Source organism: uncultured Marivirga sp. (assembly GCF_963974845.1).
Taxonomy (GTDB): domain Bacteria; phylum Bacteroidota; class Bacteroidia; order Cytophagales; family Cyclobacteriaceae; genus Marivirga; species Marivirga harenae.
In genome coordinates this window covers 1-115,343 of the sequence record NZ_CAXBEQ010000001.1, presented here as the reverse complement: position 1 = coordinate 115,343, position 115,343 = coordinate 1, and the positions used below count along the sequence as shown (strand labels likewise).

At 35.5% G+C, this 115,343-nt stretch carries 97 protein-coding genes (1 of these 97 running past the window's edge); 43 read left to right on the top strand and 54 right to left on the bottom strand.

The window, feature by feature from the left end; genetic code table 11:
* From AAC601_RS00485 to AAC601_RS00475, 3 genes are all read right to left on the bottom strand, one after another.
* Window positions 1-372, bottom strand: partial view of a 7TM diverse intracellular signaling domain-containing protein gene (locus tag AAC601_RS00485; protein ID WP_340152180.1) — the start only. 1,467 nt of this gene lie to the left of the window's left edge; only the first 372 of its 1,839 coding nucleotides appear in the window; the start codon lies at window positions 370-372; its stop codon lies off the left edge, out of view.
* A 111-nt stretch (window positions 373-483) separates the two neighbouring features.
* A complete protein-coding gene (locus AAC601_RS00480) occupies window positions 484-972 on the bottom strand; it encodes a VOC family protein (RefSeq protein ID WP_340152179.1) in 489 nt (162 codons plus the stop codon).
* Between the two features lie 10 nt (window positions 973-982).
* Window positions 983-1,591: a nitroreductase family protein gene (locus AAC601_RS00475; protein WP_340152178.1), complete on the bottom strand. Its 609-nt coding sequence runs from the start codon at window positions 1,589-1,591 to the stop codon at window positions 983-985.
* 285 nt (window positions 1,592-1,876) lie between these two features.
* On the opposite strand from AAC601_RS00475, the gene AAC601_RS00470 reads away from it, so the two are divergent.
* A complete protein-coding gene (locus AAC601_RS00470) occupies window positions 1,877-2,278 on the top strand; it encodes a GxxExxY protein (RefSeq protein ID WP_340152177.1) in 402 nt (133 codons plus the stop codon).
* A gap of 386 nt (window positions 2,279-2,664) precedes the next feature.
* Here the strand turns inward: AAC601_RS00470 and AAC601_RS00465 are convergent, their stop codons facing one another.
* From AAC601_RS00465 to AAC601_RS00450, 4 genes are all read right to left on the bottom strand, one after another.
* A complete protein-coding gene (locus AAC601_RS00465; protein ID WP_340152176.1) occupies window positions 2,665-3,357 on the bottom strand; it encodes a DUF4230 domain-containing protein in 693 nt (230 codons plus the stop codon).
* A 182-nt stretch (window positions 3,358-3,539) separates the two neighbouring features.
* Window positions 3,540-6,014 (bottom strand): ribonucleoside-diphosphate reductase subunit alpha, encoded by a 2,475-nt coding sequence (locus AAC601_RS00460; protein WP_340152175.1) that lies wholly within the window; start codon window positions 6,012-6,014, stop codon window positions 3,540-3,542.
* A gap of 79 nt (window positions 6,015-6,093) precedes the next feature.
* On the bottom strand, window positions 6,094-7,089 hold the full coding sequence (locus AAC601_RS00455) for a ribonucleoside-diphosphate reductase small subunit (RefSeq protein ID WP_340152174.1): 996 nt from the start codon (window positions 7,087-7,089) through the stop codon (window positions 6,094-6,096).
* 370 nt (window positions 7,090-7,459) lie between these two features.
* A complete protein-coding gene (locus tag AAC601_RS00450; protein ID WP_303271820.1) occupies window positions 7,460-7,966 on the bottom strand; it encodes a hypothetical protein in 507 nt (168 codons plus the stop codon).
* Between the two features lie 291 nt (window positions 7,967-8,257).
* On the opposite strand from AAC601_RS00450, the gene rplU reads away from it, so the two are divergent.
* The 3 genes from rplU (at window position 8,258) to AAC601_RS00435 (ending at window position 11,293) form a co-directional block, all read left to right on the top strand.
* Window positions 8,258-8,569 carry a 50S ribosomal protein L21 gene (gene rplU, locus AAC601_RS00445; RefSeq protein ID WP_085518802.1) on the top strand — a complete coding sequence of 104 codons (312 nt, stop codon included), beginning with the start codon at window positions 8,258-8,260 and terminating at the stop codon, window positions 8,567-8,569.
* Between the two features lie 8 nt (window positions 8,570-8,577).
* Window positions 8,578-8,835, top strand: a complete 258-nt coding sequence (rpmA, locus tag AAC601_RS00440; RefSeq protein ID WP_303271819.1) for a 50S ribosomal protein L27 — start codon at window positions 8,578-8,580, stop codon at window positions 8,833-8,835.
* Window positions 8,836-9,145: 310 nt separating this feature from the next.
* Window positions 9,146-11,293 (top strand): tetratricopeptide repeat protein, encoded by a 2,148-nt coding sequence (locus tag AAC601_RS00435; RefSeq protein ID WP_340152173.1) that lies wholly within the window; start codon window positions 9,146-9,148, stop codon window positions 11,291-11,293.
* A gap of 4 nt (window positions 11,294-11,297) precedes the next feature.
* Here AAC601_RS00435 and AAC601_RS00430 read toward each other — a convergent pair whose 3' ends face one another.
* From AAC601_RS00430 to AAC601_RS00405, 6 genes are all read right to left on the bottom strand, one after another.
* A complete protein-coding gene (locus AAC601_RS00430) occupies window positions 11,298-13,970 on the bottom strand; it encodes a DUF5686 and carboxypeptidase regulatory-like domain-containing protein (RefSeq protein ID WP_340152172.1) in 2,673 nt (890 codons plus the stop codon).
* Between the two features lie 69 nt (window positions 13,971-14,039).
* On the bottom strand, window positions 14,040-14,618 hold the full coding sequence (gene nadD / locus AAC601_RS00425; protein ID WP_303271816.1) for a nicotinate (nicotinamide) nucleotide adenylyltransferase: 579 nt from the start codon (window positions 14,616-14,618) through the stop codon (window positions 14,040-14,042).
* A gap of 4 nt (window positions 14,619-14,622) precedes the next feature.
* Window positions 14,623-15,201 (bottom strand): guanylate kinase, encoded by a 579-nt coding sequence (gene gmk, locus AAC601_RS00420; protein ID WP_340152171.1) that lies wholly within the window; start codon window positions 15,199-15,201, stop codon window positions 14,623-14,625.
* Window positions 15,198-15,458 (bottom strand): zf-HC2 domain-containing protein, encoded by a 261-nt coding sequence (locus AAC601_RS00415; RefSeq protein ID WP_303271813.1) that lies wholly within the window; start codon window positions 15,456-15,458, stop codon window positions 15,198-15,200. Before AAC601_RS00415 ends, gmk begins: the two co-directional genes overlap by 4 nt.
* Window positions 15,459-15,530: 72 nt before the next feature.
* Window positions 15,531-16,103 (bottom strand): sigma-70 family RNA polymerase sigma factor, encoded by a 573-nt coding sequence (locus tag AAC601_RS00410; RefSeq protein WP_340152170.1) that lies wholly within the window; start codon window positions 16,101-16,103, stop codon window positions 15,531-15,533.
* A gap of 84 nt (window positions 16,104-16,187) precedes the next feature.
* Entirely contained in the window at window positions 16,188-17,129 is a 942-nt protein-coding gene (locus tag AAC601_RS00405) for a glycosyltransferase family 2 protein (protein WP_303271811.1), read from the bottom strand.
* 231 nt (window positions 17,130-17,360) lie between these two features.
* Here AAC601_RS00405 and AAC601_RS00400 point away from each other — a divergent pair, with 231 nt between their 5' ends.
* The 3 genes from AAC601_RS00400 to AAC601_RS00390 are packed head-to-tail and all read left to right on the top strand — an operon-like array spanning window position 17,361 to window position 20,031.
* Window positions 17,361-18,176: a hypothetical protein gene (locus AAC601_RS00400; RefSeq protein ID WP_340152169.1), complete on the top strand. Its 816-nt coding sequence runs from the start codon at window positions 17,361-17,363 to the stop codon at window positions 18,174-18,176.
* Window positions 18,173-18,937, top strand: a complete 765-nt coding sequence (locus tag AAC601_RS00395) for a glycosyltransferase family 2 protein (protein WP_303271809.1) — start codon at window positions 18,173-18,175, stop codon at window positions 18,935-18,937. The genes AAC601_RS00400 and AAC601_RS00395 overlap by 4 nt, the downstream gene beginning before the upstream one ends.
* A complete protein-coding gene (locus AAC601_RS00390; protein WP_303271808.1) occupies window positions 18,934-20,031 on the top strand; it encodes a glycosyltransferase family 4 protein in 1,098 nt (365 codons plus the stop codon). Before AAC601_RS00395 ends, AAC601_RS00390 begins: the two co-directional genes overlap by 4 nt.
* Window positions 20,032-20,241: 210 nt before the next feature.
* Here AAC601_RS00390 and AAC601_RS00385 read toward each other — a convergent pair whose 3' ends face one another.
* From AAC601_RS00385 to AAC601_RS00370, 4 genes are all read right to left on the bottom strand, one after another.
* Window positions 20,242-20,940 carry a class I SAM-dependent methyltransferase gene (locus AAC601_RS00385; protein WP_303271806.1) on the bottom strand — a complete coding sequence of 233 codons (699 nt, stop codon included), beginning with the start codon at window positions 20,938-20,940 and terminating at the stop codon, window positions 20,242-20,244.
* Window positions 20,941-20,948: 8 nt separating this feature from the next.
* Window positions 20,949-22,082 (bottom strand): glycosyltransferase, encoded by a 1,134-nt coding sequence (locus tag AAC601_RS00380; protein WP_303271805.1) that lies wholly within the window; start codon window positions 22,080-22,082, stop codon window positions 20,949-20,951.
* A 99-nt stretch (window positions 22,083-22,181) separates the two neighbouring features.
* Complete coding sequence (ahcY, locus tag AAC601_RS00375) at window positions 22,182-23,483, bottom strand: adenosylhomocysteinase (RefSeq protein ID WP_303271804.1); 1,302 nt, start codon at window positions 23,481-23,483, stop codon at window positions 22,182-22,184.
* A gap of 98 nt (window positions 23,484-23,581) precedes the next feature.
* Window positions 23,582-24,352 carry a biotin--[acetyl-CoA-carboxylase] ligase gene (locus AAC601_RS00370; RefSeq protein WP_303271803.1) on the bottom strand — a complete coding sequence of 257 codons (771 nt, stop codon included), beginning with the start codon at window positions 24,350-24,352 and terminating at the stop codon, window positions 23,582-23,584.
* Window positions 24,353-24,411: 59 nt separating this feature from the next.
* Between AAC601_RS00370 and rsfS the strand changes: the two genes are divergently transcribed.
* The gene (rsfS, locus tag AAC601_RS00365) at window positions 24,412-24,765 is read left to right on the top strand and encodes a ribosome silencing factor (protein WP_303271802.1); all 354 of its coding nucleotides are present in this window, start codon (window positions 24,412-24,414) and stop codon (window positions 24,763-24,765) included.
* 66 nt (window positions 24,766-24,831) lie between these two features.
* Window positions 24,832-26,913, top strand: coding sequence for an ATP-dependent zinc metalloprotease FtsH (ftsH, locus tag AAC601_RS00360; RefSeq protein WP_340152168.1), 2,082 nt, complete (start codon window positions 24,832-24,834; stop codon window positions 26,911-26,913).
* A 45-nt stretch (window positions 26,914-26,958) separates the two neighbouring features.
* Here ftsH and AAC601_RS00355 read toward each other — a convergent pair whose 3' ends face one another.
* The 5 genes from AAC601_RS00355 to AAC601_RS00335 form a co-directional block, all read right to left on the bottom strand.
* Complete coding sequence (locus AAC601_RS00355) at window positions 26,959-28,257, bottom strand: thioredoxin-like domain-containing protein (RefSeq protein ID WP_340152167.1); 1,299 nt, start codon at window positions 28,255-28,257, stop codon at window positions 26,959-26,961.
* 75 nt (window positions 28,258-28,332) lie between these two features.
* On the bottom strand, window positions 28,333-28,782 hold the full coding sequence (locus AAC601_RS00350; RefSeq protein WP_303271799.1) for a hypothetical protein: 450 nt from the start codon (window positions 28,780-28,782) through the stop codon (window positions 28,333-28,335).
* Between the two features lie 36 nt (window positions 28,783-28,818).
* The gene (locus AAC601_RS00345) at window positions 28,819-29,313 is read right to left on the bottom strand and encodes a histidine phosphatase family protein (RefSeq protein WP_303271798.1); all 495 of its coding nucleotides are present in this window, start codon (window positions 29,311-29,313) and stop codon (window positions 28,819-28,821) included.
* A 20-nt stretch (window positions 29,314-29,333) separates the two neighbouring features.
* Window positions 29,334-31,169, bottom strand: coding sequence for an ATP-binding protein (locus AAC601_RS00340; RefSeq protein ID WP_303271797.1), 1,836 nt, complete (start codon window positions 31,167-31,169; stop codon window positions 29,334-29,336).
* Window positions 31,170-31,401: 232 nt separating this feature from the next.
* On the bottom strand, window positions 31,402-32,037 hold the full coding sequence (locus tag AAC601_RS00335) for a carboxypeptidase-like regulatory domain-containing protein (RefSeq protein ID WP_303271796.1): 636 nt from the start codon (window positions 32,035-32,037) through the stop codon (window positions 31,402-31,404).
* Between the two features lie 205 nt (window positions 32,038-32,242).
* Here AAC601_RS00335 and AAC601_RS00330 point away from each other — a divergent pair, with 205 nt between their 5' ends.
* The 3 genes from AAC601_RS00330 (at window position 32,243) to AAC601_RS00320 (ending at window position 35,352) form a co-directional block, all read left to right on the top strand.
* Complete coding sequence (locus tag AAC601_RS00330) at window positions 32,243-32,626, top strand: metalloregulator ArsR/SmtB family transcription factor (RefSeq protein ID WP_303271795.1); 384 nt, start codon at window positions 32,243-32,245, stop codon at window positions 32,624-32,626.
* Window positions 32,614-33,318, top strand: coding sequence for a YjjG family noncanonical pyrimidine nucleotidase (locus tag AAC601_RS00325; protein WP_303271794.1), 705 nt, complete (start codon window positions 32,614-32,616; stop codon window positions 33,316-33,318). Before AAC601_RS00330 ends, AAC601_RS00325 begins: the two co-directional genes overlap by 13 nt.
* Before the next feature lie 132 nt (window positions 33,319-33,450).
* Window positions 33,451-35,352: a DUF3857 domain-containing protein gene (locus AAC601_RS00320; RefSeq protein WP_303271793.1), complete on the top strand. Its 1,902-nt coding sequence runs from the start codon at window positions 33,451-33,453 to the stop codon at window positions 35,350-35,352.
* On the opposite strand, the gene AAC601_RS00315 is transcribed toward AAC601_RS00320, so the two are convergent.
* From AAC601_RS00315 to AAC601_RS00285, 7 genes are all read right to left on the bottom strand, one after another.
* Entirely contained in the window at window positions 35,323-36,378 is a 1,056-nt protein-coding gene (locus AAC601_RS00315) for a hypothetical protein (RefSeq protein ID WP_303271792.1), read from the bottom strand. The two genes, AAC601_RS00320 and AAC601_RS00315, sit on opposite strands and share 30 nt — an antisense overlap.
* 33 nt (window positions 36,379-36,411) lie before the next feature.
* A complete protein-coding gene (locus AAC601_RS00310) occupies window positions 36,412-37,242 on the bottom strand; it encodes a UDP-2,3-diacylglucosamine diphosphatase (RefSeq protein ID WP_303271791.1) in 831 nt (276 codons plus the stop codon).
* 201 nt (window positions 37,243-37,443) lie between these two features.
* Window positions 37,444-38,307 carry a DUF4249 family protein gene (locus tag AAC601_RS00305; RefSeq protein WP_303271790.1) on the bottom strand — a complete coding sequence of 288 codons (864 nt, stop codon included), beginning with the start codon at window positions 38,305-38,307 and terminating at the stop codon, window positions 37,444-37,446.
* Window positions 38,307-40,685, bottom strand: coding sequence for a TonB-dependent receptor (locus AAC601_RS00300; protein WP_303271789.1), 2,379 nt, complete (start codon window positions 40,683-40,685; stop codon window positions 38,307-38,309). Before AAC601_RS00300 ends, AAC601_RS00305 begins: the two co-directional genes overlap by 1 nt.
* Before the next feature lie 182 nt (window positions 40,686-40,867).
* A complete protein-coding gene (locus tag AAC601_RS00295; protein ID WP_303272095.1) occupies window positions 40,868-41,119 on the bottom strand; it encodes an acyl carrier protein in 252 nt (83 codons plus the stop codon).
* Window positions 41,120-41,163: 44 nt separating this feature from the next.
* Window positions 41,164-42,456: an ATP-binding protein gene (locus AAC601_RS00290; protein ID WP_303271788.1), complete on the bottom strand. Its 1,293-nt coding sequence runs from the start codon at window positions 42,454-42,456 to the stop codon at window positions 41,164-41,166.
* A 43-nt stretch (window positions 42,457-42,499) separates the two neighbouring features.
* The gene (locus AAC601_RS00285) at window positions 42,500-43,891 is read right to left on the bottom strand and encodes a sigma-54 dependent transcriptional regulator (RefSeq protein ID WP_303271787.1); all 1,392 of its coding nucleotides are present in this window, start codon (window positions 43,889-43,891) and stop codon (window positions 42,500-42,502) included.
* A gap of 220 nt (window positions 43,892-44,111) precedes the next feature.
* Here AAC601_RS00285 and AAC601_RS00280 point away from each other — a divergent pair, with 220 nt between their 5' ends.
* A complete protein-coding gene (locus AAC601_RS00280; RefSeq protein ID WP_303271786.1) occupies window positions 44,112-44,540 on the top strand; it encodes a peptidylprolyl isomerase in 429 nt (142 codons plus the stop codon).
* Window positions 44,541-44,604: 64 nt separating this feature from the next.
* Here the strand turns inward: AAC601_RS00280 and AAC601_RS00275 are convergent, their stop codons facing one another.
* The gene (locus AAC601_RS00275) at window positions 44,605-45,399 is read right to left on the bottom strand and encodes an SDR family oxidoreductase (protein WP_303271785.1); all 795 of its coding nucleotides are present in this window, start codon (window positions 45,397-45,399) and stop codon (window positions 44,605-44,607) included.
* Window positions 45,400-45,544: 145 nt separating this feature from the next.
* On the opposite strand from AAC601_RS00275, the gene AAC601_RS00270 reads away from it, so the two are divergent.
* On the top strand, window positions 45,545-46,678 hold the full coding sequence (locus AAC601_RS00270) for a DUF4221 family protein (protein WP_303271784.1): 1,134 nt from the start codon (window positions 45,545-45,547) through the stop codon (window positions 46,676-46,678).
* Between the two features lie 25 nt (window positions 46,679-46,703).
* Here the strand turns inward: AAC601_RS00270 and AAC601_RS00265 are convergent, their stop codons facing one another.
* The gene (locus AAC601_RS00265) at window positions 46,704-47,072 is read right to left on the bottom strand and encodes a hypothetical protein (protein WP_303271783.1); all 369 of its coding nucleotides are present in this window, start codon (window positions 47,070-47,072) and stop codon (window positions 46,704-46,706) included.
* A gap of 65 nt (window positions 47,073-47,137) precedes the next feature.
* Entirely contained in the window at window positions 47,138-47,842 is a 705-nt protein-coding gene (locus AAC601_RS00260; RefSeq protein WP_340152166.1) for a septal ring lytic transglycosylase RlpA family protein, read from the bottom strand.
* Between the two features lie 76 nt (window positions 47,843-47,918).
* Here AAC601_RS00260 and AAC601_RS00255 point away from each other — a divergent pair, with 76 nt between their 5' ends.
* The 7 genes from AAC601_RS00255 to AAC601_RS00225 all read left to right on the top strand — a co-directional run bounded on the left by AAC601_RS00255 (window position 47,919) and on the right by AAC601_RS00225 (window position 56,323).
* A complete protein-coding gene (locus tag AAC601_RS00255; protein ID WP_303271781.1) occupies window positions 47,919-49,982 on the top strand; it encodes a GAF domain-containing SpoIIE family protein phosphatase in 2,064 nt (687 codons plus the stop codon).
* Window positions 49,983-50,026: 44 nt separating this feature from the next.
* Window positions 50,027-50,380 carry an STAS domain-containing protein gene (locus AAC601_RS00250; protein WP_303271780.1) on the top strand — a complete coding sequence of 118 codons (354 nt, stop codon included), beginning with the start codon at window positions 50,027-50,029 and terminating at the stop codon, window positions 50,378-50,380.
* Window positions 50,364-50,780, top strand: coding sequence for an ATP-binding protein (locus tag AAC601_RS00245; RefSeq protein WP_303271779.1), 417 nt, complete (start codon window positions 50,364-50,366; stop codon window positions 50,778-50,780). Before AAC601_RS00250 ends, AAC601_RS00245 begins: the two co-directional genes overlap by 17 nt.
* A 193-nt stretch (window positions 50,781-50,973) precedes the next feature.
* Window positions 50,974-53,121: a peptidylprolyl isomerase gene (locus AAC601_RS00240; RefSeq protein ID WP_303271778.1), complete on the top strand. Its 2,148-nt coding sequence runs from the start codon at window positions 50,974-50,976 to the stop codon at window positions 53,119-53,121.
* Window positions 53,111-54,004 carry a peptidylprolyl isomerase gene (locus tag AAC601_RS00235; protein WP_303271777.1) on the top strand — a complete coding sequence of 298 codons (894 nt, stop codon included), beginning with the start codon at window positions 53,111-53,113 and terminating at the stop codon, window positions 54,002-54,004. Before AAC601_RS00240 ends, AAC601_RS00235 begins: the two co-directional genes overlap by 11 nt.
* Window positions 53,985-55,337: a peptidylprolyl isomerase gene (locus AAC601_RS00230; RefSeq protein ID WP_303271776.1), complete on the top strand. Its 1,353-nt coding sequence runs from the start codon at window positions 53,985-53,987 to the stop codon at window positions 55,335-55,337. Before AAC601_RS00235 ends, AAC601_RS00230 begins: the two co-directional genes overlap by 20 nt.
* Window positions 55,338-55,342: 5 nt before the next feature.
* Entirely contained in the window at window positions 55,343-56,323 is a 981-nt protein-coding gene (locus AAC601_RS00225) for a MoxR family ATPase (RefSeq protein WP_303271775.1), read from the top strand.
* A 9-nt stretch (window positions 56,324-56,332) separates the two neighbouring features.
* On the opposite strand, the gene AAC601_RS00220 is transcribed toward AAC601_RS00225, so the two are convergent.
* Window positions 56,333-56,833: a TrmH family RNA methyltransferase gene (locus AAC601_RS00220; RefSeq protein ID WP_340152165.1), complete on the bottom strand. Its 501-nt coding sequence runs from the start codon at window positions 56,831-56,833 to the stop codon at window positions 56,333-56,335.
* 188 nt (window positions 56,834-57,021) lie between these two features.
* On the opposite strand from AAC601_RS00220, the gene dnaK reads away from it, so the two are divergent.
* The 3 genes from dnaK to AAC601_RS00205 all read left to right on the top strand — a co-directional run bounded on the left by dnaK (window position 57,022) and on the right by AAC601_RS00205 (window position 60,772).
* Window positions 57,022-58,959 carry a molecular chaperone DnaK gene (gene dnaK, locus AAC601_RS00215; RefSeq protein ID WP_303271773.1) on the top strand — a complete coding sequence of 646 codons (1,938 nt, stop codon included), beginning with the start codon at window positions 57,022-57,024 and terminating at the stop codon, window positions 58,957-58,959.
* Window positions 58,960-59,146: 187 nt separating this feature from the next.
* Window positions 59,147-60,298 carry a DUF4221 family protein gene (locus tag AAC601_RS00210; RefSeq protein ID WP_340152164.1) on the top strand — a complete coding sequence of 384 codons (1,152 nt, stop codon included), beginning with the start codon at window positions 59,147-59,149 and terminating at the stop codon, window positions 60,296-60,298.
* A gap of 117 nt (window positions 60,299-60,415) precedes the next feature.
* Complete coding sequence (locus AAC601_RS00205) at window positions 60,416-60,772, top strand: hypothetical protein (protein ID WP_340152163.1); 357 nt, start codon at window positions 60,416-60,418, stop codon at window positions 60,770-60,772.
* Between the two features lie 78 nt (window positions 60,773-60,850).
* Here the strand turns inward: AAC601_RS00205 and AAC601_RS00200 are convergent, their stop codons facing one another.
* From AAC601_RS00200 to AAC601_RS00170, 7 genes are all read right to left on the bottom strand, one after another.
* On the bottom strand, window positions 60,851-61,324 hold the full coding sequence (locus AAC601_RS00200; protein WP_340152162.1) for a DUF4168 domain-containing protein: 474 nt from the start codon (window positions 61,322-61,324) through the stop codon (window positions 60,851-60,853).
* A gap of 132 nt (window positions 61,325-61,456) precedes the next feature.
* The gene (gene pbpC / locus AAC601_RS00195; protein WP_340152161.1) at window positions 61,457-63,787 is read right to left on the bottom strand and encodes a penicillin-binding protein 1C; all 2,331 of its coding nucleotides are present in this window, start codon (window positions 63,785-63,787) and stop codon (window positions 61,457-61,459) included.
* Window positions 63,768-69,227 carry an MG2 domain-containing protein gene (locus tag AAC601_RS00190; protein WP_340152160.1) on the bottom strand — a complete coding sequence of 1,820 codons (5,460 nt, stop codon included), beginning with the start codon at window positions 69,225-69,227 and terminating at the stop codon, window positions 63,768-63,770. The genes pbpC and AAC601_RS00190 overlap by 20 nt, the downstream gene beginning before the upstream one ends.
* Window positions 69,228-69,472: 245 nt before the next feature.
* Window positions 69,473-70,054 carry a TIGR00730 family Rossman fold protein gene (locus AAC601_RS00185; protein WP_303271767.1) on the bottom strand — a complete coding sequence of 194 codons (582 nt, stop codon included), beginning with the start codon at window positions 70,052-70,054 and terminating at the stop codon, window positions 69,473-69,475.
* Between the two features lie 112 nt (window positions 70,055-70,166).
* A complete protein-coding gene (locus AAC601_RS00180) occupies window positions 70,167-70,391 on the bottom strand; it encodes a type II toxin-antitoxin system RelE/ParE family toxin (RefSeq protein WP_303271766.1) in 225 nt (74 codons plus the stop codon).
* Complete coding sequence (locus AAC601_RS00175; RefSeq protein ID WP_303271765.1) at window positions 70,375-70,611, bottom strand: hypothetical protein; 237 nt, start codon at window positions 70,609-70,611, stop codon at window positions 70,375-70,377. Before AAC601_RS00175 ends, AAC601_RS00180 begins: the two co-directional genes overlap by 17 nt.
* A 39-nt stretch (window positions 70,612-70,650) precedes the next feature.
* Window positions 70,651-71,997, bottom strand: coding sequence for a dihydroorotase (locus AAC601_RS00170; protein WP_303271764.1), 1,347 nt, complete (start codon window positions 71,995-71,997; stop codon window positions 70,651-70,653).
* A gap of 34 nt (window positions 71,998-72,031) precedes the next feature.
* Here AAC601_RS00170 and AAC601_RS00165 point away from each other — a divergent pair, with 34 nt between their 5' ends.
* A complete protein-coding gene (locus tag AAC601_RS00165) occupies window positions 72,032-73,351 on the top strand; it encodes a DEAD/DEAH box helicase (RefSeq protein WP_303271763.1) in 1,320 nt (439 codons plus the stop codon).
* 241 nt (window positions 73,352-73,592) lie between these two features.
* Complete coding sequence (locus tag AAC601_RS00160) at window positions 73,593-74,789, top strand: MFS transporter (protein ID WP_303271762.1); 1,197 nt, start codon at window positions 73,593-73,595, stop codon at window positions 74,787-74,789.
* A 232-nt stretch (window positions 74,790-75,021) separates the two neighbouring features.
* Here AAC601_RS00160 and AAC601_RS00155 read toward each other — a convergent pair whose 3' ends face one another.
* The 6 genes from AAC601_RS00155 to AAC601_RS00130 all read right to left on the bottom strand — a co-directional run bounded on the left by AAC601_RS00155 (window position 75,022) and on the right by AAC601_RS00130 (window position 83,425).
* On the bottom strand, window positions 75,022-75,345 hold the full coding sequence (locus AAC601_RS00155; RefSeq protein WP_340152159.1) for a hypothetical protein: 324 nt from the start codon (window positions 75,343-75,345) through the stop codon (window positions 75,022-75,024).
* 87 nt (window positions 75,346-75,432) lie between these two features.
* The gene (locus AAC601_RS00150) at window positions 75,433-77,808 is read right to left on the bottom strand and encodes a prolyl oligopeptidase family serine peptidase (RefSeq protein WP_340152158.1); all 2,376 of its coding nucleotides are present in this window, start codon (window positions 77,806-77,808) and stop codon (window positions 75,433-75,435) included.
* Window positions 77,809-78,006: 198 nt separating this feature from the next.
* Entirely contained in the window at window positions 78,007-78,570 is a 564-nt protein-coding gene (locus tag AAC601_RS00145; protein WP_303271760.1) for a hypothetical protein, read from the bottom strand.
* Window positions 78,571-78,622: 52 nt separating this feature from the next.
* On the bottom strand, window positions 78,623-81,004 hold the full coding sequence (locus AAC601_RS00140) for a PKD domain-containing protein (RefSeq protein WP_303271759.1): 2,382 nt from the start codon (window positions 81,002-81,004) through the stop codon (window positions 78,623-78,625).
* A 227-nt stretch (window positions 81,005-81,231) separates the two neighbouring features.
* A complete protein-coding gene (locus tag AAC601_RS00135; protein ID WP_303271758.1) occupies window positions 81,232-81,948 on the bottom strand; it encodes a LytTR family DNA-binding domain-containing protein in 717 nt (238 codons plus the stop codon).
* Window positions 81,917-83,425: a histidine kinase gene (locus tag AAC601_RS00130; protein ID WP_303271757.1), complete on the bottom strand. Its 1,509-nt coding sequence runs from the start codon at window positions 83,423-83,425 to the stop codon at window positions 81,917-81,919. The genes AAC601_RS00135 and AAC601_RS00130 overlap by 32 nt, the downstream gene beginning before the upstream one ends.
* A gap of 219 nt (window positions 83,426-83,644) precedes the next feature.
* On the opposite strand from AAC601_RS00130, the gene uvrA reads away from it, so the two are divergent.
* From uvrA to AAC601_RS00115, 3 genes are all read left to right on the top strand, one after another.
* The gene (gene uvrA, locus AAC601_RS00125; protein ID WP_303271756.1) at window positions 83,645-86,470 is read left to right on the top strand and encodes an excinuclease ABC subunit UvrA; all 2,826 of its coding nucleotides are present in this window, start codon (window positions 83,645-83,647) and stop codon (window positions 86,468-86,470) included.
* 87 nt (window positions 86,471-86,557) lie between these two features.
* The gene (locus AAC601_RS00120) at window positions 86,558-87,112 is read left to right on the top strand and encodes a TetR/AcrR family transcriptional regulator (RefSeq protein ID WP_303271755.1); all 555 of its coding nucleotides are present in this window, start codon (window positions 86,558-86,560) and stop codon (window positions 87,110-87,112) included.
* A gap of 20 nt (window positions 87,113-87,132) precedes the next feature.
* Window positions 87,133-87,936 (top strand): SDR family oxidoreductase, encoded by an 804-nt coding sequence (locus AAC601_RS00115; protein ID WP_340152157.1) that lies wholly within the window; start codon window positions 87,133-87,135, stop codon window positions 87,934-87,936.
* Between the two features lie 143 nt (window positions 87,937-88,079).
* Here AAC601_RS00115 and AAC601_RS00110 read toward each other — a convergent pair whose 3' ends face one another.
* From AAC601_RS00110 to AAC601_RS00100, 3 genes are all read right to left on the bottom strand, one after another.
* A complete protein-coding gene (locus AAC601_RS00110; RefSeq protein WP_303271753.1) occupies window positions 88,080-88,529 on the bottom strand; it encodes a hypothetical protein in 450 nt (149 codons plus the stop codon).
* A 52-nt stretch (window positions 88,530-88,581) separates the two neighbouring features.
* Entirely contained in the window at window positions 88,582-89,430 is an 849-nt protein-coding gene (locus tag AAC601_RS00105; protein ID WP_340152156.1) for an HAEPLYID family protein, read from the bottom strand.
* Between the two features lie 87 nt (window positions 89,431-89,517).
* On the bottom strand, window positions 89,518-89,898 hold the full coding sequence (locus AAC601_RS00100; RefSeq protein ID WP_303271751.1) for a hypothetical protein: 381 nt from the start codon (window positions 89,896-89,898) through the stop codon (window positions 89,518-89,520).
* Window positions 89,899-90,004: 106 nt separating this feature from the next.
* Here AAC601_RS00100 and gdhA point away from each other — a divergent pair, with 106 nt between their 5' ends.
* The 4 genes from gdhA (at window position 90,005) to AAC601_RS00080 (ending at window position 93,927) form a co-directional block, all read left to right on the top strand.
* The gene (gene gdhA, locus AAC601_RS00095; protein ID WP_303271750.1) at window positions 90,005-91,363 is read left to right on the top strand and encodes an NADP-specific glutamate dehydrogenase; all 1,359 of its coding nucleotides are present in this window, start codon (window positions 90,005-90,007) and stop codon (window positions 91,361-91,363) included.
* A 72-nt stretch (window positions 91,364-91,435) separates the two neighbouring features.
* Complete coding sequence (locus AAC601_RS00090; protein WP_303271749.1) at window positions 91,436-92,908, top strand: DUF5687 family protein; 1,473 nt, start codon at window positions 91,436-91,438, stop codon at window positions 92,906-92,908.
* Window positions 92,909-92,911: 3 nt separating this feature from the next.
* Window positions 92,912-93,619 (top strand): ABC transporter ATP-binding protein, encoded by a 708-nt coding sequence (locus AAC601_RS00085; RefSeq protein WP_303271748.1) that lies wholly within the window; start codon window positions 92,912-92,914, stop codon window positions 93,617-93,619.
* A 77-nt stretch (window positions 93,620-93,696) separates the two neighbouring features.
* Entirely contained in the window at window positions 93,697-93,927 is a 231-nt protein-coding gene (locus AAC601_RS00080) for a hypothetical protein (protein ID WP_303271747.1), read from the top strand.
* A gap of 198 nt (window positions 93,928-94,125) precedes the next feature.
* Here the strand turns inward: AAC601_RS00080 and AAC601_RS00075 are convergent, their stop codons facing one another.
* The gene (locus AAC601_RS00075; protein ID WP_303271746.1) at window positions 94,126-96,672 is read right to left on the bottom strand and encodes a M14 family metallopeptidase; all 2,547 of its coding nucleotides are present in this window, start codon (window positions 96,670-96,672) and stop codon (window positions 94,126-94,128) included.
* A gap of 251 nt (window positions 96,673-96,923) precedes the next feature.
* On the opposite strand from AAC601_RS00075, the gene AAC601_RS00070 reads away from it, so the two are divergent.
* The 7 genes from AAC601_RS00070 (at window position 96,924) to AAC601_RS00040 (ending at window position 109,718) form a co-directional block, all read left to right on the top strand.
* On the top strand, window positions 96,924-100,250 hold the full coding sequence (locus AAC601_RS00070; RefSeq protein WP_303271745.1) for a carboxypeptidase regulatory-like domain-containing protein: 3,327 nt from the start codon (window positions 96,924-96,926) through the stop codon (window positions 100,248-100,250).
* A gap of 33 nt (window positions 100,251-100,283) precedes the next feature.
* On the top strand, window positions 100,284-101,360 hold the full coding sequence (locus tag AAC601_RS00065) for a fasciclin domain-containing protein (protein ID WP_303271743.1): 1,077 nt from the start codon (window positions 100,284-100,286) through the stop codon (window positions 101,358-101,360).
* A gap of 360 nt (window positions 101,361-101,720) precedes the next feature.
* Complete coding sequence (locus AAC601_RS00060; RefSeq protein WP_340152155.1) at window positions 101,721-103,688, top strand: endonuclease; 1,968 nt, start codon at window positions 101,721-101,723, stop codon at window positions 103,686-103,688.
* 187 nt (window positions 103,689-103,875) lie between these two features.
* Complete coding sequence (locus tag AAC601_RS00055) at window positions 103,876-104,952, top strand: efflux RND transporter periplasmic adaptor subunit (protein ID WP_303271740.1); 1,077 nt, start codon at window positions 103,876-103,878, stop codon at window positions 104,950-104,952.
* Window positions 104,953-104,956: 4 nt separating this feature from the next.
* A complete protein-coding gene (locus AAC601_RS00050; RefSeq protein WP_303271739.1) occupies window positions 104,957-108,016 on the top strand; it encodes an efflux RND transporter permease subunit in 3,060 nt (1,019 codons plus the stop codon).
* A gap of 6 nt (window positions 108,017-108,022) precedes the next feature.
* Window positions 108,023-109,336, top strand: a complete 1,314-nt coding sequence (locus tag AAC601_RS00045; RefSeq protein WP_340152154.1) for a TolC family protein — start codon at window positions 108,023-108,025, stop codon at window positions 109,334-109,336.
* Between the two features lie 91 nt (window positions 109,337-109,427).
* The gene (locus AAC601_RS00040; RefSeq protein WP_303271737.1) at window positions 109,428-109,718 is read left to right on the top strand and encodes a DUF6787 family protein; all 291 of its coding nucleotides are present in this window, start codon (window positions 109,428-109,430) and stop codon (window positions 109,716-109,718) included.
* Window positions 109,719-109,785: 67 nt separating this feature from the next.
* Here AAC601_RS00040 and AAC601_RS00035 read toward each other — a convergent pair whose 3' ends face one another.
* Window positions 109,786-110,175, bottom strand: a complete 390-nt coding sequence (locus AAC601_RS00035) for an STAS/SEC14 domain-containing protein (protein ID WP_303271736.1) — start codon at window positions 110,173-110,175, stop codon at window positions 109,786-109,788.
* A 278-nt stretch (window positions 110,176-110,453) separates the two neighbouring features.
* Between AAC601_RS00035 and AAC601_RS00030 the strand changes: the two genes are divergently transcribed.
* A complete protein-coding gene (locus tag AAC601_RS00030) occupies window positions 110,454-110,681 on the top strand; it encodes a cytochrome b5 domain-containing protein (RefSeq protein WP_303271735.1) in 228 nt (75 codons plus the stop codon).
* On the opposite strand, the gene AAC601_RS00025 is transcribed toward AAC601_RS00030, so the two are convergent.
* Complete coding sequence (locus AAC601_RS00025) at window positions 110,673-111,794, bottom strand: Na/Pi symporter (protein WP_340152581.1); 1,122 nt, start codon at window positions 111,792-111,794, stop codon at window positions 110,673-110,675. The two genes, AAC601_RS00030 and AAC601_RS00025, sit on opposite strands and share 9 nt — an antisense overlap.
* Window positions 111,795-112,153: 359 nt before the next feature.
* On the opposite strand from AAC601_RS00025, the gene AAC601_RS00020 reads away from it, so the two are divergent.
* The gene (locus AAC601_RS00020; protein WP_303271734.1) at window positions 112,154-113,293 is read left to right on the top strand and encodes a hypothetical protein; all 1,140 of its coding nucleotides are present in this window, start codon (window positions 112,154-112,156) and stop codon (window positions 113,291-113,293) included.
* Window positions 113,294-113,751: 458 nt separating this feature from the next.
* Here the strand turns inward: AAC601_RS00020 and AAC601_RS00015 are convergent, their stop codons facing one another.
* The gene (locus AAC601_RS00015) at window positions 113,752-114,522 is read right to left on the bottom strand and encodes a hypothetical protein (protein ID WP_340152153.1); all 771 of its coding nucleotides are present in this window, start codon (window positions 114,520-114,522) and stop codon (window positions 113,752-113,754) included.
* A gap of 344 nt (window positions 114,523-114,866) precedes the next feature.
* On the opposite strand from AAC601_RS00015, the gene AAC601_RS00010 reads away from it, so the two are divergent.
* Window positions 114,867-115,127: a transposase gene (locus AAC601_RS00010; RefSeq protein WP_303271732.1), complete on the top strand. Its 261-nt coding sequence runs from the start codon at window positions 114,867-114,869 to the stop codon at window positions 115,125-115,127.
* A gap of 111 nt (window positions 115,128-115,238) precedes the next feature.
* Here the strand turns inward: AAC601_RS00010 and AAC601_RS00005 are convergent.
* A partial coding sequence (locus AAC601_RS00005) for a DUF2200 family protein (RefSeq protein ID WP_340152580.1) occupies window positions 115,239-115,343 on the bottom strand: 105 nt, incomplete at its 5' end.

The window sequence follows — 115,343 nt, the reverse complement described above, 5'->3', positions numbered from 1 at the left end:
ACTACTGAATGGGTAGGAATCACCCAAATTATACTTTCGATACACTCCTCTATTCTGCCTGATAAAAACATTTATGCTATCAATGGTTTGATCGTAAAACTCTAAAATATAATTTCCCTCATACTCTGGAAGCGTAAAATTCAATTTTACCCAATAAGTAGAATTCCTATTATAGTCTTCGGGTTTATAGTTGGGTTTCTGGGTAAAATTTGCCGCAAAAGATGGAGACTTCACATCTGCAAATGTTAATTGATTGCTTTTGTCCTCATATGATTGCAATTCTTTCAGACCAAGAATTATCTCATTTTGATCCTGAGTTACTTTCAAGGGATCGGAAATGAATAATGAAATAAATAATGAAAGGAAAATCATAGCCTAAATATAACCAGAATTTTGATTTTGGGCCGGGTAGTTCTATAAAATTGGAATTGATCAAGATTTTTATTTAGTCTTAAATTGCTGGACAATCATAAGTCTAGCTTTTTAATTCAATTCGCTTAAAAGGTCTTTCAAATCGAGTGGTTGTGTGTACATATCAATACCTCCTTCAGCATTCTTCGGCCAATCCTCATTTGATTTGTCCCAGTAAAGTTCTACTCCATTTCCATCAGGATCATCCAAATATAGTGCTTCAGAAACACCATGATTGGCTGCACCCGTGAGTGGATACTTAGCTTCTCGTAACCGCAAGAAGATTTCTGCCAAAGATTTTCTAGTTGGATACACTATTGCAGTATGAAATAATCCAGGATACTTTTTAGGAGCAGGGAGCGAACCTTTGCTTTGCCAAGTGTTTAGACCAATATGATGATGGTATCCACCTGCTGAAATAAAGGCGGCCTGATCACCCAACCTTTGGATAATTTCAAAACCTAAAAGCGCATGATAAAAATCCAAGGCCTTGTCGAGATCTGACACTTTTAAATGCACGTGTCCTATATGTGTCTGCGGAGGAATTTTGTAATCTTTCATAATCTAGATTTTAAAATGAACTTTCTCCCCAGTTGCCATCAAATACAATTTCAGAAATAGCTTTTCTAGCACGCTCTTTGGATTCTCTCGCCTGTAATTCTTCAGGCACATCTTTTATCTCCAATTTATATCCCAAAGCAATACCGGAAACAATTTCATAATCATTGGGAATATCAAAATCCCGTTGGATATTATCCCTTACAATTCCTGCCATCTGATGTAAATATAAGCCCATAGCGGTGGCTTGAGCAGACATATTCCCAACGGCTAAGCCTAGGTCGTGCATGTGGTGCATATTGGGTTTATCATTCTTTTCAAACGTCTTTTTAGCAAAAGTCAGCATCAGCACGGGCGCATTTTTTGCCCAACTTTGATTATTTTCATTAATTCCGCTTAAAACCTTATTGAAAAGCTCATGATGAGATTTTTTAGCTACAATAAATCGCCAAGGCTGTTCATTGAAACAAGAGGCTGCCCAGCGCGTAGCTTCAAATATTTCTTCCAATTGGTTCTTTGTCACCTCTTGATCAGAAAAAGCAATTGTGCTTCTTCGCTTTTTCAGCAGTTCCAATTGTTCTTGAGCGCTGATATTTTTATCCTCTATAGTATGATTTTTCATGTAAAAACTTTTAAGAATCTAAACGCATATTTAAATTACATGTTGCTACATAGGTTTTGATTCCCAGTCTTAAACTAACTTAGGAGATGTAACTTGAATGTCATCAAATTTCATTTCACCGCAATTAAATAAATACCACAAAAGATAAAAAAGAGCACAACAGAAAATTTACCTTAAGTAAATTTTATAATAATTTGTTAATCAATACTAATTAATATACTTTAGTATTTACTCTATAAGACAACCTTATGAATTTATATGGTATTTCAACCTAAGTTAAATTTAATGAATACCCGAAAAGCTTTTTTAAAAGAATTAACCTACAAAATTAACGGTGCTGCAATAGAGGTTCATAAGGAATTAGGACCTGGCCTGTTAGAAAGTGTATATCATCAATGTCTGATACATGAATTGAGAAACCGAAATGTTTATTTTCAGTCAGAGAGATTAATTGAAGTAAATTACAAAGGATTGAATTTAGATACTAATCTAAGATGTGACCTACTAGTGGAAAAATCAATTTGTGTCGAACTCAAAGCCGTGAAAGAAATGCTACCGATTCATGATGCCCAAATTTTATCATATATGAAGCTTTTGAAGGTGCCAAAGGGTATTTTATATAATTTCAATGTCTACAATCTTTATAACGAAGGACAAAAAACTTTTGTAAATGAATTTTTCATTTAATTAATTAAATCTCTTGACAGCAATTCAAAGTACTAGAGAAAAAATTCAAATAAGAATTGCCAGCGGCAATTCCTCTTTTGTGTTCTTTTATCTATTTTCCCGATTTTGATCGTGACAAGTTGTGGTTAATTTTACCTTATGTCAAGTCATCGCATTCTTACAGAATCAACCTAAAAGGAGATAACAATATGTTTTCTTTGTAAATTGGCATAGTCTTGAATCAAACAGCCTTAGGCTGTTTTCTTATGTGTTCTTTGGTCTCTTTTGTGGTAAAATTTCCAGCTTTAGCTAGTTTATGCCTTCTTGAAAGAAAATTTTTGTCTTTTATCAACTCTTGTTATTTAGTAGTAAACACTATTTTTGGCTTTGCCGAAATAAATGCTGTTTTATTCCATCCCAATATCCTTTTGTGTATCAAAAGACATCAATTCCTTTTCCAAATCACTTAAAATTTCCTTGGAAGTTTTTATAGAATTTTCAAACTCATCCTTCTCCTCATCTCCAGCAAAGCGAATGCTCACTTCTTGATCTAGCGGTAGGAAAATAGCTTCAAATACTTCCGATAATTGTAGTTTGGTAAGCTGCAAGATACCAGACTTTAATGCTGCTTCGGTGATTATATCTTTCCTCGATTCTTCTATCTCTCTAATCTCCTTCATAGCTGCCTCCATTCTGTTTTCGAAGAGCGTAATGTCTAAATCCAACATTCTCAAACTTTCAAATTCTGCTTTGTCCCATTGAAAATTGGGCTCATCTAATTGCGGATCAGGCAATAGAATTTCAATATTCTGATTATCATCACTGCTCACGGCCATTTGTTGCAAATCCACAAAAGCGGAAATTTCCACAGGAATTTCATAATAGGCAATAATAGGTCGGTTGGGTTTGTTCCTTCGATGCACAAAATAGACATCGTTCAATACTACTTTAGCTCCATGAAAATCTTGTTGGAGGATTACTTCTTTCACTTGTGTTTCTTCCAAGTACTTCCTTGGATGCTGCAGCTCTAAAGTAGCCCAGACTGCTAGTGGAGCTACAATTAATGTTACAACTAGGGCGGTAAACAGATACTTTTTCATTTGGTGCTGTTTTGGTGAATACAAAAGTAAATTTAAGGAAGGATATGGAGATTTGGAAATAGTAGCTTACTAACAAAAAACCACCCAGTCTCCCAGGTGGCTTTCGGTTATGAATAAACAGTGTGTGTTTATTATCTTTAATACTTTTGTCTAACATCTAGAATCTAGGTTCTAGATTCTAATCAAGACCCACACATTTCACAATCATCAGGGTTATCTAATGAACAAGCAACTTGCGCTGCTTTAAGCGCTGCTAAGTCATCTTCATTACTAGCTTGTGGTCCTTGTCCCGGACTTGGATTGCTAGGTCTGGTCACTTTAGTATCCGTATTTTGTGTGATATCCTGTGGCTTCTGTTCCGGTTGCGGCTCACCCAATTGACTCTTATCAACCGTAAACTGAATTGCACTTGTTGCCGCTTTAGATCTCAAGTAATACATACCCGTTTTCAAGCCTTTCTTCCAAGCATAGAAATGCATAGAAGTCATTTTACCAAAGTTAGGATCTTGCATAAACAAGTTCATACTCTGTGACTGACAGATATATGCTCCACGATCAGCTGCCATATCAATAATTGACTTTTGAGAAATCTCCCAAACTGTTTTATACAATTCTTTGATATCAGCCGGCACCTCAGCAATATCCTGAACTGAACCATTGGCTGCAATCAGCTTGTTCTTCATATTATCATTCCACAAGCCTCTTTCGATCAGGTCACGCATTAAGTGCTTATTCACTACTACAAACTCGCCAGATAATGTTCTTCTGGTATAGATGTTTGAAGTATATGGCTCAAAGCACTCATTATTTCCTAAGATTTGAGAAGTAGAAGCTGTAGGCATAGGCGCTACCAATAGCGAGTTACGCACACCGTTTTTCTTCACTTCTTGCTTCAAAGTAGTCCAATCCCATCTTTCGGTAGGTGTTACGTTCCACATATCGAATTGGAAAATCCCTTTAGATACCGGAGATCCTTTATAAGTTTCGTACGCCCCTTCTTTGATCGCCAAATCTTTAGAAGCGGTCATAGCAGCAAAATAAATGGTCTCAAAGATTTCTTTATTCAGTTTTCTTGACTCTTCAGAATCGAATGGATAACGCAATAACATGAAAGCATCGGCTAATCCCTGAACACCCAAACCAATTGGTCGGTGTTTCATATTTGACGTCTTCGCCTCCTTTACCGGGTAATAATTCACATCGATTACACGGTTAAGGTTTACTGTAGCTGTATAAGTAATGTCATACAATTTATCATGATCGAAGAAATTCTGTCCGTCTTCATCTTGCTGCACAAACATTGGCAAGGCAATAGAAGCCAGATTACAAACAGCTACTTCATCCTTAGACGTGTATTCCATAATCTCAGTACATAAGTTCGAAGACTTAATTGTACCTAAGTTTTTCTGATTCGACTTTTTGTTAGCCGCATCTTTATACAACATATATGGAGTCCCTGTCTCAATCTGAGATTCCAGGATTTCAAACCAAAGCTCTTGTGCTTTAACCGTTTTTCTTCCTCTTCCTTCTCTTTCGTATTTCTCATAAAGCTTCTCGAAATCATCTCCATAAGCTTCATCCAATCCTGGTGCTTCATTCGGATCGAACAAAGTCCATTCGGTATTGGCTTCCACTCTCTTCATGAATAAATCTGACATCCACATGGCGTAGAATAAATCACGTGCACGCATTTCTTCTTTCCCATGATTCTTTTTCAAATCCAAGAAATCGAAAATGTCAGCATGCCAAGGTTCAAGGTAGATAGCAAAACTACCTTTTCTTTTTCCACCACCTTGATCAACATATCTTGCGGTCATGTCAAAGTTTCTCAACATAGGCACAATACCATTGGAAACCCCACCGGTTCCTTTGATGTATGAACCTGTTGCTCTTACATTGTGGATGCTTAGTCCGATACCTCCAGCTGATTGAGAGATTTTAGCCGTTTGCTTTAAAGTATCATAAATTCCATCTATACTATCTTCTTGAATGGTCAATAAGAAACAAGATGACAATTGTGGTTTAGGAGTACCTGCATTGAAAAGTGTTGGAGTAGCATGTGTAAACCACTTTTCAGACATCAAATTATACGTTTTGATGGCTGATTCAATATCTTCCCCATGGATACCGATAGCTACACGCATCAACATATGTTGCGGGCGCTCTACAATTTTACCATCCACTTTCATTAAGTAAGAACGCTCCAAGGTCTTGAAACCAAAGAAATCATATCCGAAATCACGGTCGTAGATAATAGCAGAATCTAATTGAGCCGCATGTTTTTTGATGATACCGTAAGTTTCAGTAGAAAGCAAAGGTGCGTTTTGTCCTGTCTTTGCATCCACATAAGTGTAAAGTCTTTTCATTGTATTGCTGAAAGACTTACTTGTAGTTTTATGCAAATTGGAAATGGCAATTCTGGCGGAAAGCTTAGAATAGTCAGGATGCTTAACCGTCATGGAAGCAGCCGTTTCAGCTGCTAGGTTATCCAATTCCTGGGTAGTTACGCCATCGTAAATACCGTTAATTACTTTTCTGGCCACATCAATTGGCTGAATATAATTAAGATCTAGGCCGTAGCATAGTTTCTCTATGCGGGCAGTAATTTTATCGAACTTAACGGTTTCTCTCCTACCGTCTCTTTTTACAACTAACATGCTTTATTTATTTTATGGGGTTATAGGTATTTGTTTTAATGAGATTCCCGCCTTCGCGGGAATCACGCCTAGAAAAATCTTAGAAGTCTTCGTCCAAAGAGAATTTAGCTTTATCGCTATCTTCTTCTTTTTTCATTACACCTGCTTTTTGGTAATCCCCTACTCTCTTTTCGAAGAAGTTGGTTTTACCTTGTAATGAAATCATTTCCATAAAGTCGAATGGATTACTTGAGCCATACACTTTATCGCATTTTAATTCCTGTAATAATCTATCGGCCACAAACTCGATATACTGACACATCAAATCTGCATTCATTCCAATTAATTTAACGGGCAATGAATCAGTCACAAATTCTTTTTCAATTTCTACCGCATCTGTGATGATAGAAGTCACTTTCTCTTTCGATAATTTATTTACCAGATGATCATTATAAAGCAAACAAGCAAAATCGCAATGCAAACCTTCATCTCTAGAAATTAACTCATTAGAAAATGTCAAACCTGGCATTAAGCCTCTTTTCTTCAACCAGAAGATAGAGCAGAAACTTCCAGAAAAGAAAATACCTTCCACAGCAGCAAAGGCAATTAGTCTTTCAGCATAATTTCCTTCATCTATCCAGCGTAATGCCCAATCTGCTTTTTTCTTCACACAGTCCATCGTATCAATGGCATTGAAAAGACTGCTTTTCTCCTTATTATCTTTCACATAAGTGTCAATTAAAAGAGAGTAGGTTTCAGAGTGCACATTCTCCATTGCAATTTGGAACCCGTAAAAAAACTTGGCCTCAGTATATTGAACTTCAGCTACAAAATTCTCTGCTAAATTTTCGTTTACGATACCATCACTTGCAGCAAAGAATGCTAATACGTGTTTTATGAAGTGTGTTTCTCCTTCGGTTAGGTTTTCCCAATCCTTCATATCCTGACTCAGATCAATTTCTTCAGCCGTCCAAAAGCTAGCTTCCGCCATCTTATAAAATTCCCATATATCCTTATGTTGTATAGGGAATAAAACAAAGCGGTCTTTGTTCTCCTTCAAAATTGGTTCGTCTTGGAATGTGGTTACTTCACTCATCTTTGAAATATTTTTTAGTTACTTAATAAATTCTTCAAAGAAAACAGGGTGGTTTAGGCTAATGAATTCTTACTAAAGCAGATAGAAAAAATTACGCAGTCAAAAATCTTTTTTCTCTTCCCTATTTTCTTGGCTGTGCTTACAAATATTAGGAAGAAAGCTGAAAAATCAAAGGTCTAAAAGTTATGGACAGCAAGCTGTGGATAAGTACATATTTACTTGATTCTTAGTTCTTTATATACTTTTATCTCATCAATACTTAGGGGAATTTCGGCTGTATTCAATCATTAAAAAAAGTTGCAAAAGTTTTCCACAAGCACAAGCAAATTAGCCTTTAAAAAAATGCCAGTAGAACCGCTTTATTACATCCTTAATTATTATACAACAACCTCTCTTTCAGGTCTTCAGGCATAAATTCGATTTGCGGTTCATGCTGATTTAAGAAAAAAGCGACTGGACCGTAATATGTGTTGCCCGAAACGGGGTCTTCAAATTTACGATAAACTCCCTTCTTCATTTTATTAGATAATGCAGCTGAAACTGAGCTTCTTACTTTAGATTTATTGAGATCAGCTTCCTTTTCCATGATAAAATCCACAACTTCATTGGTCTTCACCAATTTCCGCTTAAAATCGATAAAATAGGCGATTTTCTTAGTCCAAGCCCACTGATCATGGTAAGCATTTGTTTTTTGATGCAATAAATTCTGCGTCTCATTTTCCTGAAATAGAGGGAGATTCACCAGGTTAGAAAGATGGCTATCAATCTCCTCGATCTCGGCTTTAAATTGATTGATTTTCATTTGCAAAGCCTTTTTTTTATCACCTAAAGCCTTTATATATAAGTCAGTATATTTCTCAGGAATGTTTACCTTCATTTGTCCGATATTTTATAGTTGTCTTTACTATACAAAATAAAGCATTTCAAGCAAACTAAGCAAGCAGATCAAGCGCCTAATAAGATATAATATTAATTTAAAGCTAATAAATAGCTTATACTGCTTGCATTTCAGCCTAATTAAAGCGAAGATATAATCGCTTAATAAATGTGTAGAACGATTGAGTGATAAAATACCGCTCATAATAGATAAGCTTTTGTAACTATAAATAAAATCACTATATTTGCATTCCTTTTGGGAAATAGTATACTTTATAAAACAATTATTTCAATGTACGCAATTGTAAACATAGCCGGAAAGCAGTTCAAAGTAACGCAAGACCAGTTCGTTTACGCTCCAAAGATGGAGGGTGAAGATGGCGCTTCCGTAGAGTTCGACAAAGTATTGTTAGTAGACAATGATGGAAAAGTCGAAGTAGGTGCACCTTTAGTAAAGGGCGCTAAGGTATCAGGGAAAATCCTTGGTCATGTTAAAGGCGATAAAGTAGTCGTATTCAAGAAGAAAAGAAGAAAGGGCTACAAAAAAAGAAATGGACATCGTCAAGATTTCACAAAAGTTTTAATCGAAAAAATTTCAAAATAATATAAACCATGGCACACAAAAAAGGAGCGGGTAGTTCCAAAAACGGAAGAGAGTCGGAAAGTAAACGATTAGGTGTGAAAATATATGGTGGCCAAGCTGCAATAGCAGGAAACATATTGGTTCGTCAGCGTGGTACTGCTCATCACCCGGGCAATAACGTGGGTATGGGAAAAGACCATACTTTATTTGCACTTACTGATGGAGTGGTTCAATTTAAAAGAGGCAAAAAAGATAGATCTTACGTTTCCATTGAACCGGTTAATTAGGTCTCATTAAAAAAATTGTATTCAAAGCCTTTCAATTCTATTGAAGGGCTTTTTTTATAACTCTAAATTAATAAATCTAAACTCCACTTCCGCTTATTACAGAGGGTATTCTTAAACACGCTATATGACTAATAGCCTAATCAACTGTAAGATTTAGCACTTCTTTCTGTGAGAGAATAACAAGAACACGATTACCCCAACCATATTACATCTATTAAAATGCTCTTCCGTATACAGCTGTAATTAATAACTATTATATCATCAATTTATTTATTATATTAAATGGCACTAAGTAAATAACGTTATTGATTTGAAAGTCAGACTTTTATATACCATCATAGTTACATTGATAAATATTCAATTGGTCAATGCACAAAAAACTGATAGTCTGAGACTGCAATTATCAAACTCCGATGAGCAAAAAAAAATTGAGATCCTCCACTTACTAATATTTGAAAACTGGTTAAATCAGCCAGATTCCGCTCTAAAGTATGCTGAACAAGCACTTTTTATTTCCAATAAATTAAATGATCAAGTCAATATTTCCAAGTCTTTAAGGCTTTTAGGAGGTACATATAATTATAAAGGTGAATTCGAAAAAGCATTGCAATATAACATCCAAGCTTTGGAAATAGCCAGTCAACTTAACGACTCTATCTTAATGCACAATGCCTTAAACAATATAGGATTTGTAAATATCAGTCTCGGAAACTATCAGAATGCATTGGAGTATTTAATACGATCTTATGAAATGAAGAAAAAAATAGGCGTGAAATATGGTTTAGAACATACATTGAACAATATCGGCTTAGTTTATCAGAAGGCGCTAATGTTCGACAGCGCCCATCATTACCTCCGGAAAGGGCTTCAGGTGGCTCAAAGAAATAACGATTACGATTTAATAATATATTCCCAAAATAACATTGGGAACACCCACCTTCAACAATTTGAATTCGAAAAAGCCGAAATGTATTTTAAATCTTCCTTACAACATATGGAAAACTATGAAAATAGAAATTGGCATGCTGTCTCTCTTTATGGAATGGGCCAGGTCATGCTTTTCAAGGAACAATACGATTCAGCTGTCTATTACCTCAATAGATCTTTTGAAATCAGAAAATCCATCAAAGACCAAAAAGGCATGGGTGAAATCTATCTGTGGTTGGCAAAACTATCTTTTATGCAAAGCGAATCAGAAAAGTCTTTAGCTTTATTGAAAAAAAGTGATTCCATAGCTACTAAAATTAAAGCAAAGGATTTAGTCATAAAAATTCATGAAATCGAGGCAATGATTCATCAAAAATCGGGAAATCTTGAAAAAGCAAATGATCTGTTGAGGATGAACGGAAAACTCAAAGACTCATTGTATGTAAATGTACTAAGGAGAAACTTGAGTTTAACTCCGTTAAAATTAACAGAAAATGAAAACACAATGCGATTGCAAGAAAGTGAAATTGCATTAAAGGAACAGGAATTTCAAAATTTGGTTTACATCTCTCTACTCGTATTAATAACTCCCTTTTCAATTTTATTGGTTTTAATCTTCCAGAGAAATAAAAAAATAAATAATACGCTTAAAAAGCAAAATGATAAGGTTGAGGCTCAAAAAGAGGAAATAGAATCACAAAAGGAGTATTTAGAACTGAATTTAAAGGAGTTAGAGAAAGCAAAAAATGTGATAAGTCAACAAAAAGATGAGCTCGAAATCTTAAATGAACAATTAGCGGGGACTGTTGATCAGCGTAATATAGAACTACAAACGGTCAATGACAGGCTAAGATCCACCAGTTTAGAACTTGATAATTTTATTTACAAATCTTCCCATGATATAAAAGGGCCAATAGTACGATTGATGGGTATTTGCAACCTAGCCCTACGAGATGTAGAAGATGCCAAAGCCTTGAATTATTTTAGTATGCTGGATAAAGCAGCTATGAGATTGAATGTAATTATTGAAGAACTAAAATTAATTGGTGAATTACATGACAAAACGCTTGAAAACACCCAAATAGATTTTAGAACTATTGTGCAGGAAGCCTTTAATGAAGTAATTTATATTGAGAATATAAGGAAATTCGATCTCAGCATCGACATTGAGAATAGCTTCTTATTCTACTCTGATGAGTCCATCATTAAGCTGATAGTGTTCAATATTTTACAAAACTCAATCCAGTTCATGAAGAGCGAGAATCTAAGTGACTATAAAATGCAATTCTCCATTACTCATCAACCTCAAAGCATCAGCATGATCTTTAAATTATTTGATCTAAAGTTGATTGACGAGGAGAGTAACAAACTGATGAAAGGCTTTTCTAAAGCCCAGAATGAATTTGAGAATATCAGCATCGGCCTATACACAGTAAAGCAATGTATTCAAAAATTAAATGGAAATTTCAATATCCATCCAGAGGACCATACTCACACAGTTTTTGAAATAGAATTACCTAAGGTCATTTAAACCATTATTCATCATCTTGCACATTGACAGATATGTTGCCTCCCAGACTAGTAGATATCCCGACTCTGATTCCCCAACCTTTATATTTCATATTTTCATATTGAGTAGCCACTTCAATACGGAAAAACTTCAAAATACCATCCAAAGAGTAACCTAGCTCTGCATAATTGTTACTATCTGGTGTGTAAAGGTAGTTTAAGAAAGCTCCCTCTTTAAGACCCAAAAAGCGCGTAGCAGGGATTTGTGTTATTAATAATTTCCTAAACCGATGAAAAATGAAGTTTTGTGCATAAAACTGATCGGTACTAAACCTGTAGTAATCCAATAATCTAAAGGATTCCACAGGATCGTTTTGAGTTATAAATGCTCGATTTCCAGGAAAATGAGCATAATCCATAAAGCCTAAGCTACTATTATTGAGAAATGCGCCAATATTAGTATTAAAATAAGTCTTGCCTTTTGCACCAAAATCAAACTCATCCTTATATCCAACTACCAATCGATCAAAATCCACATTGCTTCCTGCAAGATTTTTAAAGCCTTTATAATACTCAAGAGAAAAGCGTGTAGGTCTTTGGGTCACGGGTCGCTTCACTCCGTTTCTAATCACATACTTTACAAACGGCTTATAATAAAATTTAACATTTGCAGTTAATGCCGTTTGTCCGTCAAAATCATCAACAGGATTGATATTAACAGGAAAATTAGGCGTAAATTCCCGTCTCCAGTCAATTAATCTGAAATCTGCATTATTATTTAGCCTGTTTCGTTCCTCATACTCCAATTCAGCAGACATCTCAAATTTCGTAGAGAATCTTCTTTCATAATTTAGTTTCATAAAATCCTTTTCATACAGCTTCATGAAATTCTGCTCCCATATTGTCGAGAAGCTTGTGTTGAGTAGTGGATAAACGGCAGGGGCATCGTTGAATTGTTCTACATAACGTCCTACCCTAAAGGATATATCACCTGTTTTGAATTGATATTTGGCCAGGATTTTCCCAATAAATTTATTGCGAGCAACTGAATATCTTACTGTAGGCTTTAATAACGCATAAGACCTCCAATTGTAATAACTTCTGTCAATTTCATCGTTCCTTTGAGTAGTATCGTGCTTAATAGGGATAAACTTTTTCAAACCTATGCTGTAATCAATATTAAAGCCTTCCACTGTGTTGTAATGAATATTGAGAAAGGGATTGTAAATTTTAAAGTAAAGTTTACTTGCGCTATCTAATCTATAATCTCCCCCAACTAAAATATCAGTAATTTGAAAAGATGATTTCTTAGCAGACTTAACAGAATCTTTAGACAGATCTTCTTCAATTAGAGTATTTAAACTGTCAATCTTGGCATAGCCTCTGGTTTCATCAGTAGATAGTGGAATAGGACGGATTTGCGCCCAAAAATTGGAATCTTGATTAAAGGCAGAGGAATCAACTTTATAATCATATACCCCAATGATGTCTTGCTTAGCCAAGGAATCTTGTTGAGCTTTTTTATAATCTTTCATGATGTCTGCTAAGTCCTCAGATTTCACCACAACCTTTCCCTTCTTTTCTGACTTCACCAGTTCATTTGCCTCAACAATAATTTCTTCTGTCATTTTGCCCTGCTCGGCATCATCCTTATCTAAAATCTTGATATTTCTTGGTAATGCCGGATTTAACTCAATTTTATACTTACTCATGGAGGCCAAATACTTCCCTTCAAAACCTACTCCCATTAATTTACCATCCACATCAAATTGGTGCGTTATAGGCATCCAAGCTAATTCATTAATATTTTGGTAGACTTGCTGGATTCTGACCTTAATTCCTAACTCAATTTGAGCATCCAAGTCCACTCTGAATAGGGCCCAATCCTCTTCAACCAATTGAATTTCACCCTCAAACACATTAGGAGCTGGTACTTTGGGTATTACTTTAATTTTATTAATTAAATATTCACCATCCATAAAAGCTCCTAAATGCTTGAATCGATAATAACGAAATGCTTTGGAAGAAAGAGGTGAAATGACAGATGCAATTTCATCTTGATAAAAACTACCCGCTATGAATCGCATGGGGTTTGCATTAAAATCGGTCTTTTTTGAAGCATAAACTGAGATCACTTTTTCAGAAAACTGATTGGGTCTTCGATAACTCACCTCACTAACAGACTCAGTTATGATCATAGTTTCCGTATCAATTCCCTCCTTTTTTAGCATTCCTGTCAAATAAAATGGAATGTCGGTCACTCTACCCTTGCCCTTCACATAAACTGTTGCCGCATAGGCATCAATCTGCTGACGATGATAACTGCTTTTGGCTATAGCTTTTCTCATCATCCAATTCGCAGGATCAGTTGCTTTGGCCGTTGTGGTTACCTCATCCAACAGCAGACTTTGTTTTGGTAAAACCACATCCAGCCGGCTATTCTCATTTTTTACAGTTATCTCCTTCCTTACCGTTTCATAACCGACAAACTTAAATTGAAGTGTGTAGTCTCCTGCTTGTAATTGTAATTCGTAGTAAGCTTCCTGATTTGTGGACGTACCTGAACCAGTTTCCTCAACATAGATAGTTGCAAAAGGCAGGGGCTCTCCATCATCACCATAAACAACTCCTCGGACACCCTGGGCTTTGATTTGAAATATTAAACCTACTAAAATAAAGGCGGTAAATAGTTTTTTCATATTGTGGGTTCAAATGAAGGGTCAAGATATTAAAGTAAAGCTTGTTAATAGAAGCTTAATTGAAAAAGATTATATGTAAAGCTTTTTTCCTTTTATCCTATCTAAAACCTCTTCAGGGACTAAATATTTCACTGAACGATTATTTTTTATAGACTTCCTAATAAAGGTAGCTGAAATATCCATCATCGGTGCCTCGACAAAACGTACATTTTCATGTTCATCCAAATCTGATTTTTTCGCGTTGGGACGAGGATAAACCAACAATCCATAGTCCCTCAAAATGACTTCGCTGTTCTTCCACTTAGGAAAGCTTTTTAAATTATCTTCCCCAATTATTAATTTAAAATGGTGATTGGGGTTTTGATCGGTCAAATAGGCTAAGGAATCGCTCGTGTAACTAGGCTTTGGCATATTAAATTCTATGTCAGTCACTTTCATTTGGAAATTATCAGCAATGGCTGATTGCACCAAATCATAGCGGTCAAATTCATGAGCTAAAGATTTCTGTTTTTTGAAAGGACTTTGAGGCGAGACCACGAACCAAACTTCATCCACATCGGGCTCCTCCAACATGGTATTTGCAATGATCAGGTGTCCGACATGTATCGGATTAAAAGAACCAAAGAATAGACCTACATTTTTACTCATGAGTTTATTTTTCAATAAAGCCCGACACCATGTCCTCTGCCTTTTGAAGTGACGTTTCTAAATCTTCATTTACTAGGGTAACATCAAACTCCTTTTCAAAAGTCATTTCAAACTTAGCTTTATAAAGTCTTTGTGATAAGCTAGATGAAGATTCAGAATTTCGATTTGTTAATCTTTCTTCCAATACTTCTATGGAAGGCACTTTAACGAAGACCGCCAATGCATCTTCACCAAAATATTTTTTTAGTTTTAATCCACCTTTAACGTCCACATCAAAAATTACAGCTTTGCCAGCATCCCAAATCCTTTGAACCTCTTTTTTCAGCGTTCCGTAGAAATTTCCTTCATACACCTCTTCCCACTCTACAAACTCATCTTTATCAATCCGTCTTTTAAACTCTTCAACGGTAAGGAAATAGTAGTCCACCCCATCAACTTCAGTTCTGCCTCTTTTATCGCGAGTGCAGGCTGATATTGAAAAACCCAACTTAGGATTTGTATCTAATAAATACTGAACAATGGTGGTTTTTCCTGAGCCAGAGGGAGCAGAAAAGATAATGGCTTTACCCTTCTTCTTCTTCATTTTAATGAGGCTGTTTCAGAAATCTTACTTTGAATTGTGTTTGCTAAACCGTTAGGAGAATAATTGGGTTTAATATGGTTTTTGAGGCTGTCTGTAATTGACTTACTCAGCAGATATTCTTCACGGCACTCTTCGCAGCGTTCCAGATGCTTCATTAATTCTTGATGTTGCTCTGCTGTTGCTTGTCCGTCTATTACTAATTGTAGCAATTCTGTACACGCTTGGTTTTGCTCAACTTCCATGGTTTGCTTATTCATTAAAAAATTTTGGCTGTTAGCTTTCTAATGCAAATATGCCGAATGTTTCTTTCTACAAAAAATCTGTTTCAATTATTTTCGCTTATCCTTATAGCCTAAGGAACTAGCATACTGTTTCAATTTCTCTTTTAATAAATTTCTTGCTCTGTGTAACCTGCTTCTTACTGTGCCAATTGGTATATCTAAGATTTTAGCCATTTCCTCATAAGTAAAGCCTTCTAAGTCACACAATATTATAACTGTTCTGAAATCCACGTCCAATGAATTCAGTGCATTGGTAATTTCATCGCCAATTAAATGTTGAACAGTTTCAACTCTCAAATCCGTTGTTATATTTTTATTTACAGAATCAGAATTGTAAAAGGTTTCTACCTCCTGATAGTCAACTTTGTTCGGCTGTTTACTTTTCTTTCTGTAATTGTTTATAAAGCTGTTCTTCAAGATTCGAAACAGCCAAGCTTTAGCATTGGTTCCCGTTTCAAAAGAATTAATAAATCTATAAGCTTTCATGAAGGTTTCCTGTACCAAATCCTTGGCATCATCTTCATCTAGAGTAAGCCTAAAGGCGAAATTATACATCGCATCAATATGAGGCATGAATTCCTCATTGAATACTCTTTTTTTATCTTTGCTTTCGTATGACATGCGCTCTCCCACAGAATAGTTTAATTATTGTATATAACCAAAAATTAGTGAGAAGGTTATGTTTTTAAGCGCTCATCTAAAAGCTTACTTTACTAATTTGTAATTTTTAGTTGTAAATAACTTCTTGCCCCCGAGGATATTATTTTCAACCCAAGTTAGTAATTGCTTTTTGATGGTTTTTGTCTTTGAAATTTGTCTTTTTTGTTTCGTTTTTTTTGTGAAGTTTAATTCATTCTGCCAATCCATAGTTTCTATCCAATCCTGCAGCACCCTTGGATGAGTCCCTTTGAACTCGGGGAATCTTAACATATAACCGTAGTCAAAGTTTTTGGGCTTCTCGAAATCATTTTCATCTACTTTGTTGGAATGAATTCGACTTAAAGAGGCAGATTTTTTTGTCATTAATTTTGGTGGGCGCACCCAACCATAATGGTAGATGTAGGCGTCTAATTTTTTCACCCCTAACTTATAAGTCCCTTCTTTAACCCTGTAATTAACACCATCAAAATTTGGGATTCTCCTAAAAGATTGAGCTGATTTCCAGCTATGGATATCTTTTCTATTCCTAACAATTCTAATTTCCCAAGGATACCAACCATGTTCATGCTGATAATGATTGTAATCTCCCCAAAAATGGGTGTATTTGAACAAAAACCCCTCTACGCGCTCATCATCCAGATACTTCTTACAATTTTCAACAACTTCAGTATGGTATTTTTCATGTATAAGCTCATCTGCTTGCAGATAGAAAAGCCAATCTCCGGAGCATGCTTCTTTTGCAATATCTGTCTGATGAGCATTTTCCATTCCTTTCGGAAATTTTTCCGTATCCCAAACAGTATCTATAATTTTGACTTTAGGACTTCCCAAGGACAATATTAGCTCTCTTGTATTATCATCTGGATCACAATCACCCAAGGCCACTACAAATTCATCGACTATATCCAATATCGATGCGATTGATTCCTTAATTGGGTAATACAGTTTACCTGCATTTTTCACCATCGTAAATCCACTAATTTTCATCTAGCCTAAATTTTTAATTTTATTTACTCAATTTTTGACATTAGCAAATTTATCAAAACCTGTCAGGATTGTAACTGATATTGATGATAAAACGTGATGTTCTACAATACTATAATTTCTTAAAACCTGACAGATTTCATCTTTATGATGAACTTGACAAAATAGAATTACTCAATTTCTTAAATTTTGAGTAATTTCGTGTTTATCTTCTCTTACAAATCTTGGAAATAAATGAATTCCCATAATCAAGAACTATATTTTCATGTTGGTCTTGGTAAAACCGCCTCTACTTTTTTGCAGTCTCGGTTTTTTCCAAAATTAAGGGGTATTCATTACACACCCTCAAAGATCTACAGATTTTTTCCAAAAATAGTGAAAAAAGGGGAGCATAACAGATATCTCTTTTCAAGGGAATTTGACAGACAATTCTACACTGAAACAGAAAAAATAGCTAAGCTTTCTGCAGACACTCACATCATCATTATTTTAAGAAGACACGACAGTTGGATTGCCTCACAATACAGAAGATATGTGAAAAATGGAGGAAAACAGAATTTTAATCACTTTATAGACTTGGAAAATGATCATGGCGCATGGAAACAAAAGGATCTATACTTCTTCCCGATGCTCGATTTTATCAAGGATCACTTTACTAAAAAACCGCTAGTTCTGTTTCATGAGGATTTAAAACTGAATTCAGAGAAATTTTTAGATCGAATTTCAAATTATTTAAATGCAGAATATTCGATCGCTGACATTAATCTAAAACCGAAGCATTCGGCCTATAGTGATCATCAGTTGCGTTTGGTAAAGAAATTTAGTCCCATTAATAAAGATAAAGAAACTCACTACTCCAATAGAATTATAACTTTTATTGTTTACCGTTCAAAATGGCTCATCAACCATTTGGTGCTTTACGGTGCAAACCTAATCCCAAAATCTAAATCTGAACCTTTGGTTGATGCAAACCATCAAAAGAGGGTAGCAGAATTTTATCAGGAAGATTGGCAAAAATGCATTGAATTTGCTCAAAAATATTCAGCATGAAGATAAGTGCTACTATAATCACTTTTAACGAGGAGCAGAACATCAAAAGATGCTTAGAGTCTCTACTTGAAGTTGCTGATGAAATTGTCGTGGTGGATAGTCATTCCACTGATCAAACAGAGACTATATGTATGTCCTACGAGCAAGTCAGATTTATCAAAAATGAATTCCCGGGACATATTGAACAGAAAAATTTTGCCATTGAGCAAGCAGCGCATGAATGGATTCTTTCTTTGGATGCTGATGAATGTTTAAGCGATCATTTGAAAACTGAAATAGAGACTATTAAATCGTTCGATCAAACTGATTTCCAAGCCTACTCAATGCCGCGGTTAAACAACTATTGTGGGAAATGGATTAAACATAGCGGTTGGTACCCTGACAGAAAAGTTAGGTTATGGAATAGAAAAATAGGGAAATGGGGCGGTAATAATCCACATGACAAAGTTATTTTAGATACTGACTTACGAGCGGGAAATCTTAAAGCAGATTTGTTGCATTATACGATTGCAAGCTTAAGTGCACATATTAATCAAGTCAATAAATTCTCTGAAATTGCAGCTCGTCAGCTTATGAATTCAGATGAAAAGTCATCGGCCACCTTTAAGATGATTTTCGATCCTCCTTTTATTTTCATTAAAAGATACATCTTACAGTTGGGATTTTTGGATGGGTTTTATGGTCTCTGCATTGCCGTGATTTCAGCTACGGCAAAATTTTTAAAATACGCCAAATACAGGCAATTAAAATCAAAGAAATGAAAATTCTTCACCTAAGTTCTGAATCTAGTTGGCGAGGAGGAGAGCAGCAAATTGCTTATCTGATTGAAGAATTGGATAAGATGGGAGTTGAACCACTTGTGGCCTGCAAACCCAACTCAAAATTCGAAGAACTATGCATTGAAAAAGGATGGCAACACTACCCTCTCAACATGAAAAATTCCACTGATTTCAAATCAGGGATTGGGTTAAAAAAATTATGTCATGAATTATCAATTGACATAGTACACGTACATAGTTCGCATTCTCATGGCACTGCCTACTTATCGTATCTGTTAGGTAATAAAACGCCCGTGGTATTAACGAGAAGAGTAGATTTTGAATTGAAAAATAACTTCTTTTCGAAGCACAAATACACATTTCCTAAAATTAAAAAGATCGCCTGCGTTTCTGATGCAATAAGAGAAATAGTAATAAGAACCACCAAGCAGCCAGAAAAATGTGTGACTATTTACAGTGCTATCAATCATAAAAAATTTGAAGCCCACATTGGAAATGATTTTCTTCGAAAGCAATATAAAATTGCTGATGACATCACCTTAATCGGAAACACAAGTGCGATAGCTCCTCATAAAGATTATTTTACTTTTGTGGACAGTGCCTATTATTATATCCAAAATTTCGATAAAAAAGTGAAGTTTTTCATCATAGGAAAAGGCGAACTGGAACGTGAAATCAAAGATTACATTAAGAAACTTAAACTAGAAGATTACTTTATTTTCACTGGATTTCTAAAGAATATAGAAGAGGTCTTGCCTTCGTTAGACATCTTTTTCATTAGTTCAAAGACAGAAGGCCTAGGTACTAGTGTAATAGATGCTTTTGCGGCAAAAGTACCTGTAGTAGGCACCAAGGCAGGTGGTATTCCCGAATTGGTCAAAAATTTAGATACTGGTCTTATTGCTGAGGTAAAAGACTCTAAAAGTTTAGCCGAAAACCTTTTTGAATTGAAAAAAGATGAAAAGCTTCAGGATCAACTGATCCATAATGCTTATGAATATTCATTGAAGTTTAATACAAAAGTGATGGCTGAAAAATACCTTAATTTATACCAAGAAATTAAGGCATCTAAGTAATTAGGGAACTCATGAAAAAAAGGACAAAAAGCTACCCAATATAATTCGGCATTCTATTTTGTGCTGAAACTATACAACCCCGAATGCTAGCGAAAATAGTAAATTTTGAGGTTTTGAGCATAATTCAATACTCTAAAAAAGCCTCTTTTTTTTTTAGTGAAGTCAATTTTACCAGCCGTTTTCATTTATCAAGAGAAGCCTAATTAGCTCTTAATTATGCAATCTTACTTTAAAGCCTTTCCCTTTAGTACCAATTGCAATTTTATTTAGTACAGAATCAAATTTGATATTTAGTATTTCTTCCCAATACTTGACGATTTTCTTTTCTTCAAGTCGATTGAAATCGTCTAAATAAACAACCAAATCTGAAGCTAAAAGTGAATGATCATTTAAAAACTCTATGGCAGGAAAACGATTCATTTTCTTTTCACCAGGAGGGCCATCTACCAAAATTGCATCATACTGGTAGTTGGGCAATTTGAACTTTAAGTCCTCTCTATCATACCAGTTTACTGTTTTAGAAATCAACTCGTTTTCTTGACTTCTTAAGGGCACATGTACCAATTCAACGAGATGAGCTAACCCCTCTTTTTCTAATGTATCTTTCACAATTTGTAACCATGCATCATCGTGTTCGACAGAAACAATTTTACAATCAAGGCTGTTTAACTGGACCAGTTTTGCAGCTAAAAAGGTGGATACACCTGAGCCAAACTCTAAATAATATTTCCTATTGTTTAAAATGAGGTCATTCAGTACGATGGATATGGCAAATGGTCTAATCGCATACTGTGTCCATGGTATATAGGTTTTAAAACCCTTTAGCAGTTGCTGCAAAACAAGACTATCTGCATAGATGTCTTCTAATAACTGCTGTTGTTTGAGTATTTTTTTCCTGATAATATTCATCTACCTAATTAAAATATTTCTTCTAGTAAGTCTATTTGTTTTTGGGCTCTAGTTTCCCAGCTTAATGATAATGCGACATCCTTCAGCTCTCGCCTAGCATTCTCCATCTTATCCTGATTACCTAAAAAAGACTCAATTTCTCGAGCCGCCTGTTCTGGCTTTTCCCAATCAACGAATAAACCGGTATTAGCATTTTCAATGAACTCTTCCAAAGATGGTAATTTGGTAGCAAATACTGGCAAATTAAATGAATAATAGTCCAGCAGTTTTAAAGGAACTGTTAAATATCGATTAAAAAAATTATCCATTAGTGGCAAAAGACCTGCTTGAGCATTTTGGAGGAGATGATGTAATTCCTTCTTATCTAACCAACCCGTGATCTCAAGTTTGTTATCCAATCTCTTCTGCGTGATTTGCGATTCAACTTTAGCAATCTCAGCTTTTGATTTACCTCCAATAATCTTAATTTTTATTGACTCATCGAGGTATTCTGAAAGTTTAAATATATTGGAAATACCTTTTAATGCATCTAGAGAACCTACATACACCAAATATTTTTGGTCAATTGTCGGTTTCTTCTTGTCCCTAATGATTAATCCAGTGTGAAATACATTAATAGATTGGTGGGGATAATATTTTCTAAAAACTTGCTTTTGAACATTGCTTAAACAAATAATCCCATCCAGTTTTTTCAGAAATAATTTCTCTAATTTCTGCTTTCTTGCCAGACGATTGGAATTCAGATCAGTTCTTACCTTTAGGTCGGTATAAAAATCATGCGTCTCAAAATAAACTTTCCAGTTCGATTTTTTGAGAGTAACCAGATAGGGTAAAAAACCTAATGTCCTTGTAATTATCAGTTGTTGAGATTTATTCCTAGAAAGATTTAGAATACAAAATAAATAAAAGAAAATAGAGAACTTCTGCCTTTTGAAGGTTCGAATCTTAAGATTCTCTGGAATAATTGTATTAAACCTATCTTCTAAATACGGTCTAATGGGCTGACTTGACCCACTTCTAACATAAAGGTTGATTTCTTGACCTTTTTCAGCAATTGACAAAGCATTGTAAAACACAAAATTAACTGATGGTGACATGGAGGTAATATCTACCGAATGAACATAAGAAATCAACCTATTCATACATTACTTTTTTCTTCCCTTTTCAAATTAGTTATAAAACAAAAAAGAGACTAAACTTCTAATTTAGTCTCTTCTAATGGTTAATTAAGCATGAATATCTTAATATCTATAATACTCTGGTTTAAATGGTCCTTCAACCTCAACTCCAATGTAATCTGCTTGGTCTTTGCTTAAAGAATCTAGTTCTACTCCAATTTTAGCCAAGTGCAATGCTGCAACTTTTTCATCTAAGTGCTTAGGCAACATATAAACAGCATTCTCATAATTATCTTTACGAGTCCACAATTCGATTTGAGCCAATGTTTGATTTGTAAATGAATTAGACATTACAAATGACGGGTGACCTGTAGCACAACCAAGGTTTACCAATCTACCTTCGGCAAGAAGTATAATTTGCTTACCGTTTTTCATAGTAACTAAATCAACTTGTGGTTTGATATTGTCCCACTCCGCATTTTTATGTAACCAATCTACATCAATTTCATTATCGAAGTGACCAATATTACAAACAATAGCTTTATCTTTCATCGCTTCAAATAAATCAGAAGTAATGATATCCTTGTTGCCGGTAGCAGTAACAATAATGTCAGCTTCCGGAACTGCTTTCTTCATTGGCTTTACCTCAAATCCGTCCATAGCAGCTTGAAGGGCACAAATCGGGTCAATTTCTGTAACTATAACTCTCACCCCAGCACCTCTTAAGGACGCAGCAGAGCCTTTTCCAACATCTCCATATCCACCAACAACAGCTACTTTTCCGGCCATCATCACATCAGTTGCTCTTCTGATAGCATCCACCAACGATTCTTTACAACCATACTTGTTGTCAAATTTAGATTTAGTAACAGAATCATTAACATTAATTGCAGGCATTGGAAGTGTACCTTTCTTCATACGCTCATATAATCTATGAACTCCTGTAGTAGTTTCTTCTGAAAGACCATTAATACCATCTGCTAATTCAGGATAGTTATCTAAAACCATATTGGTCAAATCACCACCATCATCCAATATCATATTTAGAGGCTTTTTATCTTCTCCAAAGAAAAGTGTTTGCTCTATACACCAGTTGAACTCTTCCTCAGTCATGCCCTTCCAAGCATAAACAGGAATACCAGCAGCAGCAATAGCAGCTGCAGCTTGATCTTGAGTTGAAAATATATTACAAGAACTCCAAGTCACTTCAGCACCTAAAGCCACTAAGGTTTCAATCAAAACAGCCGTTTGAATAGTCATATGCAAACAACCAGCGATTCTAGCACCCTTCAATGGCTGTTCTTTTCCATATTCTTCTCTTAAAGCCATCAATCCTGGCATTTCAGCCTCTGCAAGTGTAATCTCTTTTCTTCCCCAAGCAGCAAGGGAAATGTCTTTTACTTTGTAATTCTGTGTATCTATCATCTTAACTTATTTTCTTCTTGTGATTTGATTAAAGCAACACAAAATTACCACATTAGTTTTAATAAATAAAGAGACTAAGAATTTATTGGATAAAAAGCTTAATGGTTTGACAATAAGCGGACTTCTTTGAACTGGTATTTCTTGAAAATCCCACTATCATCTTCAATTTCTAAAATTCCGTCAGGATGAACTTTCCGTATAATTCCGTTGAATTTACTTACCGAATCTTCATAAAAAGCCACCTTATCCTTCAAATACAAATTGGCCTCGTAAAGCTCATGAATCAATCGGAAATCACCTCCTCTCAAAATTAAATAGTAATGCTCTATTCTTTGGGCAACTTCAAGCAAAAGCTGGTTTAAATCCCAAGTCCTTTGAGTATGAGAAGCTAAGGAAGTAGCAGTTGATAAAAGGTTATCTCTCTGGTTCACATTTAACCCAATTCCAGCTATGCTTTCCGAAATGCTGTTTTGGTTAATGGAGTTTTCAATTAGAATCCCGGCAATCTTTTTCTTGTTAACAATAAGATCATTAGGCCATTTTACAAACAAGTTTGCGTTAGGAACAAGTCTTTTTAACACATCCAAAAGTGCTAAAGACACCATTCGATTCAACTCAAATTGCTGAGAAGGCTTCAAAAATTTTGGTTTAAAATAAACGGAAAAAGTTAAATTCTCGCCTTGTGGCGAATTCCAAGTATTTCCTCTTTGTCCCTTACCCTTTGTTTGGTGATCTGTGATGATAATTGCACCTTCATGAAGTTGATTTTTGGCAGACATTTGTGCCATCAAATCATTAGTGGAATGACAGCTTGGCAGAGAAATCACTTGTTTCCCTATAAATAAAGTATTGGCAAAGATTTTATGCAATATTATTTATTAAATTTACAGCAAATAAACATTTTTGATTTGAAACCAAAAAATAATTAATGAATTCAGAGGCTTTAAGTAACTTAGTGGTGCAGGGAATGCAGGAGAGAAAAGCTCAAGACATCACCATCATAGATTTATCGGAAGTGAAAAACGCAGTAGCTGATTTCTTTGTTATATGTTCAGCTACTTCTGATACTCAGGCAGATTCGATTTCAGAATCTATAGAAAAATACGTATACAAAGAAACACAAGAGAACCCTTGGAAGTCGGAAGGAAAAAACAATAGAGAATGGATTCTCATTGACTTTGTAAACGTTGTCGCCCACGTTTTCAAAAAAGACAAAAGAGAACATTATGACCTAGAAAATCTTTGGGGCGATGCAAAAATCATCGAGGTTGAAAATGTATAAAAAATTATCATAAACATAATGCTAAATGCTAACGTTATGCTAGCAGCATTGTAATAGTAAAAAGTAATGGCAGAAACACCAAAAGATAACAAAAGAAAAAAAATCATACCTAAACCCCCTCAAAAGCCTAATTATCAAATTTGGGTAATTATTATTTTGATCTCAGTGGTTTTTGGTATATCCATGTTTAGTGGCAGCAGTAGTGCTATTAAAATATCTGAAAAAAGATTCGAAAGAATGTATTTGAGTAATGATGTAAAAAAAGTCTTATTGCTCAAAAATCAAGGAATAGTTGAAGTCTTCCTTAAAGAAGAAGCACTCCAAAATTCAAAATATATCCAGGAGTTAGAGAATAGTAATCCTTGGAATTATCAACAAGGTCCGCACTATTCTTTTGAAATTCCTAGTTTAGATATCTTCGATAAAAACTTTGCTCAGCTTGAAAGCCAAGTTCCCGAAGGGGACAGAATTGGTTATGAGGTAGAAGAAAGAACCCAATGGTCGGAAATGTTTTGGAGCTATGGCTTTTTAATATTTTTATTATTTGGTGTATGGTTCTTAATGAGAAGAATGTCCGGGCAGGGTGGACCTGGTGGCCAAATCTTCAATATCGGCAAATCCAAAGCAGCATTATTTGACGCGGAAAATAAAGTTAAAATTACTTTTAAAGATGTAGCCGGACTAGACGAAGCAAAAGAAGAAGTCGCAGAGATAGTAGAATTCTTAAAAAACCCTTCCAAATTCACAACGCTTGGCGGAAAAATACCTAAGGGTGCATTATTGGTAGGCCCTCCGGGTACTGGAAAAACATTACTAGCAAAAGCAGTTGCTGGTGAAGCTGAAGTTCCTTTCTTTTCTTTATCAGGCTCTGATTTCGTAGAAATGTTTGTGGGTGTTGGTGCGGCTAGAGTACGGGATTTATTCAAACAAGCCAAGGAAAAAGCTCCTTGTATCGTTTTTATTGACGAAATCGATGCAATTGGTCGCTCTAGAGGTGGTGGAAGAATGCCGGGTTCAAATGATGAGAGAGAAAATACCTTAAATTCCTTATTAGTGGAGATGGATGGTTTCTCTACTGACTCAGGGGTTATCATTTTAGCTGCAACAAACAGACCAGACGTACTGGATTCTGCTTTAATGAGACCAGGAAGGTTTGATAGACAAGTAAGTATAGATAAGCCAGATATTATCGGAAGAGAGGCTATTTTCAAAGTTCATTTGGGCCCATTAAAGGTAAGTAAGGAAATGGACGCGAAGAAATTAGCTGCGCAAACTCCTGGCTTTGCCGGAGCTGAAATAGCTAATGTTTGTAATGAAGCTGCTTTAATTGCCGCAAGACGAAATAAGAAAGCAGTTGATATGGATGACTTCCAAGATGCTATCGATAGAGTTATTGGTGGTCTCGAGAAGAAAAATAAAATCATTTCTCCAGAAGAAAAGAAAATTGTTGCTTACCATGAAGCGGGGCATGCTGTTGCAGGATGGTTCTTAGAGCATGCAGATCCATTGGTGAAAGTTAGTATTGTACCAAGAGGAATTGCAGCTTTGGGATATGCTCAATATTTACCTAAAGAACAGTTCTTACATCAAACAGAACAATTATTTGATGAAATGTGTATGGCTCTTGGTGGTCGTGCAGCAGAGGAAATAGTTTTTGGTAAAATTTCTACTGGAGCTTTAAGTGATTTAGAAAGAATTACCAAAATGGCTTACAGCATGGTAAGCGTTTACGGTATGAACGATAAAATCGGTAATGTTTCTTTCTATGACTCTAAAGACGGTGGTGATTATAAATTTACGAAACCGTATTCTGAAGATACTGCTAAGGTAATTGACGAAGAGGTTAATAAATTAATAGCCAAAGCTTATGTAACAACTAAAAAGCTCTTGACAGAAAAAAGAGACAAGTTGGAGATTTTAGCACAGCAACTTCTTGAGAAGGAAATAATTTTCCAATCTGATTTAGAGAAATTAATTGGTAAAAGACCATTTGCTCAACAAACAACTTATGAAGCATATACCAATGGTAAAAAGCAAGAAAAATTAGATCAGGAAAAGAAAGAAGGAAAATCAAAAAAAGATGAAGCTGTAGCTGAAGAAACTACTTCCGAATCTTCAAACTCAGAAAATAAAAAAGAGGATAAGTAGGAATCCATTTATCTAAAAAGTAATAGCTCTACAATGATTGTAGAGCTATTTTTTTGCACCTGCTTTGATCAACTTTTCTTCAAGACGATCACTGATAATTAATGACATTGACTCTGATTCAATAAATTCACCCTTTTTGTCTAAAATTATGTAAAATGGGAAATTCCGTATTTTTAAGTCATTTTTATATCTACTTTTTCTAAAGGCATTAGATTGTTCGGGTAATAAATGATGACCTCTTATCCTATTTTGATAAATAAATGCTTTGGTTTTTTCAGGCACTTCATAAGCATCAATACAGATATGCACGAATCTGAAATTGTCCTTTACTTCTAGTTTTAAATCTTCTAACAAATTAAATTCGTGGGCTATGTCTGTATCCCAGATTGACCAAAAAACTAGTAAATACGACCTTTCAGATGAATCACGGGCAATATAGTTCTCCATTGCTCCGTCTATGTCAATTCCAAAAATAAAATCTATTTCGGATCGAACAGATAGCTCCTTTAACTTTTGCATTTGGATCAGTTCCTGAACTATGTTTTTTTCCCTATCATTTAAATCACCTTTAAGTAATTGGTAATTCTCTTCTAATTCGGATAAAGGCAGTCCGATTCTAAAGAAATGATAAAAAACCAAGGCATTTGATTCGGGCTCCCCAAAATCAGACTCTATTTCTGATTTCATTTCAATTTTCTTCAATCCTTTAAAAGCACTGGTATGAAAATATTGATAAAATAATTTATACATCAATTGCCAATACTTGACATAATTGGATGAATATCCCACTATATTTTCCTCAAACTCCTGATTATAATTCTCTATAGCAAAATTAAATAAACGCTTAGCAGACCTATGACTCCATACCGTAGTCTTATAGCCGGTTTCAGCTCCATATTTATCATCACTTAAAGCTAAGTGTTCTATGCTATCTAAAACTTTCGAATAATAAAGGTCTATACTATTGAGTTTCTTAAGTTTAGAATTGCTTAAACTAAGATTTCCAGATCGCCAGTTTTCTACTGACACGATCAAGATGTCTTGGTCATTCCTTTCAGGCTGTGATACTTCAATCTCAAAATCCAAGTTTATGTCTTTAATCCATAAATAGTATTGAGTATCATTCAGACTCAATAAATAGAAATGAAAATCCATTCCTACTAATTGAAATTCTGTGGAGGTTGGGTACGCAAATTTTGGAAAATAGCTTATTAATTGAGGATAAGTTGGATCCTGAAGCTTGATTTTGAAATTTTCTTTATGCTTAAATGTTACCGAACTTGCCGAAAGCTCGAGTGTACTAAAAAAAAATAACAATATGCCGAATAGTAGCTTGCCCCTCATAGTTTTATTAACATAATAAGCAAAATTATAAATATTTGCTATTAGTAGAGAACATATGAGGGATTAATCTGTGTTTTATGCACCCACAGCCTGAAATATCTTCTTGTAAATGGGCTTCCGATAAGCAAATTGAAGCCACAAAACAGGCTTCAATAAGTAATCCATTAATATGGATGGTGATTTAAATTCAATATCATCTATGATACTAGATTCATTTTCATCGATTTTCTCAACCACATGATGATGCTTCCATGATTTTAAAAAGAATGGTAACTTGATGCCTTCATCTACAAATTCAAAAACAGAATCTGAGGTATTATCAAAAGTTATTTTGCTAATCCAATCCTGTTTAAAAAAAATAAAATTCAGTTCGAGATGCACCCTATCACCTGTTTCACAACCTCCAAACTCCTTTAGGTTAACTGGTGGAAAAGGAGGATTCAAGGATAAAAACAGTTTTTCATCAAATCCGCTTTTTACCGATAAAAAGTCTTGGTTGACTTTAGTTTTGAGTCTTAAGTGCATGAAATCAAAATCAATTTAGACACAAAATGTTTGAAATTATTCTTTATATTTTGATCCATAGCTGTGGGTAATAACCTCGCCTGAAGCAAATCTTAACTCAAAAATTTTATCATATTCACTTTCTTTGATTTCCTTTTGTGGCTTTTCAAAACCCAACGCTTCTATTTCTTCAAGAATGGTATTGCTGTGACCTATTACTAAAATAGTATCCACTTTTAATGCTTTTAATTTTGTTGCAAAGTTCTTGGGTTCATATAGTGAGATTTGAAGATTCTGACGCTCCGCAACTGGCTCGGCTGTCTCACGTGTCCGAGCATAATCCGTTGAAAAAATTGAATCTACCTTTATATCATTGAACCAACTAGCCAAATCCACAGACCTTATTACGCCATCAGTGGTGAGAGGAGGATCATTTTTAGGGGTTACATCTTTTTCTGCATGTCGAACTAGATAGATGACTTTGTTTTCATTTTCATTATTACAAGCTGTAGCCAAAAAGCTTAGCAAAATTATTACTACAATAATTCTCATATAGTTTATTTTTAAATGGTTTATATTTTTGGAAATGCCACGATGAACTTGGCCCCTTTACCCAATTCACTTTCACACCACACACTTCCGTTCATTTCCTCTACATACTTTTTGACTATGGACAAGCCAAGCCCTGTGGAAGTCTCATCTCCGGTTGGTTTAGCAGACAAGGTCATGTATTTAGAAAATAATTTTACTTTATCTTTTTCAGATATGCCTGGTCCTTCGTCCTTGACGAAAACATGATGATATTCGTGATGTGTTTCGCTCCCAATTACAACTTTGCTCCCAAATGGAGAAAATTTCAAAGCATTGCTCACTAAGTTCTCAAAAACTTGTTTTAGAAAAAAAGAATCTACCATGACAGTTTTCCCATGGAGAACTTGGCTTGTATCAATTGAAATATTTTTAGACTCCGCTTTTTCTCTAAATTCGGATACAGTTTCCATTAAAATATTAGCTAAATCAACGGTTTTAACTTTATAATTGAGGCTCCTTTTCTGAATGGATTCCAAGTCTAAGATACGCTCAACCAACTCCTTTAGATGATGGTTGGAATTCTCAAGTTTTTCAAAAATCTGAACCTCTTCTTTATCCCACTTCTCACTTTTAAATCCCAAAATTGTTATTAACCCATTCATTTGATTGATGGGACTTTTTAAATCATGAGCTACAATTCCAATTAAATCGTCTTTCTGCTTATTTATATCTGTTAATTCCTTATTCTTTTTCTGCAAAAGTTGCCTTTGATGGGACAATTCATCTTTACTCCTGTTCAATTCAGACAACAATTCTTCTAATTGTTCACTTTTCTCTGTCAATAGTACATTGTCCCTTTCACGAATGCGATTAGATCTTATCAATAAAAAAACTATAATAGTAACAAAAAGTAATCCAAAACTAACAGATAAAATGATGGTCCATTGTAATTCTTTTTGCTTTTCAGAAGCCATCAAACTTTGACTTTGAATTTCTTTCTCTTTGTTCAAAAATGCAATTTCATCGGCACTACCTGTAATATTATCTCCAGCCAAACCCCAAATCAATTCTGAATAATCATTCCCTAGGTATCTCCTAATAATTTTATCCGCTTCTGCTCTATACAAGTAACTTTCAAAATAATTTTTTACAGGTTTATCAAGTCCATTACCTAACTGATAAACAAATCTATATCCATCTCTTTTGACCTGGAATTTACTGTGTCTCTTAACAGGGTGACCCTTGGCAATTTCGATTACATAAAATGGTAAACCAACGTAGCCAACCATCTCCTTATTTCTGCTCACCAATCGAATAATATCCTCATCATTTGGCACATCAACATAATTTAAATTCAATTCATATTGATTACTAAGCTCGTTCAAATCATCTTCATAGGTGGTGCTGGACATAGTAGCTGCCTCATAGCCGTCAATGTGCGTCCTTAAATTACTACCGTCTTCTAATGGAGGAACTGACAGATGCGTAATAAAAACACTAACATCCGGCATATATGAGTAAGAAAAGCCAACTAATTTTGAACGCTCTTTTGTTTTTGAAATTACTGATACCCCAAATGCTGGAATCATTGATTTATTGACATAATCAAATACAGAATCGAAGGTGGGCACTTGCTCCCATTCTACAAAAAGTTTAACAGAATACTTTTTTTCAATAAACCGAAGAAATGAATCCATCATTTCCTTTTCTATTCCTAGTAAATTCCCAATTTCATCTTGATAAATAAAAGGTTCAATTGGGTAATAATAAACTTTAACCTTCCCTGATCCCTTTTCAAGAATTTCCTCAAATGACTGTGCACCTAAAATAAACGTGCTTAGGTACAAGATGGATGATATGACGAGAATTTTTTTCAAGCTATAAAAGCATTTCAATTCTTAAAATAAACAGAAAGCTACCATTTAAAAAAATAATTGACCTATTATGGACGATATTTCCAAATAAGTGCTTCAGCAAGAAACTAAATTTATATTAAAATTACTTAGTGGAGTTCAATTAAAAGGTACAGATAAATTCAAATTTGAAAAATACAGGATTTCCCAAAATTCATCAAAAACTCATAGAAATAATTAAGCTCTGATAGAGGAGTTAATCATTGTTCTGAAAGTCTCCTCTTTTTATAGCTCTAAATATTTCAACCCAAGACATTGGATTAAGAAGTGGATTTATTCTCACAGAACTTCTGGTCTGATCGTAAAATGCTTGTTGCTGAACAAACCAACGATGGTTCATGGAGCCATCAGCAGGCAAGGATTTATACATTTCTTGCAAAGTTGCAGGATCAAGATTTCTGTTCATATTGTCATAATCATCTGGCAGTCTTACAGCAAGAAGCGCTTTCTTGAAAGCTTCCGCAGTAGGTGGCAAATTGTAAACCTGAACCTCATTAAGCATTTCTGTATCAGATTCAAGTTGAAATATTACTTTTAATGTAGATGTCTTTATTTTGGGAACGATGTATGTGGCCTTTTTGAAACCCACTGCACTAATTACTAAACTATCACCTTCTAAAGCAGGCATAGAGAAAAAACCATACTGATTTGTGGATGTTCCTCTTCCAAAGACTGGGGTATATATATGGACTCCAGGAACACTGGCACTGTCTTGATCTAAAACAACTCCCGTAAATTGAATCACCCGGTCTTCCTCCGTCTCTTCTTGAGCATAAGATAGAAAGGGTACAATTACTAAACAAAATAATAATATGGCTTTATTAATCTTCATTCACTACAAATATAATGGATTAAAGCGAATTCTAGAAATATATCTTCCAGTGCTTAGTAACACCTTCAAAATACCTATTCTAGTTTACTAAAACTAAATTGATAACGTATTAGTTAAGCTATAGTTATAAGAATGATAATTATTAAATAGATGCAAAAGTTCATTATTCCTTTATTACTTTTACCTTGCTAACTATCTAGGTTCTATGAGGCTAAAGAATTTTACTTTAAACTTCAGTGTACAATTTTATAAATGTTTATCGGACGACTCACGCTTGCGTGTTCTATTTCTGGTTCACCAAAATCAGGAAATGTGCATATCTGATTTAGAGTTAATTTTAGATTTTACGCAAGCCAAAACATCGCGACACATTTCTTACTTAAAGAATAATGGCGTTTTGAACTCTAAGAAGGTAGACCAGTGGGTGTTCTATTATGTTAAAGAAGAAGTAAAAGATTTATTAGCGCAGACTTTAAAATTTGTAGAAAAAGATCAGCAATTACAGAAAGATTTAGAAACCTTTAAAGTGATGTACTCCAATAGAGCATTAGCTTTAAACAAACTACACAGTAAAAAATGGGTGAAATAAAATCATACAAACATATTTTTTTTGATTTAGATCATACGCTTTGGGATTATGAAAAAAATTCAAATGAGGCTTTAGGTGAACTATTTCTAAAATATCAACTCAACAAACTAGGAATCGACAGTTGTGATCATTTCAATCTATGTTTTGAACAAGTAAACCAATCACTTTGGAGTGATTTTAACAAAAGCAAAATATCGAGAGACACAATTAGGGAGCAAAGGTTTCTGAGAATATTGAATCAGTTCGAAATCGATGATAGGAAATTGAGTGACCAATTATCTGACGAATATTTGATGTTATGTCCTACAAAACCACATTTAATGCCATATACATTTGAAGTCCTTGATTACCTCAAAGATAATTACCAACTTCATATTTTGACTAATGGTTTTACTGATGTTCAAAGACTTAAACTAGAAAAATCCAGATTAAATACATATTTCTCAACTGTTGTGACCTCAGATAGTGCCGGTTACAAAAAGCCCATGTCTTCTATTTTTAAATTTGCAATCGATAAAGCGGAAGCAAGGAAAAATGAAAGTATTATGATTGGAGACAATCTTCAAACCGATATCATGGGAGCTAGAAATTTCGGAATGGATACTGTCTATTACAATCCCAAAAAACAAGAACATAAATCTAGTGTAACCCATGAAGTAGATTGTTTGAGTCAGTTAAAAAGTATATTTTAGTTGTAATTCCGATCAAGCAAACGTAAAGCTTTATTAACCGTATTAAATAATGTTAAATTGCAATTGGAATAATAATTGCTAGTAATATTCTGACTTTTAATATTTGATATATCTCAATAAATTAGATTCAATATGCAGAAAATAATTCTTACTATTTTTCTTTCCATTTTACTTTGCTTACAAATTTTTGCTCAAGAAAAAGATCAATCCTCAGATTCTGCATTTGGATTAGGAGCCGAAGCAATCATCTTACTAGACAGCGGACAAAGTGTCTATAACGAAGATTTTGAACTCATTTTTACACACACTACAAAAATAGAAATCTTAAAAGAATCTGGACTTAGCTGGGCAAATGTAATGATTCCATACAGTGAAAGTGATTCATTGCTGTCTATAAAAGGACAAACCTATAATCTAGGGGCAAATGATTCTTTAGTTATTGACAGTTTAAATTCTGCCACTATTAAGAAAAAGGTAAATAATGGGATAGTGGAAAATTATTTTTCGTTACCCAATGCGAAAGTTGGAAGTATTATTGAATACTCCTATCAAATAAAGATTGCTGATTGGCAAGAGCTGAATACGTGGTATTTTCAAAATGACATACCAGTCTTAAAATCAATTTACACTACTGAAACTCCTAATTATTTACTCTTCTACAAGTATTTGGAAGGTCTATTGAATTTAAATGACTTTAGCAGGAAAACTGTTAAAAAAATGATCAACGACAAACAAACAGACATCTTGATTGAGAATTATCAAATGGATAGTATTCCTGCCTACGTGCAAGAAAATGACGTTCCGGGATACGACTATTTTGTTTCCAAATTGAAATTTGAATTGGCAGAATATACCCTTCCTAGACAGAATACCGAATTTTTGTTGCCACAGAATTATGAGGAACTAGCATTTAATTGGGCTGGCGCTCCATTCTTCAAAGACGTTTACTCAAAAAGCAGCTACTTACAAAGAGAAATTGACCGGATCTACCACCCACAATTACTTAAAATGGATGTCATAAAAGGGTTTTATTTCTTCATTAGAAATAACTTCAATATAGATTTAACATACGGAGATAAAAGCTTGGAGGAAGCTTACAGAGCTAGAAAAGGTACTCCACAACAAATAAATATGATATTAACCAAAATGCTGAACCAGTCTGGATTCGATGCCTATTTGGTTGCTTTGAGCACAATTTCCAACAGACCTACATATCCTGATAATCCAAATTTCGAATTATTCGATACATATATAAGTATGGTTAGGTATAATGGGGATAATTATTTTATGGATGCATCTGAAAAGGATTTATTGTTCAATATGCTTCCTCCTGATTATGTAAACAATGGCGGCTTAGTCATTTCTCAAGATGCACCTGGCTTTGTTCCCTTAAGCTTTGACCATGAAGACAAGGAAATGATAACAGCAGAATTCGTTATCTCAGATTCTGCCACAATCAATGGTGAATATGAGGTTAAAAGAGAAGGCTATGCTGTATATAATTTCGACTCCCGTTTTCTAAACAACAATAGAACTTACAACGACTACCTCATTGAAACCATATTTCAAAATATGGATTGGAACATTAAGAAACATGAGGTAAATGATCAATTTGAAGAATCTAAAATTATAAAAGAGTATTTGTCTTTTGCTAGACCTGCAGATTCAATTGCAAAAAACTATATGGAAATTCAACCTATTGTTTTCAATGAATTCCCTGAGAATCCACTTCAAGCTGAAAAAAGACAAAATCCTTTAACTTTGTACACTCCATTAGTTAGAAAAGCTAGCTATTCCTATTCCATCCCTGAGGGTTGGACGGTATTGGAATTTCCTTCCGAAAAAAATGTAGCACTTCCAGATGGGAAAGGAAAATTGATGTACCAATGCAAAAAAATGGGGGATACATTGAAAATTGAGTATAGTATTAACTATGATAAAGTCATTTACATGCCAGATGAATACGTGGTAATTAAAACTTTCATGCAAGAAATCACGGATACCTTAGCTCAAAAAATTGTTTTGATTCGTTAAATTATTATGTTCTTTCAGATAGGTTAAGCTTACTGCTACCACTTCTCCCATGCTTTTGCAATTATTAAACTCCTGGTGCTTGTAGTGTTCAGCAAGTTCCGCTTTGAGATTTTTCAAATTTTCAGGGGTTGTTAATTTATCTTTTTTCATAGCTCTCATCAGCTCCTTCAGATTATGATCTGATGCTTTCATCCTATTTACAATCAGGGATCGTTCCTCTTTTTGATATTGCTTGACAGTTGCAGGCGTCATTAGCTCAAGGCCTAATTCAATAATAGGGTTGTTTTGTTTGAAGTACTGAGGCATATACACAGCTTTCCGACCCTCATAAGATTGTTGATCAAAATCTATAGATTTAATTCTGTAGTGGATTTCTTCAAAATCAGGGGTAATATCTATTACAAAATTACTAGAATGCATATCACCCAATAAACGTACAAAACATCTTTCAGTGAATTTCACAAATTCTTTTGCCAGTCTAATTTTGTTTAATTTAGCATCATCCATATAGTTTTTTATAAACTGGTCGCCAGGAATACCAGGAATATGTTCCTCGATTAATGTCGCACCATTTACAATATAACTCATCCTATTGGGCGACAATAAATGCTCTAATTCCAATCCATAAATTCTGGAGGCATCGGCTTTTTTGATATAGAAGTAATCAAAATTGTCGTTGATTTTATTGACTATTCTGACACGGAAAGGATACGTATTTCCATATGTACATGCATCCACTCTATCAACATAAAGATGCTCCATTACAGACAAATCACCGTCTGCTTTGAGAATAGCATATATATTTTTTAGACCATAGTAGATATGCTTCATATCATCTTGTGGGAAAAACAATGTTTCCCAGAGCGTATCTTTATCTTCGCTGTCATAGAGCGGAATGGCATTATTTGCTCGTGTTAAATCATCATACTTAATAGGGATATCCAATTGACGACCATGATTTTTTAGATACTTCATCAAATGGTCACTTACAGGAAATATTTTTTTCTTTTTACTGATTAAAGCCATATTCGAATATAAAGCCTTTTCAGAAATAAATAATTATGCAGTCTTTTTTCGTAAGTTTAATTCTTCCGATTCAGTTATTTCCTTTATATTAATCTTACCCATCTTTTTATGATTTGATATATAATCTGATGTGTCCGCATAGTATACCAAAGACCAGTTTCCTTCTTTGTCTTCACCTAGTGCACTCATGCTTTCAACCCAGTCACCTGAATTCATATATATTAAACCATTAATTTCCTTTAATGCAGCTTGGTGAATATGTCCACATATGATTCCATCGCAGTTCTTTATTTTTGCTATTTCTGCAAGTTGTTTTTCGAAATCATCAATATAAGAAACTGCAGATTTCACTTTTGATTTCACTACTTGGCTTAGAGAGTAATAGGGCAGACCTTTTTTCCTTCTATATTGATTGTATTGAGAATTGACCCACAACAAAAATGTATAACCTGCATCTCCTAATTTAGCTATCCATTTAAGATTTGTAGTAATAGAATCAAAAATATCACCATGTACAACATAAAACCTCTTACCATTACTCTCAATTACTATATCACGCGTAATGGTCAAATTTCCAACTTTGAATGGAAGTACTTGGTCCAAAAAATCATCGTGGTTTCCTCTTAAATAAATCACTTCGGTTTTATGATCCTCAATCATTTTAAGAATTCTATTGAAAAAACGGGTGTGTTTCCTTTTCCAGGTGCCATACTTTTTTAGTTGCCAACCGTCAATAATATCTCCATTGAGAATTAATCGGTCGCAGCTACATTGCTTGAGAAATTTGACAAGTTCTTTCGCTTTGGATCCTTTGGTGCCAAGATGCACGTCAGATATGACTAAAGTTTTATAGTGTGTTATCATGACCTTTATTGGTTTCTTAAAGGTCATCATTGATTATTATTCCATGTTTAAGTGCCTGTTAAACAATTGAAAAGATTTTTAGACTTATTACAACTATAGTAACATTCCTTTAAAAAAGACTCAATATTAAATTAATAGTGGAAAAACCAATGGACAAAATTCGCGAATAACAATCAACAAAAGTTCAAGCAATAGAAATAATTATTCTCTAGCTTTTATTACGATACTTCTCCTTTGAATTGAGCTAAATTGAATGAATCCTAAAGGTTTATTTTCAGGGTTTGTTATGTTCTTTATATTAGATGTCGGATTCACTGGTGGTGGACTGAAAACCCCTCCATCGTTAAATAGCAGATTAATAAACTCAACATAATACTGGTAGACGTCCTCATTTATTGTGTAAAGCTCCAATCCAACAGAATCCTCCTCTTCGAACGAACCAGGAATTGGTAATGCACTAAACTCTTTACCAAAAAATTCTGACGTTAAAACAGAGTTTGACAAATCCCCTCTAGAATTTTGAAGGGTATCATTTACGATTACATCAAGCTTAAAATATTCAATTCCTTCATTATTCAATTTTCCGTTCACAAACATGAAGAACCCGTCCCCGAAGGCAGGTTGACCTAAACTATTTAATTCTTCAGCTGATAAATAATACAAAGAATCCAAAGTGGCATTCTCTAAAATTTCACCTTTTGCCTCTAACAATTCACCTTTAGCTTCAATTTGAAGAATGTATTCTTGTCCTACAGAAAGCTCTATCGGTCTGTTAGATCTATAAGCACTGTCTTCACTATAATAAACAAATTCATCGATTACGTTGTAGTCACTATCCAGTAAACTAACCTCGGCCTGGGTAAAAGGTGACAAGCCGCTAGTATCATAATAATTTAAGCTCTCTGAAATTTTTACTTTCTGAAACGATCTCTCATTGACCAACCTGCCTTCAATGACCAACTTAGGTTCTGACTGTTCCAAATCCAAATCGATAATTTCTTGACAAGACCAGCTCACTAATACCGCTAAAAGAAGGCTTAATATTTTGTTTCTGCTCGCTTTCATTAGTTAAAAGAAAAGTTATAGGTGATGGAAGGAATAATGCCAAACAAAGCAGTTTTTACTGCAGCAGGTCTAGTACTCGTTATCGGACCATCTTGAGATTCACTGAAATTTGGATCATTGTTATTGACCTCTCTGAATTCTATAGAAAATGGATTTTTACGGTTATATACATTATAGAAAGAAACATTAATCTCGTGATCATAGCGCTTCCATCTACTTTTTAATTCGTAAGTCAGGCCTAAATCCATTCGGTGAAAATCAGGCATTCTGCTGGTGTTTCTTTTGGAATCATCATAATATGGAATATTTTGCCCGCTCATGATATATCTTCCTTCAGGAAAGGTTACCGCTGCACCACTAGCATACACCCAATTACCAGAAAATGATAGTCGTTCGGAAAATTTATGTGATACTACTACTGAAATATCATGTGGTTTGTCATAGCGAGCCAAATAGGGATCACCACTAGCCACCCCTTCAATTTGTCGCTGGGTTCTTGCTAAAGTATAACTTATCCAACCTGAAGTTTTTCCAGTATTTTTCCTCAACATAAATTCGGCTCCATATGACCAAGCTTTTCCCTCAGCAACTGCTGTTTCTATTCTGTCATTTAGCAAAACATCTTCTCCAGGTAGGAAATCCACCACATTTTGTAGCCATTTGTAATAACCTTCAACTGATATTTCCCATGCATTGTCTTTCAGGTTTCTAAAATATCCAATGGCTACTTGATCCCCGATTACTGGCTTTATATGATAATCAGCTGGAATCCATCGGTCAGTTGGGAACCCTGCTGTAGCATTAGTAGCTACTTGCAAGTATTGACGCATTCTATTGTAGGATGCCTTCAAACTAGTTTTAGAATTGACGAGATACCGAATTCCCAATCTTGGTTCAAAACCTCCATAGTGTTTTACTAATTCCCCACTTTCATAAACATCAGTCCTGATTTCATTTTCAGGACTTTTCCTTTGTCCCTCAGTATAAATAGAAACAGAATCTGCGCCTATTTTAGCAAAAGATGAGTAGCGAAGGCCATATTCCATGCTTAATTTATCAGTAATCGTGTGTTGATTACTTACATAAAGAGCGGTTTCAACGGCATAATCATTTTGAAGATTGAAGTCTTGCACATTAGAATCTTGTGACTGTATTTCTGCAGGTGCAAAAACATGGTAAATAGCATTAGCTCCAAAGAAAAGAGTATTATTGTTATTTAAAAAATAATCAAAATCCAGTTTTAAATTGTATTCTAGTAAACCAGAATTCCAAATAAAGCCTGAACCTGCAGTATTTATATCAAATCCGTAGTCAAAATTACTATACAGCAAAGTAGTATTTAGAAATAGTTTATCATTGAAAAGGTGGTTCCATCTGGTAGATACTGTTGCATTCCCCCAATCGAATCCAAATAAATCTTGGAATCCCAGGTTATCACGTCCAAAGTACCCAGAAACGAAAATTTTATCTTTATCGCTAAAGCGATAGTTAAATTTGGTGTTAAAATCGTAGAAGTATAATGTGTTGTTTCTGATATTTTCGTCCTGCGCAAAAGTTAAAAATAGATCAGCATAGGTTCTCCTTCCAGAAAGAAGCAAGGAAGATTTCCCCTTAACTAGCGGGACTTCTGCAGTTAAACGACTGCTAATACTACCAATGCCGCCCGAGGCCTCAAATTCCTGATTATTCCCTTCACGCATTTGAATATCCAAAATGGAAGAAATCCTTCCTCCATACTTGGCAGGAATACCTCCTTTATAGATCTCTACATTTTTTACCGCATCAGGATTAAAAACTGAAAAGAATCCTAACAAATGACTGGCATTGTACACGGTTGCTTCATCAAGTAAAATTAAGTTCTGATCTGAGCTTCCTCCTCTCACAAACATGCCCGATGTACCTTCTCCAGCGGTAGAAACTCCCGGCAATAATTGTAAGCTCTTCACTATATCCACTTCCCCAAAAAGCGCGGGCATAGATTTAATCCTGTCAATTTGCAGTTTTTCGGTGCTCATCTTTACAGAACTGACATTTTCATCACTTCTTGTTGCTGAGACCACTACTTCCTCTAGACTTGAAGTTTCTTCTTGTAAATTAAAGTTGATCGATTTATCTTCCGTAAGGCTAACTTTCATTTCCTTCGAAGCATAGCCAACATAGCTTGCTTTTAAGATGTACTCACCTTTCGGCAAATCGAATGAATAGTAGCCGTACAAATTAGTGGCCATTCCATTTCCGGGTTGGTTTTTATCCACAACTGTAGCACCAATTAAAACTTCACCAGAACCTGCTTCTTTGACGTATCCGCTTATAGTATACTTTTGAGCATGTAAATGGCTGACCGAAAAAATCAGTAAAATTAAAAGTTTGAATTTCATAACGGTTGATAGTAGCTAGCAAACAATGAGCAAAAAACGATATGCTTCTACTTTTGTTAGTTAATTCATCAAAACTTAACATTAGTTTTGATGAATGGAGTATTATGAGGACAAATAAAAAACCGATGGTCAATAAGATTTTGCCATCGGTACTAAATCAAAGCCGGTACTATTAAGAATTTTTAGTCAGCAGACTGGATTTTCTCATCTATATATTTAACTGCCTGATTAATCGTAGACAATTTTTCTGCATCCATATCTGGAATTCTGATATTGAAATTTTGTTCGAATTCCATCACCAATTCTGCATAGTCCAATGAATCTATTCCCAAATCCTTGATAAAACTCGCGTCTGCAGTCACCTCTGAGCTAGCAATCCCAAGTTTCTCAACTAATATGTTTGTAATAGTTTTTTGAATTTCTTCTTTTGGCATTTTAATTATTTTTTCCACAAATATAACTTTTTAAAGGGTAATCACTAAAATTTTAATACAAACTCTGTTCCAAGTCCTAACGTTGATTGAACTGATATATTACCTGAATGTTTTCTCATTATTTCTTTTGATAGACTCAATCCGATACCTGAGCCGTTTTTCTTGGTAGTAAAGAACGGAATAAATATTTTAGTTAATGCTTCAGGTTCTATTCCTGTTCCGTCATCTTTCACACTTATAACGACTCTTTTTTTGGCATCGAGGTTGGAACTAATCCATATATTTTTTTCAAGTTGATCTGAATCGAAGGACTCTGAAGCATTTTTAACTAAATTGATGATTACTTGTTCAATCAACTCCCGATCAATTGAAATTTCGGGAATCCGTTCGTCAAGTGCCTTGTGAACATGAATTGATTTCCCCTTTAAATCTTTGCTCATAAGCAAGCAAATTCCTTCCAAAAGAATATTGATGTTTTCGCTTTTGAGCTTTGGAGTTGGAGTATGGGTCAAGTTTCTAAACTCATTCAAGAACCTAATTAAGCCTTCACTTCTATTTTCGATGGTTTTAAGTGAATACATTAAATCTTCCATATCATCCATTTTGATAGGTACTTGCTCCGCATCGTTGACTTTATATTCACTCAGCATTTCACGAGTGGTGCCTGTTAAGGAAGAAATAGGTGTTACGGAATTCATGATTTCATGAGTCAATACTCTAATAAGATTTCTCCATGCCTCCATTTCCTTTTCATCTAGTTCGGTTTGAATATTTTGCAACGAAACTAATTTAAAGTGCTTATCATGCAATTGCAGCTCTATAGCATAAACTGACAATTGCCTACTCTCTTCGCCTATATTCACTTGAATTAATTTACTTCCTCCCGTTTTTAGCTCCCTGAAGGTTTCCAATAACTCCTCGCTTACTTTAGCGAGCTGATTGATATTATTTATTTGATAAGAAGTATTCAATAATTTTTTTGCCGCAAAATTATATAGCTGAATGTCACCAGACTTATTAAACGTAATAATACCAATACCGACATGTTGGACTATATTTCTGAAATATTGGTACTCGGCTTCTTTTTCCTTCTGTCGCTCTTTAATTGAATTGATAATGGCTTTATACTGATTTTTCAACTCCTCATTCTTTTCCTCCGGTTCAAAATCTATTTCATTCTTTTTCAATTGCTCCAAAAAGCGATTGATGGAGATTTCATTAGCAGCCTGTTCTTTAAAAAAAGCCCTTGCTTGAATAATGATCAGTACCAAAAAAACCAATCCTAGAAAGAAAGACTCATTATGAACAGAAACAATTGCCCATACAAATACTGTCAAGATTAACAAGATCAGTCGTATTAAGAACTTTTTTAGAAGTGGATTATTGAAGGTCATATTTACTTAATCTTCTATACAAAGAAGCTCTAGTTAGCCCTAGCTCGTCAGCTGCTTTCGAAATATTACCTCCATGAATCTGTATTGCTTTTTGAATGGTTTGCCTCTCAACGTCTTCCAAATTAAAACTATCATCCATAGTTGAAGCTTGCAGAGAATTTGAACTCCCTCCTTTAGATAAAAAGAAGAAATCATCGGCTTCTAAGGTGGAATTATCGGCCATGATTAAGGAACGTTCTATGGCATGTTGCAATTCCCTGATATTACCGGGCCAATGATATTTTTGTAATAGCCTTAGTGCATTTTGGCTAATTTTCATATTCTCTTTTTTATATTTTTTAGCATAAATGCCAATAAAATGCTCAGCCAATAGTGGGATATCTTCAATTCTTTCTCGTAAAGCAGGTAAATGAATTTCTACTGTATTGATTCTGTAAAGTAAATCTTGTCGAAAATCACCTTCGTTAACTCTAGCATTAATATCCTCATTGGTTGCACAGATTAAGCGCGTATCAAATGGAATTGCTTCATTACTTCCCAAACGGGTCACCGTTCTATTTTGTAAGACATTCAAAAGCTTTGCTTGGAGCGGAGCGCTTAAATTCCCTATCTCATCCAGAAAAATAGTACCTTTATCAGCTATCTCAAATCTACCTGCCCGATCTATTTTAGCATCGGTAAAAGCTCCCTTTTTATGTCCAAATAGTTCACTTTCAAATAACGAATCGGTCAAAGCTCCCATGTCAACGCTTACAAAAGAGTTATCTTTCCTGCTCGACTTCTTATGCAAAGCACGCGCAATTAATTCCTTTCCAGTTCCGTTTTCACCCAAAATCAAAACATTGGCATCTGTAGCTGCCACTTTATCAATAATAGTGAAGACATTCTGTAAAGCCTTACTTTCCCCAATTATTGATTTAAAAGGAGCATCTATAGATTCTTCCAATTGTTGCTTTTCTTGTTCTAATCGACTTACTTGATTGTAGGAATTCTTCAATTGTGAAGCAGCATGGATAGTCGCCACCAATTTTTCATTTTGCCAAGGCTTTAACACAAAATCAGTAGCCCCTTTTTTCAAGGCATTTACCGCAGTTTCTACATCCCCAAAAGCGGTAATTAAAATCACAACTGCTTTTGGGTCCCGTTCTTTGATTTGTTCCAACCAATACATCCCTTCTTTTCCGCTTGTGGTATCTTGACTAAAATTCATGTCCAGCAAGATGACATCATAAGTAGCTTGATTCAATAAGAAAGGAATCTTGCGAGGATCTTTTTCAATGATCACTTCCTTTACGTGTTTTTTTAACAGCATTTTAGCTGCGAACAATACATCCTCATCATCATCGATAATTAGAACCTTATTTATTTCTTTTTCCATACTTTATTGCTTGTATTGATATTTGGATAAAAACAATGCCAAAGCCAAAATAAGGCTCAAGTGTTCACAATTTAATAAATCACAAATAAATACTGTTCATTTTCGTACGATAATGTTGCGAAAATGAACAATTTTAGGATTTAATGGAGAATATTTTTTCTTTGGGGAATGATAATGGTAGCTTTGCAGTTTACAAAAGCAAATTACAAAAGCAAAAATTATGTCAACAGCAAAAAAAGGCGACAAAGTAAAAGTTCACTACACAGGTAAATTAACTGACGGCACTGTTTTCGATAGTTCTTTGGAAAGAGAACCAATCGAATTTGAATTGGGTGCAGGACAGATGATTGCCGGTTTTGACAATGCGGTAGACGGAATGGCAGTTGGAGATAAGAAAACTGCAGATATCCCAAGCGCGGAAGCTTATGGTGACAAAAGAGATGATATGATGGTTCCGGTTCCTAAAGATAAAGTTCCGGAAGAAATAAAACCTGAGGTGGGCATGCAATTATCAATGCAACAGCCTGACGGTCAAGCTTTACCTGTTTTAGTAGCAGAAGTAAATGATGATCATATAGTTTTAGATGCTAATCACCCTTTAGCAGGAAAAGACTTAAATTTTGAAATTGAGTTAGTTGAAATAAGCTAATCAACATTTTTAATAATACTAATTGAAGGCCCGACTATTTCGGGCCTTTTTTCTGCTCTATAATTTACCTTACATTACTTTTCAAAATAATTTTGGCAAATATGTTAGGGAACAATCTTTTCACTAGAACGCCAAATCTCTCAGCACCTCCAATTACAGCCTCCAATTTATTCTTTTCTACTGCTCTGATAATTCTTTTTGCACAATCATGGGCTGACATTCCATTTTCTTGAGCAGTGTCCATTTCCCCTGTTGGTTTGCCATCCGAACCTAAAGCATTAACTGACACATCCGTTTTGATAAAGCCAGGACAGATCATGGTCACTTTGATATTTGACTCATGAAGTTCAGTTCTTAAAGAATCAAAAAATCCATGTAATGCATGTTTCGCTGCTGCGTACGATGAGCGCCAAGGCGAACCAAATTTCCCAACCAAGCTGCTGGTTACTACAAAATGACCTGATTTTTGATTAACCATATGGGGAGCAACTGCTTTCGTAAGAGCAATTGTACCGAAATAATCAATTTCCATTATTTGCCTATCAACGGTTAAATCAGTCTCTAAAGCCATTCCTCTTTGACTAATGCCCCCATTGTTAAACAAAATATCGATTCTTCCAAAATGATCCAAAACTTCGGCTACTTTGGAATCAAAAGATTTCATATCAGCTAAATCCAGAGGCAGAATCATGATATTTTCAGGCTTAGAAGATTTCGCTTTTACTTCGTCCAAAACTTCCTTGCGTCTTGCTGAAATTACAACTTTTGCTCCCTTTGCTATTAGTTCATAAACTATCGCCTCACCTATTCCTGAACTAGCACCAGTTACCCAGGCAATTTTATCTTTTACTTTTGTCATTTTTTTCAATCTTCAAACTATGAAGCGAATTTACATTTAATCAGCTTCAATCCTTTGGAAAAAGCAAAAGAAATTAAACTAACTTATTAGTATTTTGTAAAAATTATAATACCTTCATGCCACTTAAGCAAAATTTTACATTGAAATGAAGTATATCATCTATTCTCTTGCCTCAATTATCATCATTTCATTTTCCTCTTGTGACGGAAATTCAGGAGAAAATGACCAAAAATCCGAAATTACCATTTCAATCGATTCCGCATTGGTGGATGCCAAAGGAGAAATCATTGATACAAAATTTGGAATTTACTCATTTGGCTTTGATGACAATAAGGACTTTATGTATAAGTTCAACACCAATAATAGACATGGTTTAGAAATTATTGACATGAATAAATTGGAATTAGTTGACTTTATTCCGTTTGAAGTTGAAGGACCAAATGGCACTACTAACAGAGTGAATGATGTCTATTTTATTTCAGAAGATAAAATTGCTTTAGTGGTTTATCAAGCTATTTTAATATTTAACCGGAAAGGCGAATTACAGGAAAAATATATTATCAGGGATGAAGAATTTGAAGGAGATTCGATTCCTAAAGAGTTCAGCATGGAGGCAAGCGGATTATTTGTTCCAGAAGAAAATATATCTTTTAACTTGGTTAATGAGGGGTACGGCTACGTACGAGGTTTTTCAAAAATTGACTTGCGCAAAAAAATTCGAAAAGTAGTTTTCATTAATGACTTAAAAAAGCTTTCTGACTATCACATTTCACTTACAATCGATGGAAGAATGATGATGTTAAGGACATATTTGTATACCAATTTCCAAGACGATAAATATATTTTATCCCATGATATGGAAAATGAACTTTATTACTATGATTTAAAATCAGACAGCATAATCCATAAAAAATATACTAGTCAATTAAGTGCCAATAAAAACCAGATTTTTGGGAAAGATGTCGATTCAAGAGAAGAAATAGGTAAAATTATGACGGCACGGAATAAAGCTATTCGATTCAAGAAGCTCGTTTACGATAAAAATAGAAATCAGTATTACCGCTTTTCATCATTTTCAACTACTCCCGACCAAGAGGATGAAAATTGGAATATCATCTTGACCATTTTTGATGAAAACCTAAATCAAATCAATGAAATAGAAAATATTGATTTAGATGAAGTTCCAGAAACTTATTTTGTAAAAAATGGCAAAATCTACATTTACAAAAACATGGAAGATGAGATGGGATTTAAGATCTTATCCATAAATGAAGATTAAACATTCAAATTCAGGTAACGAAAAGCTATAGTTCTGCTAATTTTAAATGATCCGGCCCTATTTCCACAACAATATATTTTTTGATAAAATCACCTTCAAGATTTTCTATTTTTAGAATTGACGTTTCGACATCATAAAAATAGAGACCTTCCTGCATGTAATGCGCATCAACGGGACTAAGTACCAAATATTCACATTTGTTGTTCGAATAAAAACGGTAAGTATCCCGAAACCAAGAGGGCGTTAAACGATCATCCCCACACGGATAAAATACCTGAATAGTTTCACCCCTCTCGGCTAATGACCAACACTTTTGCAAACTTATATTTTCTTTATCACCACAGGCAGATAAAGTCAAAACTAGTATTAAGAAAATAATAGGTACATTTTTCATTTTGCAAAAGACACATGACCTGCTTGTTTGGTTGAAATGTATATGTGATTTTCCCCTATTAGTGGTCAATACCGGGTGACAAAAGCATCAGGAAAACGGTCAGTAATTTTCGCTTTTAGCTTATCCGCCCTTTTCCTATTACTATAATCACCTAAAATGATAGCATAAACTTTAGCTTCATTCAATTCTTTGACTTCAACATAAATTTTAGCCCGATAAGACTTCTCAACATTTTCCGAAAGCTTCAGCATATTATCAAAACCTTGAAAGCTTCCGATTTGAACGCCATATCCTGAAGGTTCTTTTCGTTTTACTTTCATTTCGAAATATGATTCTCTATCAATTTGCTGATCTATCTGAACTGGTCTGTTACTATTTGTTCTTCCATCTCCTGCATCCACTACTTCAATTTGGACTTCAGTCAATCCTTGATTGATAAATTTCAATTGCTCTGCGGCCGCTCTAGATAAATCTATCACCCTCCCCGAAACAAAAGGACCTCTGTCATTAATTCTTACTTCAACAAATTCTTGATTCTCCAGATTGGTGACTTTGACTATGGTTCCAAATGGTAATGTTTTATGAGCTGCAGTCAAATTTTTATGTTTGTACTTTTCACCACTGGCAGTCTGTTTTCCTTCAAATTTATCTGCATAGTATGAAGCTGTCCCTTTTTGGATTTGAGCCAAAACAGACCCAAGCGTAAATAAAAACAACGCAAAAATAAATATTAGCTTTTTGAGCATTTTGAATTCTTTTTTTGTGTGCATGAATTTAATGTTTGTAAAACTATTTTCACAATAATATTTAAACGCTTATTTTGCCAAAGTTTAGATAAATAAAAATTTGATTTCAGAAAAAGGACTCTTACGCCTCACAATACTATTTGCTGTGCTCTGCTGGCTCTCATTGGTGCTTGCAGATTTATTTTTGCTATTTGCTGAAATCAATGGAGCTAATGCAGGAATCACGGAAGAAATTCCCCAATTATTGCTGTCCCTTTACATTCTATTCTTTTATTTCTTTTTCAAAATTAGAATTCAAAAGGCTGAAAGTATCAATTTTATTGATTTACTGTGGCATGTTTTCTCAACGGGGCTAATTGTTTCTCTCGTACAACTATCTGTAAGTTTATTTTTCTATTTATTGAGTGACAGCAAACTACTACAAAATCCGCTGACCGTAAATTTCTTCTACCACATTAATTTAGGAGCAGTTATCGTATTTTTGGTATCTACCTTTATTGTTTGGAAAAGGCTAATACTGTACCAAAAAAACAAAAGATTATTAATTATCTGGCAGGTATTCGAATATTCATTATTGGCCTCTTTACTTTACAGCTTCTTCCAAACTGGTTCTCAGCAGTGGTTATTCAATGGCTTATTGGGCATATTTATCTTTTATGGATTAGTATTATCATTCAATCTGAAATGGATAGCCTATCTCAACTTTAAGCAAAAGTGGAGAAGTATTTTGCTACTGGGCTTAGTTATATTATACCTATATTATTTCATCAATAATCTTTTCGGTTTTTCGCAGGAGTTCAATTTAATTATGGACTTACTGGACAACATTTTCATTTTGGTCATTGCAGGATTCATATTTATTTATGCGCTGATCTCCATTTTGGTTATACTTTTCAATCTTCCTACATCCTCGGTCTTTGAACAAAAAATTAGTGAAGTTTTAAATTTTCAGCGTTTAAGCCAATCTATTCAAAAGGGAGATAATGAAAATCAGGTTTATGAAGTACTATTGGAAAGTAGTAATAATGCAGTTTTCTCTACTAGTGCGTGGTTGGAAATTCATGAAAATGACGAGACCGCAAGAATCCTAAAGTCGAATATAACAGACTTAAAAATTACTCAAGTCCGAAAAAGCATTCAAGACAGTGGGATTTTCGTCTATTTGAATAAGCAAAAAGCCAATAATTTCAAAAAGGACTTAAATCTTGCTAAGCTCACATCAAACCTAAATGATCCTGATTATGGTTCAGTCTTAGTAATGCCGTTAATAATACAAGATCGTCAAATCGGACTTTTAGTAGTTTTAAAAGACGTCTCTGATGGCTTTAATAAAGAAATGGTGAATATCATCAACTCCTTTGTTAACCAAGCTTGTATTTCCATAGAAAACTTTGAGCTATTAACTGAAGCTTTAAAAAATGAACGCTATAGAGAAGAATTAAAAATTGCTTCTAAAGTTCAAAAAAGTCTTTTACCGCATTCATTAATTTCAGATACAGAGTTCGAAATGCATGCGTTTTATGAATCTGCTGATGAAGTTGGTGGTGATTATTACGATTTCTTTAAAACGGCCGACCACAAAACCGCTGTCATCATTGGTGATGTATCAGGAAAAGGAACTTCCGCTTCATTTAATATGTCGCAAATGAAAGGAGTTTTTCATAGTCTGGTGCAATTCGATTTAGATTCTAAAACTTTTTTCAGCAGAGCAAACCACGCCTTAAGCCACTGTTTAGAAAAAACTTCTTTTATAACAGCTGCCTATTATACTATTGACTCTCATGAAAAGAGCATTACATTTTCAAGAGCAGGGCACTGTCCCGGATTGTTTTATAATAGTAAGGAAGCGCGAGCTGAGTATTTTCATAACAATGGCATGGGGCTCGGCATTGTTCGCAATGATAGTTTTGAAAAATTTATTGACATCACCAAAATACATTACAATAGTGGTGACATTCTTTTTTTATATACTGATGGAATAATTGAGGCGAAAAATACTGTAGGTGAGGAGTTCGGATATGACAGGCTTAGTGCCTATTTAGAACAAAATAGCGAGAAAAGTCCTAAGGAAATTCAGGATGGTTTGATTAATTATTTATATGATTTTATTGGAACAGAAAATCTTGATGATGATTATACTGCTTTAATAATTAGATTTTTATAACATGGCAGTCAACTTACTGAAAACAAGCACGTAATAAGATTTGTATGATAAACATAACGACAGAAATAGAGAGAGAAGACCACATTCTGAAAATAGAAGGAGATGTGGACGCCAGTTCAAGCATTCACTTAGATGAAGCTTTGACAGTTCTGGCGAATAATAGTGCAGTAAAGTTCATTTTAGTTGACGGAACAAATTTAAATTATATTTCATCAGCGGGTTTGGGAGTTTTTATGTCATATATAGATGATTTTAAAAACAAAAATATTAAAATGGTGATATATGGTTTAAGTGAAAAAGTTTTGAATGTATTCCAAATATTAGGCTTAGATCAACTAATGATTATAGTGACCGACAAGCAGACAGCGAAGAAGAAGTTACATGAAGTTCAATCTTAAAGTATATTGTGAAAAAACGCGCCTTAAAGATATTCGGGAATTCATAACCGAAAAGCTAAAGGCTTATGTACATGATGATCTGGAAATCAATCAAATGGTATTGGCTGTGGATGAAATCTGTGCCAACTTAATTATTCATTCCAATTATTGTAATGCCAATGAAGCCATAAATTTGGAAGTATTTGTCGAAAAAGATGGGGTCACTTTTGAGATTTCAGATGAAGGCGAAAAGTTCGATATTAAAAAATACAAAGAACCCTCCATACAAGAAGTGGTCCAAACAAAGAAAAAAGGTGGAATCGGCTTAATGCTGGTTAGGCGAATTATGGATAAAGTGGAATTCAAAAATGAAGAAGAAAAGAACACTTGTATATTACACAAAAGATTTAAATCGCAGTAAATTTAAATGATTACCCTTTGTCGTTAGTATTTTTCAATACATCCATATCAGTAAAATTCAACCCCCCGCCTTACCTGCTGATAATCAGTATTTTAAATATTTTCTTAAATATAATTATCCCATAGCCTGTATTTATTATTTTACTGTCTGAATCGATTTGCATAAATTGCCATTCAAAATTCACTTAAGCCAAATGAGGAACATTAAAGGACTAATAATCCCAATTCTTTTTATATTCATCAGTTCTTGTAAAACAACCCAAAAAACTTCCAAATCTGACGTTGGAAAGCCCTTATTCACTGTAGATTCATTAGCCATCTTTCCCGATGAATTCACCTACGCTTATGAAAAAAGTAATAGAAATAAAGGTGAAGTGGAGCCTATTGAGGAATATCTTGATTTGTACATTAACTTTAAATTGAAAGTCACTGAAGCCAAAGCAGAAGGGCTAGATACAACTGAGGCCTACATAAATGAACTCAATGGTTACTTAGAAGAAATCAAAAAGCCTTATCTAACTACTGAAAAGGTAAACAAGGAATTAGTAAAAGAAGCATACACAAGGTTACAACAAGAAATCAATGCAAGCCACATTCTGATTATGGTGGATAAAGAAGCTAGTTCAGAGGACACAGCAAAAGCCTATCAGAAAATTAGCGAAATAAAAGAAAAATATGAAGCAGGAGAAAGTTTCGAGGCTTTAGCACGGAAGTACTCAGAAGACCCATCTGCTCAAAGTAATAATGGCCTTTTGGGTTGGTTTACTGCCTTCCAGATGGTATATCCCTTTGAATCTGCAGCTTTTGAAACGGCTGCTGGAGAACTATCTCCTATTATACGGACTCAATTTGGCTATCATATCGTCAAGGTAAACGATAAAAGGGAAACATTGGGTCGGATCAAAATTGCCCATATTATGAAACGATTTCCCCCTCAGGCTACAAAAGAGGATTCCGTAAATATAGAAAAGGAAATAAAAAAGTTACACAGGGAGTTGCAATCTGGTGGTAACTGGTTTAGCCTTGCAACAAAAGAGTCGGAAGATCTAAATACTAAAGATAAGGGAGGAAGCCTACCTTGGTTTGGAGCTGGAAATTTACCCGCATCTTTAGAAACAGTCGCTTTTGAACTGGAAGAAAAAGGAGATGTTTCACTTCCCGTAAAAAGTCCTTACGGATGGCATATTCTGAAATTAGAAGACAAGAGAGGCGTTGGGAGTTTGGAAAGTATGCACGAGAGCCTAAGCAGAAGAGTCCAACGTGACCAAAGATCAGATTTGAAAGAAGTTGAAGTTATTAAAAAATTGAAGCAAGAAAATAATTTTACTACAAATCCTGAAGCTTACAATTTATTGAAGGAAAAGGAAGATTTGAGGACAGAAAATTTCAAAAAGAAAGAATTAGAAACGAGACTTTTTTCGATATCAGGAAAAAAGTATTCCGTGAATGACTTCTTAGACAGCTTTGATTCATCTAAAGATCTGAAATCCGAACTAGAGCAATATGAAAAGTCCTCCGTTATTCAATACGAAGAAGATAATCTGGAAACTAAATATCCTGAATATCGACTGTTACGACAGGAATATAAAGACGGTTTATTGCTCTTTGAAATTATGAACCAGAAAATATGGAGTAAAATTGGACAAGACAGTTTAGCCCTGAAAACGTTTTATGAAAAAAATAAAGAGCTATACAAAAGCAATGAGATTGTTAAAGTTGCCAAAATTGTGTTTTCAGATACCTCCGCAATAAAGCCATTTAAAAACCCAATAAATGGGTCTTATTTTCCGTTAACACAGAAGTTGGAATATAGGATGAAGATGAATTTGAAAGATCAACTAGAGCAGGCGGACAGCGTTGACTATAAATATTATATAAGCTTACAAATACCTGAAAATTTAGGGGAAAGCGATTCTTTACAGCTATTTGAAGATTTAAATCAGACATTTGGCAATATGGAAGTGGTGAAACTTACCTATTCCGATGAAAATAAAATATATTTGCAGTTGCTTTCAGAAGCTAACGAGCTTTTGGCAGGGAACAATAAAAGTGTTGAAACAGCATCAATTGAAATAATTGATGTTAAGCAAGACTCAAAATGGAAAAATAAAACGCAAGGGGATTATATCAAGACTGTGACTCAGGAAGGGATGATAGAATTAAATTATGCTGTCGAGAGCATCCCTCCAAAGCAAAAATCTTTTGAGGAAGCTCGTGCGGAAGTAATGGAAGATTATCAAAAGCATCTTGAGGATGAGTGGATCAGGCAACTCAAAGAAAAATATGAGGTCTCCGTAAATGAGAGCGTCTTAAATAAAATAAAATCAGAAATTGAAAAATAATTTATCAATCATACTGTCACTTGGCTTCACTCTTTGCTTCATGGGTTGTGATTACATCAACCTAAAAAATTTCGAATCAGAAGAGGAAGGCAAAGAGGAAATCCAAGTTCCAGTGGCAAAAGTTGGGAACTCTACTCTTTATCAAAAAGATTTAAACGGAATCGTTGGAAATGAAATCAGCCCAAAAGACAGCGCCAATTTGGTGAACAGATATGTCAATTCATGGATTAAAAAGCAATTGCTCATATCAGAAGCTGCCGAAAAAATTAATTTCGATCAAGCTTCCATCGAGAGGAAAGTTTTAGATTACCGCTATGCGCTGATGGTTCATGAGTATAAAAAATATTATGTGGGAAATAATCTGGACACCCTTGTTAGCCAAGAGGAAATAGAGACGTATTACAATGATAATAAAGATAATTTTGAGCTAAAACAAAATATTATAAGAGGCTATTTTATAACGGTCACCAAAGACGCTCCTAAAATAAACCAACTCAAAATGTTAATTAATTCCGATAAGTCTGAAGACTTCAAGGAATTAAAATCATACTGTTTTAGATTTGCCGAAACCTACTTTTTAGAAGACTCCGTTTGGATAAATTTTGATGAGGCAATCAGAAACACTCCATTTGTAAGTGTAACCAATAAAGTTGACTTTTTGAAATCCAATAGATTTGTAGAAGATTCAAATGATGAGAATTTATACTTTTTACGAATAAAAGAATACAAAATATCCGATCAGATTTCACCATTGGAATTTGTACGAAATGATATTAAGCAAATTATTTTAAATAAAAGAAAGGTGGCTTTGGCCAACCAATTAGAAGAGGAAGTTTTTGAAAAAGCGAAGAGTTCAAACAAATATGAAATTTACAATCAGTAAAAATAAATCCATAGCACTTTTATTGGCATTTTTAGTTTTGCCATTATTATCTAAATCTCAATCCGAGGGAGAAGTGGTAGATAAAATTATAGCTAAAGTTGATAATTATATTATCCTAGAATCGGATTTATCCCTTGCCTATAAAGACTTCTTATCAAGGGGTGGCATGACTAGAAGCCCAGAAGCCAGGTGTGAGGTTTTGGAAAACCTTGTCATTAATAAATTAATGTTAGCCAAAGCTGAAATAGATTCTGTTACCGTATCAGAGGCACAAGTAGATGCACAAGTTCAAAACCGAATGAAAATGATGGTGCAGCAAATAGGTTCTGAAGAAAAGATAGAAGAGTATTATGGCAAAACACTAGAAGAATTTCAGGTGGAGATCAGAGGCGATGTAAGAGAGCAAATGATAATTGGCGAAATGCAACGTACTATTACTTCCGACATTGAAGTAACCCCAAGACAGGTGAAAACCTTCTTTGACAATATCCCAAGAGATAGCCTCCCTTTTTATTCAACACAAGTGCAAGTTGGACAGATAGTAAAAAAGCCTACCATGAGCAAAGAAGCTAAAGACAATATTAGAGCTAGGCTGAATGGATTGCGTGATAGGATTCTTGAAGGGGAGAATTTTGATGATATTGCAAGACTATACTCACAGGAACCAGGCGCAAAACAATCTGGTGGTAACATTGGTTTTTTTGAACGAGGGCAATTAGCACCTGAGTATGAAGCTACTGCCTTAAGGCTAAAGCCAGGGGAAATTTCAAAACCAGTTGAAACAGATTTTGGATTTCATATTATTGAGTTATTAGCAAGAAGGGGAAATGAGTTTAATACTCGTCATATTCTGATCTTACCAAAATTCACTAAGAATGATATGGACAGAACAATAAATTTCTTAGATAGTATTAGGACATTAATAATCAAAGATAGCATTACATTTGAAGCAGCTGCAGCTGAACATTCCGATGACATGAATACCTCTTCAAATGGAGGATATTTTATGGAAGGTGAAGCGGGAGGTACCAAAATTTCTGTAGATGAATTGGATCCTAATGTGTTCTTCACTATTGATACAATGGAGGTCGGAAGCATTACAAAACCAATTGAGTTCAGGCAGCAAGACCGGTCTGAAGCAGTAAGAATACTATACTATAAAGATAGAATAAGACCTCATAGAGCTGATATTAGAATTGATTATCAAAAAATTAAACAAGCTGCATTAAATAAAAAAAGAAGTGAAAAATTGGCAAAGTGGTTTGAGGAATCAAAAAGTGATGTATTCATTGTTTTGGACGATCATTACAAAGACTGCCAAATTCTTAACTAATCAATATGGAGAAATTTGAAAATGAAGTAGAAGCGGCAAATGCTTTACATGAAAAATTCGAAAATTTAAAAAAGGAAATTTCAAAAGTAATTGTTGGGCAAGATGATGTTATAAAATTAGTTATTAGTTCATTTTTCTGTCACGCTCATAGTCTTTTAGTAGGCGTTCCAGGATTGGCCAAAACTTTATTAATCAATACGGTAGCTTCTGCTATGAATTTGAAATTCAATAGGATTCAGTTTACTCCTGATTTAATGCCATCTGATATTATAGGAGCTGAAACTTTAGATAAGGATCGAAACTTTAAGTTTATTAAAGGCCCGATTTTCAATAATATAATTTTGGCAGATGAAATCAATAGAACACCTCCTAAAACACAAGCGGCACTATTGGAATCGATGCAAGAAAAAAATGTGACCGTTGCAGGTGAAACCTATGCGTTGCCAGATCCATTTTTCGTACTTGCAACACAAAATCCAATAGAGCAAGAAGGAACCTACCCTCTTCCTGAAGCTCAACTAGACCGTTTTATGTTTAATATCACTTTGGACTATCCTTCTTATGAAGATGAATTGGATATTGTAAGAAATACTGGACAAGAGCTTGAAGGGGTCAATGCAGTGATGACCTCAGAGGAGATCCTTTATTTTCAAAAATTAGTGGATAAAGTACCTGTTACTGATAATGTTATAGAATTTGCAGTTCAATTAGTTCATAGTTCAAGACCTAATACCAACAAAGCATTTAATATCACTAACGAATATTTGGAATGGGGAGCAGGACCTCGTGCATCTCAATTCTTGATTAAGGGAGCAAAATGCAATGCCTTGCTCAACGGAAAATACTCTCCAGATATTGAAGACGTGAAAGCAGTTGCAGTACCAGTTCTACGTCATCGTTTGGTAAAAAACTTTAAAGCAGATGCTGAGGGCATGAGCATTGAAAAGATTATTGAAGAGCTAATCAAGAAAGTAGAGGCAAATTAATCGGTACTACTAATTCTCTGTTACTTTGAACAAGCCAATTGCCAAGGCATTCACCACATTAATTGAAGAGTTTTGCCCAAACATCGGGATATGATAATGATATTGACAGAGATTTAATAGTCCCTCGGTTATGCCTTGCCTTTCGGAGCCGACAACCAACAATATTTTTTTGAAAGGGCCAACTGCGAGATTATAAATGGGCTTGCTCTTTTCCGTAATCTCAATTGCAATCGGTTGGTATCCAGCATTTTTATATAAATTAATTTCACTGTTTCCATCATTTACAAATTCATATTCTATGGTTTTGTAAGTATTTCTAGAAGCTCTTTTGACTTTAGTTGTCAAATCAATGGCATGTTTACCGACAAAATATATCTTTTCAACCCCAAAAGCCTCGGACAATCTCATAATCATCCCTGCATTTTCAGGAGTTCGGATATTTTCAGCCATAACTACGATTTGTAATTGATGTCTATCGTTTTGAATTCGTTCATGTTCTTTTTGAATCATTGGATACGATTGATATGAATGACAAAATAAAGGTTTTTCAAAATCAATTAGCTATAAAAGCAGACGATTTTCCATGATTTTACTTCACAAATGTCATAATGTCAGATAATATGAGTCTATTTCTTATTGGCACATCCATTGTTATGTATTGTGAAAAATGAATTTAGAATTAGAAAAATAAATAGATCATGGGAAAAATTATTGGAATTGACTTAGGTACTACCAACTCCTGTGTGGCGGTAATGGAGGGTAATGAGCCCGTTGTCATCCCCAACAGTGAGGGTAGAAGAACTACACCTTCAATTGTAGCATTTTTGGATGAAGGGAAAGGCGAACGAAAAGTAGGTGATCCTGCAAAACGTCAAGCTATTACAAACCCTGCCAACACAATAGCATCAGTGAAAAGATTTATGGGTAAGAAGTTTTCTGAAATTTCAGAAGAGAAAAAAATTGCTTCATACAAAGTTGAATCTGGAAATAATGATACAGTTAGAGTAAAAGTAGGAGACAGAAATTATACACCTCAAGAATTGTCTGCAATGATCCTTCAGAAAATGAAGTCCACTGCAGAAGATTACTTAGGACAAGAAGTGACAGAAGCTGTAATTACAGTGCCTGCTTACTTTAACGATGCAGAGCGTCAGGCTACGAAAGAAGCTGGACAAATTGCAGGATTGGAAGTAAAAAGAATTATTAACGAGCCAACTGCTGCGGCTTTGGCTTACGGATTAGACAAAAGAGATAAAGATCAAAACATAGCCGTTTACGATCTAGGTGGTGGTACTTTTGATATCTCTATATTAGAATTAGGTGATGGCGTTTTCGAAGTAAAATCAACTAATGGTGATGTACACTTAGGTGGTGATGACTTCGATCAGGTAATTATCAACTGGTTAGCAAACGAATTTAAGGAAGAGCAAGGTATCGATTTAAAGCAAGACCCAATGGCCTTGCAAAGATTGAAAGAAGCTGCCGAGAAAGCTAAAATTGAGTTATCAAGTTCTACTGAAACAGAGGTGAATTTGCCTTATATCATGCCAGTAGATGGCGTGCCAAAGCACTTGGTAAGAAAATTAAGCCGTTCAAAATTCGAGCAATTGGCTGACGACTTAGTGAAAAGATCAATGGCTCCTGTTAAGAAAGCTTTAGAAGATGCAGGTTTATCAAATTCTGAGATTGATGAAGTAATCTTGGTTGGAGGTTCAACCCGTATTCCAAGAATTCAGGAAGAAGTTGAAAAATTCTTTGGCAAAAAGCCTTCTAAAGGAGTAAACCCTGATGAGGTTGTAGCAATTGGTGCTGCGATTCAAGGTGGAGTATTAACTGGTGAGGTTAAAGACGTATTATTATTAGATGTAACTCCATTGTCATTGGGTATTGAAACCATGGGTGGAGTAATGACAAAGTTGATCGAATCAAATACAACGATTCCTTCTAAGAAGTCAGAAACATTTAGTACTGCTTCTGATAATCAGCCTTCAGTGGAAATCCATGTATTGCAGGGTGAAAGATCAATGGCAAAAGATAACCGTTCTATCGGTAGATTCCACTTAGATGGTATTCCGCCAGCACCAAGAGGTGTACCTCAAGTTGAAGTAACATTCGACATTGATGCTAACGGTATCTTGAATGTATCTGCTAAAGATAAAGGAACAGGAAAAGAACAGAAAATCAGAATCGAGGCTTCTTCAGGATTGTCCGAAGAGGAAATCGAGAAAATGAGAAAAGAGGCGGAAGCAAATGCTGAAACCGATAAAAAAGAGAAAGAGAAGATTGACAAAATCAATCAAGCTGACTCTTTAATATTCCAGACTGAGAAGCAAATGAAAGAATTTGGAGACAAGCTTTCAGAAGGCAACAAAACGGCCATCAATGATGCTTTAACCAAATTGAAAGAGGCACACAGCAGTCAAGATGTTGAAGCGATTGACAGCACAATGGAAGCATTGAACACTGCATGGCAAGCGGCTTCGCAGGAGATCTACCAAGCGCAACAAGCAGCCGGTGGTGCTGAAGGGCAGCCAGGCGGAGACGCTGGGCAACAAGCAGAAGGCGAAAGTGGCGATAGCGTAGATGACGTGGAATATGAAGAAGTAAATGATGATGATAATAAAGATTCTAAGTAAGAATCTCGAAATCATAAGTAATAGTGTGAGCCCCTTAGAGATATCTGAGGGGCTTTTTTTTGTCGAAGTAACCCATAACTAAATAAATACTCTTTCTTTTTTAGTTAAAATTTGTATTGAATTTTTATGTTTGCTAACATTAAATATATTTATACAAACAGATACAGCCCCCTTTATCTTATAAAATATGATAAGATTCACTAAAAATCAGTTAGCATTCCTTTTCACGATTTTTATATGCATTCTAAATTCATCCTGCCAAAACTCTTATCAAAAAACAGAAAACCAAAAGGCCAATTTTACCTTAGAAATACAAAATTCACTAAATTTCAATCTAGAAAACGATAAAACCGCCTACACAAGAGGAGTACAAGTATATACAAATCACAATCCTCAATATTTGCTATTCTTCCATTCTCACAGAAAATATACTTCCATCTATGATTTGAAATCGCAGGATTTACTGCATGAAATCCATTATGATTTTGAAGGGCCAAATGCAGTTCCAAAAAGTATAAACTATGCCCATATGCACAATTTTGATTCTATTTTCCTGTTTGATCCATTACCCCAACAAATTTATCTTGTAGATTCTGCTGGAAATAATATAGATAAATATGACATTAGCCTTGGTGACATGCATTTTATATTTGCGGACGGAGGCCATCCAGCATACTTTAATGAGGGAACACTATACCTTCCAACTTACCCCTCCCCTATGGAAAATGCTACCTCTTCAGATTATGGTATGATAGAATTTGATATTAATAGGAAAGCTTTTGGCACTCAATACAAATTATCTGAGAAATACGATGACGGCTTTTGGGACAAACATAGTTATAGACAAGCAATTCCTATTTTTAACGAGGTAAATAAAAATATCATCATGAGCTTCCCAAATGATGAATATATTTATGTTATAGATGCTCAAGGTAATAAGACACAGCACTTTGCCGGCTCATCGGAAATGAACACCTTAAAACCCTTAGCCAATGAGGTTTATAATGATGATGAAAGAACTTTTAGATTGCAGGCAAAACAGGGCTTTTATTCAGGCTTTAAATATGACAGATGGAGAAAGGTCTATTATCGCTTTGTTTACAATCCCACTGATAAATTTGCCGATAGAAGCACATTAGGTAAAAATGCTTCCATTATTATTCTGAATAATGAGTTTGAAGTAATTGGGGAAAGCCCTATTAATGCTAAAAAATATTCACTAGGGATTAACTTTATCAATGAGGATGGCTTATATTTTTTCAATAATCATAAATATGAAAAAGTAGATGACAGCCAATTTTCTTTTGATCTGTTTAAACTTAAAAATGCAACACCATGAAATAGTCATAAACCCTGCATACCAACCGAAATGAATATAACAGATCATTGAAGGTTAGATAGCTAGGCTTTTGAATTTTGACTATTCCATGTGACCTTTGAAAATAAACTTGTACACATGAAATTCTTAATTATCTTATTTAGCCTTATCATTTTTCAAACTGAGTACCCACATACCGCACAAAACAAGGACTTTATGGTAAAATATAAGTTTGAAAAAAAAGCTGACGGGAAAACTTATATGCTAGGGCACATTACATTTCAAAAAAATAATAAAAATGGAATTAATACCAATATGATTGTTGAAGGTCACAGAATTGGCACGGTCCCACAAATGGACGGCACTTTTGAATTAGAACTTCCGGATAAAAAAGGTCAGATTTTAGTGTGGAATTCTAAATATATAGGCAAATGGAGATTTGACTACGAGGTCAAATTAAGCAGAGATAAGGATTTTACAATTGGTGATAATTAGAAAAATTATCAAATAAAAACACTCAAAAGCCATTCATTACTAAAAATGAATGGCTTTTTTATGAAAAAAAATCTGCTTCTATCCTTTGGATTTAGCTTGAACGACTGTATCAACTTTCTTTCTAAAGTCTTCATCTTGTTGATAGGCCATCATGATTTGTTGGTATTTTTCTTGGCTAATATCATGTTTTTCCAATGCTGAAACCATTTTTGACTGCGTTTCTTGGTTATTAGCCATAATTTCCTGAGCTGCAGCATTAAAGGCTTTCATTTCTTCAGGGCTTGCCTCTTCATCAGATTGCCCCTGCTGGATAGCTACAATCTCATTAAATCTTTCTAATTCTAAATCATTTTCTTTGATGATTCCCATAGCCTCCTTCTCTGCTGCTTGTTGTACTTTAGTGACATCCAAGTTGGCTTCCACAAAGGTCTCAATCTCCTGATCACTAAAGTCTGTTGAAACTTCTTGTTGTGGCATTGGCATTTGTTGCTGTGCAAAAACGGCCGTAGCCAATACAGACAATATTACGGTTGCAAAAACTCTCATTTTCATTCTATTAGGGTTTTGTTTCTCTGACATGCGAAGGTACAGCGACCAAAACGATTGAAAAACCTATTGCCAGCTTGATTTACAAAATATCGGAAAGTTCTTTAAATACTGAAATAGAATGATAAAATACTGAAATCAATCACTCACTACAGCAAAAACTTTCTGGGTATCTTCACCTCCTAAATCATCTACTATTTTAAGCTCATTCCATCCCGAATTAAATTGAACAGCCATTTTGTGCTGTCGATCAGTTTCTCCCAGAAAAACTTCATTAAGGTACCAATAAACTTTTTTAACGGAAGTCGTGTGACCCACTTTACAAATGACCTTTTGCAATTTGCCATTAAAATCAACGGGGAGAAATAATTTAGCATCCATATTGGGATAGATTATCCTACTGCTATTTTCCGCTTTATATCTAGTGCATTCAGGATTATGCGGAGGTATTGCCTCAACAAAAGTCCCTTTTTTTCTTAGATAATAAGCAATATCTGCAGGATATTCCAATACTTTAGTTGGAACTGCACCTAATTGATCCCAACAGGCTGAACAAGTCTGCAAATCCAATTGACGATTTAAATATTTCGTCTGATGGTAGTCACAACTTTTCATTGATTTCATATTGTAAGGTGCATTAACAAGCTCCGTTTCCTTGCAATTCTGCGATGACCTAAATCCTGAAATAGCACAAATCTTAAGTTTTTGAAAGTCCATTTCATTGAACTCAAACCATTCATTTTGAGAGTCGGACGGAAGTGCTTCCAAAAGATCAAAAAGAATAGGGCCAGCAGAATTCGCCCCGCTTAAATTCTTATTACTTTCTCCATCGAAATTTCCCACCCAAACAGCTATGGTATAATCAGGATTTAAACCAACTGCCCAAGCATCTTTATGTCCATAGCTAGTTCCTGTTTTCCACGAGAACTCTCTAGAATTATCAAATTTCTGCCAAAAATATTCACTACCTGGTCGCTTTAAGTCTTTTAGCATATCGAGAGTCAAATAAGTACTGCCTGCGCTTATCAACTGGGCACTTTCCTGAGATTTCCCTACTTGCTCTTTTAAAATAATATTATCTGAGAATTTGCCCTCATTGGCCAGCCCCCTATAGAGTCTGACCATATCCCACACACTTACTTCTGCTCCTCCAAGTATTAATGGCAAACCGTATTCATCAGCGGACCGAAATAAGCTACTTACTCCGGCTTCTTTAAGAAAACTGTAGAACTGGAATAAACCATAGCCATTAAGCAAACGAACAGCAGGTATATTAAGGGATTTAACCAAAGCCTCTTTGGCCGTCACCACACCTTGGAAATCTTCATTCGCATTATTAGGTGAAAAGCCATCAAAATAAGTCGGAAGATCTCTGATAAAAGTTTCAGGGATAATCATTCCTTCATCCATGCCTAAGGCATATAGAAAAGGTTTTAGAACACTGCCGCTTGACCTATGCGCCAACACACCGTCCACTTGTCCTTTATTTGCATTATCATAAAAATCCGGGGAGCCTACATAAGCTTTGATTTCACCTGTTTTCGAATCTGAAATTGCGAAGGAGAGGCTAGTAATTCCATCCTCTTCATATAACTCTTTATATTTCTGAGCAATAAGGTTTGATCTCTTTTGTAGCTTCTCGTCTATTGTAGTGTGTAATATTTTTCGATCAGGGTACTGAGTCTTTAAAAACGAAGCCGAATGAGGGGCCGAACTTTTAAAGGGTATGAAATCATCAGGAACAGCTTCCAAAGTACTTAATTCATAAGTAAGCTTATCTATGCATTCCTTTTCATAAAGCTTTTTCAATAAAGAATTTCGCTTTTCTATCAACTTATTATTGATTTTTGAAGGATAAATTAGTCCAGGTGCATTTGGAAGTACAGCCAAGGTAGCAGCTTCACTCCAAGTGAGAGATTTAATTTGTTTACCGAAGAATTTGTGTGTTGCCGTCTGGTAACCAATTACATTACCACCATAGGGGGCGTGCTGCAAATACATTCTGAGAATTTCCTCTTTAGAATAGTGTAAATTCAGCTTTATCGCCTCGATGGCTTCCAGCGTTTTGTAAAAGAAATTCCTTTTGTTCTGATGTTTTAAGCGAACCACTTGCATGGTTAAAGTGCTCGCCCCGCTCACAATTCTAGCTGCTTTTATATTTTGATTGATTGCACGAAAAACTGCTCCGAAATCAATACCAAAATGTGAGTAGAAATCCTGGTCTTCATATAGAAGTACAGCTGTTTCAAGTTTTTGGGGTATAGCAGAGGTGTCAGGAGGCAAAAACCATTGTTCATTCTCATTAAGGAAAACATGTAAAAGACTACCACGATCTGATTTTACAACTGTGCTATAGTCAACTGAAAAATAAGGTCTTCTGAAAGGAACTAACAAAAAAATAATGGCAACAGAAAAGAATACGACCAATACCCATTGCCATTTCTTAATTTTAATCCATGCTTTCAACATAAACCTTTTTACTTGTATTTCTGGCTTTATAATCTGGGTTATACATTGCCTCTACTATGGTTGCCGGAAGTTGATATTCCCCTGCTGAAACTGCATTTAACTTCATTACGAAATCATATTCCGTATTCCCCACTAGATCAAAAAACCACATGGCTCTGTCATCTCTAATATCAACATAATCCTCTTTGTTAATATTCCATTTATTCATCCATTCAGGAGCCACTGATCCTTTTAATCGGGTATTATCAATTTGCCAACCGGAAGGTAAGATTTGAACTAATGCAATTTCAGAAGCTCTGCTAGCCGGACTAGTGTTTTTGACTCTGAACCTAGCATAAAAAGTTTGCCCTTGCTTAGTGCTTTCTGGATTAATAGTTCTTCCTTCATCATCGTAATACTCCACCTCTAATGAGAGATTTTTCTCTTCCTTAGGAGCTTCATCCTTTAGTGGGACACCTGTCCAGGAAAGGGCGGCATAAACTTTATCGACATTGGAATCATCGCTCAAACTAATGCTGAGGTTTTGACTGAAATTATTTTTTACTGGCATTCTAAACCTTCCATTTTCATTGAATTCTACTGTGCTGCCATCAGAAAGTTTAATTTCGCCTTTAATTACCTTTCCAGCACTCAAGTCGATATCTGCTTTATCAAAGTAATGTCCTAAGGCCAATAACATATAACCGGAACTCTGGGTGCTTAAATAGTCTTTCGAAGATAATCCTTTTGCTACCTGCTTGGCCATTAATTCTGCTGTTTCCATATCCTCCATCAAAGTGGCACAATATAAAATTATAGCATCATCACGATATTTAGACCCAAAATTATAAGAGAAGGCTTCATATTCCGTTGTTTCTGTGCTTGCCTCTGATAGTATATTTTCTTTAACGTTCTCTACACCTGAGAGATGATAAGCTGTGGCTAACATCCATCTTTCAGCATTATTCATTTTGGAAAGTTCATTCTCCATTAACAAATTCATCTCTGAGATTGGCCTTTTATCCGCCAAGCTGAGGATAAATACTCTGTTCACCCTAGTACTTAACTTCCCTCTCCTACGACTCGATTGTCTACTTAATCCATCAATGGCCCCCTCATACATAAAATCAGGGACTGAATATCCTAGATTCTTGGCTTCGATCAGGTAGTGCGTTGCATAATTGGTACCCCATTCTGAAGCTTTGCTGCTTCCCGGCCAATAGGAAAAACTACCATCACTAAGCAAGAATTGTTGTAAACGGTTTATACCTTCATTGATGTTCTCATCAATCTCACTGAACTCTTCCTTGTCAAAATAGCCCATTTTCTTCAGATATAATTGAGGGAAAACAGAAGATACTGTTTGTTCTATGCAGCCATAGGGATAACGGATCAACCATTTCAATCGATGCTCAAAATCCATATTAGGAAATATATTGATATCTAATGTAGCATAGTTAGTACCCTCAATACCTATTTTGGGAACTTTCATATCAATGCTTTTACCAACATTAACATCTACTGTATTCTTATCATAAACCCTTGTTGCAGAAGGTGTAATGGCAATATCAGTCTCGTTTTCAACTTTAATATTTCCTGAAACGCCCTCAATTCTAATTTTGGCTTGACCCACAGCTTCTTTTACTCTTACCTTAAATTTGATTTGCGTATCGTCTTGCTTGCTAAAGTCAACAGTTTTGGAGTCAGCACCAATTATTTCTAAAGGTCCCTCAATTTTCAAATCAAACTTAGCCGTTTTAACACTTTCATTTACCTTGAATAAAGCAACCGGAAGGGTGAACTCATCTCCTGGTTTTAAAATTCTAGGAATAGTCGGCTGCATGATTATATCGGATTTAACAGGAACAGTTTTTTCTGCACTTCCATAACTTCCATTTTGCGTTCCCACTACCATTACTCTTACGGCCCCATTATAATTAGGCATATGAAATTTGACTTTAGCCTTTCCGTTTGCATCGGTCATGAAAGGCCCTTTAAACATACTTACCGGCTTGAATCGCTTGGTATCATCGTCAAGATCCGTTTGAGATTCTCTGTAATCCATTTCCATGCCTCCTCCTATTGAAAAGGTTTGAAATACATCATTTTTATTAGCACTAATTATATGAGAAAACACATCGTAAGTATTTACCTGCAGCCCTATTTTTTTGTAGAATGAAATCCAGGGATTGGGAGTTCTAAATTGCGTTAAACTGAGCAATCCTTCATCTACTACAGCAATGGTAAACTGTGACTTTTTCCCATCAAGGGTATGAATATTCACCTCGAACTCTTCATTTGGCACAAGGTTTTGAGCCATATTTATATCATATCCAATCTTGGTATCGGGATCTTCGATCATTAGAGGGATAATTCCGAACATCCGGATCGGTCGGTCATTCTCAGTCTGCTCGTGCCGTTGAATCACGGATACAGTTGCATAGACATTAGGAACCATATTTTTCTTGATAGGAATATCGAGAATCAATTCATCTGACGACTCATCAGAAGGGTTTACCCAAAACCAATCTATCATGTCATCTCCTTGCTCTAAGGTAACCAAGACCCTTCCTGATTTAGGATTAGGTAATTTTATTTTGGCAGTTTCATAAGGTTCATATTTTTCTTTATCTGCCTTCAAAGCTAAATTGCCTTCATTTAAATCTCCGCCAGGAACACTCCCATATCGGTATGCACTAAAAAATGAAGAGCTAACATGTCCGTTTCCACCATCACTTACTTCTATCAAATACTCTCCGCTTTCTTGGGGACTAAAACTGATATAATCCATATTTTGCGAAGTAGTGATTTTCCCTTCTGTTTCCAGATAAGTCTGGCTGTCTTCCTTATATTTTAGCTGATAATTTCTTCTATTATTATATTGGTACCACCATCTGCTGTCGTTCCTGTAAATTTTGTATTGAAGGGATTTCCCACTCATTTTATTACCATTCTCATCTAATAAGACAACAGGGAATCTAACCTCCTCGCTTGTTTTATAATAATGATAACCGCTAGGGTCTTTTAATCCCACATAATTCGGATACCGATGGAGTTCAACAATATTATAATTTTCATTTGGCTGACCACCCGTTTCAAAAACCTTTGCCACCAACTTTGCTTTTAAAGCTGATGGGATAGTTCCTAATTCCGGAATCACCCAACTACTGCTGAGCATGCCCTCCTCATCTAATTGAGATTTTAAAACATTCTGGCTTAGCGGTTTAAACTCAACGTCCGCTCTGCTGAAATTGAAGTCTTTATACTTTGGGAAATTGATCTCCCAAGGAAGAATTTCGACACTAACTCCAGTCTTAAGATTAGAAGCTGGGGTTCCGAATAAATAACGAGATTCTATATCATAATCCAAGGTCTTATCTGTCCAGCTAAAAGTGCTTTTTTCAGGCTTAACCATCACTTTTAATTTCTCCGCAACCACTGTTTCAATCTTTAAGTTTTCACTAAATGACGAACCTCCAGCATTGATTCTTATGGTGTAATTGCCAGTAGGAGCATTAGCTTCCGTTTGAAAAGCAAAAACAAAAAGTCCATCTGTAGATCTAGGATTGGTAGCCTCATGAATAATTTTATACTCAGGATCACGAACAGTGATCGTTGCTTTATTACTTCTAGGGAATGTATTATTGGAATTTCTGACTATTGCACTAACATGAACGGAATCTCCCGGACGATAAACCCCTCTTTCCGTATATATAAATGCTTTAGTTCTATCTCTATTTGAATAACTACCTCCTACATCAAATCCTGATGTGCTCCACTGCATTTCATTCTTTTTCAGGGCAGTAATTTGATTGCTTTTTTCTGCTAACAAATAATAAAAATAGCTCCTGTTAGAATGGACATGCCCATCAGAGCCAGTAGTGAATGTATAATCTACGTTGCCATTATAATCCAATAACTTAATATCCACACCTGAAGCTGGCTCAGCAGTAACCAAATCAGTGGCAAAAATATCCAAGCCACTAGATGTACTTTTTACCGTGATCCCTAAATCACTTATAAACAAAGGTTTGTATATCTGACCTTTTTCCTGAATATGATTCAATTTATCTCCTTCAATTGGAATGCTCACATCGGAAGGAGTAAAATTAACTCGTACTAAAAACACACCATGCTGATAAGTTGAAAATAAATCGGATAAGTCAAATTCATTTAATACCCATTCATTCTTTTTATCCTTCAGTTCAATCGTTTGATTTTTTACAATGACACCCACAGTACTTGAATAATCATTATTAAAAGCTTTATTCCTAGTTTTTTCACTCTTGAGTTGTTCTGCTTTCAGGAACTGACCAATTTGATTTGTGTACAGCTTTTTAACTTCAAGATGAACACGTTGCAGATTTGAGGTATAAAACTGAATTTTACTTTGGTTTGATGAGGGTAAGATGATTCCATTTGATCCAAATTCAATCTGAGGCTGAATATTAGACAGGCTAATTTCTTCTGTCTTTATATTCTCTGTTTTGGTTCCCCACTTACTTCGAATCCCCTTTTCAATGGTAACAGAATAACTTTCACCAAACTTAAATTCTCCATCTAGGATTACTGCTTTCCCCAGTTTTTTAGGTGATATTTTCACATTAGGTGAGATGCTCACTAGACCTGTTATATCTTGATCCACATCCAAGTCATCAGAAAAAGTTAAGCGCAACCTTGGTTTTTTACCACTCTCATCTGCTGACAATTTTGTCATTTTCATTTGTGTTATCGGAGCTATATTGAAAACTTCCGAATAACCGTTTGAAATATTGAGGGTCTTTTTATCAATTTTAAAACTGAATTCCTGCTCTCTATCAGTTCTGTTTATTGCAGTTGAGGTAAATTTGAAATTCTTGTCATCTAATTTACTCCAGTTCAATTGGATATCACCTCCTTCAATCTCTGTAGCCATCTCTACAGCCTCTAGCGATGTCTTCTCAGTAAATGACAGACCACCGCTATACAACACTTTTTTAGGATTATTTCTGTCAACTAGATCTAAGTCCCCTGTGAAACTGCTGATTTCCCTGCCTAAGATCAATAAATTAAAACTTAAATTCTCTAGATTTTTCTCCTTAAAATTTGAGGAAAGCTTTTGCAAATCAAGCTGGCCTTCAATTTTCTCCCTCATGGGTAAATCCTCCTTTGGAATAAACTTTAGTACGTTAGTACTAACCCAGACAGCTTTCCCATCTAATGAGTGGCTGAAACTAAAAACATCCTCGGGGCTGCTATCAACTTCATTTTCCTCAATCACGGGATTGTTAAAAATCACCTGTATTTGATCATCAAAATGGACTTCACCATTTGTTACAAAACTCACCTCTTTCGCAATTTCTTCGGAAAATTGGATTTTGGGTACTTCTGTGCTGTTTTCAGTTTTTTTGCTACATGAAAACGATAATAAAGCAATAAGGAAACTGTAAGCGATTTGCTTGAAGGGGAGTGAAAAATTCATATGCTAAAATTGTTCTTTAAAAATTGACGCTTAAAACTAGGTAAAATGATTTAAACAAAAGAACATACAAATGGATTTATTTGGATTTGCTGCCAGCACTAAAAAGAGAGTCTTTAAAAATTTAATATTAGTATTCTTTTAGCAGCAACGCCCAATTGCTGCCGTTCAAAGTACAGAATAGTATTAAACTGAAGCACCAAAAAGCCTAAAGAGAGGAATAATAAGTGTTGACATACTTATTAATTTCAAGTCTCCGTTTTACGAATCCATTTTGGCGTTTCAGGAGCTTGATATTTTTCCATCTTATATAACAGAGTAGAAATTTCGTCATCACTTAACAACATCTTACGGTTTATCTCCTTTAATAAGTTTTGCTCTGTCATTTGAGAAAGCATTTGCAAAAGAGGATCGTAAAAACCCTCCACATTCAGTAACCCGACAGGCTTTTGGTGCAAACCTAATTGTCCCCAGGTCAGAATTTCAAAAAGCTCTTCCATAGTGCCAAAACCGCCAGGTAAGGCAATAAATCCATCTGCCAAATCATGCATTTTGAGTTTTCGCTCATGCATGGATTCGACCACTATCATCTCAGATAATTCAGTATGTGCTACTTCCTTGGTTTGCAAGAAATCGGGAATAACACCAATTACTTCGCCATTTTCTGATAAAGCGCCATCCGCTACTGCACCCATCAAGCCAATTTTAGCACCTCCGTATACCACTCCAATATTTTTTTGAGCTAAAATCTTTCCCAATTGAAAAGCTTGCTCACTGTATTTTCCATTTTTACCTGCGCTTGATCCACAGAATACTGTAATTCTTTTCATAAAAAGCTATTTAGTTTCATTAAGATTATAATCCCAGTTCTCTATCTACTGCATTTTTATAATTATTGAAGAAGGATAAAATAATAACAGATTTTTCGTCTTCATCTATCTCTTAATAAAGACTATTATATTTTAGGATAACAGCTTTGTGAATATTCTCTTTTACAGATTTGGGATATAACTTGGGATTTTCTTCAATGAGATTAATTGTGAAGTCAATGGCTTTCTTCAAGTTAACAGTAACTACCTCAGGCCATCTATTTTTTAAATAATTTGAAATCTCTTCTAATTCACTTAATGCTTTTTCAGTCCATAAGACCTTATAGCCATTTTCCATAGCGCCTTTTTGCTTCCGATTGAGAAATTAAGTTTCCTTTTTTAGCATCTTCTCGTCCCAACCTAATATACTCTTTTTCGGCTTCAGATAAATCCGCCCAAAAATCCTTATCTGAGTATCTTTTTATATCCTCAATTTGACGCAATATGGCATCATTTTCTTGGCCATTAATCCAGCTTATCAGATCTCGTTTTAAATCCTCTTTTGTGGTATTCTTCATACTTTCAAGTTATCATTTATAAAACTCAAATCAAATAAATTAAATTCCATTGGTTTTAAACAACATCCTCTCTCCCACTCCTGCTTCAATTACCCCACCATTCTCATAAACTTTATTCCCATTTACAAAAGTGCTATGAACAGACGAAGGAAAAGTATGCCCTTCAAAAGGAGACCAGCCACATTTGGCTAAAATATTATTTTTGGTTACCGTATATTCCTTTTCTAAATCCACCAAAACACAATCGGCATGGTAGCCTTCTCGGATATAGCCTCTTTCTTCTATTCTGAATAAAGTGGCTACATTATGAGAAGCTTTTTCAACAATCTTCTCTAAAGATATCTTTCCTTGCTTATGAAAATCTAAAAGTGCCATTAAATTATGCTGAACTAATGGTCCACCGGATGGTGCTGAGAAATATTTGTTTTGCTTCTCTTCCAATGTATGTGGAGCATGATCGGTAGCTAGCACATCAATTTTATCATCTAAAAGTGCTTGAAATATAGTTGCTCTATCACTAGCCGTTTTCACAGCTGGATTCCATTTTATCAAGGTTCCTTTTTCTCTATAATCCTCATCACTAAACCAAAGATGATGAACACAAGCTTCTGCTGTGATCTTCTTCTTTTCTAGTGGAATTGAATTATCAAAGAGTTCTGTTTCTTTTCCTGTTGAAATATGAAGTACATGTAATCTCGAACCGTGCTCTTTCGCTAATTTTACAGCTAAGGAAGAAGATAGATAGCAAGCCTCCTCAGATCTAATAATAGGATGCATTTCGATGGGTACATCTTCACCATATTTTGCTTTTGCTGCTGCTGTATTGGCTCTGATTGTCGCTTCGTCCTCACAATGGGTGGCAATCAACATAGGCACCTTGGAGAAAATATTATTGAGCGTATCTTCATTATCTACCAACATATTGCCTGTTGAACTACCCATGAACACTTTTACGCCACAGACTTTTCGCGGGTCCGTTTTCAATACTTCCTCTATGTTATCGTTGCTTGCCCCCATGAAGAAAGAATAATTAGCAATAGAATTCTTAGCAGCAATCTGATATTTATCTTCCAATAATTCCTGAGTCAAAGCATTGGGTACGGTGTTGGGCATTTCCATAAAGGAAGTAATTCCTCCTGCAACAGCTGCTCTTGACTCTGTATAAATATTCGCTTTGTGCGTTAAGCCTGGTTCACGAAAATGCACTTGATCATCAATTAAGCCGGGTAAAAGATATTTTCCTTTGGCGTCAATTACTTCATCAGCCTCCTCAGCATTAATGCTGGATGCAATTTTTTCAAAGCGTCCATTTTTCATCAGCACATCTAGCTGCTGAATTCGCCCTTCATTTACTATATTTGCATTGACAATCAGAATGGTTTTCATATTTCAGTACATTTTTCCTTAAATAATAGACTTCATGTCGCAAGATACCGCATCCTTTCAAGATTTTAAACTCAACAAACAATTATTCAATGCCATTGATGATTTGGGTTATGAAAAACCTTCTGAAATTCAAGTAAAAGCAATCCCTAGGATTTTGAATGGCCATGATGTTATCGGTATTGCCCAGACTGGGACTGGTAAAACCGCTGCTTTTGTACTACCGCTTTTAATGAAACTGAAATATGCCCAAGGTCATGACCCCAGAGCCTTAATCATAGCACCTACTCGCGAATTGGTGATGCAGGTGTATGAAAATATACTAGAACTAGGGAAATACACAGATTTACGTACAGTTTGCCTTTATGGTGGAATTGGTCCAAAAAAACAAGCAGAAGAAGTAGCTGCAGGTTGTGATATTATTGTAGCCACTCCAGGCAGGCTTTTAGATATTTATAGTGCTGGCGTATTACAACCCAAGCAAATTAAAACTTTTGTGTTGGATGAAGCGGACCGCATGATGGATATGGGATTTATGCCTCAAATCCGTAGAGTTCTGGAACTTTTGCCAATGAAAAAGCAAAACCTCTTTTTCTCCGCTACTTTTCCTGAGAAGGTTGAAAAATACGCCTATGAGTTTACAGACTTCCCGGAAAAAGTGGAAGTCACCCCTGAAACTATGACTGCAGAATTAATAGAGCAGTCTTTATATCACGTACCCAATTTCCTAACCAAAATAAACTTATTGAAATACCTTTTTGAAAATGAAGATTTCAGTAGGGTTTTAATTTTTGTAAGGACTCGTAAGAATGCCAATAATGTATACAGTTTTATTGAGCGAAGAATTAGCGAGGAAGCGCGAGTGATCCATGCCAATAAAGCACAATCAACTCGGATTAATGCGATCAATGAGTTTAAATCTGGAAATGTCAGAGTACTCGTAAGCACGGATGTGACGGCCAGGGGAATAGATGTAGAAGAAGTCAGCCATGTCATCAACTTCGAAGTCCCTAATAAATATGAAGACTATGTTCACCGAATCGGGCGAACCGGACGTGCAGCACATCATGGGATTGCTATTAGCTTTGTTGACCCTTCGGACGTTTACCATATCGATAAAATTGAGGAACTAATCCAGAAGAAAATCAAGGTCCTAGAACTGCCGAAAGAGATTGAACTGATGGAAACACTCCCTTCAGAGAAAAAAGACATGGAACAAGAAATCGATCGTCAAAAGCACTTAGAAAACCCTGACTTCAAAGGCGCTTTCCATGAAAAGAAAAAGAAAAACTTGAGTGGGAAAGCAAGAGATAAGGCTTTTGGGAATAAGCCGAAGGATAAGCGGAGGAAGAAATGATTTGTTGATTTATTAATGATTCGATGTGCTGATGAACTGATTTCCAAACTGTATCGCCCTTTCAAAATTGAGTTGTAGAAATAAATGGAAATATAGTAGATATAGAATTGTACTATTGAATTGAACTGACAAATTCAAGTTTTTTGGGTATTGTCAGCTGCCTATTTGATAAGTATTAGAAAAAATTAGCTTTAGAGATAAAAGTCTAGATTCTAGACTCAAGGTTCTAAAAATCTCAAACATGAGTAATTGGAAAACATTATTTAAAGAATATAAATACATTTTAAGCTTAGGCTTTGTATTTGCCTATTTCTCCAGTTTTGGACAGACCTTCCTGATTTCGCTTTATGTGCCTGATATTGAAAGTTGGTTAGGGCTCAATAATACTTCAATGGGAAGCTTATACGCTGCCGCAACGGTTGCATCGGCTTTCACTTTACCTACCTTAGGAAGTTTATTCGACCGTATGAAACTAGGCAATTACATGGCCATGATTTTGATTGGCTTAATGACTGCTCTCTTGGTTTTATCCTTCTCCATCCATATCATCATGGTATTTGTTGGGCTCTATATGTTGAGGCTGTTTGGTCAAGGATTAATGAGTCATACTGCTGTTTCTACCATGTCCCGATATTTTGACACCAATAGAGGTAAAGCCATAGGGATTGCCACAACTGGTCACCCATTTGGAGAAGCCACCATGCCGGTTGTCATTACATTAATAATTGGATGGTTAGGTTGGCGAGGCTCATTGCAGTTAAATGCAGCCATAGTTTTAGTCTTTATCATGCCCTTGGTTTATTGGCTATATAGTAAAAAGAAGAAAGAAAAGATTCAATCAGAACCTGAAGTGAATTTGGGTAAAAGCAAAGTTAGCGCTTGGAAAATTCTGAAACATAAAGCCTTCTTAATCATTGCGCCCGCTGTTTTTGCTTTAGGATTTACCAACACAGCCATTTTCTTTTTCCAGTTGAAATTAGGGGCAGCAAAAGGCTGGAGTGCGGCATGGGTTTCCTCCTCATTAGCCGCTTTTGCTGGAGCGAGTGCTTTAGGTATGTTTATGGCAGGCCCTTATATTGATAGGCTGACAGCTAAAAAGCTATTCCCATTTGTTCTCATTCCTTATGTAATTGGAGTGCTGACCTTACTGGTGAGTGATGCGCCCATTATTTATCCTTTATCTCTAGCACTTATGGGTTTTGCAAATGGCTTTGGAGGAACCGTTAAGAATGCACTATTTGTGGAAATTTTTGGAGCCGATATCATCGGAAAAGTTAGAAGCTTATTTGTAACCGTGATGGTTCTAAGTACAGCATTAGGCCCGTTGTTTTTTGGAGTATTGGTGGATGAAGGCTACAGCTTTAATGAAGTGTTTCTTCGAAATGCACTAGGAATAGTGGTCATTATTTTATGGAGTTTTAGGATTAGGAAGATGTAGGCACTCCTGAATTTTAGCTCTTCTGATTTGGAAAGAAGGTAATTAATCGGATCAGAATCGAGTAGAAAACAAGAGAGTTCGATTACATTTCAAATTCCTCACTTCATTCCATACTTAAGCCACAGACTTTAATTTGCTCCAAAAAGTCAAGCATTTTTTAGAGAAGAATTCTAAAATTTAAAAAGTCTGGAACAGCTTTGGAATTTTGCCAACTTACAATTTAATGCAATGACTATGAAGCTAGATACAAAATAAGCAGTACGTTATCGGTAAAATTGCTCCTACGAACTTCATATTCAAATAGTCTACTTAAATTATAAGAACTATTAGCTTCAATTTTTATAAAAATCCCATCTATTTCAAATTCATTAGATGCTTCTATTAAAGAGCTGCCGCCATTAGAATTCGATCGTACAATATTTACTTCAGTAACGTTCTCGCTATCTATGACAGATTGAATTTTTCGAGCTACAATCTCACCATCTGACAGAATCTCATCTTCTGAGCATGATAGTAAAAATGTAAACATTATAAGTACGAGCAGTTTAGTCTTCATGATGACTTGTTAAGGTTAGTTGAAGTTTCAATATTGCAAGAAAGATATTTCGAGTTCTGATAAAAAGCAACTAAATTCAAATAATTATTACTCCTTTAATGTATCCTCAAAAAGCTCAAATATCCTGCGGTATTCGTCCGTCCAGCTGCTTGGCTCTACAAAACCATGGCTTTCAACTGGATAAACTGCCATTTCCCAATTCTCTTTCTCTAACTCAATCAACCTTTGGGATAATCTTACCACATCTTGAAAATGAACGTTAGTATCGACCATTCCATGACAAATTAATAAATTTCCTTCCAGACCTTCAGCAAAATAAATCGGTGAACTTCTTTCGTATGCTATTGGATCTCCTACTGGCGTATTTAAGATGTTACTGGTATATCCATGATTATAATGAGCCCAATCTGTAACCGATCGCAAAGCCGCACCCGACTTGAAAGTTTCTGCTTCATTAAATAAAGCCATTAATGTGATGAAACCGCCATAAGAACCTCCATAAATTCCAATATTGTCTTTATCTACACTTAATTCATTTACCAAATAGTTGGCCCCATCAACTTGGTCGCTTAAGTCTTTACCTCCCATATGACGATAGATTCCTGTTCTCCAATCTCGTCCATAGCCTGCACTGCCTCTATAATCAATGTCCAAAACCGTGTAGCCATTGTCCGCTAAAAGATTATGGAACATATATTCCCTGAAATAAGAACTCCACCATTGATGTGCATTTTGTAGATAGCCAGCACCATGTACAAAAATCACAGCTGGTTTGCCATTGCTTCCACCTTCAGGTTGATAAAGTCTCGCATGAACTTCTGCCCCGTCTTGCGCTTCAAAAGTGATATATTCCGGAGTTCTCCATTCGTAAGATTGAAATTCATCAGAAATGGAACTCGTAATTCTTTTGGCTTCAGCATTCGACTGATTATCCATTACATATAATTCCCACGGTTGAGTGGCAGTACTTTTTCTTAAAGCAATTTTGCTTTCATCGGGAGAAAGATCATATTCCATTCCGCCTTTATCAGAAGTCAATTGCTCCATCTTTCCTCCATCAACTGGCATTTTATATAAATTTCGAATGCCTGGACTTTCAGGATTAGCTAAGAAATAGAAATGGCTTTTATCATTGGACAAATTCACATCATATATTTCAAAATTGCCTTTAGTCAATTGCTTTTTCTTCTTTTTTGATTTGGACAAATCAACTGAATAAAGGTGGCTGTAACCGCTTTCTTCGGATTGAAAATATAACGTTTTATTATCTGCTAAAAATCCTTTAGTAGAACCTCCCCACGCATAGCCTACGCCCGGTCCCGCAATCCACGCTTCGTCCCTTTGTCTGTCGATAAGCTCTAATTCCCCACTTTCAGGATTAAGCAAAAACAGCCATCTATCTTTATTGTCAGTAGCTCTTGCATCAATCACCGTATATTTTCCATCCTCTGAAAATAAAGGCGATTGAAAAATCATTTTCCTTGTTTCAAAATCTTCGTCTTTTCTTTCAGGGTAGTCACTCCAAAATTCGGGAATTTGATTGAGTCCTTCTACTTCCTCAATCCTCACCAATTTGTTTTCTCTAGTCTTCAAATTGAAAACACCTAGTTCCATATGAGCTTGCTCTCCTCCTACTTTTGAGCGTGCTCTTAAATCTTCTGTATTGCCTGATTCAGTCACATAGTCTGGTACGATAGTATTATCATTTCCATTGGGTGAAATATATAATCTGTAAATGATGTAATTTCCATCAGGACTTATACTGGATTCAATTAATCTTTTACCATCTAAATATACGGTAGGGATGCCTTCAGACTTAATACTTTCCTTATATGCATCGGACTTTTCCTCTTTTTCTTTTCTCTCCTTAAGTACACTAATTAATTCAAGTTGCTGATTATTAAGCCATTCCTCCTTCTCGGACTTTTTAGCTGTTTTCTCTTGAGGCTCAGAACCTGTACTAAATTCTACCAACTGTCTGTTTTTGCCTGTTTTCCTGTCCCAAACAAAGATATTATTATCCACTACATAGAACATTTGCTGTTCATTATACAAAAAACCAGCATTGGAAATTCGCTCTGAGGTTTCTATTAAGCTTTCAATATTACCAGTCTTTATCTCAGCCAAGAATAGATTACCATTTCGGATAAAGATTTTTTCCGTCTTTGCTGCATTATAAACTCCTCTCCTGTCAGGATAAGACATCTCTTTCTGATGATTGATTGGCACGATTTCACCTTCTAGAAAATCATAGGTATAAAGCGAGTCATTGGGATTATTATTTGGATTCCAATCAAAGAAAAGTTGATCACTGTTTTCACCCCAATAGAAATTATCGGGGGAGTGGCCGATCCAGACAGGATCACGCATGATTTTCTGAACACTTAATTCTCCTAATTCTTGGGCAAATGTTGTTGATAAACTAAGAATAAAGAAGCAAAAACTGACATATAATTTTCTCATATAAAATGGTCTTTAAAAACTGAGAATGAAACTACAATTTTATAAGAGGATGTGGAAATTATATTTGATAAAAGGAGGAATGGGTTATTTATGTGAAGCAAAAAAACCGCTTCCAAAGGAAGCGGCTTTCCGGCTTAAAATGAAAAAACAACACCTAAACAAACACCTGTTTTGTTTAGGTCTCGTTTGCCTATCTGTTTACATTTTTAAACTTAGTCCAATTGTACCATAGCTGAATGAACCTCTTCCTCCCTCCAAATACATCCCAAAATTTTTGCTGAAGAGATATCTAAAACCAAATATTGGCCCAGCACTTAACCTCACCTGATTTGCTTCAATGTTTTGAAAGTCACCTGAGTACAAATCAAAATTTAATCCCATAATTAAAGTGGCATAAAAATCCCATTTTTCATCAACGTCAAGTTCTAAAAGCTCATTAAGCAAAACATCTGTTAAATGGAACGTAGCTCTCCCTCCTACAGCAAAAATGGAGTAACCACCATTGAAACCACTGCCTGAATAGTTCCAACTTGCAATTCCAACGTATGGCCCAACTCCTATAAATTCACCGAGACCAACCTCATAATTGGCAGTTATTGCTGGAATTGAGAAACTTCTGTTATAAACAAAGCCATAACCATAATACCCAAATCCTAAGCCGGCATTGAGTATATTGTCGCCCTTCTCAAATGATTGTCCATTCGTATCAAATGCAAAAAGACTCCCTATTATTACTAATATTATAATTGTTATTTTTTTCATGATCATCAATTTTTAAAAATGAGAGCAGTAATGCATACTGCTCTCAAATTATTTAGTCTATCAATACAGCTCCAGAAGTGTTATTAGAAAAAGTATTATTTGCACTTACTCCTAGAACATCATTTACTGAAGCGCCTCCGGACTGATCAATCACGATTCCATATCCGCTAGATCCCAAGAATTGTGAGTTGGTAATACTTATCACTGAATTACTAAAAACACCCAAATTACACTTGAAATCTGCATTACTTGGAAAAGGCATTTCAGAAAATCCTCCATTACTGATAATCACATAGTCAAGCTTGTTATTTGCATTTGCTGAGGCTATTCTTAAGCCTTCCCACTTAATTCCACTAGTTGAAGTGAAAGTGATCTCATTGCCATCTGTACCTTCGGCTATGATTGAACCATCAATTTGTATATATATATCTTCTCTTGCCTCAAAGTATGCTCCCGCGGCAATGGTCAAGTTTCCATTTATATCAAGACTTCCATCAATAATGTATTTTGAAGAGCCGTCTAACTTATTCCAGGTAACAGTCTCCTCTGGTACTAGCGAAGAAGCAAAGATTTCAACCTCTCCCTGTGTGTTATTGGAAAAAGTAGTAGCACCATCCAACTTAGAGACATGGAATGCATTTAGGCTAATTGCGGTTTGATTATCTGAAAAAATATTATTGGAAAACGATCCTAAATCTGATAAATCATCATTTACGTGCAATCCATATCCATCGCCATTAGAAATAGTAGAATTAGTTAAATTTAAAAATCCGCCTGCATCTAATGCTACATTAGCTTTATAATCTGGACTACTGGCTAATGCCCACTCAGAATTTCCAGCGTAAGATACTTCTACATTGTTCAATGTGTTATTTTGATTGGATGATTCAATATAAATTCCCTTCCAGAAAAAACCAGCAGAAATATTGGAACTTGTGAAAGTAATCGTGTTGGACTCCCCTCCGTCTGCAGTGATACTACCCCCTGAATTGATTGAAAAATAAACATCTTCATCAAAGGTAAAATTGGATCCTGCTTCAATAGTAAGATTGCCGTTAACATTCAAATCTCCACTTACCCTGTATGCTGTAGTTCCGTTCAATTTGCTCCAAGTTACTGTTTCAGTGTCCGGTAAGGTTGAACCAAATACTTCAACATCTGCATTTGCATTACTGTTAAAAGTAGTTGCGCCATCTAGTTTAGCAACAGTTATGGCTCTAACTGAGATTCCTCTGTTATTATTTTCAAAGACATTGTTGGCAAAATTTCCTAAATCACTTTGGTCATCATTTACGTGAACTCCATATCCGTCACTGTTGCTGATAGTAGAATTTTCGATATTTAAATAACCACCTTCATCTAATCCAATATTAGCTTTATAATCTGCACTACTACCAAAGGCCATTTCTGAATTTCCTGCATATTCTACCGTAGTATATTCAAGACTATTCCTTTGATCAGACGATTGAATGAAAATTCCTTTCCACAATTGACCAGCATCTATATTAGAAGAAGTGAACTTCACCCCGTTTTCTGCTAATCCATTTGCATCCAACACTCCACCTGATCCTACATATATTTGAACGTTCTCATCCAAAATCACATTCACACCTGGGTCTATTGTTAAATATGCGGAAATGGTAATATTTCCAATCACTCGATAATCTGGCAAGCTAGGATCATCATAAATATCTTCCCACGTAGTTTCTTCTGTTACATCTGCATCAATAATAACTGGTGAAACTTCAGCTTCAATAGTCACTTCTGCAGTGCTTTCATTTCCTTCCCCGTCATCAACAGTTAACATAATTGTATAATCACCTTCCAAATCTGCTGTAAAATCCAAAGTTGCAGTTGCTTCATTTGCCAAGGTAGCATTGCTATTGCTCGGTGCTGAAGTTAGCTCCCACAAATAGGTCAAATTATCACCTTCAGGATCTGTTGAATTAGCTCCTGATAATTGGAAGGTATTACCTACATTTACTACGTTATTGTTGTTATCTGCAGTAATTAGGTCATTATTTGTATCTGTAATCACAGCCGTTGGAGCTTCATTTGCATTAACTTCTGCTGAAATCAAGACATCATCTGTATCTGTATTTCCGTCAGGATCTTCGACAGTCACAGTTGCAGCATAATCCCCTGCCACATCAGGAACAAAAGTCGCACGATCACTTGATGCATTCGATAAACTTGCATTACTCCCTGTAGGTGTTTGCGTTAATTCCCAGCTAAATGTTAAAGTCCCTCCTTCAGGATCCGAAGAGTTACTCCCGTTGAGCGTTACCGTGCTTCCTACAAAAGCGCTAATATCTGTTCCAGCATCTGCAACCGGTGGTTTACCAACCTCAGGATCATCTTCTTTACATGAAATCATTACGAGGAGAGCTACTACTAGCATGCTCCATTTTCTTAAGTGTTTTAAATTTTTCATAATTGTTTAGATATAGTTTTTCCTTTCAAGATACATCACACCAACTTTCTCTTAATTGGGTCAGAATTTACAAATAAATGTCCTTTTAAACGTTCTAAAATTCTATAATTAGTGCAATTTTATCTATATATATAACAATTATACAGCTAAAGAAAAGATTATGCAACTGAGAAATAGTGTATGATACTTCTGAATGAGTGAAGGGTTTACTTGAGTGAGTAATCAATCTATACTTTTAAAAAAAGAGTAACCTTTTCCTTATAGCTTTTTGAAATGGGGTATATTTTCTTATTCATCATTTCTAATGAACCTCCATCGCTTTTCAGATATTTACTGATAAAATTTGCATTTATGAGGTATGATTGGTGAATCCGTAAGAAAGCATTAGACTTGATTGCCTGCTCAATATGTTTCAATGTTTTACTAACTGTGATGCTTGTACCATCTTTCAAGTGGACTTTACAATAATTATTATTGGACTCACAGGCAATGATGTGATCGTATGGAATGTAAGTTGTACCATGCATATCATTTATAGCCAACCTTTCACTTGTAAAATGTTTTTCCTCCTTTATTTTATCATAATAGATTTTTGAAACAACTGCTTGCAACTCTGAAGCTTCAATGGGTTTAAGTAAAAAGGCCTCAGCCTTAAATTTATATGCTGGAATAGCATATTTACTATGTGCTGTTGTAAAAACTACCTTAGCACCAATATCCCCAATTGTTTCTAAAAATTCCAAGCCATTCATTTCAGGCAAATCAATATCCAAAAATAAGATGTCTGGCTTTTCTGAAATTAACATAGTGCTAGCTTTGACTAAATTCTGAGCTTCCCCTACAATAGAAATTTGATCGCTACAAAACCGATCAAGGTCGAACCTTAAGGTCTCTAGGCAATGAAGCTCATCATCAACTAATATTGCTGTCAGTTTTCTTTCCATAACTAATTAGTGGTAAATATAATACTACTTTTGTTCCACCTGGTGCTCCGTCATCTAAATATAGATCCTTTATTTCCAGCTTCGCTCGATCACTATCCAGTAAGTCTAAACGCTTTTGAGTAAGATCAACAGCCATAGATTTTTTCTTTCCTAAGCCAGCATATCTCTTTTCTTTAATATTCTTATTTCTGCCTTTTCCATTGTCTTGAACTTCAAACTTAATTAAAGAATTAGATGCTAAGCTTATTTTTAGACTGAGTACTTGATTTGGTTTGTCCATATCAACGCCATGAACTATAGCATTTTCCAAAAAGGGTTGCAGAATAAGGGGTGGAATGCTTAGCTTTCGTGCATTAATGGAACGATCCACATGAACAGAATAATCAAAACTACTATCCGCACGCATACGCTCGATTCTAACATATATTTTAAGCATTTTCAACTCCTCTTCTAGACTCACATAATCATTTTCACTACTTTCCAAAATATACCTCACAAGTCGTGAAAAATCCGTTAAGTAATCATAAGCTTGATGCGAATCATTTTTGATAATTAAAGCTCTGATAGCATTTAGAGCATTAAATAAAAAATGAGGCTTCATTTGACTTCTTAGCGCAGTCATTTTTACTCTATCGATTTCCTTTTCAAGTGAAAGTTTCAACACCTTTTGCTTTTCCCTTTCAAAAAGTTGCTGCTCAGCAATGAGTGCTTCACTACGTTCCAGCACCTGCCTTTTCAAATCTTCATTATAAGTATTCAGAAGTTCTTCTTTTTCTTGGATTTCAGAAATCATCCGTTCTTTAAAAATATTTCGCTCATTTTGAATCAAATTTGATCTATAAGCCAGTCCTAGCGAAAAAAGTAAAATTTCCAGTAGTGTACCAATCCGCATATAAATAACATCCAAAGCGAAAACTGAAATAACTGCCCCTAGCAAAAATAGAATAGAACCAACCATATAGAAAATCACCAATCTGTTTTTACTCTGAATCAAAATCACTATTTGCATATAGACGGTGGCAAGAGTTGCAAATGTGCGTTCTATGTAAGACAGCCAATCGTTAAACAACATGTTATTGAAAGTGCTAATGTTGAGAATGGAAAGTCCTACAGCTAAGAAAAAGATTATCCTGACGAAATAGGCCGCTCTAAAGAAAATAGGATAATCTTTTTTTGCATTTAAAAACAAAATCCCAAATTGAAGCGCAGCAAAATGAGCAATGTATTGAAAAGTATCAGATATGTAAAAATTTATTCTGGGAAAATATGCTTCTATTTCGCTAATTATTGAAATGTATATAAATTCTGACCTGGAAAACAGATAAATACCGAGGACAAAAATATATAAAGAGTAATAGAAATATATCGCTTTTTTTTCATAAAAATACACTCCCAGTGCGTACAATAGGACAAAAAACATGATTCCTAAAAAACCAATATTGACAAAGTCAATTCCGTTTATTTGATTATGATACATTCCTATTTTGAATATATAGTTCTTCTTAAATGCTATATTAGTAAAAAAATGATCAAATCCTTATTTTAGAATTATCACCCTGATAATAAGTATCATAAACCAAATAAGTATTAAAGCTGTACTTGATTTTCAGTCCTGCAGCAGATAGTTTAAATTCAGTTAACTTATCCTCCCAACAAATTCCTTTTTCTCGGGTTAGCCTTTTATCTTTGTAAGCTTATGGAAGTAGTAGAAAAATCAAATGGTCAGGTAGATTTTGAAAGCCTTGATCCTAAAAAATATATCATTATTAAAGGTGCCCGGGTAAATAACCTTAAAAACCTGAGTGTTGCCATTCCTAGAAATAAATTAGTTGTTGTCACAGGACTATCTGGTTCCGGAAAATCATCCTTGGCATTTGATACGCTATTTGCCGAAGGGCAAAGAATGTATGTGGAAAGTTTGAGTTCTTATGCCCGACAATTTTTAGGTAGAATGGAAAAACCTGAGGTAGATTTCATCAGGGGTGTTTCTCCAGCTATTGCCATTGAACAAAAAGTCAATACTCGAAATCCACGCTCCACAGTTGGTACCACCACTGAGATTTACGATTACATGAAACTCCTTTTCGCTAGAATTGGTGTTACTTACTCCCCTAAAAGTGGGAAAAGAGTGACTAGAGATACAGTTAGTAGTATATCTGATGAAATCCACAAGCATAAAGAAGGAGAAAAATTTATGGTTTTAGCTCCTTTAATTGTACCCAAAGGAAGAACGTTACAGCAAGAGTTAGAATTGCTACTAAGTAAAGGTTACACAAGGGTTGCACATAAAGAGGAAGTCCTTTTTATAGAAGACATAATTGAGGAGAAGCAGGAACTGAAAAGAAAGGATTTATATATTTTAATTGATAGGGCTTCTGTTCAAAAAGAAGATGAAGATAATCAATTCAGAATATCGGATTCGATTCAAACAGCTTTTTTTGAAGGACATGGGGAGTGCATTATTGATTACGTAGAATCTGAAGGCAAAAAGGAATTTAATGATCGATTCGAACTAGACGGGATACAATTTGAAGAACCCACTATCAATTTATTCAGCTTTAATAATCCGTATGGCGCTTGCCGAACTTGCGAAGGCTTTGGAAAAATATTGGGAATAGACGAAGATTTAGTGATACCTGACAAAACACTTTCAGTTTATGAGGGAGCCATTGCACCATGGAAAGGTGAAACCATGAAAAAATGGGCTGAACCACTATTAAAGCGTGGTATTGAATTTGACTTCCCTATCCACAGAGCTATTGAGGAATTAACAAAAGAAGAATACCAACTACTTTGGGACGGGAATAAATATTTCAAAGGCTTAAATGCTTTCTTCGAGCACTTGCAATCCAAAATGCATAAGATTCAATATCGGGTTATGCTTTCCCGCTACAGAGGTCGGACCACTTGTCCAGATTGCAAAGGCACTCGTTTGAGAAAAGATGCAGGATATGTAAAAATAAATGACGCCTCTATAATTGAATTGGTTTTAAAACCTATTGATCAATTGCTAGCTTTTTTCGAGAAGATAGATTTGACAGAGAGTGAACAGAAAATAGCTGGTAGAATCCTGAAAGAAATAAATAGCCGATTAGAGTATTTGCTAGAAGTAGGCTTGGGCTATCTCACCTTAAATCGTTTGACTTCCACTCTATCTGGAGGAGAATTTCAGCGAATTAAATTGGCCACTTCGCTAGGAAGTGCTTTGGTAGGTTCCATGTATATCCTAGATGAACCTTCAATAGGATTGCACCCACGAGATACTGCCCGATTAGTAAAAGTACTCAAAACCTTAAGAGATTTGGGCAATACGGTGATCGTAGTGGAACATGAAGAAGAAGTGATGATAGAAGCCGATGAAATAATTGATATTGGGCCTGATGCGGGAGCTCATGGTGGAGAATTAGTATTTCAAGGAGACCTGGAAGAATTAAAAGAAGCGGACAACACACATACTGCACGATTCTTAAATGGAAGCAATGAGGTAGCAGTTCCCAAAAGTAGAAGGAAATGGAAAAACAGCATTTCCATAAAGGGAGCTAAAGAAAACAATTTGAATATCAAGGAGGTAAAAATTCCTTTGGAGGTTTTGACCGTGGTAACTGGGGTCAGTGGTTCTGGGAAATCAACTTTGATCAAAAAGATATTGAACCCGGCTTTGGCCAAAATGATTGGTCAGGGAAGCAGCGAGAGCACAGGCAAATTTGAAAAGCTGGAAGGAGATTATAAAAAAGTAAAATCCATAGAATTTGTTGATCAAAACCCTATCGGAAAATCATCTAGATCTAATCCAGTAACCTATGTAAAAGCCTATGATGCGATAAGACAATTATTCTCAGATCAAACTTTAGCAAAGCAACGGGGCTATAAACCTGCTTTCTTTAGTTTCAATGTAGATGGAGGTAGATGCGAAATGTGTCAGGGTGAAGGTATTCAGAAAATTGAAATGCAGTTTATGGCTGATATTGAACTGACTTGCGAGAGTTGTAAAGGTCAGCGATTCAAAAATGAAATTTTAGAGATCAAATATCAGGATAAAAATATAGCGGATGTACTTGATATGACGGTAGAAGAAAGCTTAGAATTCTTTGCTGGAAATAATCCCGTAATCAATAAATTGCAACCCTTATTTGATGTTGGCTTGGGCTACATCCGCCTAGGTCAATCATCTAATTCTTTGAGTGGTGGAGAAGCACAACGAGTAAAGTTAGCCTCTTATTTAGGTAAAGGGGGAAGTGCAAAAAATGACCACAATCTCTTTATTTTTGATGAGCCAACCACTGGTTTGCATTTTCATGATATCAAAAAACTGCTTGAGTCTATAAATGCTTTAATCGAGCAAGGCAATTCAGTGATTATTATTGAGCATAATATGGAAGTGATCAAAACAGCCGACTGGATAATTGACTTAGGTCCTGAAGGTGGTGAAAAAGGTGGGAAGGTTGTTTTTGAAGGGCTTCCAGAAGAGATGATCAAGTTGAAAAATAATTATACCGCAGAATTCTTGAAGAGCAAACTTTAACATTCCAAGCGCCACGTTACAAATGTCTATGAAAAATATTTTCTAAAATCTAAAACCGAATGAACATTCATTCGTATATTTGCATCAATGAATAAAAGAGAACTTATTTTACAAACGACATTAGGTCTGATCACGGAGAATGGATTTCATGCTACTCCTATGTCAATGATAAGCAAAAAAGCAAAAGTTGCGGCTGGCACTATTTATCACCACTTTGAAAACAAAGAGGTTTTGTTAGAAGCGCTATATACTGAATCGAAGCAGAAAATGGGAAGAGCTATGCAACTAGCAACAGTCGGTGGTCAAAATTATGAAGCTGATTTTAAATCTATCTGGATTTCGCTGTTCATCTTCTATGCCGAGAATTATGAAACTTTTCAATTTCTTGAACAATATGCTCAGTCTCCTTTTATCCGCAAAGAAACTAAAGAGGAACAGAGAAAACATTATCAACCCATCATTCAATTTTTAAATGACGGAATTGATAAAGGACTTCTTAAATCAATAGATGTTGAAATTTTAACTGAAATGGTTCATGGAACTGTGGTTTCAGCAGCAAAAATATTCCACCAGCAAAAAAAACTCACTAAAAAATCTATAGATGACTTAGCACAGTTTGCCTGGCAAGCTGCAAAAGCATAAAAATTTTAAAATAAAACCGAATGAACATTCAATCTGGTAAAAAAATGAAAACAGCATTAATAACAGGCGCTTCTTCAGGCATTGGCTTGGAGCTAGCAAAAATTCACGCACAACAAGGAGACAATCTAGTGTTAGTCGCCAGATCAGAGAAAAAATTAAATCATCTGAAAAAAGAATTAGAAAGTCAATATGGCGTTTCAGCTGCAGTATTTGCTTTGGATCTTTCAAAGCCCGATGCTGCGCATCAGCTTTTTGACCTAACGGAGAAGGAAAATATTGAAGTTGACTATTTGATTAACAATGCCGGATTTGGTGATTTTGAACAATTCCATAAATCCGACCTAACGAAAGCGACTCAAATGATTGATCTTAATATTTCGAGTTTAACCATTCTGACAAAGTTATATCTCAACGGAATGCTGGAAAGGAAATCAGGAAAGATAATGCAACTTGCTTCTACAGCATCCTTTCAACCCGGACCTTTCATGGCAGTATATTATGCCACGAAACATTACGTATTAGCATTTTCCGAAGCCATTGCCGAAGAGCTTAAAGGCACTGGCGTTACAGTCACTGCACTCTGTCCTGGGCCAACTACCTCAGGGTTTCAGGATGCCGCAGATCTAGGCGATTCGAAGTTAGTAAAAGACAAAAAATTGCCAACTTCAGCAGAAGTAGCTGCATACGGCTATAAATCGATGATGAGAGGAAAAAGAGTTGCCATTCATGGCTTGCAAAATAAGCTGATGGCTTTTAGTGTCCGCTTTACGCCTAGAAGCTGGGTTACAGCCTTGGTCAAAAAACTATCGGAGAAGGTTCAATAGAAATATTGGCATAATTCTCGAGTCTTAATTGTCAAGTTTACCTTTTGCTGTGTTTTCACTAAAGTTGTCACCGACCCTCCAATAATCTTTGGATTTCTTATGAAAACACAGCAAAGGGCTTTCAGGCCATGTTGAATTTCAATTTAGTCTATCCTATTGAGTTTGAAGGTAAAAAAACCATTGTCTTCATAAATTTCTAGGTTTAAGTTATTAAATCCAATTCTTGTGGCATTGCTGTAAAATCCAAACCGTTCCCGATGAATAAGGTCGATAAACTCCATATCTAAAGTATACAGTCGTTCATTACCTTCCGATGTTATTGTTCTATGTAAAGTTAAAAACCAATCGCCTTCAAAGTAGGCATCTAATGAGGCATCATAATATTCCGCAAATCCATCATCATAAAATGTAATTTCATCTCCCCTATAATCATCTAGAATATTTTTTCGAAATAGAGCAAAATCACCTTTGTAAAAAGCCCTATCAAAGTACCATTTTCCTTCAATTCGGTTTTCTCTTCGCTCTAATCTGCCCCTATCGGTACAGGATGAAACAAAAATAACAATCAGTAAAAAGTAGGATAGCTTTTTCATAAGTCTGATTTTTGATTTATTTTTCTAAACCAAAAATCAGACCAAAATAATTTTATTTATGTCTATGCCCAGGTTCATAAATTAATCTTATGAAACTGCTCAAGCGTTCTCTTTCTCTATTTATGGGGATTCCTCCTACAATACCAATCAATAGCTTATTTGAAATTGAAACCCGCATTTGGGGTCTGATAGTCATGTCAAAATCGTCTTGAGCAAGAATTTTATTAAATTCTACCCCTATAAAATTACGTGTATTCGGAATCATATAATGAAAGTTCGTATTAATCTCGTACTCAAACTCTCTTTTCAATTCCTTATTAAACGGAATAAACCATCTTGGGCCAGTATATATTAATGAATGAAACCCGTTTCTCCAGTTTGTGGCTGCAATTAGAAATGGGTTGACAACATCCCCTTGAAAGACCGAGCTAGTAGAGATACTATCTAATGGTGTAAAGACGAATTCGTTAATACCGCCTACAGCCATAGAGGTATTCATTTTTTCCGATACTAAAAAAGTCCATTGAAATGCTTTTTTGATAGATTCAATCCTGTTGGAAGGTCGCGTCCCATTAGCACTTTCCAATCCATTAGAGGTATATATAGAAACTGGAACTTCAATTTCAAGCCCCAACCTGTCCTTTACAGCCCATTCATATTCTACCAAGGCTTCATACTTATCATAGTTCAACCTGTCAAACATCCCTAAGCCCACATTCCATTCGCTCTCTCCTTTTCTTGCTCCTAAATCACGGATAAGGTCAATAAAAAGTGGCTCTGCATGTTCAATCTTTAAAGGTAGTTCTGTACTGTCATTTTGTGCTTCTTGCGCATTAGTGAAATTGATGGCACATAATAGTGCCAATGCTATAACAATAGCTATAGATTTATTGTAAATCATCTTTTTAATATTTTAAATGAAGTAAACCCTAAAAACTATGGGTATAAAATAATTTTGATCAACCGAGAGGCTGATTTTCTAAGAGATTTACAGAAGTTTGGGTGGTGGCGTATCAAGAAATTGATATCCTCTTGCTAACTTAAAATGGGGATAAATAAATTGATTTTTACTAAGAGTAATTCTTTCATGATTCAATTCGATAATCAAACTGTTGCTTAAAAATTTCTGCAAGGTATCTACTAGATTATCTGAACTATCATCGTCTTTATCTGTCTCAACTAGGTCAGAATCTGTTGCATTTTCGACCAGTACTTCAATTAAACCAGAATTACTATTTTCAAATTCATCACTAAACTGGATGGATTCCATTTCTGGTATAAGTATATTGTTGAGCATAATGCCAATCAAAGACAAAGAGATAATTAATTTCCCTGATTCTCCAGCAAGATATACCCTAAGTTCCTTCAATATTATTTTGAATCTTCAATTTTGAGCAACAAACGTATGGAGAAGCTGGTTGGTTTAATAATTTTCACCATATTTAAATCTAAAATATACCCTAAGCTAATTTCTTATGTCTGAAAACGAATTACTAGAGCAGATCAAAAAGAGAAATCCCAACGAACCGGAATTCATTCAAGCGGTAGAAGAAGTGATATCTTCCATAGGGGTAGTCTTTAAAAAGCATCCTGAATATCACCGATTAAAGCTTTTGGAAAGAATGGCAGAGCCAGAACGACTCATCTCCTTCAGAGTTAATTGGTTGGATGATAGTGGTGAGGTTCAAGTCAATAGAGGTTTTAGAGTTCAAATGAACAGTGCCTTAGGCCCTTACAAGGGTGGTTTACGATTCCACCCTTCTGTAAACCAAAGTATTCTCAAGTTTCTAGCATTCGAACAAATATTTAAAAATGCTTTAACTGGTTTGCCATTAGGTGGTGGTAAAGGCGGTGCAGATTTTAATCCAAAAGGAAAATCTGATGGAGAAATCATGCGCTTTTGCCAGTCTTTTATGGGCGAATTATACCGTCATATCGGGCACTTCACTGATGTGCCGGCTGGCGATATTGGAGTAGGAGGAAGAGAAATAGGCTATTTATTTGGTGCTTATAAGAAATTACAAAATGAATTCACTGGCGTACTGACCGGAAAAGGTAGAGAATGGGGCGGCAGCTTAATCAGACCAGAAGCTACTGGCTATGGATTAGTATATTTTTCTCAATATATGTTGGAGAAAGTAGACGATAGCTTAAAAGATAAAAAATGCATTGTTTCTGGGTCAGGAAATGTGGCTCAATTTACTTTAGAAAAATTAATTGAATTAGGTGCTAAACCAATTACTGCCTCTGACTCCTCAGGCTACATCATTGATGAAGAAGGATTTGATACCGAAAAGCTAGAACACATCAAGGAAATTAAGAATGTTAATAGAGGGCGGATTTCTGAGTACCTGGAGAAATATCCTGATGCTACTTACGAAGAAGTAGACCAAGATAAAGATCATAATCCGCTGTGGACCATAAAAGCTGATTGCGTGTTTCCTTGTGCTACGCAAAACGAAATAAATAAAAAAGATGCCGAGAATTTGAAAAAATCAGGCATTCAGTTATTGACCGAAGGGGCCAATATGCCCTTAACAACCGAAGCAATCGATGTGATTTGTGCTTCAGAGGTTTTATATGCCCCTGGCAAAGCTACTAATGCTGGTGGTGTAGCCGTTTCTGGATTAGAAATGAGTCAAAACAGAATTGGAGTCTATTGGTCGAGAGAGGAAGTGGACGAGAAACTGCAAACTATCATGAAAAATATCCACGATAATTGCGTAAAAACTGCGGAAGAATATGACCTCAATCAGCATGATTATTTGGCTTCTGCCAACATTTTCGGCTTTTTGAAAGTAGCAGATGCAATGAAAGCTCAAGGTGTAGTGTAGTACATTCCTTTATTTGTAATCTTGAACTTCAAACCATAATTTAAGTAATATTAACTATCAACGAAAAACAGTATGAAATGGATTTTACGGCACCAATGGATTAGTTTCAGACGATCTCCCTCCTTTCAGAAGGATATCGGAATCAAGATCTTTCTAGGGCTTCTTGGATTTCTGGTGTTGGTCAATTTAATATTTGTAAGCGCTAACCTGAATGAAACACTTGAAGCACTAGGCATTGATTCTGAGCCTAGCCTATTAGTAAACCAGTTTCTACTTTACTATTTCGTAAGTGAATTAGCAATTCGTTATATTATGCAGACTGTGCCTGTTTTGGATATTGAGCCTTATTTGCATTTACCTATTCGTAGAAAGTTAATTAGTAGATTCTTGGTTTTTAAATCAATTATCAACCCATACAATCTGATTGCTCCGGCAATTTTTATCCCGCTGACAATTAGTACTTTTATTCCTGCTATGGGATTGGGGAAATCATTAACTTGGTTAGCTTTTACTCTCGTATTATCTCTTTGTCTACATTTTTTCAATATTCTTTTGAAGAAAAAATTAGAAAGCAAAAATATCGTTTGGATAATTTTCGTCCTCATTATTTTAGTTCATTATGCAGGAAATCAATATTTCAACTTTACATTAATTCCATTAGGCGAATGGGCTGTAGCGATCTATAATTCTCCCTTGCTTTTGTTTATTCCCATAGCTTTGCTTGGCTACTTGATCTACATCAGCTATCAATTTTTTAATCAAAACTTATATGTAGAAGATTTATTCGATGCTAAAATGATGTCAGGGGAACAACTAACCAGCCGATTAAGTGGCTGGGAAAGTAAAGGACTAATCAATACGCTTATCGTTCAAGAATTAAAACTAATCCTACGCCATAAGAGAAGCAGATCGAGCATCTTAATGGCTGGACTATTTTTATTTTATCCGTTGCTGATATTTAGCATGGGAGAAGAAGCACAAACGAACGTCATGCCAATTTTTGTCAGTATATTTTTTACAGGCATATTTATTATTCAGTATGGACAATTCCTATGGAGCTGGAATACCAACCAAATGGATTTCTTTTTGACTAAAATAAATCCTTATACGCAATGGGTAGAATCCCGATACCGTTTGCTAATCTACTCAGTTCTTATCACATCAGTTCTCTCCCTACCTTATTTTTATTATGGATATGAATTAATGATGATCATGGGAGCTACAGCCATTTATAATATTGGTATTAACAGTATGTTGATCATGCGCATGAGTTTATGGGGACCAAAACCAATCGAGTTGGATAAAAGCTCCATGATGAATTATCAAGGTGTAGGGGCCGCACAGTTTGTTGTAGGAATACCACTAATTGTTGGACCTATAGCTGTATACGCTATTTTTGCAAACATTTGGACTTCGGAAATTGGAGTTTTAGCAATTGCTTTGACAGGACTAATTGGTTTAATCTTTAGAAAAGCCTTTTTTAATGCAATAGCCAAGAAACTAAAAAAAGATAAATATAAACTCATCCACGATTTAACAATATAGAAAGTGATCAAGATTAACAACCTTCAAAAAAGCTACAAAAACATAACTGTTTTAAACATTGCCGACCTCCATATACCTGCAGGCCAGTCTTTTGGACTTGTTGGAAACAATGGGGCCGGAAAAACCACACTTTTACGTCTCATGCTTGATTTAATAAGAGCCAGTGAGGGTGAAGTCATAGTTGATGATGCAGCCGTGCATAATAGTGAAGAATGGAAAAATTTCACAGGTTCTTTTATAGATGAGAAATTCCTGATTAGCTACCTGACCCCAGAAGAGTATTTTCAATTCACTGCCAAGATCCGAAACGTGAGTAAGGGAGATTTAGATCAGCATCTTCAATTATTTGAAACCTTATTTAATGATGAAATTTTTGGTAAAAAGAAATACATTCGAGATCTATCCAAAGGAAATAAGAAAAAGCTAGGGGTAGCTGCAGCTCTATTAGGCGACCCAAAACTCGTTTTATTAGATGAACCTTTTGAAAACTTAGATCCAACCAGCCAGATCCGTTTAAAGAAAATCATACAGCAATTTCAAAAAGAAAAATCCGTGACTTTTGTGATTTCAAGCCACGACCTCAACCATGTAACTGAAATATGTGAACGTATAGTTATTTTGGATAAAGGAGAAGTAGTTAAAGATATCGAGGTAACAGAACGGACATTACAAGATTTAACGGACTATTTCGGAGAGAATGCCAAAGAATAAAATCAAAAATTACTTAAAAATCTGACCCGATTCATAAATTACAGTGTGATCTAAGTACAACACTAAATCATACTATTATGAAAAATATTTTTTATGTACTTGTATTGGCGGGTATTTTCACTTGTGGTCTTAGCTCATGTGGAGGAGAAGAAATTGATGCTTGTATTGGAGTTGCTGACAACGCAGCTAGCCATGATGATGCAGTACTTGCCTGTGATGATTGCTGCAGAAGTAATGGATACAAAAGAGGGATAACTACTACCAAAAACTCTAATACTACTTGTGAGTGTAGCGGAGAAGACGACTGAATACAACTGAAAAAAACTATAGATTTTTAATTTAGCTAATTTTTAAGTTACCCTTCGAAGATAAGCCTTGAAGGTAAAACCTGTCAGGTATTATTTTGAAATTGATGATGAAAATTGTTTCATTCGCATACTGTAATTTCAAGAGACCTAACAGGTTTTTTAAGAAATGTTCCGTGTGGAAAAAGCAAAGAAACTAAATTACTCTCCGGCACTTCCACTAATCGTTTGTCCGTAAAAAATAGCATTTATCAGTAAGCGGTTAGTCCCGTACCAAAATGCTCTAAAATTAGTATTGTCAGTGAACGAAATGACTTTACCTCCTCCTATTCTACTAACAGTTACTGCTGAAGTGCCTTTTAATTTCTCAGCATTTTCTTCTGAAATATAGCCATTCAACAAGGGTGATTGCGTATAGCGAATCGGATTTGCATATTGATTTTTGGATTTCTCCATGAACAATGTGCTGTTTCTGAATACAGGCATTTTTGCATTTTTCAAACCATATGCTAAAGGATGGCTTAAATCCAGCTCTACTTCAAAAATTGCACCCCCAATTACTTGCGCGCCTCTGTTATTGCCTAGGTCTTCATAGGCTTCATAACCAGTTGTATCTGCTTTATTATCCATGAATTTTACTTTGGTCAGCTTCTGATCAGAAAGCCATTTTGCTGCCGATTTATATGCTATAATAGTCCCGCCTTCTTGAGCCCATTGCTGTATTTTATTTTTTTGACTGCCGATACTTCCATAACCCCAGCCATTAGGCATCATCAATACATTATATCGACTTAAATCCGCCCTGCTAAAGTCATTAACATCTATTTTAGTAATCGGCATTTCATAATGCTGATCCAATAAAAACCACATTTCACCTGCATCATAAGGACTGATCCCATCACCAATGATCATGGCAATTTTGGGTTGATTCAAAGATTCAAAAGATGGACTTCCCAAATTAATTCCTTTAGTATTTCCACTTTCTACAGCATAAATTTCCACTCCAGAATCTTGAATAGCTTCTTCTAGAATTTGATAAATTTGTATAGGCGATTGTTCTTGTTGTTGCACTGGGATCAAAATCGAACCTGTAGCCAAAGTGGTCCCATCATTCAAAATGACCTCCTTGGTATTCACTTTAGTTCTTAAACCTGCTTTTTGAATTTTAAAGAGTGCCTTAGGTGCATAGAAATCATGCCATTCCATGATGTAGGCGTATTCACTTTTGCCACCTTTAATGTTTCCTTCAGGTCGCATAGTAGCTTCAAATTTATCCCCCAATAATCCGGTATTGAAACTTCGCTTATCAAGGCTTTGGTAATCTAAGTTAAATGACATCCCCATATTAAAGGCGGATACATCATAAAAAAGACTATCTTTAAAGCTCGTTCTCACGTCAAAAATCGCTTTTACCAATCTGCTCTGGTACTGATTCATCGGTATGATATAACTGTTGTCAGTTTGAAAACCATTGGTAGTTTTAGCTAATTTGTGCACCTCAATTTCATGGCGATCTAGCATCTCTGCAAATCGAAATAGTTTAGATTCATCTTGATCCGAAACCACCCAGGCTTGTACATCTCCCTCGGAAGCCATATTCACAGAATTTTTATAGAAATCTCTCTGGAAACCAAGTAATTCCTCGCGCATTTCATAAGCAGCTTGAAGGGTACTGAGAGAAGCAGTAAATTGATTTTTTATAGTAAATGGAAATTCTAAGACCCCATTTACGCTTTCCTGCGCATGTCCTCTGGAACTAGCTTGCTCAAATAAAATACCTATTGCACCTTGCACATCAGGGAAAGTTGAGCCTTTTCCATAGTAGAAATCATCGAAGCTTTCTTTGCTGTAATAAAGAGAACCTATTCTATCCAAGAATTTTGCATGATAAGTTCCAATTTGTCCGGTCAGATCTTGATTTTTCTGTGGGGTAATGGGATGCGTTCTTTCCGGAATTCCAGGTTGAAAAAAGAACGTGCTATTGGTTCCCATTTCATGATGATCAGTTACTATATTAGGCTTCCAAGCATGGAATTGCGCAATTCTACTCTGCGATTCAGCTAATTGAACCGGCAACCAGTCACGGTTCATGTCAAACCAATAATGATTTGTTCTTCCGCCAGGCCAAACTTCATTAAATTCCCTGTCATTTGGATCTGTAACTAAGTTTTCGCTTTTATGCATGTTTGCCCAGGTAGCAAATCGATTTAAACCATCGGGATTAAAAGAAGGATCTAATAAAACCACTACATTTTTAAGTTTATCCTCAATATCTTGGCCTTTAGCCGCGGCCAAATAATAGGCTGTTAACATAGATGCATTACTTCCACTCGGTTCATTTCCATGAATGGAAAAACCCATCATGATGACAGAGGGCATTTGGGCAATATTTAAATTTGACGAAGAACTAGGGTCAGTTAATTGTTTATGTTCCTTTTTTATCTTGTCGATATCTGCATGATTATCAGGATGAGTAATTGTCAATAGTAGTTGAGGTCTGTCCTCATAAGTTTTACCTGTTTCAATTATTGTAATCCTATTGGAAGCATCGGCTAATGCTTTCATATAATAGACCAACTTATCGTGCGTAACATGCCATTCTCCTACCTGATGTCCGATGACACTTTCAGGCGTTGGAATGGAAGAATTATACTCTACACTATCGGGTAAGAAATAGGATAAATCCTTTTGGGCAAAAGAATTATTGACCATGAACAAAATGACTACAATGCTGGCTAAATATTTCATAATTTAATTATTGGATTTTCGAAACAAACTTAAAAGTCAAATTAAGGAGAAAATTTGAGATGACCATTTTTAATTGTTTAAACGGCAGTTTTCTGTTTTCTATTAAAAAAAAATTAAATGCTTACACTTTAATGTTAACTTAATGTTAATTTTACGCAACTGAATTATAATCAATACTTAACCTATCAAAAAGGATATAGATTGATTAGGAGGTTAATTTTGCATTAAATCAAAAAATAAAATCAGAAGAAATGAAGAAAATTTTACAAAGTTTATGTGTAATGGCGATTTTGCTGGCTTTCGCCACAGGATCGGCTTTAGCGCAGGGTGTAACGACATCAGGTCTATCCGGTGTAGTGACAGATCCAAATGGAGAAGAATTGCCTGGAGCTACTGTACAGGCTGTACACAATCCATCAGGTACAACTTATGGGGCTGTAACAAATGTAAGTGGTAGGTTTAGAATGCCAAACGTCAGAGTAGGGGGGCCTTACACACTGACTGTAACTTTCATTGGCTATCAAGAATATGTTGTAGAAAACATTAACTTATCTTTAGGTCAAACACTTAACCTTGATATTTCTTTAGCTGAAGAATCAACTATTCTACAAGAAGTTGTAGTTAGATCTACTAAAGGCCAGGCTATTGATGGTGACAGAACTGGTGCATCTACGAATTTATCTAACGAGAGAATTGCTTCAATGCCAACAATTAATCGAAGTATCAATGACTTTACTCGTTTGAATCCTCAATCCAACGGCACTAGCTTTGGTGGAGCAGATAGTAGATACAATAATTATACAATTGATGGTAACTTGTACAATAACAACTTTGGATTAGGAAGTTCACAATTTGCAGGTGGAAACCCAATTTCAGTAGATGCAATTGAAGAAGTACAGGTAAACGTTGCTCCATATGACGTAACGCAAAGTGGTTTTACTGGAGCTAGTGTAAATGCGGTTACAAAATCAGGTACTAATAGTATTCAAGCCAGTGCTTATACGCTATTCAGAAATCAGAACACACAAGGTACTACGTTAAATGGTGGGCAAGATGTACCATTTTCTGAATCTAAAACTCAAATTCATGGTGTTACTTTAGGCTTGCCAATTATTAAAGATAAACTATTCTTTTTTGGTTCATTTGAGTTCGAAGACAATGCTATTCCTGGTGATACTCGTAGAGCTGCTCGTCCTGAGCAAGGTTTATTTCCAGATTTTGAACAAGGAATCGCAAGAATGACAGCTGATCAAGCTCGTTTTGTGCAAGAGCAAATGGAAGAAATATACGGATACGAAACTGGTGCTTTTGAAAATTATCCATTTGAAGATGTCGCAACAAGATTAAACTTTCGACTAGACTATAATTTAAATCAAGAGAATAAAATTATGGTTCGCTACAATAATTTTCAGCAAAGAAGAGATGTTGGAATAAATGGTAACAGTATTCGCGGACTTCCTCAAAGTGAGAGATTCAGAAATACAAATCGATTTGGTAATGAAGCATTAACTTTCAGGAATGGAAATTACGGAAGTGAGGAAAACGTTCAGTCAATTGTAGGTGAATGGACCTCTACTATTGGTAGCAACATGGCTAACAAATTGAATGTAGGATATACTAGTTCAGTTAGTCAGAGATTTATTCCTGGAGACCAGAACTTCCCAATGTCTGAAATTTTAGAATATGACGGTTCAACACCTTTGTATTTTGCTTCTTTAGGAACGGAGTTATTTACGAGAGGTAACCTATTAGACAATAAGACTTTCAATATTACTAATAATTTCAACTACTTTATGGGAGACCATACCTTCACAGCTGGTGTGAATTTCGAATATATGACTTTCGATAATGCCTTTAACCCAACTTGGGATTCTTGGTATAGATGGAACTCATATGATGATTTCGTAGCAGCAGTAATTGATCGTGATCCAAGCGTTCGTCCAGCAGGTTTTGCTATTGGATTTACTTATGATGAAAATAACCCATTCGAATTACCAACAGATAGAACTCAGTTCGGTCAGGTAGGCCTTTATTTACAGGACGAATACCAAGCTACCGAAGATCTAAAATTGACTTTAGGTGTACGTGTTGAGATGCCATTTTATCCAATAGATGCTCCTAGAAACCCAAGAGTGGAAGACTTAGGAATTAGTGTAGAGAATCCAAGAAATCCAGGTGAATTCATTGAGCCACGAGTTGATCAATTCCCTTCTGTCAATCCAGTTTTTTCCCCTCGTTTTGGCTTTAACTGGGATGCATTAGGTGATAAGTCATTACAAGTAAGAGGTGGTTCTGGTATTTTCACTGGACGTCCAATTTTCGTTCATTTGTCGAATCAAGTTAATGGCAATGGTGTAACTCGTGGATTTATTGGTTTATTACCTGATCAGTGGGGACAAGATGGAAATCCTACTTGGGATGGTTTCCAAGCAGATGTTAATTACTATCGACCTAATCCGGCAGAACAAGAACCAACTGTTTCTAGTTCTTTGTCAGTTACCGATGAAAATTTCAAGTTACCACAGACTTGGAGAAGTAACTTAGCAGCAGATTATGTTTTGAATGGATTTGTTTTCACAGCAGAAGGTATATTCTCTAAAGATTATAACACTCCGTTCAGTGCAAATTTATCAAGTGTGCCTACTGGTGAATCAATAAATATTGCTGGGAATGCATACCCAACCTACGATCAAGTTGCTTTAGGTGGTGCTATAAATGAACTTTACTATTTAACAAACATTAACGACCGTACCTATGCTTCATTGACTATAGGAGCTGAAAAAAACTGGGGGAAAGGGATCTTTACGAGCTTAGCATATACTAGAAGCCAGACAAGAGACTTTGGTTTAATTGGTGGATCTCAAGCAGCTTCATTATGGCCAGGTGATGTACAGGAAGGTAGAAATAATCCTGAAGAAGGATTCTCTCGAAACGATCAGCCAAACAGAGTAGTAGGTTTGATTTCATTTAACACTAAAGGACTGAATGAATCAAACAACACATCATTCAATTTATATTATTCTGCTGGAGAACAAGGTAGATTTTCTTATACATATAGTGGCAACTTGAATGGCGAAGGATCGGGAACTTCTCTAATGTATATTCCTGAAAATTTAGAAGATGCTCAACTAGTAGATAGAGTAAGTGGAGGTTCGATTGTTCAAACTGCACAACAACAGTGGGATATATTGAATAACTACATTGAAAATGATCCCTACCTAAGCGAAAATAGGGGCTCTGTTTCTGAAAGAAACGGTGCTGTTTTGCCTTGGTTACATAGATTGGACCTTTCCATTGTTCAAGATATAAACTTAACGAAAGATCCAACTGCACACAAACTTCAATTTAGAGCAGACATCCTGAACGTTTTAAACATGATGAATGATTCTTGGGGTGTAAGTAGACAAACTGTTCAAAGAAACTTGATGAATTTTGAAGGTACTGATGGAAATGGAAATGCACAATTCACCATTAATCCTATTCAAGGGGAATCAACTTTCCCGACAGATGTTACTGTACCTAACTTTAGCTTGGGTCAAACTTGGAGTGCTCAATTTGGTGTGAAATACATCTTTTAATTGAAAGTGAAAAAATTTAAAATAAATATTAAGATGAAAAATTTATTAAAACATGCATCTTTCGCAATTGTAGGATTGTTTATACTAACAACTTCTTGCATTGACGAAAACTTTGATGACAGTTCTGAGGTAGGAATTACTGATAAAAAAATACTAACTACAGTTTTGAATGATGAAAATCAATCGGGTGAGTTAAGTATATTTTTGGGACTGGTAGAATCAACAGGACTAACTGGTAGTTTGACTAGCCAAAGAGTGCAAGATCAATTAACCGTTTTTGCACCTAATAATGATGCTTTTGAAATATTAGCATCAGACTTAGGATATGACAGCGCAGAAGATCTACTTGAAGATGATGATTTAGCCTTGCAAGAAATATTAGAAACACACATTGCATTAGCTAATCTTTCAATTTCTCAAATTGAAAATGGTTCATTCAGATCAATGGCAACTTTATCTGGAATAAATATACCTGTAGCAAGAGATGGTGGAAACGTTGTTATCAATGCTAATCAAGATTTACAAATTCTAAGGTCGAATTCTGAAGGAAACGGTACGGTTCATATAATATCAAGAGTGCTTCTACCAATTAGATTTAATATCGATTTCTCAGCAGACTTCGGTGGTGATTTTGACGCTTGTAATGAAGTACTAGCAGACTGGACAGTTGAAAATGTAGTACTTGCAGGTGGTTCTGGATGGGGCTGTACAAGCTTTGGCTTTGAAGGACAAGGAATTCAAGCTAATGGTTTTTCTGGAGGTGCGCAAGAGGTAGACTCTTGGATTATTTCACCGGTTCTTGAATCAAATGATGTAGTCTTAAATACTTTAAAGTTTAAGTATGCTAGTAGATTTGACGGACCAAACCCTGAGATATGGGTAATCTCTGAAGATGATTATGAAGCTGGTGCTTCAATTGATATGGAGGCATGGACTAATTTAGAATTTAGTTTCCCAGCCCCTGCTAGCGCAAATAATGTATTTACAGATTTAGCAGTAGGCATTCCTTCTGACGTGCATTCTGGAGCTTTTAGATTTGCCTTTAGATATTTATCTGGAGCAGGTGCGACAAGAGTAACAATAGATAACATTCAATTAGGAGAAGAATAAAAATCTCTTCACTAGAATTTTTAAAAACCCGAAGCAGATCAAATAGCTTCGGGTTTTTCTTTTTACACGATCAATTGATTTTTACAAAGTTTATTTTTAAGTGCAAATCAGTTCAGGTCAGTGAGTTCAATTTACTACAATTCAGATCGGAATATTATCCTCTTTCAATTAGAGATCATAGACACTAGTTAAACTCTATTGAATAAATAGCTAATTTGCATGATGCCAGATATATTGACATCAAAATCTTGGGTTATATTAATCTATCCATTTAAATTTGCTACTTGTTAAATAGCTAAAAAATACTAGCTGTTATTTCCCACTACTTTGACTTTAGTGTCTCAAAAATCAAGACTTGAAATGAAAAATATTTTACTACTAATCAGCTTTACCATTATTAGCGCTACAGCGATTTGCCAGCCTGATGGATACTACGATGGAACAGACGGATTGACTGGAGAAACTTTAAAGATAAAACTGCATCAAATAATTAACGATCATGAGGTAAGATCGTATGGAGAATTTCGAGATGAAATTTTACCGGACCTCGATCAGGATCCTAATAATCCTGAAAACATCATCCTTTTTTACAAAAATGCTTCGATTCCAATTCAAAATTTCGCCTCGAACAATGAACCTGACTTTTGGAATAGAGAACACACTTGGCCATCGTCTCACGGCTTTAATGATGAAGATACCGCATATACTGATGTTCACAATTTACGGCCTTCAGATGCCACCGTCAACAGCTCAAAAAGCAATAAAGACTTTAATGATGTTGAAAATATTGAAGAAAATGCAGAAGGAGAAGCTCCTGACACTTTCACCAATGCAGATTTTTGGGATCCTAGAGATGAGATAAAGGGAGATGTCGCTCGAATTTTATTTTATATGGCCACGCGTTACGAAAGCGAATCACTAGACCTCGAGTTAGTTGATCGAATAAGTTTTTCAGGAGATCCTGAGGTAGGCGTATTATTTACATTAATCAAATGGCATAATCAAGATCCAGTGGATAATTTTGAAAGGGCAAGACATGAAGGTGCTTTCGGGTATCAAGGAAATCGAAATCCATTTATTGACCACCCTGAATGGGTAACAGAAATCTGGGGAGAAGCTACTTCACCAAACCTTATTGTAAATGATCTTGACTTTAATGCTGACTTCGGTAGTGTTGAGTTAGGCTCTTCAAGGGATCAGCAATATGAAATAAATGCCTATAATTTAACAGGTGATGTGTCTGTTACAGTAGAAGCCCCTTTCTATCTATCTACTGACGGAGAAAACTACTCTGATAGTATCGGATTTTCATCTAATAATGATCCTGAACAAATTTTCACCGTGTATCTTCGATTTGAACCAGACACTGAAGATCAAGAGGCTACTGTTGAAGTAGTAAATAGTACTGATGGTGATTCCGAAGTCCTTCGTGTATCTGGGCAGGAAGGTGCTCTTGAGCTGCTTAGAATTGCTGAAGCAAGGGAACAAGCATTAGGAGCAGTTGTCAGTATAACAGGCGTGGTAATTGATGCGGGAAACAACAGCAGCACCAATAGGGTAATTTATGATGGCACTGCCGGAATTGTTGTAAGAAGCTTTGATGCTGGTAACGAATCTGAAAACCTTATGCAAGGCGACAGTGTAATTGTAACTGGTGGTTTGGAAGAATTTAATAATCTTTTACAAATTGCTGCATCTCCAATTACCATCACAGTAATTGAACAAGGAATGAATCTCCCAGAACCAAAAGTCCTCGAGATAGCAGAAGTAGGTGAGGAATTTGAATCTCAACTAATTAAAATTGAAAATGTGGAGTTCGTGGAAACGGGCAATTTTATGGGCGGTGGTGCTGGTGGTAATTTCACCATTTCTGACGGTGATAATGAATTGATTTTTAGAATTGGTTCAAGTGCACACCCGCTAGTTGGAGAACCAATACCTTCTGGCAATTACAACATTACGGGCTTTGTGGGACAATTTGGAGTTGATTACCAACTTTCTCCTCGTACTATTGATGATTTAGAAGCTGTTGAAGATGAAAATGATTCAACTGAAAATCCAACACTTGCAATTGCTAACTACCAGTCTATAGATGGATTGATTTATCCAAATCCAGCAAAGGATGAAATATTCATCAAAACTAAAAAGACAAATTTTGACGGACCATTAACCATAACAATCTATTCAGCAGATGGGAGCGTCAAAAAAAGATTGAAAAAAAAGGTAAATGCCAATAGTATTCGTATTGACGACTTAAACAATGGTCTTTATTTCTTAGTGATTTTCAGCGAAGAGCAATACCATATACAAAAATTTATTAAACATTAATTGATTAAAGATCAGGTTTATGGAATCTCTGGAAAATAAATGCAGAGATTCCTAAATTCCAACCATCCCCATTTCCCACCGTTTGAGAGAAAGCATGCTCTTTCAGTAACCATATTGCTTTCAGCTAGTTTTAACTCTTTGTATGTTTGTACATTAATTCAGCTAATACTTTTTATAAAATTCAATTATGAACAAAATTATCATTCGGATTTTAGCCTCCGTGGCTGTTTTGGCAGTCGTTATTTATTTGGTCTTTCCTGAAATTTTTTCATCAAAACCCGAAAACAAACTTGAAAGTCAAGCACCTGCTCAAGCTACTACAAAAATCTCAATTGATGCTCAGCTTGCAAAATTTGAGACCTTTAAAAACGATATTGTACTAACTGGTTCTCTATTGGCAAATGAATCCGTGGAACTAGCAAGTGAAATCTCAGGTAAGATAGATAACATCTATTTTGAGGAAGGTCAGTACGTTAAAGAAGGAAAGCTACTTCTTCAAACCAATGTGGCAGATTTAGCAGCAAATCTACAGCGATTGAAATATACTGCGCAACTCAATTCAGAAACTGAAAAAAGGCAAAAACAACTTTTGGAAAAAGAGGCAATTAGTAGAGAAGAATATGATATTGCCTTCACTAATCTAAAAACTACGCAAGCTGAAATTGATGCCTTGCAGGCTGAAATTGATAAATCTAGAATCAGAGCTCCATTTTCAGGCTATATTGGGCTACGATATGTCAGTGAAGGGAGTTACATCACACCAAGTAGCCAAATCGCTTCCCTTTATAATGTGGATCCAATAAAGATCGAATTCTCAGTTCCTAGTCGATATAGTGGTTTGGTCAAAAAAGGAAGTAACATCACTTTTTCATCTGAAGCCGAAAATAAAGAGCGAGAAGCAACGGTTTATGCTATTGAACCGCAAATTGACCCTGTAACACGTACCTTGTCAGCCAGAGCGCAAACTTCAAATCCTGACAACACATTGATTCCTGGTCAATTTATAAGGATAAATTTGAGTTTAGAAAACAGAGAAAATGCAATTTTATTACCAACAACCGCTATTATGCCCAAAGCTGACGGACATACCGTATTCATAATTACAGACGGAAGAGCGAAGCTGCAAGATGTTCAACTGGGCGCCAGAACCGCAAATAGAGTTGAAATTTTGAAAGGAGTAAATGCTGGGGACACTGTTGCTATTGCTGGCGTTCCTCAATTAAAGGATAAAGCAGAAGTAGATATTAAGAAGTTGGAAAAATAAAGCTATGGCATCATTATCAGAAGTAAGTATTCAACGACCTGTTTTAGCCATTGTGCTATCATTGGTCATATTAATTTTTGGCTTCATTGGTTTTAACTTTTTGGGAGTTAGGGAGTATCCATCGGTAGACCCACCCATCATTACGGTTACCACTGACTATGCTGGAGCAAATGCCGATGTAATTGAATCGCAGATTACTGAGCCATTGGAAGAAGCAGTGAATGGTATTGCAGGTATTAGAACCATTACTTCCACTAGTGCCGAGGGTAGAAGCAGGATCACAATTGAATTTAATTTAAGCGAGGACTTAGAAGCAGCCGCAAATGATGTAAGGGACAAAGTTTCTGGCGCCCGAAGGAGGTTGCCTGAAGATGCCGAACCGCCAACCGTAAACAAAGCTGATGCCGATTCTGATCCCATAGTTTTCTTAAATATTAACAGTGAAGAAAGAAATTTATTAGAATTATCAGCAATTGCTGAAAACACTTTTAAAGAAAGATTACAGACCATTTCCGGAGTAAGTGAGGTTCGAATATGGGGAGAAAAGCGCTATGCCATGCGTCTATGGATGGATCCCATAAAATTGGCAGCTTATCAACTAACTCCATTGGATGTTTTGAATGCAGTAGAAAGCCAAAATGTTGAATTGCCTTCGGGAAGTATTGAAGGTGATATGATTGAGTTAGTAGTAAAAACTCAGGGTCAGTTAAAATCTGAAAAAGATTTTAATGATCTTATCGTGGCCGAAAGCAATAATAGCTTTGTTCGATTTTCCGATGTTGGCTATGCGGAATTAGGACCGTTAAACATGAGGACTGTATTAAAGAGGGATGGAATCCCAATGGTAGGCGTTGTTTTAATTCCACAGCCGGGTTCTAATAGTATAGATATTGTGGATGAGTTCTACAAAAGAGTGGATAACATCAAAAAAGATCTGCCAGAAGATATAAATCTAGGCATTGGGTTTGATCAAACGGAATATATTAGGGAATCTATCAACGAAGTTCAGCAAACTATTATCATTGCTTTCCTTTTAGTAATCTTTATCATTTTTGCCTTTTTAAGAGATTGGCGAACAACTGTCATTCCTATTGCCACCATTCCAGTAGCTTTGATCGGTACCTTCTTCGTCATGTACTTGGCCGGATTTTCAATAAATGTACTAACATTACTGGGAATAGTATTGGCCATTGGCTTGGTGGTTGATGACGCCATTGTAGTGCTTGAAAACATTTACACGAAAGTGGAAGATGGAATGGAACCAATGGAGGCCGCTAAAAAAGGTGCCATTGAAATTTTCTTCGCTGTTATAGCCACTACCGTTGCTTTAGTAGCTGTATTTATGCCCGTTATTTTCCTGGAAGGAATTACAGGTAGGTTATTTAGAGAATTTGGCGTAGTGGTAGCAACGGCCGTAATGATATCTTCATTTGTGGCTTTATCATTAACCCCTATGATGAGTAGCCGAATTTTAAAAAGAAGGGAACGACACAACTGGTTCTACAGGAAAACTGAACCGTTTTTCGTTTGGCTAAATAAAGGCTATTCAAGAAGCTTAGATGGTTTCATGAAAGTCCGATGGATGGGGATGCTATTGTTTTTCGGAGCCGTTGGTCTTATTTATGGTCTTTTTCAAACCCTTCCTTCGGAACTAGCTCCACTAGAAGACAGGGGAATGATCTCAGTAAGTACTACAGGACCAGAAGGGGCTACCTTTGAATACATGGATGAGTACATCAATAATTTGGTGGAAGTCAGTATGGATACGCTTCCAACTGATGGCTTAATTTCAGTGACTTCACCAGGTTTTGGCACACAGGGCACTAATTCTGGATTCTTAAGGATTATGCTAGTGGATGCCAAAAATAGGGAGAAAAGCCAACAACAGCTGTATGACGAATATACTCCAGTTCTCAATGAATTTCCTGCTGCTAAAGCGTTTGCTTTCCAACAGCAAACTATTGGCGGCAGAAGAGGTGGATTGCCAATTCAATACGTTATACAGGCTACTTCTTTAGATAAATTGCAAGCGGTATTGCCAGAGTTCATCGAGAAAGCTAGTAATAATCCCACTTTCACTGTTGTAGATCAGGACTTAAAATTTACCAAGCCTCAAATTGACATACAAATAGACAGGGAGAAAGCCCGATCTTTGGGTATTTCCGTAATTGACATTGCCAGAACTCTCCAATTAGGCTTGAGTGGTCAACGATTTGATTACTTCATTATGGACGGAAAGCAGTATCAGGTGATTGGTCAAGTACAAAGAAATGACAGAAATGCTCCTATCGATCTAAGGTCACTATATGTACGTGCTCAAAACGGTCAAATGCTGCAATTAGATAATTTGGTTAGTCTGGGAGAAAGTTCCACTCCCCCATCACTTTACAGATACAACCGATATATTTCTGCTACATTATCTGCAGGTCTAGCCCCTGGCAAAACCATCGGAGATGGAGTCGAAGCTATGGATGCCATAGCAAGTGAGGTTTTAGATGAAACCTACAGCACCTCTTTATCAGGAGCATCATTAGATTATTTTGAAAGTTCATCTAGTCTATTGTTTGCTTTTGGTTTTGCTATTATTCTGATTTATTTAGTACTGGCAGCTCAATTTGAGAGTTTCAGAGATCCGGTTATCATCCTTTTTACCGTTCCATTAGCAGTTGGCGGTTCTTTCCTATCTCTATGGCTATTTGGTGAGACTTTGAATATTTTCAGTCAAATTGGAATCATCATGTTGATAGGCTTAGTTTCAAAAAATGCTATTCTTATTGTAGAATTTGCTAATCAGAAGAAAGCTCAGGGATTGGGACTAAATGAAGCTATTACTGAAGCGGCAAAATCTAGGTTCAGACCTATTCTGATGACAGCATTATCCACCATTTTAGGCATTTTACCGATTGCCCTGGCTTTAGGTGCTGGTTCTGAAAGTAGAGTATCAATGGGTATTGCTATTATTGGTGGTCTGATTTTCGCAACAGGTTTAACGCTTTACGTTATTCCTTCAATTTATTCATATTTCGCAAGTAAACAGGCACGTGTATCACGTATTGAATCTTAATTTTTTATGATAAAATATAAAGTACTACTTTTTTTGATGCTTTTAGGGCTATCAGTCACTGCACAAGACATGAGCCTGAACGAGGCAATTACCATTGGGATGGAAAAGAATTTCTCCATTAGAACTGCGAAGAATACAGAGAAAGAAGCTGTAATTAATTCAAATTATGCTTATGCTGGTTTCTTGCCTGTAATTGATGTGACAGGAGCTAGAAATTTCGATGTTGAAAATGTTGAGCAACAATTCAGAACGGGAGATACGAATGAACTTGACGGAGCACGATCTAATAATTTTAATATAAGAGGAGATTTGACCTGGACTTTATTCGATGGAACGAAAATGTTCTTGGATTATAAAAGTTTGCAAATTGAAAGGAACCAAAGTCGTTTCGAAACACAAGCAGTAGTTGAAAATACTTTAGGCAGTATTATTCAATCCTACTTTGCCTTGGTCTTTGAGCAAAATCAATATTCCGTTCTAGCATCTGCAGTCGAATTATCGGAACAGAGGTTAGAAATTGCCAGAGCAAATTACGAAGTGGGGAAATTCTCCAAAACAGAACTACTTTCCGCCAAAGTAGATCTAAATACTGACAAAAGTAACCTGTTAAATCAAGAGGAAATTAAGCAACAAGCTAGGGTCGCTCTTAATTTACTGTTGGGAGAAGATCCAAACCAAGAATTACTGGCAATTGATAGCTTGGAAATAGATGAAAGTCTTCAACTCAATATGCTGATTGATGACCTCAGTGTCAGAAACAAACAGCTCTTAGCCTTAATGCAACAAGAAAATATATTGCAATTGCAAAATAAGACCGTGATGACTGAAGTATTACCTCAGATTGATTTCAATTTGGGTTATGGTTATACGAATTTCAACTCACAAGCTGGGTTTTTACTTCAAAACCAATCCATTGGGGTTAATTACGGTCTAAGCCTATCTTGGCGAATTTTTGACAGATTAGATCGGTTCAGAAGAAATCAAACTACTCAAATTGCCATCGACAACAATAGTATTGCAATCTCAGAGCTGGAAAATCAGCTGATGGGTGACTTATCATCTGCCTATGTACGTTATCGGAATAAGCTAGATTTAATTGATCTTGAAAAAGATAATTTGGAAGTTGCCAAAGAAAATGCAAGTATAGCTATTGAAAGATACAGGGTGGGGCGTTCCAATGCTATTGAACTAAGAGAATTTCAGCTTAATGCGATTGAGGCAGAAAGTAGGTTATTAAATGCAATCTTTTTAGCGAAACAAGCTGAAATTAATCTGCTGGCCATTAGCGGTAATTTACTTAATAAAGATACCCCCAATTAAGACAAAATTTCGCTTTGATATAGCAGGTTTAATCATAATTTTATTTCACTTTACTATTGTTTGACATTAACTTTGGCAAACTCCAAAACAAATGTTCGAAAAACTAAAACAAAGATGGGATCTTAAATCTGGAGGACAGGTTTTCATTGTCTTATTGGTTTTTGCTTGTACTGGATTTACCGTAATGTTTTTAAAAGAACCCATTTTATCACTAATAGCGGCAAAAGAAGAAAGGAACTGGGTCTTCACAACAATTTACTACATCCTGATTTTACCCGTTTATTTTTTGATTCTGCTCCTTTATGGCTTTATTTTCGGTCAGAGCAAATTCTTTTCGGGCTTTGTCAAAAAGACGATCAGTCGATTTAGGAACAAAAAATAAAAGCAGGAAACTACCCCTGCTTTTTTGTTAACCTAAACTAAAACACTATTTATTCATACAATTGCATTCAAGATTTCAACCAAGTCTTGGCATCATCCAAGCTGTCAAAATATTTGAAATTTAATTTCCCTTTTTGTTTATCTAAAATATTCTTTGCTGCAAATTTCCTGAATACATCCTTGGAAACTACAACGGCAATTTTTTCAACTTCCTGAGCAGCTTTAGGAATTAAGGATTCAGATACCCATTTTTGATCCTCTAAGGAAAGAACACCTGCATCTGCATTATTCTGAAGCCAATTCTTAATGTGTGACTTTTGACACAAATCATAGTTGGCTAGCATAGCCGCACGATAATCCTCGGATTTTAAACTTCCGTGGAAAGTGATCATGGCCGCTTGAACATCTATCTGTTCTTCAATGGTTACATTTTTAGTTTGAGACACTAAAGTTGACATATTTTTATAATTTTTTATACTTTGCAAAAGTAATCGAGTTTCTTGTGAGTGTTTTTTTTTATTACTTATCAAAGTTACAGAAGTAGTTCTTTAGCCTTTTTTGAATCATTTACATTCTCATCTCTGAAATTGAACTTCAAGCAATGCGCTCTGAATTTAGCAAACAGCAATAATATTCTCCTTTTCAAGGTGAATCCTCCTTTTGATTAGGAATTTATAGTGCCAATTGTATGTAATAAAATTTTGTATTGATTAGATTTGAAACTAAAATATTCTAAATGAAGAAATATAGCCCTCAGCAGCTTGCATTAAGAAACGGTCAAGATCGAGATGAAATATGGATAGCATACCAGGGCATTATATATGATGTTACTAATTCCAGGCTTTGGAAGAATGGAACACATTATGAACATTGGTCAGGGCAGGACTTAACAGATGAGTTAAAAGATGCACCACATACTGACAAGGTTTTCGAAACCTTGCGGGTGATAGGAGAACTAAATTAGTGAATCAGGTCGATTTTGTGGCTCTTTGCGTATTTCTTCAATTTTCTCCATTTGCTTGGAGTCACTTCTATCTTCTCTGTTAAATGATATAAGTGCGAAGGGAACTAAAAAGAAGGTCACTATAATATAGATAAAACCTGCCAACCTAAATTTCATCGCAAGTCGACCAAAGGATTTAGCCATTTTAACGGGTATGCTCCTTATGATCGGAAAGGGCAAGAAAATTAAGACACCTATCAAATTGAAAAATAAATGAACCAAAGCAATGCTTACCGCAGCTTCTGATTTAAACAGGGCAGCAATCAATGCTGTTATTGTTGTACCTATATTTGCCCCCATAATAAAAGTAAAACATTGTTTTAGGCTAATTTTACGGGTTGCCACAAAGGGCACAATTACTGAAGTAGTCACCGAGCTGCTTTGAACTCCAGCAGTGAAGACAACTCCCCAGAAAAATGATCTGTAGGGACTTCCGAAGAAATACTTCTGAAGAAATTCTCTAGAACCTCCTGTAATTGATTTATATAATGTTTGAGCTAAAAACTTGACCGCTAAAGCCAAAATCACGAAGGAAGAAATAGCCAATATTATTGGATATGGCAGCAAATTGCCAATGAATATTACAATTGGTTTTGTCAGTAAGAAATATCTAAATTCATTGTCCTGAACTACATAATCAGCACCCAGAATAAAATTAGAAGCCGCAGATGACAAATTTGTTAGAATTCCATAATTATACTCCAAAGGGAATAAAATGGCTACTAGCAGGATATTGAAGAAATCATGCACAACGCCTGCGCCTATAGCCTTTCTGAATTCATCTCGGTTGGTAATAAAACTCAGTGAAACCAATGTACTGGTAAGGGTTGTCCCAATATTAGCACCCATAATCATCGGGATGGCATCAGAGAATTCGATAGAACCTGAGGCTACAATGGCCACAATCATGGAGGTACTTGTGCTGCTGCTTTGGATTATGGCCGTAATTAGCAAGCCAATAAAAAGACTGATAAATGGATTTGAAGTAAGGTTTATGATAGATTCAGCAATATCTTTATTGAGTAATCGAAAAGAATAACCAATAAAATCTATTGCCAATAAAAATAAGAATATATTAAATACAATTAAGACACCCCTTTTTAGGGTTTCTTGCCATTTGTTTTCTGTATTTATTTCTGGAGTCTTAATTTTTTTGTGTTATTTGAGTGTAATTTAAAATGCAAAATTAACAGCTTACAGTTGAGTATTCGCATTTGCAAAGTAAAACAATTGTTAAGAATAAAATGGGCTCTTAATTAACTTAAGCTTAACATTATTTGTGATCTCTATTATTAATAATATGGCATTATCGACACAGTTAACATTAAGGTAATGTTGTTAACAATTTTTTAACTCATTGTTTCACTAAGAATAATTAGCTTTGTGTCTGAAACATAATTTTGCTAAATAAGCATTTTTGAATCGAATTTTTTATGGCTAAAAAACCATTCCTTAAATACAACAGAAATACAGTTTCTGAAGTTACCTACAAAACTTTTGAAATAGCAAAGAAGGAAAAAGCTTTCATCACGATGATTGCCATCTTCACTTTTGTTTGCGGACTTATCACTCCATACCCTCAAATTGCCATGTGGGTAGGATTCGGTCTTGCTGCTTATTCAGCAATTGCTAATGACAGTATTCAGACTATCGGAACATTCATTGCTTCTAACAGCAAAAAACCATGGTGGATATTATGGCTTTTTATGGGCCTGATTTTCCTTGCCACTGTACTGTACAGCTGGATTGTATTTGATGGAGATGTGAGTAGCCAAAGGTTATTAACCAAAGGGTTTGACAAAGCTCCTACATCCTTTAGTTTTCTTCAATTAGCAGCTCCAATACTACTATTGGTGTTAACACGATTCAGAATGCCGGTTTCTACCACATTCTTGCTCTTAAGTGCCTTCTCTACTCAGGCTTCATCAATTGGAGCTATGATAGGCAAAAGTTTAACGGGATACGGCTTGGCTTTTATTACAGCTATATTCGTTTGGTTTCTAGTTTCCAAATTTGTCTCCAAATACTTTAAAAGCAAAAAACCTGCTAAATTCTGGACACCAGTTCAATGGATCATTAGTGGCGCTTTGTGGTCTGTATGGATCTCCCAGGATGCTGCCAATATTGCGGTATTCCTCCCTAGAAGCTTAAATATTTACCAATTTATTGGCTTTGCTGGATTCATTTTTATTGGAATGGGTTTACTATTTTATTTGAAAGGGGATAAAATCCAAAGTATAGTGAATGAAAAGGCTGGAGTTACAGATATAAGGGCTGCCACAATAGTTGATTTCGTTTACGCTATTTTACTTTACTATTTTAAAGTATTAAGTACGGTTCCAATTAGTACCACTTGGGTTTTTATTGGCTTACTAGGCGGTAGAGAAGTAGCTATAGCAATCAGTAAAAAACGTTATAAGAAGAGAATTAAGAATATCAGAAGAGCAAGTAAAATTGTAGGTAGAGATTTCCTTTATGCCACGATCGGACTTGTACTTTCTGTATTACTTGCTATAGGAGTAAACAAAAAATTCCAAGATCAAATTGTGACGGAGTTCATGAATTTGTTTTAGAATATTCACTATACAGTTAAAGTATTTAGAAGTCTCTACTCAATTTACTATTCTTAAAAGTATAAACTATGGCCTTTTAGCGCACCTATTGTTCGGTAAGGTAGATCGTTTACAAAGTTAAAGGCACTAGCTGTCCTGGATTCCTCGGAACAAACTTGTTGAGACTTCTCTGTTATGACTTTAGATCATAAGCTGCAGGAAGTGCGAAAGTGGATGAAGATAATTGGTTGATGATGACACCAACAAAGGAATGATGAATTGTCTGGAGTAAACTCATAATTAATTGGCTCTCCGGGTCCAAAAGGACGGGGATTTTTGCAGTGCTATTCAAGAAATAGTCCTAATAACCTTCCTATGCAGGGCCTGCACTTTTAGATGCTCCTTTAAGCCACCATAATCTTTAAAGCATCATGATTTTTAATAATGAAACTTATGCTATAGAGCTACCTCTTTATGAATCAATCATTCATGCTTTTTAAAAATAGAATCGTAGTAGCAGCAGCTGCCAAAAGTGTTTTGTCATCTTCAGGTATTTTTTTCCGTAACCAGACTGCATTATAGCCCATCTTACCGGGGAAATACTTCACTGCTCCTATAGCCTCACCTGCTTCCCAAAATTCATAACCGAGGGCAGGAGCATTGAAAAAGCCTCTTTTAAAATCAGTATAAATGTGTTTTAAGACTATTTTGCGGACTCCATTCGTTAGTAGGCTGTATGTTTCCATATACTGCGATTCATTTTCCACAGCATTCAAGCGTAATAACCATTCATCATGATTTGAATTCAACAATATACTTGCCGTAAAAAGCGCCTCTTCTTCAAAATTCCCGTCCTCACCGATGGCTACATTGATAAAAGAAGATGAGAAGAGCGTTATACTTTCCTCATACTGAGTGCTAACATAAAAAAAGGTGTTTACCCATGCAGTATCTCCCTGGCCATTAACTAGGTTAAAATGAGATTTACTTTCACTAAGTAATTTGACCTCATTACTCCATATACTAGAAAGCCGAGAAGTCTTTGTCCATCCAGCTTTTCCTGCCACCACTTTGAAAGGGCCAAATCGGTACCTAGGCACATTTCCAACCCGATAAGCTTTATATTTTACCTCATATTTTTCCCCTTTTTTGGCCAGATCAGGATCAACTGCTAATTCTTTTTCCTGTGCATCTGCTACGGAGACTGAGAGAAGCAGGTAAATTAAAGATAGGGTTGGAATCCATTTCATCTTTTTAAGCTACGAAAATTGCCGCAAGAAAAGAATAGCATTTTCTGTTTTTTATTACTTGCCGCCATGTTTTGGGTCGAGCTAGAGTGATTAATCTTTTCAGCGAGTTCATATTTTGAAGCCCTCTACTCTTTTTAGATAAATATTTTCTTCAGAGAATCATCAGGTTTTAAATGGACGCTGTCAAAATACTATAGCAGGCCTGCTTGCCATCAGGACCAGTATAGATAGATCATTTAAAGTAGCATGCAAAGGAAAGCTATGAGAAACGAATACGAGTAAGCTCCTACAAAAATGAGTATGAGCGCACCATCAGCAGGGTTAAATGTAAAACAAGCTAATACATGAAAGCCAAACGGCAATCAACCGTAGAACCCGTTTTTGGCACCTTAACGCAATTTATGGGCTTACGAAAAGTAAATACGCTCGGAATTAAGCAAGCCACCAAAGTCATGATGATGGCTGCAGTGGCCTTTAACATCGAAAAACACCTTGAATTCTCAAAAACTAACCAACATCAAGAACAAAAAAAGCCATATTGCCGGCTACATACTATATGGTTCAATGACGGCTATATTATATCACTTTTAAGCCTCGATAAATGAAACCCACTTTATATTCACTTTGAAAAAAGGAGTCTGTTAAGATCTTAAATGCCTCAAGTATTTTGATTTTTTAGTGGGTTTTGCAATGACTTTGGTTGTTAGCACTAGTTTTTAGATCTTTTCTTGGCGTAAAATTTTTTCCATTTTACGACCTTTTGCTAATTCATCATACAACTTATCTAAATATCTACATTTTCTGTACAATTCAAATTCATC

Excerpts from the sequence above, each read along its gene's own strand:
- AAC601_RS00480 (WP_340152179.1), bottom strand. The coding sequence starts at position 972 with ATGAAAGATTACAAAATTCCTCCGCAGACACATATAGGACACGTGCAT.
- AAC601_RS00475 (WP_340152178.1), bottom strand. The coding sequence starts at position 1,591 with ATGAAAAATCATACTATAGAGGATAAAAATATCAGCGCTCAAGAACAA.
- AAC601_RS00470 (WP_340152177.1), top strand. The coding sequence starts at position 1,877 with ATGAATACCCGAAAAGCTTTTTTAAAAGAATTAACCTACAAAATTAAC.
- AAC601_RS00465 (WP_340152176.1), bottom strand. The coding sequence starts at position 3,357 with ATGAAAAAGTATCTGTTTACCGCCCTAGTTGTAACATTAATTGTAGCT.
- AAC601_RS00460 (WP_340152175.1), bottom strand. The coding sequence starts at position 6,014 with ATGTTAGTTGTAAAAAGAGACGGTAGGAGAGAAACCGTTAAGTTCGAT.
- AAC601_RS00455 (WP_340152174.1), bottom strand. The coding sequence starts at position 7,089 with ATGAGTGAAGTAACCACATTCCAAGACGAACCAATTTTGAAGGAGAAC.
- AAC601_RS00450 (WP_303271820.1), bottom strand. The coding sequence starts at position 7,966 with ATGAAGGTAAACATTCCTGAGAAATATACTGACTTATATATAAAGGCT.
- rplU (WP_085518802.1), top strand. The coding sequence starts at position 8,258 with ATGTACGCAATTGTAAACATAGCCGGAAAGCAGTTCAAAGTAACGCAA.
- rpmA (WP_303271819.1), top strand. The coding sequence starts at position 8,578 with ATGGCACACAAAAAAGGAGCGGGTAGTTCCAAAAACGGAAGAGAGTCG.
- AAC601_RS00430 (WP_340152172.1), bottom strand. The coding sequence starts at position 13,970 with ATGAAAAAACTATTTACCGCCTTTATTTTAGTAGGTTTAATATTTCAA.
- nadD (WP_303271816.1), bottom strand. The coding sequence starts at position 14,618 with ATGAGTAAAAATGTAGGTCTATTCTTTGGTTCTTTTAATCCGATACAT.
- gmk (WP_340152171.1), bottom strand. The coding sequence starts at position 15,201 with ATGAAGAAGAAGAAGGGTAAAGCCATTATCTTTTCTGCTCCCTCTGGC.
- AAC601_RS00415 (WP_303271813.1), bottom strand. The coding sequence starts at position 15,458 with ATGAATAAGCAAACCATGGAAGTTGAGCAAAACCAAGCGTGTACAGAA.
- AAC601_RS00410 (WP_340152170.1), bottom strand. The coding sequence starts at position 16,103 with ATGTCATACGAAAGCAAAGATAAAAAAAGAGTATTCAATGAGGAATTC.
- AAC601_RS00405 (WP_303271811.1), bottom strand. The coding sequence starts at position 17,129 with ATGAAAATTAGTGGATTTACGATGGTGAAAAATGCAGGTAAACTGTAT.
- AAC601_RS00400 (WP_340152169.1), top strand. The coding sequence starts at position 17,361 with ATGAATTCCCATAATCAAGAACTATATTTTCATGTTGGTCTTGGTAAA.
- AAC601_RS00395 (WP_303271809.1), top strand. The coding sequence starts at position 18,173 with ATGAAGATAAGTGCTACTATAATCACTTTTAACGAGGAGCAGAACATC.
- AAC601_RS00390 (WP_303271808.1), top strand. The coding sequence starts at position 18,934 with ATGAAAATTCTTCACCTAAGTTCTGAATCTAGTTGGCGAGGAGGAGAG.
- AAC601_RS00385 (WP_303271806.1), bottom strand. The coding sequence starts at position 20,940 with ATGAATATTATCAGGAAAAAAATACTCAAACAACAGCAGTTATTAGAA.
- AAC601_RS00380 (WP_303271805.1), bottom strand. The coding sequence starts at position 22,082 with ATGAATAGGTTGATTTCTTATGTTCATTCGGTAGATATTACCTCCATG.
- ahcY (WP_303271804.1), bottom strand. The coding sequence starts at position 23,483 with ATGATAGATACACAGAATTACAAAGTAAAAGACATTTCCCTTGCTGCT.
- rsfS (WP_303271802.1), top strand. The coding sequence starts at position 24,412 with ATGAATTCAGAGGCTTTAAGTAACTTAGTGGTGCAGGGAATGCAGGAG.
- ftsH (WP_340152168.1), top strand. The coding sequence starts at position 24,832 with ATGGCAGAAACACCAAAAGATAACAAAAGAAAAAAAATCATACCTAAA.
- AAC601_RS00355 (WP_340152167.1), bottom strand. The coding sequence starts at position 28,257 with ATGAGGGGCAAGCTACTATTCGGCATATTGTTATTTTTTTTTAGTACA.
- AAC601_RS00350 (WP_303271799.1), bottom strand. The coding sequence starts at position 28,782 with ATGCACTTAAGACTCAAAACTAAAGTCAACCAAGACTTTTTATCGGTA.
- AAC601_RS00345 (WP_303271798.1), bottom strand. The coding sequence starts at position 29,313 with ATGAGAATTATTGTAGTAATAATTTTGCTAAGCTTTTTGGCTACAGCT.
- AAC601_RS00335 (WP_303271796.1), bottom strand. The coding sequence starts at position 32,037 with ATGAAGATTAATAAAGCCATATTATTATTTTGTTTAGTAATTGTACCC.
- AAC601_RS00330 (WP_303271795.1), top strand. The coding sequence starts at position 32,243 with ATGAGGCTAAAGAATTTTACTTTAAACTTCAGTGTACAATTTTATAAA.
- AAC601_RS00325 (WP_303271794.1), top strand. The coding sequence starts at position 32,614 with ATGGGTGAAATAAAATCATACAAACATATTTTTTTTGATTTAGATCAT.
- AAC601_RS00320 (WP_303271793.1), top strand. The coding sequence starts at position 33,451 with ATGCAGAAAATAATTCTTACTATTTTTCTTTCCATTTTACTTTGCTTA.
- AAC601_RS00315 (WP_303271792.1), bottom strand. The coding sequence starts at position 36,378 with ATGGCTTTAATCAGTAAAAAGAAAAAAATATTTCCTGTAAGTGACCAT.
- AAC601_RS00310 (WP_303271791.1), bottom strand. The coding sequence starts at position 37,242 with ATGATAACACACTATAAAACTTTAGTCATATCTGACGTGCATCTTGGC.
- AAC601_RS00305 (WP_303271790.1), bottom strand. The coding sequence starts at position 38,307 with ATGAAAGCGAGCAGAAACAAAATATTAAGCCTTCTTTTAGCGGTATTA.
- AAC601_RS00300 (WP_303271789.1), bottom strand. The coding sequence starts at position 40,685 with ATGAAATTCAAACTTTTAATTTTACTGATTTTTTCGGTCAGCCATTTA.
- AAC601_RS00295 (WP_303272095.1), bottom strand. The coding sequence starts at position 41,119 with ATGCCAAAAGAAGAAATTCAAAAAACTATTACAAACATATTAGTTGAG.
- AAC601_RS00285 (WP_303271787.1), bottom strand. The coding sequence starts at position 43,891 with ATGGAAAAAGAAATAAATAAGGTTCTAATTATCGATGATGATGAGGAT.
- AAC601_RS00280 (WP_303271786.1), top strand. The coding sequence starts at position 44,112 with ATGTCAACAGCAAAAAAAGGCGACAAAGTAAAAGTTCACTACACAGGT.
- AAC601_RS00275 (WP_303271785.1), bottom strand. The coding sequence starts at position 45,399 with ATGACAAAAGTAAAAGATAAAATTGCCTGGGTAACTGGTGCTAGTTCA.
- AAC601_RS00270 (WP_303271784.1), top strand. The coding sequence starts at position 45,545 with ATGAAGTATATCATCTATTCTCTTGCCTCAATTATCATCATTTCATTT.
- AAC601_RS00265 (WP_303271783.1), bottom strand. The coding sequence starts at position 47,072 with ATGAAAAATGTACCTATTATTTTCTTAATACTAGTTTTGACTTTATCT.
- AAC601_RS00260 (WP_340152166.1), bottom strand. The coding sequence starts at position 47,842 with ATGCACACAAAAAAAGAATTCAAAATGCTCAAAAAGCTAATATTTATT.
- AAC601_RS00250 (WP_303271780.1), top strand. The coding sequence starts at position 50,027 with ATGATAAACATAACGACAGAAATAGAGAGAGAAGACCACATTCTGAAA.
- AAC601_RS00245 (WP_303271779.1), top strand. The coding sequence starts at position 50,364 with ATGAAGTTCAATCTTAAAGTATATTGTGAAAAAACGCGCCTTAAAGAT.
- AAC601_RS00240 (WP_303271778.1), top strand. The coding sequence starts at position 50,974 with ATGAGGAACATTAAAGGACTAATAATCCCAATTCTTTTTATATTCATC.
- AAC601_RS00230 (WP_303271776.1), top strand. The coding sequence starts at position 53,985 with ATGAAATTTACAATCAGTAAAAATAAATCCATAGCACTTTTATTGGCA.
- AAC601_RS00225 (WP_303271775.1), top strand. The coding sequence starts at position 55,343 with ATGGAGAAATTTGAAAATGAAGTAGAAGCGGCAAATGCTTTACATGAA.
- AAC601_RS00220 (WP_340152165.1), bottom strand. The coding sequence starts at position 56,833 with ATGATTCAAAAAGAACATGAACGAATTCAAAACGATAGACATCAATTA.
- dnaK (WP_303271773.1), top strand. The coding sequence starts at position 57,022 with ATGGGAAAAATTATTGGAATTGACTTAGGTACTACCAACTCCTGTGTG.
- AAC601_RS00210 (WP_340152164.1), top strand. The coding sequence starts at position 59,147 with ATGATAAGATTCACTAAAAATCAGTTAGCATTCCTTTTCACGATTTTT.
- AAC601_RS00205 (WP_340152163.1), top strand. The coding sequence starts at position 60,416 with ATGAAATTCTTAATTATCTTATTTAGCCTTATCATTTTTCAAACTGAG.
- AAC601_RS00200 (WP_340152162.1), bottom strand. The coding sequence starts at position 61,324 with ATGAAAATGAGAGTTTTTGCAACCGTAATATTGTCTGTATTGGCTACG.
- pbpC (WP_340152161.1), bottom strand. The coding sequence starts at position 63,787 with ATGTTGAAAGCATGGATTAAAATTAAGAAATGGCAATGGGTATTGGTC.
- AAC601_RS00190 (WP_340152160.1), bottom strand. The coding sequence starts at position 69,227 with ATGAATTTTTCACTCCCCTTCAAGCAAATCGCTTACAGTTTCCTTATT.
- AAC601_RS00185 (WP_303271767.1), bottom strand. The coding sequence starts at position 70,054 with ATGAAAAGAATTACAGTATTCTGTGGATCAAGCGCAGGTAAAAATGGA.
- AAC601_RS00180 (WP_303271766.1), bottom strand. The coding sequence starts at position 70,391 with ATGGAAAATGGCTATAAGGTCTTATGGACTGAAAAAGCATTAAGTGAA.
- AAC601_RS00175 (WP_303271765.1), bottom strand. The coding sequence starts at position 70,611 with ATGAAGAATACCACAAAAGAGGATTTAAAACGAGATCTGATAAGCTGG.
- AAC601_RS00170 (WP_303271764.1), bottom strand. The coding sequence starts at position 71,997 with ATGAAAACCATTCTGATTGTCAATGCAAATATAGTAAATGAAGGGCGA.
- AAC601_RS00165 (WP_303271763.1), top strand. The coding sequence starts at position 72,032 with ATGTCGCAAGATACCGCATCCTTTCAAGATTTTAAACTCAACAAACAA.
- AAC601_RS00160 (WP_303271762.1), top strand. The coding sequence starts at position 73,593 with ATGAGTAATTGGAAAACATTATTTAAAGAATATAAATACATTTTAAGC.
- AAC601_RS00155 (WP_340152159.1), bottom strand. The coding sequence starts at position 75,345 with ATGAAGACTAAACTGCTCGTACTTATAATGTTTACATTTTTACTATCA.
- AAC601_RS00150 (WP_340152158.1), bottom strand. The coding sequence starts at position 77,808 with ATGAGAAAATTATATGTCAGTTTTTGCTTCTTTATTCTTAGTTTATCA.
- AAC601_RS00145 (WP_303271760.1), bottom strand. The coding sequence starts at position 78,570 with ATGAAAAAAATAACAATTATAATATTAGTAATAATAGGGAGTCTTTTT.
- AAC601_RS00140 (WP_303271759.1), bottom strand. The coding sequence starts at position 81,004 with ATGAAAAATTTAAAACACTTAAGAAAATGGAGCATGCTAGTAGTAGCT.
- AAC601_RS00135 (WP_303271758.1), bottom strand. The coding sequence starts at position 81,948 with ATGGAAAGAAAACTGACAGCAATATTAGTTGATGATGAGCTTCATTGC.
- AAC601_RS00130 (WP_303271757.1), bottom strand. The coding sequence starts at position 83,425 with ATGTATCATAATCAAATAAACGGAATTGACTTTGTCAATATTGGTTTT.
- uvrA (WP_303271756.1), top strand. The coding sequence starts at position 83,645 with ATGGAAGTAGTAGAAAAATCAAATGGTCAGGTAGATTTTGAAAGCCTT.
- AAC601_RS00120 (WP_303271755.1), top strand. The coding sequence starts at position 86,558 with ATGAATAAAAGAGAACTTATTTTACAAACGACATTAGGTCTGATCACG.
- AAC601_RS00115 (WP_340152157.1), top strand. The coding sequence starts at position 87,133 with ATGAACATTCAATCTGGTAAAAAAATGAAAACAGCATTAATAACAGGC.
- AAC601_RS00110 (WP_303271753.1), bottom strand. The coding sequence starts at position 88,529 with ATGAAAAAGCTATCCTACTTTTTACTGATTGTTATTTTTGTTTCATCC.
- AAC601_RS00105 (WP_340152156.1), bottom strand. The coding sequence starts at position 89,430 with ATGATTTACAATAAATCTATAGCTATTGTTATAGCATTGGCACTATTA.
- gdhA (WP_303271750.1), top strand. The coding sequence starts at position 90,005 with ATGTCTGAAAACGAATTACTAGAGCAGATCAAAAAGAGAAATCCCAAC.
- AAC601_RS00090 (WP_303271749.1), top strand. The coding sequence starts at position 91,436 with ATGAAATGGATTTTACGGCACCAATGGATTAGTTTCAGACGATCTCCC.
- AAC601_RS00080 (WP_303271747.1), top strand. The coding sequence starts at position 93,697 with ATGAAAAATATTTTTTATGTACTTGTATTGGCGGGTATTTTCACTTGT.
- AAC601_RS00075 (WP_303271746.1), bottom strand. The coding sequence starts at position 96,672 with ATGAAATATTTAGCCAGCATTGTAGTCATTTTGTTCATGGTCAATAAT.
- AAC601_RS00070 (WP_303271745.1), top strand. The coding sequence starts at position 96,924 with ATGAAGAAAATTTTACAAAGTTTATGTGTAATGGCGATTTTGCTGGCT.
- AAC601_RS00065 (WP_303271743.1), top strand. The coding sequence starts at position 100,284 with ATGAAAAATTTATTAAAACATGCATCTTTCGCAATTGTAGGATTGTTT.
- AAC601_RS00060 (WP_340152155.1), top strand. The coding sequence starts at position 101,721 with ATGAAAAATATTTTACTACTAATCAGCTTTACCATTATTAGCGCTACA.
- AAC601_RS00055 (WP_303271740.1), top strand. The coding sequence starts at position 103,876 with ATGAACAAAATTATCATTCGGATTTTAGCCTCCGTGGCTGTTTTGGCA.
- AAC601_RS00050 (WP_303271739.1), top strand. The coding sequence starts at position 104,957 with ATGGCATCATTATCAGAAGTAAGTATTCAACGACCTGTTTTAGCCATT.
- AAC601_RS00045 (WP_340152154.1), top strand. The coding sequence starts at position 108,023 with ATGATAAAATATAAAGTACTACTTTTTTTGATGCTTTTAGGGCTATCA.
- AAC601_RS00040 (WP_303271737.1), top strand. The coding sequence starts at position 109,428 with ATGTTCGAAAAACTAAAACAAAGATGGGATCTTAAATCTGGAGGACAG.
- AAC601_RS00035 (WP_303271736.1), bottom strand. The coding sequence starts at position 110,175 with ATGTCAACTTTAGTGTCTCAAACTAAAAATGTAACCATTGAAGAACAG.
- AAC601_RS00030 (WP_303271735.1), top strand. The coding sequence starts at position 110,454 with ATGAAGAAATATAGCCCTCAGCAGCTTGCATTAAGAAACGGTCAAGAT.
- AAC601_RS00020 (WP_303271734.1), top strand. The coding sequence starts at position 112,154 with ATGGCTAAAAAACCATTCCTTAAATACAACAGAAATACAGTTTCTGAA.
- AAC601_RS00015 (WP_340152153.1), bottom strand. The coding sequence starts at position 114,522 with ATGAAATGGATTCCAACCCTATCTTTAATTTACCTGCTTCTCTCAGTC.
- AAC601_RS00010 (WP_303271732.1), top strand. The coding sequence starts at position 114,867 with ATGAAAGCCAAACGGCAATCAACCGTAGAACCCGTTTTTGGCACCTTA.